The sequence below is a fragment of the Arthrobacter antibioticus genome (assembly GCF_030063205.1).
Taxonomy (GTDB): Bacteria; Actinomycetota; Actinomycetes; order Actinomycetales; family Micrococcaceae; genus Specibacter.
In genome coordinates this window covers 1-115,343 of the sequence record NZ_JASISQ010000006.1, presented here as the reverse complement: position 1 = coordinate 115,343, position 115,343 = coordinate 1, and the positions used below count along the sequence as shown (strand labels likewise).

General features: G+C 57.4%; 97 protein-coding genes, 7 tRNA genes, 2 pseudogenes and 2 riboswitches (1 of these 108 running past the window's edge). Of the genes and pseudogenes, 66 read left to right on the top strand and 40 right to left on the bottom strand.

The features are described 5' to 3' along the window. A protein-coding gene (locus QMG40_RS13300) for a bifunctional [glutamine synthetase] adenylyltransferase/[glutamine synthetase]-adenylyl-L-tyrosine phosphorylase (RefSeq protein ID WP_283531549.1) crosses the window boundary here: on the top strand, window positions 1-739 show its 3' end. The gene continues 2,366 nt to the left of window position 1, outside the view; only the last 739 of its 3,105 coding nucleotides appear in the window; its start codon lies off the left edge, out of view; the stop codon is at window positions 737-739. A 33-nt stretch (window positions 740-772) separates the two neighbouring features. Here QMG40_RS13300 and QMG40_RS13295 read toward each other — a convergent pair whose 3' ends face one another. Next, a complete protein-coding gene (locus QMG40_RS13295) occupies window positions 773-2,281 on the bottom strand; it encodes an arylsulfatase (RefSeq protein ID WP_283531548.1) in 1,509 nt (502 codons plus the stop codon). Window positions 2,282-2,587: 306 nt separating this feature from the next. Here QMG40_RS13295 and QMG40_RS13290 point away from each other — a divergent pair, with 306 nt between their 5' ends. The 4 genes from QMG40_RS13290 (at window position 2,588) to QMG40_RS13275 (ending at window position 6,112) form a co-directional block, all read left to right on the top strand. Further along, the gene (locus QMG40_RS13290; RefSeq protein ID WP_283531547.1) at window positions 2,588-4,036 is read left to right on the top strand and encodes an amino acid ABC transporter substrate-binding protein/permease; all 1,449 of its coding nucleotides are present in this window, start codon (window positions 2,588-2,590) and stop codon (window positions 4,034-4,036) included. Then, window positions 4,033-4,773 (top strand): amino acid ABC transporter ATP-binding protein, encoded by a 741-nt coding sequence (locus QMG40_RS13285; RefSeq protein WP_283531546.1) that lies wholly within the window; start codon window positions 4,033-4,035, stop codon window positions 4,771-4,773. The genes QMG40_RS13290 and QMG40_RS13285 overlap by 4 nt, the downstream gene beginning before the upstream one ends. 101 nt (window positions 4,774-4,874) lie before the next feature. Beyond that, entirely contained in the window at window positions 4,875-5,786 is a 912-nt protein-coding gene (locus QMG40_RS13280) for a glutaminase (protein WP_283531662.1), read from the top strand. Window positions 5,787-5,926: 140 nt separating this feature from the next. Then, on the top strand, window positions 5,927-6,112 hold the full coding sequence (locus QMG40_RS13275) for a CsbD family protein (RefSeq protein ID WP_283531545.1): 186 nt from the start codon (window positions 5,927-5,929) through the stop codon (window positions 6,110-6,112). 159 nt (window positions 6,113-6,271) lie between these two features. On the opposite strand, the gene glnA is transcribed toward QMG40_RS13275, so the two are convergent. After that, window positions 6,272-7,696: a type I glutamate--ammonia ligase gene (gene glnA, locus QMG40_RS13270; protein ID WP_283531544.1), complete on the bottom strand. Its 1,425-nt coding sequence runs from the start codon at window positions 7,694-7,696 to the stop codon at window positions 6,272-6,274. 179 nt (window positions 7,697-7,875) lie between these two features. On the opposite strand from glnA, the gene QMG40_RS13265 reads away from it, so the two are divergent. Continuing rightward, window positions 7,876-8,313, top strand: coding sequence for an RDD family protein (locus QMG40_RS13265; protein ID WP_283531543.1), 438 nt, complete (start codon window positions 7,876-7,878; stop codon window positions 8,311-8,313). 54 nt (window positions 8,314-8,367) lie between these two features. Here QMG40_RS13265 and QMG40_RS13260 read toward each other — a convergent pair whose 3' ends face one another. From QMG40_RS13260 to lipB, 4 genes are all read right to left on the bottom strand, one after another. Further along, complete coding sequence (locus QMG40_RS13260) at window positions 8,368-8,745, bottom strand: hypothetical protein (RefSeq protein ID WP_283531542.1); 378 nt, start codon at window positions 8,743-8,745, stop codon at window positions 8,368-8,370. 179 nt (window positions 8,746-8,924) lie between these two features. After that, window positions 8,925-9,695 carry a DUF4191 domain-containing protein gene (locus QMG40_RS13255; RefSeq protein ID WP_283531541.1) on the bottom strand — a complete coding sequence of 257 codons (771 nt, stop codon included), beginning with the start codon at window positions 9,693-9,695 and terminating at the stop codon, window positions 8,925-8,927. An 85-nt stretch (window positions 9,696-9,780) separates the two neighbouring features. Further along, window positions 9,781-10,797 carry a lipoyl synthase gene (gene lipA, locus QMG40_RS13250; RefSeq protein WP_283530948.1) on the bottom strand — a complete coding sequence of 339 codons (1,017 nt, stop codon included), beginning with the start codon at window positions 10,795-10,797 and terminating at the stop codon, window positions 9,781-9,783. After that, window positions 10,794-11,510 carry a lipoyl(octanoyl) transferase LipB gene (gene lipB / locus QMG40_RS13245; RefSeq protein ID WP_283531540.1) on the bottom strand — a complete coding sequence of 239 codons (717 nt, stop codon included), beginning with the start codon at window positions 11,508-11,510 and terminating at the stop codon, window positions 10,794-10,796. Before lipB ends, lipA begins: the two co-directional genes overlap by 4 nt. A gap of 112 nt (window positions 11,511-11,622) precedes the next feature. Between lipB and QMG40_RS13240 the strand changes: the two genes are divergently transcribed. Then, complete coding sequence (locus tag QMG40_RS13240) at window positions 11,623-13,401, top strand: serine/threonine protein kinase (protein ID WP_283531539.1); 1,779 nt, start codon at window positions 11,623-11,625, stop codon at window positions 13,399-13,401. A gap of 75 nt (window positions 13,402-13,476) precedes the next feature. On the opposite strand, the gene QMG40_RS13235 is transcribed toward QMG40_RS13240, so the two are convergent. From QMG40_RS13235 to QMG40_RS13215, 5 genes are all read right to left on the bottom strand, one after another. Continuing rightward, window positions 13,477-13,905: an OsmC family peroxiredoxin gene (locus QMG40_RS13235; RefSeq protein ID WP_283531538.1), complete on the bottom strand. Its 429-nt coding sequence runs from the start codon at window positions 13,903-13,905 to the stop codon at window positions 13,477-13,479. Between the two features lie 190 nt (window positions 13,906-14,095). Beyond that, entirely contained in the window at window positions 14,096-14,446 is a 351-nt protein-coding gene (locus QMG40_RS13230) for a hypothetical protein (RefSeq protein ID WP_283531537.1), read from the bottom strand. Window positions 14,447-14,620: 174 nt separating this feature from the next. Further along, window positions 14,621-16,372, bottom strand: coding sequence for a 2-oxoglutarate dehydrogenase, E2 component, dihydrolipoamide succinyltransferase (sucB, locus tag QMG40_RS13225; RefSeq protein ID WP_283531536.1), 1,752 nt, complete (start codon window positions 16,370-16,372; stop codon window positions 14,621-14,623). Window positions 16,373-16,512: 140 nt separating this feature from the next. Beyond that, complete coding sequence (gene lpdA / locus QMG40_RS13220; RefSeq protein ID WP_283531535.1) at window positions 16,513-17,895, bottom strand: dihydrolipoyl dehydrogenase; 1,383 nt, start codon at window positions 17,893-17,895, stop codon at window positions 16,513-16,515. Between the two features lie 250 nt (window positions 17,896-18,145). Then, window positions 18,146-19,669 (bottom strand): leucyl aminopeptidase, encoded by a 1,524-nt coding sequence (locus QMG40_RS13215; RefSeq protein ID WP_283531534.1) that lies wholly within the window; start codon window positions 19,667-19,669, stop codon window positions 18,146-18,148. Between the two features lie 309 nt (window positions 19,670-19,978). Between QMG40_RS13215 and QMG40_RS13210 the strand changes: the two genes are divergently transcribed. Next, window positions 19,979-20,944 carry a proteasome assembly chaperone family protein gene (locus QMG40_RS13210; RefSeq protein ID WP_283531533.1) on the top strand — a complete coding sequence of 322 codons (966 nt, stop codon included), beginning with the start codon at window positions 19,979-19,981 and terminating at the stop codon, window positions 20,942-20,944. Window positions 20,945-20,948: 4 nt separating this feature from the next. Next, window positions 20,949-22,307 carry an MFS transporter gene (locus QMG40_RS13205; protein WP_283531532.1) on the top strand — a complete coding sequence of 453 codons (1,359 nt, stop codon included), beginning with the start codon at window positions 20,949-20,951 and terminating at the stop codon, window positions 22,305-22,307. 190 nt (window positions 22,308-22,497) lie between these two features. Here QMG40_RS13205 and QMG40_RS13200 read toward each other — a convergent pair whose 3' ends face one another. Both QMG40_RS13200 and QMG40_RS13195 read right to left on the bottom strand, forming a co-directional pair. Further along, window positions 22,498-22,749 (bottom strand): hypothetical protein, encoded by a 252-nt coding sequence (locus tag QMG40_RS13200; protein WP_283531531.1) that lies wholly within the window; start codon window positions 22,747-22,749, stop codon window positions 22,498-22,500. A 39-nt stretch (window positions 22,750-22,788) separates the two neighbouring features. Continuing rightward, entirely contained in the window at window positions 22,789-23,097 is a 309-nt protein-coding gene (locus QMG40_RS13195; RefSeq protein WP_283531530.1) for a CPBP family intramembrane glutamic endopeptidase, read from the bottom strand. A gap of 951 nt (window positions 23,098-24,048) precedes the next feature. Here QMG40_RS13195 and QMG40_RS13190 point away from each other — a divergent pair. Then, the gene (locus QMG40_RS13190) at window positions 24,049-25,323 is read left to right on the top strand and encodes a DUF4192 domain-containing protein (RefSeq protein WP_283531529.1); all 1,275 of its coding nucleotides are present in this window, start codon (window positions 24,049-24,051) and stop codon (window positions 25,321-25,323) included. Between the two features lie 392 nt (window positions 25,324-25,715). Continuing rightward, window positions 25,716-26,987 (top strand): RNA polymerase sigma factor, encoded by a 1,272-nt coding sequence (locus QMG40_RS13185; protein ID WP_459253008.1) that lies wholly within the window; start codon window positions 25,716-25,718, stop codon window positions 26,985-26,987. Window positions 26,988-27,117: 130 nt separating this feature from the next. Here QMG40_RS13185 and QMG40_RS13180 read toward each other — a convergent pair whose 3' ends face one another. Next, window positions 27,118-27,342 (bottom strand): DUF7455 domain-containing protein, encoded by a 225-nt coding sequence (locus QMG40_RS13180; protein ID WP_283531528.1) that lies wholly within the window; start codon window positions 27,340-27,342, stop codon window positions 27,118-27,120. 209 nt (window positions 27,343-27,551) lie between these two features. Here QMG40_RS13180 and QMG40_RS13175 point away from each other — a divergent pair, with 209 nt between their 5' ends. Continuing rightward, window positions 27,552-29,663 carry a DNA gyrase/topoisomerase IV subunit B gene (locus QMG40_RS13175; protein WP_283531525.1) on the top strand — a complete coding sequence of 704 codons (2,112 nt, stop codon included), beginning with the start codon at window positions 27,552-27,554 and terminating at the stop codon, window positions 29,661-29,663. Between the two features lie 199 nt (window positions 29,664-29,862). Here the strand turns inward: QMG40_RS13175 and QMG40_RS13170 are convergent, their stop codons facing one another. Both QMG40_RS13170 and QMG40_RS13165 read right to left on the bottom strand, forming a co-directional pair. After that, window positions 29,863-30,813, bottom strand: a complete 951-nt coding sequence (locus QMG40_RS13170) for a M56 family metallopeptidase (protein ID WP_283531524.1) — start codon at window positions 30,811-30,813, stop codon at window positions 29,863-29,865. A gap of 60 nt (window positions 30,814-30,873) precedes the next feature. Then, window positions 30,874-31,251 carry a BlaI/MecI/CopY family transcriptional regulator gene (locus tag QMG40_RS13165; RefSeq protein ID WP_283531523.1) on the bottom strand — a complete coding sequence of 126 codons (378 nt, stop codon included), beginning with the start codon at window positions 31,249-31,251 and terminating at the stop codon, window positions 30,874-30,876. A gap of 172 nt (window positions 31,252-31,423) precedes the next feature. Here QMG40_RS13165 and QMG40_RS13160 point away from each other — a divergent pair, with 172 nt between their 5' ends. The 4 genes from QMG40_RS13160 to QMG40_RS13145 all read left to right on the top strand — a co-directional run bounded on the left by QMG40_RS13160 (window position 31,424) and on the right by QMG40_RS13145 (window position 38,690). Next, window positions 31,424-33,016, top strand: a complete 1,593-nt coding sequence (locus tag QMG40_RS13160) for a cytochrome ubiquinol oxidase subunit I (RefSeq protein ID WP_283531522.1) — start codon at window positions 31,424-31,426, stop codon at window positions 33,014-33,016. 117 nt (window positions 33,017-33,133) lie between these two features. Continuing rightward, window positions 33,134-34,234, top strand: a complete 1,101-nt coding sequence (gene cydB / locus QMG40_RS13155; protein WP_283531520.1) for a cytochrome d ubiquinol oxidase subunit II — start codon at window positions 33,134-33,136, stop codon at window positions 34,232-34,234. Window position 34,235: 1 nt separating this feature from the next. Then, the gene (gene cydC, locus QMG40_RS13150) at window positions 34,236-37,643 is read left to right on the top strand and encodes a thiol reductant ABC exporter subunit CydC (protein ID WP_283531519.1); all 3,408 of its coding nucleotides are present in this window, start codon (window positions 34,236-34,238) and stop codon (window positions 37,641-37,643) included. 9 nt (window positions 37,644-37,652) lie between these two features. Continuing rightward, window positions 37,653-38,690, top strand: a complete 1,038-nt coding sequence (locus QMG40_RS13145; protein ID WP_283531518.1) for a GNAT family N-acetyltransferase — start codon at window positions 37,653-37,655, stop codon at window positions 38,688-38,690. A 20-nt stretch (window positions 38,691-38,710) separates the two neighbouring features. On the opposite strand, the gene QMG40_RS13140 is transcribed toward QMG40_RS13145, so the two are convergent. After that, window positions 38,711-39,229 (bottom strand): DinB family protein, encoded by a 519-nt coding sequence (locus QMG40_RS13140; protein WP_283531517.1) that lies wholly within the window; start codon window positions 39,227-39,229, stop codon window positions 38,711-38,713. Window positions 39,230-39,299: 70 nt separating this feature from the next. Beyond that, on the bottom strand, window positions 39,300-41,957 hold the full coding sequence (locus QMG40_RS13135; protein WP_283531516.1) for a DNA gyrase/topoisomerase IV subunit A: 2,658 nt from the start codon (window positions 41,955-41,957) through the stop codon (window positions 39,300-39,302). Between the two features lie 84 nt (window positions 41,958-42,041). On the opposite strand from QMG40_RS13135, the gene QMG40_RS13130 reads away from it, so the two are divergent. The 3 genes from QMG40_RS13130 to QMG40_RS13120 are packed head-to-tail and all read left to right on the top strand — an operon-like array spanning window position 42,042 to window position 46,666. Then, on the top strand, window positions 42,042-44,717 hold the full coding sequence (locus tag QMG40_RS13130; RefSeq protein WP_283531515.1) for a bifunctional acetate--CoA ligase family protein/GNAT family N-acetyltransferase: 2,676 nt from the start codon (window positions 42,042-42,044) through the stop codon (window positions 44,715-44,717). Between the two features lie 28 nt (window positions 44,718-44,745). Beyond that, window positions 44,746-45,435 (top strand): DUF5998 family protein, encoded by a 690-nt coding sequence (locus tag QMG40_RS13125; RefSeq protein WP_283531514.1) that lies wholly within the window; start codon window positions 44,746-44,748, stop codon window positions 45,433-45,435. Window positions 45,436-45,487: 52 nt separating this feature from the next. Continuing rightward, complete coding sequence (locus tag QMG40_RS13120; protein ID WP_283531659.1) at window positions 45,488-46,666, top strand: alkaline phosphatase family protein; 1,179 nt, start codon at window positions 45,488-45,490, stop codon at window positions 46,664-46,666. A gap of 80 nt (window positions 46,667-46,746) precedes the next feature. Here QMG40_RS13120 and sepH read toward each other — a convergent pair whose 3' ends face one another. Beyond that, the gene (gene sepH / locus QMG40_RS13115; RefSeq protein WP_283531513.1) at window positions 46,747-48,150 is read right to left on the bottom strand and encodes a septation protein SepH; all 1,404 of its coding nucleotides are present in this window, start codon (window positions 48,148-48,150) and stop codon (window positions 46,747-46,749) included. 305 nt (window positions 48,151-48,455) lie between these two features. On the opposite strand from sepH, the gene QMG40_RS13110 reads away from it, so the two are divergent. After that, a complete protein-coding gene (locus QMG40_RS13110; RefSeq protein ID WP_283531512.1) occupies window positions 48,456-48,761 on the top strand; it encodes a DUF4193 family protein in 306 nt (101 codons plus the stop codon). 22 nt (window positions 48,762-48,783) lie between these two features. Here the strand turns inward: QMG40_RS13110 and QMG40_RS13105 are convergent, their stop codons facing one another. Continuing rightward, window positions 48,784-49,302, bottom strand: a complete 519-nt coding sequence (locus QMG40_RS13105; protein WP_283531511.1) for a DUF3093 domain-containing protein — start codon at window positions 49,300-49,302, stop codon at window positions 48,784-48,786. Window positions 49,303-49,425: 123 nt separating this feature from the next. Here QMG40_RS13105 and dut point away from each other — a divergent pair, with 123 nt between their 5' ends. The 4 genes from dut to QMG40_RS13085 all read left to right on the top strand — a co-directional run bounded on the left by dut (window position 49,426) and on the right by QMG40_RS13085 (window position 51,880). Then, the gene (gene dut, locus QMG40_RS13100; RefSeq protein ID WP_283531510.1) at window positions 49,426-49,968 is read left to right on the top strand and encodes a dUTP diphosphatase; all 543 of its coding nucleotides are present in this window, start codon (window positions 49,426-49,428) and stop codon (window positions 49,966-49,968) included. A 68-nt stretch (window positions 49,969-50,036) separates the two neighbouring features. Beyond that, complete coding sequence (locus tag QMG40_RS13095) at window positions 50,037-50,822, top strand: DUF3710 domain-containing protein (RefSeq protein ID WP_283531509.1); 786 nt, start codon at window positions 50,037-50,039, stop codon at window positions 50,820-50,822. An 11-nt stretch (window positions 50,823-50,833) separates the two neighbouring features. Then, entirely contained in the window at window positions 50,834-51,163 is a 330-nt protein-coding gene (locus tag QMG40_RS13090) for a single stranded DNA-binding domain-containing protein (RefSeq protein WP_283531508.1), read from the top strand. After that, the gene (locus tag QMG40_RS13085) at window positions 51,164-51,880 is read left to right on the top strand and encodes a DUF3159 domain-containing protein (RefSeq protein WP_459253007.1); all 717 of its coding nucleotides are present in this window, start codon (window positions 51,164-51,166) and stop codon (window positions 51,878-51,880) included. It abuts the gene before it with no gap. Between the two features lie 45 nt (window positions 51,881-51,925). Here the strand turns inward: QMG40_RS13085 and QMG40_RS13080 are convergent, their stop codons facing one another. Next, window positions 51,926-52,609, bottom strand: coding sequence for a potassium channel family protein (locus tag QMG40_RS13080; protein ID WP_283531507.1), 684 nt, complete (start codon window positions 52,607-52,609; stop codon window positions 51,926-51,928). Window position 52,610: 1 nt separating this feature from the next. Further along, window positions 52,611-53,282, bottom strand: a complete 672-nt coding sequence (locus QMG40_RS13075; protein ID WP_283531506.1) for a potassium channel family protein — start codon at window positions 53,280-53,282, stop codon at window positions 52,611-52,613. 332 nt (window positions 53,283-53,614) lie between these two features. Here QMG40_RS13075 and QMG40_RS13070 point away from each other — a divergent pair, with 332 nt between their 5' ends. The 8 genes from QMG40_RS13070 (at window position 53,615) to QMG40_RS13035 (ending at window position 67,352) form a co-directional block, all read left to right on the top strand. Continuing rightward, window positions 53,615-55,585, top strand: coding sequence for an APC family permease (locus QMG40_RS13070; RefSeq protein ID WP_283531505.1), 1,971 nt, complete (start codon window positions 53,615-53,617; stop codon window positions 55,583-55,585). Between the two features lie 5 nt (window positions 55,586-55,590). Then, complete coding sequence (locus QMG40_RS13065; RefSeq protein WP_283531503.1) at window positions 55,591-57,054, top strand: class I SAM-dependent RNA methyltransferase; 1,464 nt, start codon at window positions 55,591-55,593, stop codon at window positions 57,052-57,054. A gap of 8 nt (window positions 57,055-57,062) precedes the next feature. After that, the gene (locus tag QMG40_RS13060; protein WP_283531502.1) at window positions 57,063-59,600 is read left to right on the top strand and encodes an HAD-IC family P-type ATPase; all 2,538 of its coding nucleotides are present in this window, start codon (window positions 57,063-57,065) and stop codon (window positions 59,598-59,600) included. Between the two features lie 68 nt (window positions 59,601-59,668). Next, the gene (locus QMG40_RS13055) at window positions 59,669-62,512 is read left to right on the top strand and encodes an aconitate hydratase (RefSeq protein WP_283531501.1); all 2,844 of its coding nucleotides are present in this window, start codon (window positions 59,669-59,671) and stop codon (window positions 62,510-62,512) included. A 406-nt stretch (window positions 62,513-62,918) separates the two neighbouring features. Beyond that, window positions 62,919-64,910, top strand: a complete 1,992-nt coding sequence (dxs, locus tag QMG40_RS13050; protein WP_283531500.1) for a 1-deoxy-D-xylulose-5-phosphate synthase — start codon at window positions 62,919-62,921, stop codon at window positions 64,908-64,910. Window positions 64,911-64,957: 47 nt separating this feature from the next. Next, window positions 64,958-65,494: a DUF402 domain-containing protein gene (locus QMG40_RS13045; RefSeq protein ID WP_459253014.1), complete on the top strand. Its 537-nt coding sequence runs from the start codon at window positions 64,958-64,960 to the stop codon at window positions 65,492-65,494. Then, window positions 65,491-66,201, top strand: a complete 711-nt coding sequence (locus QMG40_RS13040) for a hypothetical protein (protein ID WP_349361622.1) — start codon at window positions 65,491-65,493, stop codon at window positions 66,199-66,201. Before QMG40_RS13045 ends, QMG40_RS13040 begins: the two co-directional genes overlap by 4 nt. Window positions 66,202-66,362: 161 nt before the next feature. Beyond that, window positions 66,363-67,352: an aldo/keto reductase gene (locus tag QMG40_RS13035; RefSeq protein ID WP_283531499.1), complete on the top strand. Its 990-nt coding sequence runs from the start codon at window positions 66,363-66,365 to the stop codon at window positions 67,350-67,352. A gap of 10 nt (window positions 67,353-67,362) precedes the next feature. On the opposite strand, the gene QMG40_RS13030 is transcribed toward QMG40_RS13035, so the two are convergent. The 10 genes from QMG40_RS13030 to QMG40_RS12985 form a co-directional block, all read right to left on the bottom strand. Then, on the bottom strand, window positions 67,363-67,815 hold the full coding sequence (locus QMG40_RS13030) for a Rieske (2Fe-2S) protein (protein WP_283531498.1): 453 nt from the start codon (window positions 67,813-67,815) through the stop codon (window positions 67,363-67,365). A gap of 84 nt (window positions 67,816-67,899) precedes the next feature. Further along, window positions 67,900-70,035 (bottom strand): 3-hydroxyacyl-CoA dehydrogenase NAD-binding domain-containing protein, encoded by a 2,136-nt coding sequence (locus QMG40_RS13025; RefSeq protein WP_283531497.1) that lies wholly within the window; start codon window positions 70,033-70,035, stop codon window positions 67,900-67,902. Beyond that, window positions 70,032-71,267 carry a thiolase family protein gene (locus QMG40_RS13020; RefSeq protein WP_283531496.1) on the bottom strand — a complete coding sequence of 412 codons (1,236 nt, stop codon included), beginning with the start codon at window positions 71,265-71,267 and terminating at the stop codon, window positions 70,032-70,034. The genes QMG40_RS13025 and QMG40_RS13020 overlap by 4 nt, the downstream gene beginning before the upstream one ends. Window positions 71,268-71,425: 158 nt before the next feature. Continuing rightward, entirely contained in the window at window positions 71,426-72,757 is a 1,332-nt protein-coding gene (locus QMG40_RS13015; protein WP_459253013.1) for an HRDC domain-containing protein, read from the bottom strand. A 238-nt stretch (window positions 72,758-72,995) separates the two neighbouring features. Next, entirely contained in the window at window positions 72,996-73,607 is a 612-nt protein-coding gene (locus QMG40_RS13010; RefSeq protein WP_459253006.1) for a DUF3000 domain-containing protein, read from the bottom strand. Between the two features lie 165 nt (window positions 73,608-73,772). Next, the gene (locus QMG40_RS13005; RefSeq protein WP_459253005.1) at window positions 73,773-74,843 is read right to left on the bottom strand and encodes a threonine aldolase family protein; all 1,071 of its coding nucleotides are present in this window, start codon (window positions 74,841-74,843) and stop codon (window positions 73,773-73,775) included. Between the two features lie 48 nt (window positions 74,844-74,891). Then, on the bottom strand, window positions 74,892-75,602 hold the full coding sequence (locus QMG40_RS13000) for an SDR family oxidoreductase (RefSeq protein ID WP_283531494.1): 711 nt from the start codon (window positions 75,600-75,602) through the stop codon (window positions 74,892-74,894). Between the two features lie 18 nt (window positions 75,603-75,620). Next, window positions 75,621-77,006, bottom strand: coding sequence for a DUF6421 family protein (locus QMG40_RS12995; protein WP_283531493.1), 1,386 nt, complete (start codon window positions 77,004-77,006; stop codon window positions 75,621-75,623). A 114-nt stretch (window positions 77,007-77,120) separates the two neighbouring features. Further along, entirely contained in the window at window positions 77,121-77,570 is a 450-nt protein-coding gene (gene msrB, locus QMG40_RS12990; protein ID WP_283531492.1) for a peptide-methionine (R)-S-oxide reductase MsrB, read from the bottom strand. A 14-nt stretch (window positions 77,571-77,584) separates the two neighbouring features. Beyond that, window positions 77,585-78,076, bottom strand: coding sequence for a hypothetical protein (locus QMG40_RS12985; RefSeq protein ID WP_283531491.1), 492 nt, complete (start codon window positions 78,074-78,076; stop codon window positions 77,585-77,587). 123 nt (window positions 78,077-78,199) lie between these two features. Between QMG40_RS12985 and QMG40_RS12980 the strand changes: the two genes are divergently transcribed. Next, window positions 78,200-79,420 (top strand): alpha/beta hydrolase family protein, encoded by a 1,221-nt coding sequence (locus tag QMG40_RS12980; RefSeq protein ID WP_283531490.1) that lies wholly within the window; start codon window positions 78,200-78,202, stop codon window positions 79,418-79,420. 816 nt (window positions 79,421-80,236) lie between these two features. Here QMG40_RS12980 and ybaK read toward each other — a convergent pair. From ybaK to QMG40_RS12965, 3 genes are all read right to left on the bottom strand, one after another. Further along, on the bottom strand, window positions 80,237-80,737 hold the full coding sequence (gene ybaK / locus QMG40_RS12975) for a Cys-tRNA(Pro) deacylase (protein WP_283531489.1): 501 nt from the start codon (window positions 80,735-80,737) through the stop codon (window positions 80,237-80,239). 89 nt (window positions 80,738-80,826) lie between these two features. Next, a complete protein-coding gene (locus QMG40_RS12970; RefSeq protein ID WP_283531488.1) occupies window positions 80,827-81,285 on the bottom strand; it encodes a SufE family protein in 459 nt (152 codons plus the stop codon). A 114-nt stretch (window positions 81,286-81,399) separates the two neighbouring features. After that, window positions 81,400-82,320, bottom strand: coding sequence for a sulfurtransferase (locus QMG40_RS12965; protein ID WP_283531487.1), 921 nt, complete (start codon window positions 82,318-82,320; stop codon window positions 81,400-81,402). Between the two features lie 262 nt (window positions 82,321-82,582). Here QMG40_RS12965 and zapE point away from each other — a divergent pair, with 262 nt between their 5' ends. Then, window positions 82,583-83,653: a cell division protein ZapE gene (zapE, locus tag QMG40_RS12960; RefSeq protein ID WP_283531486.1), complete on the top strand. Its 1,071-nt coding sequence runs from the start codon at window positions 82,583-82,585 to the stop codon at window positions 83,651-83,653. A gap of 143 nt (window positions 83,654-83,796) precedes the next feature. On the opposite strand, the gene QMG40_RS12955 is transcribed toward zapE, so the two are convergent. Next, window positions 83,797-83,982, bottom strand: coding sequence for an antitoxin (locus QMG40_RS12955; RefSeq protein WP_283531485.1), 186 nt, complete (start codon window positions 83,980-83,982; stop codon window positions 83,797-83,799). 162 nt (window positions 83,983-84,144) lie between these two features. Then, window positions 84,145-84,206: riboswitch (guanidine-III (ykkC-III) riboswitch) on the top strand. An 11-nt stretch (window positions 84,207-84,217) separates the two neighbouring features. Here QMG40_RS12955 and QMG40_RS12950 point away from each other — a divergent pair. Beyond that, window positions 84,218-84,532 carry a DMT family transporter gene (locus tag QMG40_RS12950; protein WP_283531484.1) on the top strand — a complete coding sequence of 105 codons (315 nt, stop codon included), beginning with the start codon at window positions 84,218-84,220 and terminating at the stop codon, window positions 84,530-84,532. Window positions 84,533-84,633: 101 nt separating this feature from the next. On the opposite strand, the gene QMG40_RS12945 is transcribed toward QMG40_RS12950, so the two are convergent. Beyond that, window positions 84,634-84,708, bottom strand: a tRNA-Val gene (locus QMG40_RS12945). 470 nt (window positions 84,709-85,178) lie between these two features. On the opposite strand from QMG40_RS12945, the gene QMG40_RS12940 reads away from it, so the two are divergent. The 19 genes from QMG40_RS12940 (at window position 85,179) to hisF (ending at window position 97,696) form a co-directional block, all read left to right on the top strand. Continuing rightward, window positions 85,179-85,251: transfer RNA gene (locus QMG40_RS12940), tRNA-Gly, on the top strand. Window positions 85,252-85,275: 24 nt separating this feature from the next. Further along, window positions 85,276-85,349 (top strand) — tRNA-Cys (locus QMG40_RS12935). Window positions 85,350-85,399: 50 nt separating this feature from the next. Continuing rightward, window positions 85,400-85,471: transfer RNA gene (locus tag QMG40_RS12930), tRNA-Val, on the top strand. A 49-nt stretch (window positions 85,472-85,520) separates the two neighbouring features. Next, window positions 85,521-85,593: transfer RNA gene (locus QMG40_RS12925), tRNA-Gly, on the top strand. Between the two features lie 100 nt (window positions 85,594-85,693). Then, window positions 85,694-85,768: transfer RNA gene (locus QMG40_RS12920), tRNA-Val, on the top strand. A 158-nt stretch (window positions 85,769-85,926) separates the two neighbouring features. After that, window positions 85,927-86,769, top strand: a complete 843-nt coding sequence (locus QMG40_RS12915) for a cytochrome (RefSeq protein ID WP_283531483.1) — start codon at window positions 85,927-85,929, stop codon at window positions 86,767-86,769. A 79-nt stretch (window positions 86,770-86,848) separates the two neighbouring features. Then, window positions 86,849-87,412 carry a peptide deformylase gene (gene def / locus QMG40_RS12910; RefSeq protein WP_283531482.1) on the top strand — a complete coding sequence of 188 codons (564 nt, stop codon included), beginning with the start codon at window positions 86,849-86,851 and terminating at the stop codon, window positions 87,410-87,412. Continuing rightward, on the top strand, window positions 87,409-88,329 hold the full coding sequence (locus QMG40_RS12905) for a methionyl-tRNA formyltransferase (protein ID WP_283531481.1): 921 nt from the start codon (window positions 87,409-87,411) through the stop codon (window positions 88,327-88,329). The genes def and QMG40_RS12905 overlap by 4 nt, the downstream gene beginning before the upstream one ends. Then, a complete protein-coding gene (locus QMG40_RS12900; RefSeq protein WP_283531480.1) occupies window positions 88,326-89,897 on the top strand; it encodes an RsmB/NOP family class I SAM-dependent RNA methyltransferase in 1,572 nt (523 codons plus the stop codon). Before QMG40_RS12905 ends, QMG40_RS12900 begins: the two co-directional genes overlap by 4 nt. A 71-nt stretch (window positions 89,898-89,968) precedes the next feature. Then, window positions 89,969-90,646 carry a ribulose-phosphate 3-epimerase gene (rpe, locus tag QMG40_RS12895; RefSeq protein ID WP_283531479.1) on the top strand — a complete coding sequence of 226 codons (678 nt, stop codon included), beginning with the start codon at window positions 89,969-89,971 and terminating at the stop codon, window positions 90,644-90,646. Window positions 90,647-90,797: 151 nt separating this feature from the next. Continuing rightward, a riboswitch (FMN riboswitch) is annotated at window positions 90,798-90,942 on the top strand. Between the two features lie 125 nt (window positions 90,943-91,067). Continuing rightward, complete coding sequence (gene pnuC / locus QMG40_RS12890) at window positions 91,068-91,808, top strand: nicotinamide riboside transporter PnuC (protein ID WP_283531478.1); 741 nt, start codon at window positions 91,068-91,070, stop codon at window positions 91,806-91,808. Then, the gene (ribD, locus tag QMG40_RS12885; protein ID WP_283531477.1) at window positions 91,805-93,037 is read left to right on the top strand and encodes a bifunctional diaminohydroxyphosphoribosylaminopyrimidine deaminase/5-amino-6-(5-phosphoribosylamino)uracil reductase RibD; all 1,233 of its coding nucleotides are present in this window, start codon (window positions 91,805-91,807) and stop codon (window positions 93,035-93,037) included. The genes pnuC and ribD overlap by 4 nt, the downstream gene beginning before the upstream one ends. Before the next feature lies 1 nt (window position 93,038). Next, window positions 93,039-93,671: a riboflavin synthase gene (locus QMG40_RS12880; protein WP_283531476.1), complete on the top strand. Its 633-nt coding sequence runs from the start codon at window positions 93,039-93,041 to the stop codon at window positions 93,669-93,671. Then, window positions 93,668-94,345, top strand: a complete 678-nt coding sequence (ribB, locus tag QMG40_RS12875; protein ID WP_283531475.1) for a 3,4-dihydroxy-2-butanone-4-phosphate synthase — start codon at window positions 93,668-93,670, stop codon at window positions 94,343-94,345. Before QMG40_RS12880 ends, ribB begins: the two co-directional genes overlap by 4 nt. Then, window positions 94,342-95,091 carry a GTP cyclohydrolase II gene (locus tag QMG40_RS12870; RefSeq protein ID WP_283531474.1) on the top strand — a complete coding sequence of 250 codons (750 nt, stop codon included), beginning with the start codon at window positions 94,342-94,344 and terminating at the stop codon, window positions 95,089-95,091. Before ribB ends, QMG40_RS12870 begins: the two co-directional genes overlap by 4 nt. Further along, window positions 95,088-95,576 (top strand): 6,7-dimethyl-8-ribityllumazine synthase, encoded by a 489-nt coding sequence (ribH, locus tag QMG40_RS12865; RefSeq protein WP_283531473.1) that lies wholly within the window; start codon window positions 95,088-95,090, stop codon window positions 95,574-95,576. The genes QMG40_RS12870 and ribH overlap by 4 nt, the downstream gene beginning before the upstream one ends. A 105-nt stretch (window positions 95,577-95,681) precedes the next feature. Beyond that, entirely contained in the window at window positions 95,682-95,945 is a 264-nt protein-coding gene (locus tag QMG40_RS12860; protein WP_283531472.1) for a phosphoribosyl-ATP diphosphatase, read from the top strand. Window positions 95,946-96,035: 90 nt separating this feature from the next. Beyond that, window positions 96,036-96,881 carry an ATP phosphoribosyltransferase gene (gene hisG, locus QMG40_RS12855; RefSeq protein WP_283531471.1) on the top strand — a complete coding sequence of 282 codons (846 nt, stop codon included), beginning with the start codon at window positions 96,036-96,038 and terminating at the stop codon, window positions 96,879-96,881. Between the two features lie 44 nt (window positions 96,882-96,925). After that, a complete protein-coding gene (gene hisF, locus QMG40_RS12850; protein WP_283531470.1) occupies window positions 96,926-97,696 on the top strand; it encodes an imidazole glycerol phosphate synthase subunit HisF in 771 nt (256 codons plus the stop codon). Between the two features lie 21 nt (window positions 97,697-97,717). Here hisF and QMG40_RS12845 read toward each other — a convergent pair whose 3' ends face one another. Further along, complete coding sequence (locus QMG40_RS12845; RefSeq protein WP_283531652.1) at window positions 97,718-98,362, bottom strand: TIGR03085 family metal-binding protein; 645 nt, start codon at window positions 98,360-98,362, stop codon at window positions 97,718-97,720. Window positions 98,363-98,574: 212 nt separating this feature from the next. Here QMG40_RS12845 and hisI point away from each other — a divergent pair, with 212 nt between their 5' ends. The 11 genes and pseudogenes from hisI (at window position 98,575) to pyk (ending at window position 113,939) form a co-directional block, all read left to right on the top strand. Continuing rightward, on the top strand, window positions 98,575-98,991 hold the full coding sequence (gene hisI / locus QMG40_RS12840; protein WP_283531469.1) for a phosphoribosyl-AMP cyclohydrolase: 417 nt from the start codon (window positions 98,575-98,577) through the stop codon (window positions 98,989-98,991). Between the two features lie 55 nt (window positions 98,992-99,046). After that, on the top strand, window positions 99,047-100,597 hold the full coding sequence (locus QMG40_RS12835; RefSeq protein ID WP_283531468.1) for an anthranilate synthase component I: 1,551 nt from the start codon (window positions 99,047-99,049) through the stop codon (window positions 100,595-100,597). Further along, window positions 100,597-101,208, top strand: a complete 612-nt coding sequence (locus QMG40_RS12830) for a Trp biosynthesis-associated membrane protein (protein WP_283531467.1) — start codon at window positions 100,597-100,599, stop codon at window positions 101,206-101,208. The genes QMG40_RS12835 and QMG40_RS12830 overlap by 1 nt, the downstream gene beginning before the upstream one ends. A 97-nt stretch (window positions 101,209-101,305) precedes the next feature. Then, window positions 101,306-101,581: an HGxxPAAW family protein gene (locus tag QMG40_RS12825; protein ID WP_283531466.1), complete on the top strand. Its 276-nt coding sequence runs from the start codon at window positions 101,306-101,308 to the stop codon at window positions 101,579-101,581. Between the two features lie 2 nt (window positions 101,582-101,583). Further along, window positions 101,584-102,399, top strand: a complete 816-nt coding sequence (gene trpC / locus QMG40_RS12820) for an indole-3-glycerol phosphate synthase TrpC (protein WP_283531465.1) — start codon at window positions 101,584-101,586, stop codon at window positions 102,397-102,399. 136 nt (window positions 102,400-102,535) lie between these two features. Then, window positions 102,536-103,852, top strand: a pseudogene (trpB, locus tag QMG40_RS12815) (tryptophan synthase subunit beta); the annotation flags it as partial. A gap of 169 nt (window positions 103,853-104,021) precedes the next feature. Continuing rightward, window positions 104,022-104,873, top strand: a complete 852-nt coding sequence (trpA, locus tag QMG40_RS12810) for a tryptophan synthase subunit alpha (protein ID WP_283531462.1) — start codon at window positions 104,022-104,024, stop codon at window positions 104,871-104,873. Beyond that, a complete protein-coding gene (gene lgt / locus QMG40_RS12805; RefSeq protein ID WP_283531460.1) occupies window positions 104,870-105,868 on the top strand; it encodes a prolipoprotein diacylglyceryl transferase in 999 nt (332 codons plus the stop codon). The genes trpA and lgt overlap by 4 nt, the downstream gene beginning before the upstream one ends. Window positions 105,869-106,342: 474 nt before the next feature. Then, entirely contained in the window at window positions 106,343-110,908 is a 4,566-nt protein-coding gene (gltB, locus tag QMG40_RS12800; protein ID WP_283531651.1) for a glutamate synthase large subunit, read from the top strand. Then, a complete protein-coding gene (locus QMG40_RS12795; RefSeq protein ID WP_283531456.1) occupies window positions 110,901-112,385 on the top strand; it encodes a glutamate synthase subunit beta in 1,485 nt (494 codons plus the stop codon). The genes gltB and QMG40_RS12795 overlap by 8 nt, the downstream gene beginning before the upstream one ends. 69 nt (window positions 112,386-112,454) lie before the next feature. Further along, a complete protein-coding gene (gene pyk / locus QMG40_RS12790) occupies window positions 112,455-113,939 on the top strand; it encodes a pyruvate kinase (protein ID WP_283531454.1) in 1,485 nt (494 codons plus the stop codon). A 195-nt stretch (window positions 113,940-114,134) separates the two neighbouring features. Here pyk and QMG40_RS12785 read toward each other — a convergent pair whose 3' ends face one another. Then, a complete protein-coding gene (locus QMG40_RS12785; RefSeq protein ID WP_283531453.1) occupies window positions 114,135-114,737 on the bottom strand; it encodes an ANTAR domain-containing response regulator in 603 nt (200 codons plus the stop codon). A 186-nt stretch (window positions 114,738-114,923) separates the two neighbouring features. Between QMG40_RS12785 and QMG40_RS12780 the strand changes: the two genes are divergently transcribed. Beyond that, window positions 114,924-115,004: transfer RNA gene (locus tag QMG40_RS12780), tRNA-Leu, on the top strand. 108 nt (window positions 115,005-115,112) lie between these two features. Here QMG40_RS12780 and QMG40_RS12775 read toward each other — a convergent pair. Then, window positions 115,113-115,343, bottom strand: a pseudogene (locus QMG40_RS12775) (IS256 family transposase); the annotation flags it as partial.

The following is a 115,343-nucleotide window of genomic DNA, read 5'->3' as shown; positions in this document are numbered from 1 at the left end:
GGCGATTGGGCAGAAGCTGACAGCCCTGTTGACTGCCCCCGTGCGCCCGGCCATCAAGGCTGAGCGGGTACTGCGTATTGATGCCGATCTACGGCCCGAAGGACGTAATGGTCCACTTGTCCGTTCTTTGGAGGCATACCGGGGGTATTACGCGCGCTGGTCATCGGCATGGGAAGCCCAAGCCTTGCTGCGCGCGTTACCCATGGCAGGCTGTGACGATTTGGCGCAGGAGTTTGTGTCGATGGTGGACCCCATCCGCTACCGACGCACGCTTTCAGAAACCGATACGCGAGAGATCAAGCGCTTGAAGGCTCGGATGGAATCTGAACGGTTGCCTCGCGGGGCCGATCCGGCCAGGCACGTAAAGTTGGGGCGGGGCGGGCTCAGCGACGTTGAGTGGCTGGTTCAGCTGTGGCAGCTCCAGCATGCCCATGCTCATCCTGAGCTGCGTACAACTCAAACCTTGCCAGCGCTGCATGCCGCGAAGGATCTTGGGTTTGTGGATGAGGGCGAAGCGGAGCTTTTGGAAGCGGCGTGGCGGTTGGCGGGAAAGATCCGCAATGCCAACGTCATGTGGACAGGCAACTCCTCGGACATGCTGCCATCTGCCAGGGGAGACTTGGAAGCCGTGGCCAGATGGTGCGGTTATGAACCGGGTAATGCCGCTACTTTTGAGGACGACTACCTAAGTCTCACCCGCCGTACCAGGGCAGTCTTTGAACGCCTGTATTACGGCTGAGTGGGGTCCTGCCCTGAATAATGTGGACTAGTTTCAGCGCACCTTTTCTGCCAGTGCCCGGGCGTGGGAGAGCATGGTGACAACGGCCGCCCCTGTCACCAACGCTCCGTCCTGCACGAATCTTTCCTCACGCCCTGTGAGAACCTCTATCAACCTGCCCTTCCACAAGACCAGCAAATCGGCATGTTCGGGCAGGGGAGCGAGGTTGTGCATTTCCTCGGGATCATTACTGAGATCAAAGAGCTCCTCCGAGCCCCATTCTGAAGCCCACAGGTACTTCACCTTCCCGTCGGTGACCCATTGCAGGGACTGGCCAAAGTAGACATGTTCGCCATGCAGCCATTGCCGCCACGGCTCCTCTTCCGGTATGGGGCAAGAGCCGCCGGGATCGGTACTATTGCGTACAAATCTGGCTAGTGAGCGCCCGTCACACGATGCGGGGATCGGCACGTCGGCGAGTTCCAGCAACGTGGGCATGATGTCGCGCAGCTCAACTACCTCCTCAACAACGCCGCCACGTTTCGCAACAGGATCATTGGGGGCAGGAACCACAATGAGGGGCACCCGTGCGGAACCTTCATAGCCAACAGATTTGCGGTAAAAATCATGGTCTCCTAGCATCTCACCGTGATCTGACGTAAAAGCGATAACCGTGTCATCAGCAAGCCCAAACTCTCCTAATGCTTCAAAAACGCGCATCAGTTGCAGGTCAATGTGGGTCATTAGTCCGTAATATCCGGCCCTGGCCCTGTGGGTCACCGCCTCTGGTAGCGTGCCAAATGACAATTGGTGGTTACCGTTGGTGCGCAGGGACTCATAGTGGTGCTCCCAATCACCAACACGGCGCTTAAAGGCCGGCAAATCAAGGTACATGTCCAAGGCCCATGCGGGAGGATCGTAAGGCGGGTGGGGGCGGTGGAATGAAAGGTAAAGGAAGAACGGGACTGTGGGATCTCGCCGGTAGAGCCACTCAACGGCCTGTGTGCACGTCCATGACGTAGGGTGCAAACGTTCTGCTTTGTCCCACGGCCGGGCTACGGTGGAATTGCATCCGGCACCATGGTCAAAGTATTCCTCATCTGGGCTCACACCGGGTTGGCGGCGCAACCATGGGACGTAGTCGTCGAAGAACTTAAAGTCGCGTTTGTGTTCCTTGCGGGCAAAGTGCAGGAATCCGTCGTGCAAGATGACATCCTCGAAGCCCACACGGCTGCGTTCCGGGTACACATGCAGTTTCCCAATGGCCTGAGTTTGATACCCGGCTTTCTTAAACTCTCCTTGCATGGTGATGGGGTGGAGATCAGTAAAATTCACACCTTCCTGGTATCCCACCCTGCCGTGGCGTTCCTGAGATTGGCCCGTGAACAATGCCACGCGAGCTGGTACACACGTGGGTGTGGCGGAATAGGCATGCCGGAACCGGGCGCCTCGAGAAGCAAGTTCATCAAGGTGTGGAGTTTGGACATAGGGGTGAGCCTCCGCCCCCAAACAGTCCCCACGCCACTCGTCGACGCAAATCAGGATCACATTGGGCTTGTTCATGTTCTTCTTTCACGGGACGCTCACACGGGGAAAGTAATCGAAACCACATTCAGCATAGGTGAAAGGCCACCCCAAGGCTCGTTAGGTGCTGCCACACGGACCCGCCAAAGAGGGCCAGGTTATGTCCAAGAGTGCTGTAGTCTCGCGTGAACCCGCCAAAGGCTGTAACGTCTTTTGGGTACTTCATTCGGCCCAGGAGGGGCGAAACACTGTTGTGAGGGAAAATTTATGCTTAGGCTTCCACCCATACGGCGGCGCAGAGGTGGCATTTTTGCCACTCTGGCCGCCTTTTTTACTGTAGCAATCATGCTTTTCGGGATCGGCGGGGCCTCAGCGTTGAGCGCATCGGCCGCTCCTGCCACCCCGGCAAATGTTATTTCCGCACCCACAAAAGCGCTCCAAGGCGATGTTAAAGGCAAGACCTTTTCAATTGCTACTGACACCACTTTTGCCCCGTTTGAGTTCCGGGACGGGAGCGGTGAGCTGGTCGGTATCGACATGGACCTGCTGCGGGCCATTGCCGTAGACCAAGGCTTCGAAGTGGATATTAAATCACTGGGCTTTGACGCTGCATTGCAAGCGCTGCAGTCCAACCAGGTGGCGGGCGTTATTGCCGGCATGTCCATTACGGATGAGCGGAAGCAGATCTTTGACTTCTCCGCACCTTACTTTGACTCCGGCGTGCAAATGGCGGTCGCCACTAACAACGGCGAGATCACTTCCTATGCGGATCTGAAAGGCAAGACTGTCACAGCTAAGCGTGGCAGTGAAGGCGAGTCCTTTGCTAACTCGATTAAGGCTGAGTACAACTTTACGGTGAAGGCTTTGGCTGATTCGGCCACTATGTACGACGACGTTAAAGCAGGCAACTCTGTGGCCGTCTTCGATGACTACCCGGTGCTTGCCTACGGTGTCAGCCAGAACAATGGCCTGAAAATTGTTACGGAGAAAGAACAGGGCAGCTCCTACGGATTTGCCGTTAACAAGGGCCAAAACCCGGAACTGCTAGCCGCCTTTGACGCTGGTCTGAGCAACTTGAAGGCCAATGGCGAGTACGACAAGATCCTCGACAAGTACCTGGCTAAGTCCGAAGTTGCCGAACAGGTCAGCTTTTTCCAACTCGTCAAGGATAGTTTTCCAGCCCTGATGAAGGGGCTATGGCTGACAATGGTCGCCACGGTGCTTTCATTGGCCATTGCACTGGTATTGGGCATCCTCTTTGGATTCTTCAAGGTGGCCGAGAGCAGGATTCTGCGCGGCATTGCCACGACGTACGTTTCTATCTTCCGTGGAACTCCGCTGCTAGTCCAAGCGTTCTTCTTCTACTTTGGTTTGCCGCAGATGACCGGGCAGCCAATCGATGTTCTCAGTGCCGGCGTTTTGACACTGAGTCTTAACGCTGGTGCCTATATGACAGAGATTGTCCGTGGCGGCATTCAATCCGTTGACCCTGGACAATTGGAAGCCAGCCGCAGCCTGGGCTTAGGGTACGTCACCTCCATGCGCCGTGTAGTGGTGCCGCAGGCTGTGAAGATTATGACGCCGTCGTTCATCAACCAGTTCGTCATCACGCTCAAGGACACCTCGTTGCTGGCCGTCATTGGCTTCGCGGAGCTGACGTATCAGGGCCAACAGATTTACGCGTCCAACTTCCGCACGGGTGAGACACTGCTGATTGTGGCGGCTCTGTACTTTATTGTGATCTCGATCTTGACCCAGCTTTCCAACGCTTTGGACAGGAAGTTCAACAAATGAGCGAAAAAAACGCGAAAATCAGTGTCCGTCAACTGAAGAAGTCGTTTGGCTCCAATGAAGTCCTCAAAGGCTTGGACGTTGATATTGCCGAAGGCGAGGTGGTATGCGTAATTGGGCCATCAGGTTCGGGTAAATCAACGTTCCTGCGCTGCCTGAATAAGCTTGAGGACATTACTGCCGGTACTGTCACGATCAGCGGTGTTGACCTGACCGATGCAGACGTTGATTTGAACACCGTCCGGGCAAACATTGGCATGGTCTTTCAGCACTTCAACCTGTTCCCGCACATGTCAGTGATCCAAAACATCATGCTGGCGCCGGTGGAACTCAAGAAATTGGACAAGGCCGGGGCAAGGGCTCAGGCGATGAAGCTGCTTGAACGGGTTGGGCTTGTCGAGAAAGCCGATGCTCGGCCGGCATCGCTTTCCGGCGGGCAGAAACAGCGTGTGGCCATTGCACGTGCCCTGGCTATGAACCCCGACATCATGCTCTTCGATGAGGCTACCAGCGCTTTGGACCCGGAAATGGTCGGGGAGGTGCTGGCGGTTATTCGCGATCTGGCCGCCGAGGGCATGACAATGGTGGTAGTCACGCATGAGATGGGCTTTGCTCGCGAAGTGGCTGACAGGGTTGTCTTCATGGACGAGGGGCTTATCTGCGAGGAAGGCACTCCGGAAGAAATGTTCTCAAACGCCCAGCAGCCGCGATTGCAGGATTTTCTGGCCAAGGTTCTCTAGCGGGAGCGCAAAGGTGGCCGGCCAGTGGGCTGGCCACCTTTTGCGTGTAGATTTATTGGTTGGGCGCACCACGCCGGCACAACAGTTTAGGAGCGTATGTGATGGACATGCAGGGCATCCTCGATGGCATCGTTGATCATGTTGCACCCCTGTGCGAACGAGGAGAAGTAGCGGCCTACATTCCCAGTTTAAGTAAAGTACCGCGGGATAAATTTGGCATCTGTGTGGCCATGTCCGATGGGACAGTGTATGGGGCAGGGGACTGGCAGGAGCCGTTTTCCATTCAAAGTATTTCCAAAGTTTTTTCATTGGCTCTAGTGATGTCCTATGACTACGATTCGATCTGGCGGCGAGTTTTCCGGGAGCCCTCAGGGACACCCTTTAACTCCATGGTTCAGCTAGAAGCCGATCGGGGTATACCGCGGAACCCTTTTATCAATGCTGGTGCTCTGGTTGTCACAGACAGGCTATTGACTCTCACAGGTGATGCTGCCGGTTCGGTACGCGGGCTTGTGCGCAGGGAATCAGGATCTGCTGACGTTGATGTGGATGCGGTGGTGGCGGCCTCAGAATCGGGACACGGTCACCGGAACGCTTCAATGGCGCATTTGCTGGCCAGCTACGGCAACCTTGAGAACCCGGTTGAGGACGTTCTGGCTAACTACTTCGACCAGTGCGCCCTTGAAATGAGCTGTGAGGACCTAGCCAAGGCATCACTGTTCCTAGCCCGTCATGGCGTCTCTTCGGGCGGTACACCGTTCCTGAGCCCCAATCAAAGCAAGCGTGTCAACGCTGTGATGCTCACTTGTGGCACCTATGACGCTGCGGGGGAGTTTGCTTACCGTGTGGGTGTGCCATGCAAAAGCGGTGTGGGCGGCGGTATCGTAGCCATTGTTCCTGGCCGCTGCTCGGTCACCGTATGGGGCCCTGCGCTGGGCCCCAACGGTAATTCAATGGCAGGCATTGCGGCGTTGGATGAGTTCACCGCCCGTACCGACTGGTCCATTTTTTAGGTTTTTTTACTATGCATTTTCACTGTTTTCTGCGGTGAGAGAGGTGATCTCACTGCTCCACTGCACTCACAGGTAATTCACAGCTTGAATAAGTAGCGTGGAAATCGTCACCAGTTGGATTGATCTTTAAGGAGGGCCCCATGGGACTCGGAGATAAAATTAGCAACAAGGCAGAGGAAATGACCGGCAAGGTCAAGGAAACTACCGGAGATGCAACCAATAACGAGAAGCTTCAGGCAGAAGGCGTTGCAGATCAGGCTTCGGCGAAAACCAAGCAGGCCGGTGAGCACGTCAAGGATGCTGCTAAGGACGTTTTCGATAAGTAAGCACTAGATATTGCTTACGTCTTGACGTTTGATAGGCAAAGTCAGGGGCCGGAACATTACGTTCGGGCCCCTGACTTTTTTTATTTCCCAAGAACGCGCCGCAACGGTTAGGGCGGGCCCAGAACTGCTGCCTACCCTAACCGCTGCGGCGTGTTCTGGTTAGCAGCTGTAGTAGAGCTCAAACTCGTACGGGTTTGGGCGCAGTTGCAGCGGCTTGATCTCGTATTCGCGCTTGTAGTCGATCCACGTGTCAATCAAATCCTGCGTGAATACGCCACCGGCCTGCAAGAAGTCGTTGTCGTTTTCCAAGGCGATAAGCGCCTCTTCCAGAGACTCAGGTGCCTTGGGAATGTCCTTGGCTTCTTCCGGGGGGAGCTCGTACAGGTCCTTGTCAATGGGCGCCGGCGGTTCGATCCGGTTCTTGATGCCGTCAAGACCAGCCATCAGCTGGGCGGAGAAGGCCAGATACGGGTTCGATGAGGCGTCAGGTGCACGGAACTCCAAGCGCTTGGCTTTCGGGTTCGAGCCGGTGATCGGGATGCGGATACCCGCCGAGCGGTTACCCTGCGAGTACACCATGTTCACCGGGGCCTCAAAGCCCTTCACCAAACGGCGGTAGGAGTTCACTGTGGGGTTGGTGAAGGCCAGCACAGCATCGGCGTGCTTGAGCAGCCCGCCAATGTACCAGCGCGCCATGTCGGACAGGCCGGCGTAGCCCTTCTCGTCGTAGAACAATGGATCGCCATTGCTCCACAGTGACTGGTGGCAGTGCATGCCGGATCCGTTGTCACCAAAGACGGGTTTAGGCATGAACGTTACGGACTTGCCCCAGGCCCAGGCCGTGTTCTTAATGATGTATTTGAACTTCTGCAGATCGTCGGCAGAGTGTACCAGCGTGTTGAACTTGTAATTGATTTCGGCCTGACCGGCCGCACCAACTTCGTGGTGGGAGCGCTCAACTTCAAGGCCGGCAGCATCCATTTCAAGGCACATGGCGTCACGCAGATCAGCCTGGTGGTCAATGGGGGCCACCGGGAAGTAGCCGCCCTTTTCTGGCGTCTTGTAGCCTAAGTTGCCGCCTTCTTCTACCCTGCCCGTGTTCCAGTAGGCCTCTTCGGAGTCGATCTTGTAGAAGGATCCTTTTGCGGAGGACTCGTACTGGACATTGTCAAAGACAAAGAATTCGGCCTCGGCACCAAAGAAGGCTGTGTCTGCAATGCCTGTTGAGGCCAGGTAGGCCTCTGCCTTCTCGGCAACACCACGAGGATCGCGGTGGTAAGGATCTCCGGTACGCGGGTTGACGATGGAGAAATTCAACGCCAGCGTCTTCTCCAAACGGAACGTGTCAATAAAAGCGGTCTTGGGGTCCGGGATCAGCTGCATGTCTGACTCTGCGATGCCCTGGAAGCCGCGGATGGAGGAACCATCGAACAGCTGACCGTTGACGAAAAAATCAAGGTCAACAGTTTTGGCAGGCACGTTGAAGTGCTGCTGGACACCGGGCAGATCTGTGAATCGGATATCGACGAACTTAACATCTTCGTCTTTGATGAACTGGAGGACTTCTTCCGCGTTCTTGAACATTTACGCTCCTTGGCGCTGGGGGATGTGGCCGGCTGGGTGCGGCTACGTTGCCTGTACGACTGAGATAAGCCTAGAACCAGAGCATTACCCCATCGTGTCAGAAATGTTTCCGGCACGTTACAAGCGCCCCGGGAAGTCCCGGTGCCCCTGCTTCGGGCCCACACCGGTAAGCTGTTGGTGTGGTAGATCGTAAAGACTTAGGTTCCTGGCTCAGCGGGCCGGACACTTCCAATATATCCAAATTCCCGGGCGCGCGTTTAGGGCTACCCGAAAGTGGGCCTAAATCGATGGCCCGTGCAGGCCGGCGCATCCTTGCCCTCTGTATTGATTGGGGTTTGTGCTATCTGATTGCGATAGCTTTTTTTGACGCCAACCCGAACGCTATCTTGGCTGTCTTCGCCGTTGAACAGATGGTTCTTGTTGGCACACTTGGCTACAGCGTGGGCCACAGGATCATGGGCATCCAGGTTACAAGGCTCGACGGCGGTCCTGCAGGCTTGCTGGCGGGCGTTGTTCGCGCTGTGCTGGTGTGTCTGGTGATCCCTGCCGTGATTATGGATGCGGACCACCGCGGCCTGCATGACAGGGCTATGAAAACGATTTTAGTGCGTCGCTAGAGTCCTGAAGTATCGATTCAGGTACAGGAACTGGTTACACCAGAAAACGTGGGCTTACTTCCCGGGCGCGTCGGATGGATCAAGTGTCCCAACAGCCATGGCCCAGTCCACGCCATCAGGAGCCATAATACGGACTTGAGTGAGACCATGTGCGTTGAAATCCTGGTTCGTCATGCTGCTGAGATGTCCCGCCACACATTCAATGTTGAAACTGGACATGTGGCCTTGCCCTGAATCCGAGTCAATCGAAACATCCACGGTGCCCCGGCCCTGGCAATTGATATTGAACTGCAATCCCGCACCGTTGGCTTCGAAGGAGCCGCCGGAATTTGTGGTGGCCTCAGGTGAGCCAAGAACGCGCTCACTGGCAAATGTAGCCAGAGTTTTCCCTGGCAGCTTTGGAAGAGAAATTTCTGAAGGCGAAGAAGCCACCAATGATTGGCCTCCCCGAACGGTTTCAGTGCAAGGCTAGCACCGTCCGCGGCGGTTCTGAGGGTCGCCTAGCACGTGCCGGGCCTAGAGTTCCAGAGAACATATGGCCGGGAAAAATATTTGAGGCCCAACAGGATTACCTGCCGGGCCACAAATAATGCTCACAATCAACGCTGCTGTTAGCGTCCGCGGGATGCTTTGCGATCGGGGCGAGCCTTGTACGGATCGATCCCCTTGGGAATAGGTAGCTTGTTGCCCATGGAGGTGATCCGTTTGTTAACCGCACTGACCTCAACTTTGGTGAGCTCGCCCTTGAGCTTGCCCATCTTCTTAGTGACCTTGGCGATCGGGACTTGGCCTTCACCCTTGCCAGTTTCAATGATGGTGATGGTGACGTTGGGCAAAATACGGTTGAGCCGTCGTCGCTCAGCATCAACAAGCCCTTTGACCCTATTAGTGGGGCCCTCCGTGACAAGGACAATGCCAGGTTTGCCGATGGCGCGGAAAACTACGTCCTGCGTGCGCGGGTTAACCGAGGCAGGCTGTTCCTCAAAAATCCAGCCCTTCTTCAAGGAGCTCAGGGCAGCACCGGCGGCACCTGCCTTACCTTCAATTTGGGCGTAAGCAGCACGCTCGGCGCGGCGTGACATGAGCAGCAAAGCACCTAATAGTCCCAGCGGGATTCCGACCAGCAATCCCGTAATCCAATTGCCGGGGGACACCAAGAGAACCACAGCCATTGAGAGAACGATGAGGCCAAAGAACGCGCCAAGCATGATCCATGTCACCATAGGATCGTGGCGGCGGGTCATCTTGAAGATGTCCACCATTTGCTTGATGCGGCCCGGTTTTTTGTTCTTCTTGGGCTTATCTGCCTTCGGAGCACGGGAAAAAAGGGAACGCTTGGGTGTGTCAGCGTTGCTGTCTGCGGAGTCAGTGGTTTTGGCCATAGTAATTCAATTCTAACGTGTATTTGACGGGGAAGTACTCACACTTCAAGTGCTGTTGGGAACAGGCCTTGCCAGCGGAGCGCTCCTAGTGGGCGGCGATCAGGGAGGCGGCTTCTTGGCGGGTGTGTCCGGAGTCTTCGATGCCATCAGCGATGTGGGCTAAATGCTCGGGGATATCACGGCCCTTTTTACGCATCGCAGTGGCCCAGAGCCGTCCGGCACGGTAGGAAGAACGCACCAATGGCCCACTCATCACACCAAGGAAACCGATTTCTTCTGCTTCCTGATTTAGATCCATGAACTCCTGTGGCTTGACCCAACGATCCACCGGCAAATGCCGCTCGGAGGGGCGTAGATACTGGGTGATAGTGATCAAGTCAGTGCCGGCATCGTGCAGATCCTGAAGCGCCTGGCTAATCTCCGCCCGTGTTTCACCCATGCCCAGAATCAGGTTGGATTTAGTGACCATGCCCTGATCCCGGCCCTGAGTAATAACATCCAAGGAACGCTCATACCGGAACGCCGGACGGATACGCTTAAATATCCGTGGCACCGTTTCCACATTGTGAGCAAACACCTCAGGGGCAGAGTCACAGATCGCGCTAATGTGCTCAGGCTTGCCGGAGAAATCAGGAATCAATAATTCAACCCCGGTGTTCGGGTTCATTTCATGGATCTTACGAACCGTTTCGGCATAAAGCCACACACCCTCATCGGCCAGGTCATCACGAGCCACCCCTGTAACAGTGGCGTAGCGCAGGTTCATTTTCACCACTGAACGAGCCACCTTCGTGGGTTCAAACATATCAATCGGGGAAGGCTTACCCGTATCAATCTGGCAGAAATCACACCGCCTTGTGCACTCGGAGCCACCAATCAAGAACGTGGCCTCACGGTCTTCCCAGCACTCAAAAATATTTGGGCAGCCAGCCTCTTCACACACCGTGTGCAGACCCTCGCTCTTGACAAGGTTCTTCATCGCGATGAACTCCGGGCCCATCTCAACCTTGGCCTTCATCCACTCAGGCTTACGCTCAACCGGAACAGCAGCGTTGCGCTGCTCAATACGCAATAACTTGCGTCCTTCAGGTGCCAACGTCACGAAAATGCTCCTTCTGACCGGCCCGCTTCCACGGAACCGGCGGGTGGTGCCTGTTCAGGCTGAATATCAGTGATAAGTGGTGCCAAAATCCGGGCCGTGGCTTCTTTGACCAGCGGGGCTAGATCTTGCGGAGAAATATCTTTTCCCGTCTCAACCGCCAGCGTGGTGGTGCCTGCATCAGCGATACCGCAGGCGATGATCTGGCTGTAAGGGGCCAAACTATTGTTAGCGTTGATAGCAATTCCATGCATTGTCACACCATCATGGACCCGGATACCAATGGCGGCGATCTTTCGGTCCCCGCCCTTGTCATCGGCAGTGAGCCAGATGCCTGCCCGGCCGTCTACGCGCAGGCCGGTGATGCCATAGTGTCCGAGGACTTCAATAATGATCTCTTCCAGAGCATGGACGTAAGCTCGGATGCTGTGTGGGTCGCTCAGCCGAACAATGGGATACATGACCAATTGGCCGGGACCGTGCCAGGTGAGTTTGCCACCCCTGTCAACGTTGATCACAGGTGTTCCGTCAAAGGGGCGCTCATTGTCTTCTGTACGTTTTCCTGCTGTGTACACGGCGGCGTGTTCCAGCAGTAGTGCTGTGTTGGGTGCTTGGCCGGCAACAACTTTTTCGTGGATCTGGCGTTGCTGTTCCCAAGCGCCAGCGTAGTCGATAAAGTTTGGGGCAAGTCCGACTTCGGAGAACTGAACACTCATAGGAGTCAGTTTAGGTGAAGTTGGATCGTCGCCTAAATCAGAAACCGCTCAAGAAGATGCTGCTTGTGGATAACTTCAAGCGAGAAATCTCAAACGGGTCTACTAATGATGTATGGACAATTCTAGTTCTCAGCTGTTGCCGGTGGCGCCGCCATCAATTCATGGCCATGACCCTGTGCGTTGTTTGGGAAGCGGGGCTCAGGGGCAGGTTTGGCTCTTGTCACCTTACGATGGTTCAGCAACCGTGGCGGGAAAGTTTTTCCGTGTTCCGTCGGTGACCCTTGATGACGACATGAACGGCACCACAGTTCGTCATAATGAAAGCCAGGTCACACATGAGTGGCGTGTGTTGACGCAATTTCAGCACGAGCACCTCATTCCCGTGCGTGGACTTGTAAGGGATTCAGCTGGATCGTTGGTGCTGCTGATGGAGTACGCCGAGGGCGGCTCTCTGGCACAGATAGTCGGCGCCAGAGGTCCGCTGACTGTTGGGGAAGCAGTCACAGTGCTAACACCCATTGGCCAAGTGTTGGCATTTTTGCACGACAGGGGAGCCGTTCATGGCGATGTGTCTCCGGGGAACGTTTTGCTCAGTGCCGTGGGTAAACCGTTTCTTTCAGATTTTGGTTTTGGCACGTTGGTTGGGCAAGGTGCGGGCAGTGTGGGCGGAACGCAGGGCTTTTATCACCCAGGAGAAACCGAACGCAATGAGAGTACTGATGTTTTTGCTTTGGCCGCTGTGGGCTGGTTCATTTTGACCGGACGGCCCCCGCCGCCAACCAGGGACAGGATGCCACTGTCCACTTTTGTCCAGAATGTCCCGAACGAGCTAGTGGCAGCTTTAGAAGCCGGCCTCAATGAAGAGTCCGGTCTGCGCCCAACCGCCGCCGCCTTTGCCCAGGCTGTCTTTCGCAGTGCCAGGCCGGAAGCGGTAGCGCTGGGCCATGCCGTCCATCCGAGTGTGCTGCCGAAACTACTGACACGCAGGGATCTGAAAGTCCGTAGAGGTAAAGGGACCAAACTAAGCCCACCACACCTGGACAATATGTTGTTGCACCTGCCCGGGCAGAGAAGGGTTCGCGCTCGGTGGTGGCACCGGCATGTGCTTCCTCGAACGGGAGCGGCACAGGCCTTAAGGAGTCGTCCTCGAGTGGCTTTCCCAGGGCATCGGGCACAGCGTCTAGGGGTTTTGTGGGGTAGTGATGTCAGCGCAGATAACTTGGACAAATCAGGTCCATCAGGAAGACAACGTGTCCTGGTGGCTGTTATAGCAATAGCGCTCGTGGTGTCCTTGGCAAGTATTTTTTACTTCAGCGGCGGGCTGGCGGGATTTTTCGCGCAAGGGCTTGGCGGCGGAACTGGTGTCCCCTCAAGCGCCGCGGTGGCAATGGTAGATGAGGATATGGACCACGAAGCTTCGGTGACTTGGATGGCTGCTTTACCGCAGGAAATTCAGCAGGGGATCACTTCACAAGATCCTTTGAGAGCCCTATCTGCACTGGCATGGGTTCGTTCCTACGCGTTGTCCAGCGCCGATCAAGCATTGGTGGCGAAGATTAATGCACCAGGAACACCCTCGCTTGCAGCAGACAGCAAAATTGTAGCCAAGCTCAATGAGACGGGTCATACCCTGAGTGGTTTTGAAACCAGCATCTCCGAAGCAAACGTAGATTTCGGGGCTTCGCTGGGCAGCGCAGGCGGGGCAGCGTTTGCTAAAGAACAAGCGATCGTGCACGCACAAGTCGCTACCAGCGCCTTTGGTGAATTAGACGAAGGTGGGATGCTCGTCCATCAGCAAACAACAGAGCACAGCCAAGAGCTCGATATTGTTTTGGTGCGGATTGGTTCGCGGTGGAGAATTCAGAATATTCTCGAAAGCAGCTCACAGTAGCGGGATTGGGCCGGACGTAAAAACACCAGGTGGGCCCGCTTTGGCAGCCCCACCTGGTGTTTGGAACGGGAGGGACTAAGCCTCCAGTGTTGCCTCGAGCGTGATCTTGACGCCACCCAACGCTGCTGAGACCGGGCAACCGGACTTGGCTGCATTGGCAATCTTCTCGAACTCTTCCTGGCTAATGCCGGGGATCTTTGCAGCCAGAGTCAGATGGCTACCGGTAATGCCAGTGCCTGCTTGGAAAGAGACTGCCGCGCTGGTGTTCACATACTCGGCGGCATGACCGGCGGTGCTGAGTTCATTTGAAAACGCCATGGCAAAGCATGACGAATGGGCTGCAGCGATCAGTTCTTCCGGGCTGGTTTTGCCTTCGGAAGCCTCTGTGCGGGCCTTCCATGTGATATCAAAGGTGCCCAGTTCCGAGCTGTCCAAAGTGACCTGTCCGGCGCCGGTGGGAAGGTCGCCGACCCAGCCTGCGTGGGCGTTACGAGTTGTAGCCATGTTCACTCCTATGAATCGTAATGAAGGATAAATCCTGATGCACGGTAAAACTCACAAGTGCAACCTCAACCAGCCTATGCCTTAAAGAAGAAAAGACACTTTCATCTCCGGGAAAGAGGAAATAATTCACATCCCGGAAATGAAAGCGCCCTTAGTGCTGCTAGATCCTGCTAGCGCGGGTTGAAATAGTCTAAACCCAGAAAACAGCCACAGCGATGTTGATCAAGGCCATACCGCCAACTGCATGGGCAAGACCCTTGGGTACCTCTTGGTTTTTCTTGGCCTTCCGGCGCCCAATGAATGCGGCAATAACAACCACGAGTGCGATGATCAACTTCACACCGATCTTAAAATTGTTAATCCCGCCATCGCCCATTTCTGCAAGACCAACCAACAGTAGCCCCGTGATGAGCTGAGTCAGCGCACCAATCCACTGCCACTGCGTCACTGTGGGTGTTTTAAACGCGGCGAGCCAGCCGCCCACGATCGCGGCTGCGCCAAGGATATGTAGAAAAACAAGCACTAAACGTAAAAGGTCCATGGCACTAGCTTAAACAACTTGGTGACACAGTGTCTATTGAGGCTGGCCTTATACCAACTTTACGCTGGTGCACTCCCAGAGAGCTCCTCCTGACACAGCAACGGCGGCTGGAGACTGGCTCTGCCAAGTCTCCAGCCGCCGTCGAGCATTCACTGTAAAAGTGAGGCGCGGAGATTACATCCCCAAATCGGCCTCAAATGCGCCGGTTTCCAACCGAGCCTTCAACGTCTGCAGGAATCGGCCCGCATCGGCGCCGTCCACCAAACGGTGGTCGTACGTCAGACACAGGTACATCATGTGGCGGATAGCGATGGTGTCATCTCCATCCGCGTCCGCAACAACCATTGCCCGCTTCACGATCGCGCCTGTGCCCAAGATTGCAACGTTGGGCTGATTGATGATCGGAGTGTCAAACAGTGCGCCAACACTTCCGATATTCGTGATGGAGAATGTTCCGCCGGACAGCTCGTCCGGGCCGATCTTGCCGCTGCGGGTACGTGCAGCAACGTCAGCAATTTTTCCAGCCAGGCCGGCCAAATTCAGGTCTCCCGCATTGGAGATGACAGGAACTAGCAGTCCCTTGTCGGTGTCAACAGCAATCGCCAGGTGCTCGGCGTTGTGGTAAGTGATTTCCTGAGTTTGCTCGTTGTACTCACCGTTAACCTTGGGGTGAGACTTTAGCGCCTCGGTCACTGCCTTGGCTATGAACGGCAGGAACGTTAGCTTGGTGCCGTTGGTGGCCTGGAAGTCACCCTTGGCCTGGTTCCGCAGTTTGACGATGCGTGTCATATCAATTTCATGCACCTGCGTGAGCTGAGTGGAAGCCTCCAGCGATTCGCGCATGCGCCGAGCAATAACCTGGCGAATACGAGGTGCCTTGACAGTAGTGCCACGCAGTGACGACGGCACAACCGCGGGAGCAGCCTTGGCCGTAGAAGTTGCAGCAGGGCCGGCCGTGTCTGGCGCAGCGGCAGCCTTGGCGGCCTCTGCAGCGGCAACAACGTCCTGTTTGCGGATGCGTCCCCCTACTCCTGAGCCGGTGACGGTTGAGATGTCTACACCCTGCTGGTTTGCGAGCTTGCGAACCAGCGGAGTTACGTAGCTGGATTCAGTACCTGCCGCGGGAGCTGATGCCTGTTCAGCAGGTTCAGCTGGTTTGGCCGCCGGAGCGGGTTCAGTTGCCGCTTTCGGGGCAGGTTCCGGGGCAGGGGAGGCTGCGGGCACAGATGGCTCTGGTGCGGCTTCAGGTGTTGGTGCAGCTGCCGGAGCCGCCGCGGGGGCGGCTGTAGGTGCAGGAGCAGCTGCAGGCGCGCCTGCATCAGCGGAACCAATCAAGGCAAGTACCCCGCCAACTTCAGCGGTCTCATCTTCAGGCACGCGGATTTCAAGCAAAACACCAGCCACGGGGGAGGGGATCTCGGTGTCAACCTTGTCGGTGGAGACCTCCAGAAGAGGCTCATCAACTTCAATGGTGTCGCCAACAGCTTTCAACCAGCGAGTGACCGTACCCTCTGTCACTGACTCACCCAAAGCCGGCAGAATCAATTCGTGCGCATCGCCGGCCGGTGCCGCAGCGGGAGCCGAAGTTTCCTCAGCGGCAGGCGCTTCAGCCGGTGCCTCTGAGGCTGTCTCTGCGGGAGTTTCGGCTGTGGACTCGGCAGCTGCGGGAGCATCGGCTGAGGAGGACTCGCCGGAACCAATGCGGGCAAGAGCTGCACCCACTTCGGCTGTTTCGTCCTCTGGTACGAGGATTTCTTCTAGAATGCCGGCGAAGGGTGACGGGATCTCGGTGTCAACCTTGTCGGTGGAAACTTCCAGTAAAGGCTCGTCAACTTCAACGCGGTCCCCGACCTGCTTGAGCCAACGCGTGACGGTACCTTCGGTGACGCTTTCACCCAAGGCGGGCAAGTTCACGGATTCAGACATTTCGTCCCCGTTCTCCTTCTTATGCGGTGCATTTAATTGATGGTGCATACTGGTGCATCGCTGCGAAATTCTTGAATTATGTATTAATTACAGTTTAGTGCACCCAGCGCTGGCGCAGGGTGCACTAAACTTTTTTGTTACTAACCGTGGAGCGGGCGTCCGGCCAATGCCATTGCTGCTTCTCCGAGGGCTTCGTTCTGTGTGGGGTGGGCGTGGATGAGCCCCGCAATATCCTCGGGGTAGGCTTCCCAGTTCACGATCAATTGGGCCTCGCCAATCTGCTCACCAATGTGGCTGCCAACCATGTGGACGCCCACAACGGGACCGTCCTTTTCACGCACATACTTGATGATTCCGCCGGTACCTAGGATGGCGCTCTTGCCGTTGCCGGCCAGGTTGTATTCGGTGGTTTCAACGTTTGCATCGCCAAATTTCTCCTTGGCCTGCTTCTCGTTCAAGCCCACAGAAGCGATCTCCGGATCACAGTAAGTGACCTTGGGGATGTTGATGTCTTCAACAATCACGGGGTTCATACCCGCGATTTCTTCAGCAACAAAGATGCCCTGCTGGAAGCCGCGGTGTGCCAACTGAATGCCAGGCACGATGTCACCCACTGCGTAAATGTTCCCGACACCGGTGTGCAAGCGTTCGTTGGTGATCACGAAGCCGCGATCAATTGTGACTCCCGCTTCTTCAAAGCCCATGCCGGATGTGGACGGGCCACGACCAACAGCAACGAGCATAATGTCAGCTTCGAACGTTTTCCCATCCACCAGAGTCGCTTTCAGGCCGTCGTTGTTCTGTTCGACTCCCTGGAAGAAAGTACCGGTATTGAACTTGATCCCGCGTTTGCGGAATGTGCGTTCCAGTACTTTGATGATCGAAGCGTCTTCATTAGGAACCAATGACGCCATTCCTTCGATGATGGTGACATCCACACCAAAGGATTTCCACACTGAAGCGAATTCCACACCAATAACCCCGCCGCCAAGCACGATGGCGCTCTTAGGCAACTTCTCCATGGTGAGGGCCTCATCAGAAGTGATGACCTTGCCCCCGATTTCAAGCCCCGGAAGGCTGCGGGAGTAGGAACCCGTGGCTAGAACAATGTTCTTGCCGGTGTAGTTCACACCGTTAACGGTCACGGTATTGGCGGCCGTGAGCTTGCCCTCACCCTCGATAACGGTGATGCCCTTGCCCTTAATGAGACCCTGCAAGCCCTTGTATTTGCCGGCAATGATGCCGTCTTTGTACTTATTGACACCGACCAGGTCAATGTCGTTGAGCTGGCTGTTAACACCGATGGATGCACCCTCGCGGGCGAGGTCGGCTACCTCTGCTGCATGCAATAGGGCCTTTGTGGGGATACAGCCGTTGTGCAGGCAGGTGCCGCCCAACTTGCTTTTCTCCACAAGCCCAACGGTCATACCCAATTGGACTGCCCGCAGCGCAGCTGCGTAACCGCCGCTGCCACCGCCGAGAACCAAAATATCGAATTCTTGCCCAGCTGCCTGTTCGGCCACGTAGACGCTCCCTCGCGTTCGGGTGACGCGCTCATTGTAGGCGCGTCATCTCATCATTTATTGAGAGAAGCGGAGCATTCCTGACGGAATGCGCCACTCCTGTCGGTCAAAGACAAATACTTTCAGCATTTACCTTACGTTAGTTGTTCCATGCAACACCCTTAGCGCTGTCACAGTAAAGCGGAATGTGGTCATACTCACTGTGGTGCTGATCATGGATTACTAAACAAGCTCAAGACTTATTGAAGTCCTAGGCGCTTCGAGCTACAACGTCTTCAACATAAGCAACCAGGGTGCGCACAGCCATACCCGTGCCTTGCTTAGGGGTGTAACCATACGGTGAGCCCTCGTTGAAGGCCGGACCGGCAATATCAAGGTGAGCCCACGGGATGGGTTCCCCATCCTTGCCCTTGCCAACGAATTCCTGCAGGAACACGGCGGCGGTCATCATGCCTCCCATGCGTTCGCCAATGTTTGCCATGTCGGCAACGGGTGACTCCAGTGTGGGGCGTAGCTCCTCCGGCAACGGCATCGGCCAGATGAGTTCTCCGGCCCTGTCGGCCGCAGCCTTCAGCGCTGCACTAACACCTTCATCGCCCATAACTCCGGCTGTACGGTGGCCAAGTGCAACCACTTGAGCACCGGTGAGCGTGGCAACATCGATAATCACGTCGGGGAATTCCGCAGATGCGGCAACGAGTCCATCGGCCATGACCAAGCGGCCTTCGGCATCTGTGTTCAACACCTCTACCGTCTTGCCACCAAACATTGTCAGCACGTCAGAAGGTCGAATGGCGGTGCCGGATGGCATGTTCTCGGCAATGCAGAGCCAGCCAGTGACGTTGACGGGCAGACCCAGGTCGGCAACAGCTAACACCGTGTTAAGAACGGCTGCGGCGCCTGCCATATCGCATTTCATGGTGACCATACCCGCGCCAGGCTTGATGGAAATTCCACCGCTGTCGAACGTGATGCCCTTGCCTACCAGCGCAAGGTCTGCAACTGCCCGGTCAGACTTGTATTCGAGCTTGACCATGCGTGGTGGACGCGAAGAGCCTTGTCCCACGCCCATGATGCCGCCGTAACCATCCTTGAGGAGACGCTTTTCATCTAAAATTGTTACCTTGACGGGCAAGCCCTTTGCCAAGTCCCTGGCAGCATCTGCAAATGTGGACGGGTACAACTTGCTGGGTGGCTCGTTGACCAGTGTCCGAGTTGCATTGACTGCCTTGGAGACCACGGAAGCGCGCTCAAGAGCTGCTGCCAGTTCCGGGTCCTTGGCAAGTGTGGAGTGAATCGTGACCTTGGTCACCGGCTCCTGCTTATCCTTGGTGCTTGAATGCAGGCTTGCGTATTGGTAGGCACCCAGTGCGGCACCCTCGGCAAGAGCGGCAACTTGGCTGACCGCCGTCGTCGGTACAGCAAAAAGTACATGTTTGATTCCGGCTAGCTGGCGAACTGTTGCACCTGCCATGCGGCGCAGTGCTTCATCGGTGACGGTGGAGTTCTTGACGGCGCCAATGCCGGCAAGCACGAGGATCTTTGCGCCAGTTTCATCTAAACCGGGTAGGCGCACAATCTGATCTACAGCCCCTGTGACACCCAACGCGGGCATGGATGCTTTGAGCGAGGTAATCGCTGCTGCGGAAAGGGGGGAGTCCAAAATTACGGGTCCGTCGGCGCCTTTGCTTACGGCTACAACAAGCGCGTCTGCGGAGACCTTTGCCAAGTCGCTGCTGACCACGCGGAAGCTGATGTTTTCTTTAACACTCACTGAAATACTGTCCTCACTTTGGGGTGTTGATGAACGGGTATCGTATGCTTCGATCGTAGCGCCAACCCGTCACGATTGCCCGCCAAGCCAGGATGGACCCGTGCGAGCAAGGCCGGAACTGGGCCACCCGCGAACTCATTCGCGCAGAACTACGCCCAAGTCATGCTGGCGGTGGAAGAAAAATAGTCGTCCGTCTGAGACTCTTTGAGGCTTCGCGCGCACTAAACAGTGCCTTGGCATGCTCAAGTGGAATGATCGGGACGTTTGTGGTGTTGTGATGGTCAGAGACACAAGCAGCTGAGGAAGATTATGAATATCAACGAGTACACACCGTTTCAAGACCCGGAGTCCCTGTATGTCCTCAATGAAGAGCTAATCGCCAACGATGACCTCAAGGGTGCAAACCTCCTGATGTCCTTCACTGGCTTCTCAGATGCCGGCCAGGTTGTTTCCCAAATCGCCAGCGAGCTTAAGGACCAGTTGAGCGGGGAAGCTCTGGCAATTTTCGATATTGACCAGCTCATTGATTACCGCTCACGTCGGCCAAGAATAACGTTTACCCAGGACCGTCTAAGTGACTACAAGGCACCGTCGCTGGCGCTTTACCGCATGGTGGATGCTTTAGGCACGCCATTCCTATATCTGTGCGGGAACGAACCTGACCTGCAGTGGGAACGGTTCAGCTTGGCTGTCCTGTCCCTTGTGGAGCGTTTTGACGTGAATCTTGTGGCCTGGGCGCATTCGGTGCCCATGCCTGTCCCGCACAGCAGGCCCATCGGGGCAACTGTGCACGGGAACCGTCCCGACTTGATCGAAGGGATCTCGGCGTGGAAAGCCACCCTGGAGATTCCGTCGGCGATCGGTCACGTGTTGGAATTTAAACTTGATGCCGTGGGGCGCAATGTTGTGGGGTACGCAGTTCACGTCCCGCACTACCTTTCCGACGCCGAGTACCCGCCCGCCGCAGTTGCGGGCCTGGAATATCTTGGGGCTGCGGCGTCGCTGATGCTGCCCAGCGAACGCCTGCGCGAGGCTGGGCGTGCAGTGGAACGGCAAATTACTGAACAGGTTGAAGGTTCCGCCGAGGTTGCCACAGTGGTAAAGAATCTTGAAACGCAGTACGACGAACATGCAGATGGAAATGCGCCCAGGTCGCTGCTTGCCGGTGACAATGACGAACTACCCGACGCTGATGAACTTGGTGCGGCCGTTGAGGCGTATCTAGCTAGCCGTGATTCCGGGTCTCTCGGGGGACCTGAAGGTGGCCTAAACTAAACGCGTGGATAGTAAACGTGCATGGTTGGTGTGGGGTGTTGGAGTTTTTGCCTACCTGATTGCCATCACCCATAGAACCTCATTTGGTGTTGCCGGACTTGTAGCCACGGAAAGATTTGGTGCCACGGCGTCGGCTCTATCTGCTTTCACAGTCATTCAACTTGTGGTGTATGCGGGGCTGCAGATTCCCGTCGGTGTGCTTGTGGACAGATTTGGTCCGCGGGTCATGATAGCGACGGGCGCAGGGTTGATGGTGCTCGGACAGCTGCAATTGGCCGGCGCAACATCCGTGCCGGCTGGAGTAGTGGGCAGGGTCTTTGTTGGGGCCGGTGACGCCATGACCTTTATTGCCGTCATTCGTCTGATCCCACTGTGGTTCCCTACGCGTAGGGTTCCCGTGCTGACCCAACTAACAGGCCAATTGGGCCAGTTTGGTCAGCTCATCAGCATTGCCCCTTTTGCGTTTGTGCTTCATCAGGCTGGGTGGAGTCAGGCGTTTGTGGGCTTGGCAGCTCTGGGAGTATTGGCTTGCGTTCTCGCTGCCACGCTATTGCGCAACACCCCTGCAGGTTTTACACCCCCCGTTTCTAGACCCGGTATGAAGGAAACAGCAGCTGACCTCGCTACAGCATGGCGGCAGCCCGGGACGCGGCTTGGGATGTGGAGCCACTTCGCAACCCAGTTCTCGGGTACGGTTTTTGTGTTGACGTGGGGTTATCCGTTCCTTGTTTCGGGTCAAGGCTTGGATACGGCAACGGCCAGCGTGTTGCTGAGCTTGTTCGTTGTGGTGGGGATAATCTGCGGGCCGTTCTTGGGCAGCTGGGTAGGCAGGCACCCGCTGCGTCGCTCAACCATGGTCCTTGCGGTGTCGTTGGCCATCGTTGCCGCATGGGCTGCAGTGCTATTGCAACCAGGACCTGCGCCGCTGTGGCTGCTTGTGGTGTTGGTGCTTGTTCTTGCTGTGGGCGGACCGGCGTCAATGATTGCCTTCGATTTTGCCCGAACGTTCAACCCTTCACACCGGATTGGGACGGCCACCGGCATTGTGAACGTGGGCGGCTTCTTTGCCGCACTGGTGACCATGTACATGATTGGGCTGATTCTGGACGTCCTTAACGGCGTTGGGTTCTCCCCTGACGGGCTGTACTCTCTGGATGCTTTCCGTGTGGCGTTCTCGTTCCAGTTCCTTGTTCTGGGCATCGGCATAGCCGCCGTCACTGCTACACGGCGCAAGGTGCGCAGCACCATGGCCGCACGTGGTGAGCGTGTGCCACCGCTGCGCGATGTTTTTGCCGACAACCGTCGCAGGCGCCATCAGTTCCGGCAGGAGCAGAGAGATGAACGTGCGGCTCGCAAAGACTGAGTCGTCCCGCGAGACCCCTCGATGAGTAGGCCCGCAAGAGCACTGCCTCTAGTCGCTAGCTTCTAGCTTCTAGGGGGATGGCTTTTATCTTTGAACTGCAACTCGGAGCGGAACTGTTGTTCGCCGTCGCACGTTGCGCCGTGATCTCACCGGAGGCGGCATACCTGCTCTAAATGAAATTCACTGTCTTCTACAGAGCCAGTCCCAACTTCTGCTGAACCAGTCCCAAACGGCCCCGGGTGATCAAAGCAAACGCCGCGGCGCCCAATACGATGCCCAGCCCCCACCAATTACTCACTTCAACGAAGGAGCCGGGGAGTGCGCTCACCAAAACTCCCAGTGAGCCATTGACGGAGGCCTGCGCCACGATTGCGGCAAAAATGCTTTGGCTGCCGTTTCGAATCCAGCCCATAACCACCGAGAGCGCTACAACAACGAGCATATGAAGAAAAACCTGGAAAATACCGTTTCCAGGTTCATCTTAGATTTGAGTCAAAAACAGTGGGGCATGCCATGCGGCCCAGAGCACGCCAATCAGCAGTGCCGCCACCTGTGGAGAGTACTTCTCCTGGAGTTTGGGCTGGGCGAATCCGCGCCAGCCCGTTTTCTCCAAACCACCGCCCAGCAAAATAATGCCAAGAAGCTGAAGCGGATAGATCAATAGGACACCGCTGAAATCATTGACTGTGAATGAACTCAGTGTGCCCGGCAGGAGCATTACTCCGGCCAGTAACAGGGCGGGGATACCTAAAAGAGCAACTCCCCACCAACGCAATCCAACAAAGCGCAAACGCGATGAAGAAGAAACTCTTCATGGGGTGCGGAGCGATTAAACCGGACGTACTATGGGTTTAAAGGGCGGTATTTGCTGCAGGAGGCCTCATGAGCTGAACGCTATCCCAGCTGCAGACCATGGTCTGAACTGTGACGTCACTGGGGTTTCGGCTGGATGCAGTCATGCATCTTTCTAAGCTCTCGGGCAGTGGAGCCCAACGGTATTCCCGTGTCCCAGCATTCTCACGTTTACTCTTGGTGCCTTGGTTCTCACGGACGCCCGTTCCCTTTCCAATCTTCACGGGAGCAGAGTGTGTGGGATGATCCAACGTCGGCTAGAGGCAACGACGCGCAGGTGCTCCGGATCGCTTCCACAGCCCGGACCCCACCGGCTATGCCAGATGAAACAGAATATTGCGTTTGCCTGGGGTGCCGCTAATTGTTCCATCCAACTGCGTAGCCAAATACGGAGTATTTTTTTAAGGACGTGCTGCGGGCTGCGCCTGCGAAGCCGGTTGCATCGGCACGGGCGCTAGCGCAAGCATTCTCCGTTGGTCTCAGAAGGCGAGACGATCGACCCAGTCACTTGTCTGGGTACTGGATTGCGACCCCAGCAAATAGTCCAAGACTGCAATGTGCCAATTTTTCTCACATATTTAGTCTGAAGAACAAGTTAGATAGGTAATCGTGGAAAATTTGTCGGACCAAACACGAATGTTCCTTTTCGCGACACGGCTCATTGCCCTGCTGCCCGTACGAACTTGTCCAGCCGAATCTCCTAGCGTTGCGTTTTTTAGAACGGATGGTTCCAATAGGAAGTTGAGAACGTTGGCAGGAGCCTAAAAACTCACCTGCCGAAGGTACGTGTTTTTCCGTGTGTCAGGGAGTAGAGCAAAGTTTTCCACAGATCTGACGTTTTGACTTTGTCACTCTATTTTTCGGTCCTTCTTGGCAGCAGCCTTGAGGAATGGGACAACAAATAGACAAGATCAGAGTCAGTGCTGGTGAGGATCTCCTAGCATTTATTCCCCATATGGTGGGGTATTGGCCGGAGCGCAGTGTGGTGTGCATCGGTATGAGCGGTAAACGGCTTCGCGCTACTCTGCGTCTGGATCTGCCGTCCGAACACGGTGCTAATATTGCGCACTTCGCCGCCGTGGCCGCGGCCCAGCTTGCTAGCGATACGGAAGCTGACGGATGTCTCTTGGCGATTTTTGGTGAGGAGGATTGGTCCGGGCCACAGGAATCGCCGCAGGGTGGGCTGTACGCGGAGCTCTGCTTTGCCTTTGCCGAATGTGGACTGCCAGTGCGCGATGCGTGGTTTGTTGGATTGAACCATTGGCGTAGTTTTGCATGCCAAGACCCCCAGTGTTGTCCGTGGCCTGGTAAAGACAATTCCTCCATCAGGGAGAGTTTTGTCAACGCGGAGTTCATTTTCCGAGGCAGCATGGTCAGAAATTGTCCAAAGGAACAAATCCAAGAGCTGACAGCGTTCGGGGACCCGGTTTTTGCGGATGCCGTGATGGCTGCAGGGGCAGATCTAAGGGAACCGTTGGTTAGATTTGGTCTGGCGAGACAGCAGCTGTCAGCGACTCTTGAGGCGTGGGAACTGAGTCTGACATGCTGGCCAATTCCGCCTGAACCGGATATGGTCGCCTACCTGCTGGGTAGTCTGGCAGAGGCTACAGTCCGGGACGCGGTGATGGTGGCTCTTGCCTCGACTGGGCAGAACTCGCTGGCCGGTGCCACAGCGCTTGATCTTGTGCAGAACCGGACCGGGGTGGTTAGAAGGCCTGCCAGCTGGCGTGCTGGAAAGCAGTACACCAACTGTGCAATCTCCCTGGAGGGAATGAGTGAGAAGTCGATTCTGCAGGCAGGGCATGACTTTGGCCATATTTTGGTGGGCGAGGTGGTTGTTGATAGCTTCGGTGCACAGAGGCCCGGGCCCAACTGGGCGAGATTGGACATCGCTGAACACCTGCTTCAGTTCCTGGCCCGTTGCACAGAGTCTCCCGACAAAGCACCGGTTCTTTGCATCTTGGGCTGGATTCAGTGGTGCAAGGGCCGCGGAACATGGGCGGGAAACTACTTTCAGGCCTGTCAAGAACACCAACCAGGGTACCGATTGGCCAGCCTGTTAGATGAATTGCTGGCGGTTGGGTACATCGCCGAATGTGCCAAGAATCAAGGAACCGCCTGGCATGGCTGCGCGGGAAATGATGACAGTGGCGGAGAGTCCTAATCGACTGTGCCTGCGTATCGGGCTGGCCTGGCATTGGAGCGGGGATTCCGGGCGGTAGAGTCTAGCGCTCGTGGTGCACCCCGTAATGCGAGCTGTGATCTTTATTCCAACAAGTCCGCCGCCACGAGGCCGATAAAGCGAAGACCAGCGAGTAAATCGTGAGACACTAGAAGTCGAGACCCGGTTGGGTCCGTGTTGATGCAGTAGTAATGATTGGGCAAAAGGACTGGAAGATAATTTCTTTCAGGGGTGCGGGAACAACGCAGCCAAACAAGGCGTTATACCTTGTGACCCTCCAAGCAGAGCTGTTGCGCCAAGCAACATGGACTTGACAGGGTCATAGTGGTGTTGCCCGAAGGTAACTCCACAGACCGCCGTAAGAAAGGTTTTCTGTGTCTGCTACTGCCAAGAGCAAAGTCTCCACAACGAAGGAGATCGAGGACTCCGCATCTTCAGCCACCGTGCCGCTGACACCAGCACAGAAGCGCGCTGCCACCATCGCTGCCAAGAAGGCTGCCGCAGCTGAGGGAGCTCCCGCTGATGCAGCGAAAGCTGCCCCCAAAAAAGCCGCCGCTCCTGCCCGTCGTGGCAAGGGAAAAATCAAGGACGAAGAAGAGCCTGCAACCGAGACTGTGGTTGAAGACGACGATGAGGACGCAGCTCCGACCCGGCCCCTCCCCACAGGCACGGGCTTTGTCTACTCCGACTCAGACGACGATGATGCACCCGTCCAGCAGGTCATGTCGGCAGGTGCAACTGCTGACCCTGTTAAGGATTACCTGAAGCAAATCGGTAAAGTGGCTTTGCTCAATGCCGAGCAGGAAGTTGACTTGGCCCTGCGCATCGAAGCGGGTCTGTTCGCGACTCAGAAGCTTTCCACCGGTGGAGACGCCATGGACGAGCAGCTCAAGCGCGATCTGGGGCGCATTGTGCATGATGGCAAACGCGCCAAGAATCACCTCCTTGAAGCGAACTTGCGTTTGGTTGTTTCATTGGCCAAGCGCTACACCGGCCGTGGGATGCTCTTTCTTGACCTGATTCAAGAAGGTAACCTCGGCTTGATCCGCGCCGTGGAAAAGTTTGATTACACCAAGGGCTTCAAGTTCTCAACCTACGCCACCTGGTGGATCCGTCAGGCCATCACTCGTGCCATGGCTGACCAGGCACGCACTATCCGTATCCCGGTGCACATGGTTGAAGTTATTAACAAGCTTGCCCGCGTTCAGCGTCAGATGCTTCAGGACCTTGGTCGCGAGCCTACGCCGGAAGAATTGGCCAAGGAATTGGACATGACACCGGAGAAGGTTGTTGAAGTCCAGAAGTATGGTCGCGAGCCTATTTCACTTCACACCCCGTTGGGTGAAGACGGTGACTCTGAGTTCGGTGACTTGATTGAAGACTCCGAAGCCGTTGTGCCTGCCGATGCAGTGTCCTTCACTTTGCTCCAGGAACAGCTCCACTCTGTTCTGGATACGCTTTCAGAACGCGAAGCCGGTGTAGTGGCGATGCGATTCGGGTTGACTGACGGTCAGCCCAAGACTCTGGATGAAATCGGCAAGGTTTATGGTGTGACGCGTGAGCGCATTCGCCAAATCGAATCTAAGACAATGTCCAAACTGCGCCACCCCTCACGTTCACAGGTACTTCGCGACTACTTGGACTAAGCGGCACTTACTACCGGGTGTTTCGCTAAGGCGATTAACCCGGAAGCGGACATGAAAAGGGCCCGGATAACCGGGCCCTTTTCATGTCATAATATTTTGCCGACCTAGGCTAGGTGGGCTAACCGTGGATTTAATCGACGGCGACGGCCGCTTTTTCATGAAGCCGGCTGGTTTCATCGTGCCAGTCAGATGACAATGGCTTCAAGGTTGCTTCTACTGCGCGGGCGTGGTGACCACAGAAGAGCAATGCTCCACCGGAGGATTCCAAAACTACGCGCACATAGGCCTGAGCGCCGCAACGGTCGCAGCGATCAAGGGTGGTCAGCTGGGGGCTGGTAACGGTCGTGGTGGTCATGATGGCCTCCTTCATAAGTTCTTGTACTTCATAGAACCACCAATTGCCGCACTTTCTTCCATGGCGCGGGGGACTTTCGCTAACCGCGTATCCGTGTTGGAAGTTGTGATCCAGACGATGTTACTGCGGCGTTGGCCAGCTTTTGCTGGGACAACCGTTAACCTTGGTAGTGATCGGCCAACTAAAAACCTCGAAGGAGTATGTCCACCGTGGCACGCCAGAGTTCCAATTACAGTGCACGTCACCTCTCTGTGCTGGAAGGATTGGAAGCTGTTCGAAAACGCCCTGGAATGTACATTGGCTCCACAGACTCCCGTGGATTGATGCACTGCCTGTGGGAGATCATCGACAACTCGGTTGATGAAGCCCTCGCCGGCTACGGACAGAATATTTCGGTTATCTTACACAAAGATAATTCCGTTGAGGTTCACGACGACGGCCGCGGCATACCCGTAGATGTAGAACCGAAAACAGGACTCAGTGGCGTCGAAGTGGTCCTGACTAAGCTGCATGCTGGTGGCAAGTTCGGTGGTAGTTCCTATGCTGCCTCCGGCGGCCTCCACGGCGTGGGGGCCAGTGTTGTCAATGCTCTATCCTCTCGCATGGACGCCCAGGTGGACCGTGGTGGCAAAACCTACCAAATGAGTTTTCGTCGCGGGGAGCCGGGGCACTTTAAAGACGTGGGCAAGTCGCTAAGCCCTGACGTACCGTTTGAGCCCTTCACCGAGAAGTCCAACTTGGACATAGTGGGCACCACGAAACGCGGTGTGACAGGTACCCGCATCCGGTATTGGGCTGACAAACAAATTTTCACGGCAGACGCCAAGTTCGCCTACGAGGAACTTGTAGCGAGAGCCCGACAAACCTCGTTCCTCGTCCCGGGACTGAAAATCAGGGTTGTTGACGAAAGGCGCGTGCCTGGGACCCCCGGCGAATTTGCAACCCACGAGGAAGTCTTCCACCACGATGGTGGTCTCGCGGAGTTTGTAGATTTTTTGTCCGTTGGCGGACCGATCACTGACGTTTGGCGCCTGCAGGGTCATGGCACGTTCACGGAAACGGTTCCTGTTCTCAATGCTGAAGGGCATCTTGAGAGTACGGCTGTTGAGAGGGATTGTGAGGTGGACATTGCGCTTCGGTGGGGTGTCGGTTACGACACCACCATGCGCAGCTTTGTGAACATCATCGCTACTCCCAAGGGAGGCCGCCACCAAGAAGGATTCGAACTTGCCCTCCTGAAGATTTTTCGGAAAGTTATTGAAGCCAACGCACGCAAACTCAAAGCAGGCAACGATAAAATTGAGAAGGACGATGTCATGGCCGGTCTCACAGCCGTCCTGACCGTCCGCCTGGCAGAGCCGCAGTTTGAGGGTCAAACCAAGGAGATTCTAGGCACCCCAGCTGTCAAGAACATAGTGGCGAAGGTTGTTGAGAAAGAGCTAAAAGCAAAGCTTGAATCTAGTGCTCGGGGGGAGAAGATTCAGGCGGCAACGCTTCTAGAAAAAGTTGTCTCCGAAATGAAATCACGCATCTCAGCACGTGTACACAAGGAGACACAGCGTCGTAAGAATGCCCTAGAAACGTCCTCGCTGCCCACCAAGTTGGCGGATTGTCGCAGCAACGATGTAGCCAGAAGTGAGTTGTTCATCGTTGAAGGTGACAGCGCGTTGGGCACAGCGAAACTGGCCCGGTCCTCTGACTTCCAGGCACTGCTGCCCATTCGCGGAAAAATACTCAACGTCCAAAAAGCATCGGTGGGGGATATGTTGGCCAACGCCGAATGTGCAGCTCTGATTCAAGTGGTGGGGGCAGGGTCCGGCCGTAGCTTTGACATTGACTCTGCACGGTATGGCAAGGTTATTTTGATGACGGACGCCGATGTGGATGGCGCGCATATCCGGACGTTGCTACTGACTCTTTTCTTCCGCTATATGCGGCCAATGATCGATGCTGGACATGTTTACGCCGCTGTTCCTCCTCTGCATCGGGTGGAAGTAATTAATGCTGGGTCCAAGGCCAACGAGATGATTTACACCTACTCGGAGAACGAACTACATACGCTCCTAGCCAAGTTGGCTAAAACTGGAAAGCGCTACAAGGAGCCGATCCAACGCTATAAGGGTTTGGGTGAAATGGACGCGGATCAGCTGGCAGAGACAACTATGGATCCACGGCACAGAATGCTGCGCCGGGTAACGAGCGCAGACGCTGACCGCGCCGAGCATACCTTTGAGCTATTGATGGGCTCAGATGTTGCCCCGCGTAAGGAGTTCATCGTGGCAGGAAGCGAGTATCTCGATCATGGTCGGATCGACGCCTAAGACGGCAGGCCTAGCTTTTACTTCAGCGCGACGCGCGGGAACTACCCTTCCTATAAGGGTGGGGTCCGCGCGTCGTGGATATATATTGTCTGAAACGCTGTGATGGTTGGCCCACGCGTGAGCGAGCGTTCGCCAAAGGTCAACGTTAAGTGAGCGAGCGTCGAGGAAAAGTCAACGTTAAGTGAGCGAGCGTTGGGGGTTAGGCGAGGAGGCCTGGCACTAGCAGCAGGGCCGTGGGGATAGCCAACAAAAGCAGGGCCCCGGCAATAACAAGTCCCTGGGGACCTGGGGCCAGGGCCGGGGACGGGGACAGCAGCCTGCCAAGCCGCGCCGAAGTTGTTGCGGGAGTGTCTATTTGTGGGGTATCGCTGGCCACGAGGGTGTCAGCAGGAAGCTGGGCCGAGCCGCTGGCAACCAGGGCTATGGCTGTGACGAGGGTGGACTTGCTCACCGAACGCAGCGCAACGTCGTCGGCCATAATCTCTATCAGCGATGAAACGGCCTGTTGAGCCAGTTTTGAGGTCGGCAACCAGGGCAGGGCCGAACGCCACGCGGCAAACGCCCACAGGAGTAGGTGATGGCGCTGGGTCAGATGAGTTTGTTCATGCAGCAGGACCGCATGGAGTTCCTCCGGTGAGAGCAACTCCAAAAGTCCTTCGGAAAGGACAGTGACCGACCGTGATCCCCCTGGCAGGCAATAAGCGACCGGGGCCTGATGGCTGATGACAAGCGTGTGGGGACGATCTTCCGAGGGCGAGCTGAGCAGATGCAGCAAGTCCCTGTGCCGACGGCGCTGACGTTGGATGCGAAAATAGGAAAGCCACAGCGTAAAGACAAGATGTGCAGAGAGGAGCGCGGCGGCGCTCAGCGCAAAAGCGTGGAGCAGACCCAGAGTGTCCAGGGATTGTTGGCCAATGACAATTTCGGTGAGTCCGTGAAGCCCGCTCGCCAGATCGGGGCCAAGGGGCACAAGGCCATAGCAAAGCATTGCCCCAATCATGGAAAGACCGCCGGCCAACGCGATTGCCTGCCACAACATCATGGCAGCAAAAGGTGCCCGCGCAGGCCATGCTGCACCGGCAAGCATGACGGGCACAGGCCACGCCAAAGCCACGGCCAAGGCGGCGAGCAACCATGAGGTCCAAAACATGTACTACAACTTACCGTGTGAAGGTACTTGCTGGCTTGGAGAAGACGGTGGTAGGTGCTGCTAGTGTCCCAGCAGCTTGCGCAGTGTTTCTGCTTCGCCGGAACTGACAGTTCCAATAAACCTGGCCAGCACTGCTTCGCGGTCAGGGGCTGAACCCAAAACCTCCAGCATCAGTTCTGCCGTGTGGTCTTCCCTGCTGGTCACAGAACGGTAGCGGTGCGGACGTGAAGAACGCTCACGCTCAACGAGTCCCTTTTTTTCCAGTCGTGAGAGCACTGTTAGAACAGTTGTAACGGCCAGTGGGCGGGACTCCGTTGCACCGTCTTCGCCCGAGGGGCGTTGGGAGAGCAGGTCACGCAATACATTTGCCGTGATGGCTTCCTGATGTTCCCAGAGCAGGTCCATGACCGCTCTCTCGAGATCTCCAAGCGTTGCCATGTTGATCCTTAGTTTCACTGCCAAATGGCAGAAATTTCGCGCATGAAAGATGCGCACATGTCTAAATGTACAGGTTTTGACAGTAATGTTCTACGCGGGGTAGAAATGGTACTTCTACGTTACGTAGAAACGAAGGCCAGGCTGGCATATTTTCGCTAACGAAGGGAATCACGTGGAGGCTCTGGACATAGCCAGATGGCAGTTCGGAATAGTGACCGTTTATCACTTCTTGATGGTGCCACTGACGATCGGGCTAGGTACTTTGGTGGCGATCCTGCAGACCCGCTGGCACAAAACCGGCAATGAAGCATACCTTCGGATGACAAAATTTTGGGGAAAACTATTCCTGATCAACTTCATCATGGGCGTAGCCACAGGAATTGTCCAAGAGTTCCAGTTCGGCATGGCGTGGAGCGAGTACAGCAGGTTTGTCGGCGACGTTTTTGGTGCCCCACTGGCCATGGAGTCACTGCTGGCCTTCTTTGTTGAGTCAACTTTCCTGGGACTGTGGATTTTCGGCTGGAAAAAACTGCCAGCCAAAATACACCTCACCTGCTTGTGGATTGCCGTAGCTGGTTCCATCGTTTCGGCATATTTCATTTTGGTAGCGAACTCATGGATGCAGCACCCTGTTGGCGTTGAAATGATCAACGGACGCCCCCAAATGGTTGACGCCTGGGCCGTATTCACCAACAACACTGCCCTCGTAGCTTTCTTCCACACCATCACAGGTGCCTTGGCAGTTGCCGGCGGTTTCCTCCTGGGAATCGCCTGGTACCACCTGTGGCGCCGCCGCAAAGACGGCATCGACACAGTGGATGCTAAAGGCCAAGTGGTGGTTGGCGAATCTCTCACCATCCCTGGCCGTGATAGAAAAGATCACGCTGTCTGGATCACATCCCTGCGCATCGGCGCCGTTGTTGCCATGCTTGCCTTTGCTGGAACCGCCATTTCAGGAGATCTACAGGGCAAATTGATGTTTGAGCAGCAGCCCATGAAGATGGCCGCCGCAGAGGCTGCCTGCCATGACGGAACAGGCTTCTCCATTCTCTCCATTGGTGATGTGGGTAGCCGGGATTGCTCCGATGTGGTGGCCGTTATGGAAGTTCCCGGACTCCTGTCCTTCCTGGCCCACAACGACTTCACCACTGAAATCAAGGGCGTGAACACCTTGGTTCCTGAATACCAGGCCAAGTACGGTAAATATTTGCCGGACGATCCCATGTACGGGGACCGTGCCGGCCAAGAAATCAACTACGTCCCTATCATGCCCGTCACCTATTGGGGCTTCCGCATGATGATCGGCTTTGGCGGACTTGCCGCGATGGCGGCCGGAATAGCACTGCTTGTCACCCGTAAGGGAACAGTGCCACAGTCCAAGGGGCTTATGCGCCTTGCCTTGATCGGAATTCTGGCTCCTTTTGGCGCCAACGCAGCAGGCTGGATCTTCACCGAGATGGGCCGTCAACCGTTCGTTGTGGCGCCCAATCCGGCCATGTCAGGAGTGGATCAGGTCTTTATGTTTACGGCCGCGGCGGTGTCTCCGGGCGTATCTGCGGGGGAGATGGTCTTCTCTCTTGCGGCCCTAACGAGCGTGTATGCGGTCCTGCTGGTGGTGGAAGTTGCGCTCCTGACCAAGTACATCCGGGGCGGAGTGGTCTCGGCCATGCCCGAACTTGACCAAAGCCAACACGGTGATAGGCACGACGGCGGTACGGACCCAGATGGAGAAGCTGGCGAAGATGTCCTTGCGTTCGCGTACTAGTCACAGGACTGTTCACCTTATTCAGTTTGGTCATCCGGCTGTTTCTGCAAACTCGCCAGCCAAGACCCACCCCTTGTCTCCCGTCCAGTACGGGCTCTTGGAACTAAAGGATCAATGATGGATTTTCTGCCTACTTTATGGTTCATACTGATTGCTGTTCTGTGGATCGGTTACCTTTTCCTTGAAGGATTCGACCTGGGCGTTGGCATGCTCATGAAAACCTTCGCACGCGATGAGAAAGAACGCCGCCTGCTGCTGAACACCGTGGGGCCCGTGTGGGATGGCAACGAAGTGTGGCTGATCACGGCAGGGGGCGCCACTTTTGCCGCGTTCCCGTTCTGGTACGCCTCACTGTTCTCAGCCCTGTACATCCCCCTGGTGTTTGTGCTTCTTGGGCTGATCTTCCGCGCCGTGGCGTTTGAATATCGCGGTAAAGTTCACTCCGATTCCTGGCGGGCCGCATGGGACGCGGCTATTGCGCTGGGCTCCTTCGTTGCTGCTTTCGGGATTGGTGCCATGCTCGCGTTGACCACCACCGGCTTGCCGCTGAACGCCAATGGCGACCGTGTGGGCGGACCCTTCGCCTGGTTCACCTGGTACGCGGTTGTGGGTGGGCTGGCGGTGGTTGGCTTTGCCTTGATCCATGCATCCGCCTTCCTCGCGCTCAAGACAGATGGCGAGATTCGTCACCGTGCCCGGAGGGTTGTGAGCCGCTGGCTACCACTGGGACTGGCACCACTGGCTATCTGGGTTATTGCGGTGGCCTGGCAAAACGGCAAGTGGTTTAGCTGGCCATTGATTGCGGTAGCCGTAGTGGCCGCTGTGGGCGCGTGGGCGGCCAACCGTGTGGGCCGCGAGGGATACAGCTTCCTGGCCATGGGCGTGTTCCTGCTGGCAGGCAGTGCTGCAATCTTCAGCGCTGTATATCCTGTGGTCCTGCCATCTACTCTGGACCCGATCTGGAACCTAACAGTAGAGAACGCGTCCTCCTCCAGCTATACATTGTCTTTGATGTCCATTGTGGCCGCCGTAGGGCTGCCGATGGTGCTGGCTTACCAGGCTTGGACGTACTGGATCTTCCGCAAACGCATCAGTGTGGCACACCTGCCTGCACCAATCGACTTTGCCCCCGCAATAGGGGGTTCAGCCGCTGGTACTGACGTGGTTGACAACGCCAACAAGACGGTTGCAACTGCTACGAAGGCTGGGCGAGATTAGCGTGAGTGTCCGTCCGGCGCTGCCCAAAGGCAAAGCAACTCAGGTGGCCCTAGCCGGGTTGGCCGGCCTTGCCGCCGTTAAGGCTGTTGCCTTGGTCCTGCTGATGGGTGCGCTGGCCCATGCTTTGGGGCAGTGGGCTGGCGGGGCAGCGATGGACGCGGTGAAATTGTTGGTGCAAGGAACTGTTGGTGCCTCTCTGATGGGTGCTGCTGTGTGGGGGCAGTCAATCATGGCTCGCCGTGCCGCTCTAGGTACCAAGGAGGAACTTCGTGGGCGGCTCATTGCGCATCGCTTGGGACACAGTTCCGGGACCCGAGGCGCGGTTGGGGCCGAGTCGATGTTGGCCAGTCGTGGGTTGGATGGTCTGGATAACTACTTCAGCACGTATCTGCCAGCGCTGGTGACATGCGCTGTGCTCCCGGTCATGGTGGGTCTGCAAATCCTCATCTCGGACTGGGTCAGTGCCCTCATTGTGGTCTTGACCGTGCCGCTGGTGCCCGTATTTATGATCCTGATAGGTTTTCACACCCAAGAGCGGGTTGCGCTGGCTGCTCGCGGACTGGATAAACTCTCCAACCATCTTTTGGAGCTCGCCCGCGGCTTGCCCGTCCTTGTGGGATTGCGGCGGGCACAAGCCCAACGCAAAGCCCTTTTTGACGTGTGTGAGGCATACCGTAAATCAACTATGGCAACCCTCCGGACGGCTTTTCTTTCCTCGATGGCGCTGGAACTGATTAGTACCATCTCCGTAGCGCTGGTGGCGGTATTTATCGGTGTACGGCTGGTTTACGGTGACTTAGCCTTGGAAGCTGGACTGCTTGCTTTGATGCTTGCCCCCGAATGTTTCAGACCGTTGCGCGACGTCGGTGCTGCCCACCACGGCAGTGAAGACGGTGTGGAGGCATTGGCCCGAGTCAATGAGATTCTTGCCAGCGCACCCGTGGAGGCCGTAACTTCGGCACACGCCCACGATGAGAGCGGGGGAACCGAAACCACTGCCCCTGTCCTGCTCGCTGACCGGCTGAGCCTCACGTATCCCGGACGCAGTGTGCCCGCGGTAAAGAGTTTCAGTGCCAGGCTCGACGCCGGTGCCGCCCTTGTGCTCGACACACCCAGTGGCAGCGGAAAGTCCACTATTCTTGCGGCTATTGCCGGCACGCTCCCGCTGGCGGCTGAAAGCGACAACGCCGCAAAGTTTCCCAAAGTTACTGGAAATCTCCAGCACTGCGCCCCCGACGCTTTGGTGTACGTTTCCCAGCACCCCGCCTTCACCGAGGAGAGCGTGCTTGCAGAAGTGGCCCTGTACTCTGCCGGTCCGCAGGGCCTTGAGACGAACACGGCCGTACTCATGAGCGCATTGGCCCAGGTCAATGCCGCACACTTGGCCCACCGAAGCGTGGTTGATTGCAGCCCCGGGGAGCTGCGCCGAGTCGCTGTTGCCCGTGCCTTGGGGCGCATAGCAACAGATCCTTCAGTGGAACTGGCACTCTTTGATGAACCCACCGCCCATCTTGATCCGGACTCTGCACATGCTGTACGCCAGGCGCTGAGCGGTCTCCACGGAACTGTGGCGCTCGTTGTAGCCAGCCACGATCCCGTGCTGGCCAAAACGATCGGTGCCAGGGCATCTTCAGCAGTACCGCCAGCCACAGAGTTACGCGGGGAAGAAACGGGGCCAGAGGCAGAGTTGGTGCCAGCTTCGGCAGGAGCGCAATCGGCAGCAGTTCTCAGTCCAGCGGCCAAGCTGTCCTGGCGCCATCTGAAGGCATTGCCACTCTTCTCACCACGATTTGCGGCCGGTGTTATTGTTTCTGCACTGGCCACGCTCAGCGCTGCGGCGCTGAGCGGAATTTCCGGCTGGCTCATTGTCTGGGCTGCCGATCAACCACCAATGCTGTATCTCATGACATTGATTGTGGGGGTGCGTACATTTGGGATCGCACGTTCGGTGCTGCGTTATTGCGAACGTCTTCTCACCCACGACGCCGTGTTCCGGTGGGCGAGTCAACTTCGCCTGAAACTGTGGGACTCCTTAGGTTCCTCCGTCCTGCACTGGGGAAAATTGACACGTTCAGGTGGAGCACTTGGAACACTTGTTGCTGATGTGGACGAATTACGGGATGCTGTGCCCCGTGCTGTGGTGCCGATCCCCGCCGCGATACTCTCCTACGCTGCCGTGCTGACAACTATTGTGATCCTTGTCCCCGAAGCTGCTGGAACGGTGATTGTTTTGGGTGTGCTTGCGCTGGTGGTATTACCGGTGGTGGTCCTTACCGCCCAACGCCGTGCCTCCGGTGCAGCTGCTGTGCACCGCGCCTGGCTCGCGGGACGGGTAACAACACTGTTTGCGGCAGCAGATCAGCTCGGTGCCAACGGTGTGGGCAGCCTGCAGGCTGCCCGTTTCAGCGCACAGGATGCCACAGTAGCCAAGCCCCTGCGGCGGTTGGCATGGTCTGACGGGTTAGGCCAAGGCGCGGTGTCGGTTTTGACGGCGCTAGCAGCAATTTCTGTAACGTACACAGCCATTGGTGCCGGCGTTGACCCGCGTGCCGCCGCTGTTGCGGCGTTGCTGATGCTGGCACTGTCTGAACCCTTAGGGCAATTTGTGGAGGCAGTCTCGGCACTGCCTGCGCTGACAGCCCTGATGCAGCGGACACTGCCGCTGCTGGATGCACCCACCACCGTGTTTCACGCACGGGGCCCAATTTCAACATCGGATCAGGCTGCAACAGAGGCAGTTGAAGTGATTGCACTTGATAGCGTCACCGCCAGGTATCCGGGCATGGCTGAGCCGGTTTTCAGCAACGTCAGCGGTGGTACGCGGCGTGGACAGTGGTGGAGCGTCAGCGGCCCCTCAGGGGCTGGGAAGTCAACCCTTTTGGCAGTGCTGCTGGGATTCTTGCCACCGGAACGTGGCTCCTACCTACTAAATAGCCAGCCGCCAACGGATCAGACGTTGAGCCGGATCTCGTGGTGCCCGCAGGACTCCTACCTGTTCAATTCCACGGTGCGCGCGAACCTTGCCATTGCTCAACCCGCACAAAACCCGCCCACGGAAACTGAGTTGGAGTTGGCGCTTACAACCGTGGGTCTTGGACCGTGGCTGGCCGAGTTGCCTTTGGGCCTGGACACGCGGGTGGGGCCAGGCGGACATCACCTCTCCGGCGGGCAGCGAACCCGCATGTCGGTGGCTCGAACGCTGGTGGCCGGAGCCGACGTGGTACTTCTTGATGAGCCCACCGCCCACTTGGGCGTCGATGAGGCAGCCGGGCTTATTCACGATCTGCGGGGAGCACTTGCGCACGCAGCCGTGGTGCTTGTCACGCACGACGCCGAACTTGCCGCGGCAGGGGATACTTGCCTCCGCTTGGGGGAGGCAAAAGTGGAAGCTGGTGCCACCGGGCTTTAGGGTGGAGAGATGATTCACAAGCGCACTATAGAGTCCCCATCTCCTAACGCTCCGGCAGCTGCTGGCTCCTTGGCCATCGCCGACTCACTGCCCACGGCTGAGGGGTTGGTGTTCCGGCCCTTGTGCGTTGATGATGTTGACGCGTGGCTGGAATTGATAAAACGCATTGCGGCGTTTGAAAAAGCACCGTCGTATACGCAGCATTCTGTATTATTGGCAAGCTTTTCAGACACCGTGAACCCGGTGCGGGACAATTCCATAGTAGGTATCGATGGACACGGGGAACTACGCGCATTCGGGCGGGTGCTGAAGAACCGGGCCGGTGAAAAAGCGTACGTGTTGGGTGGAGTTGATCCTCTCTGGCAACGCCGTGGTGTGGGTACGGCTGTTTTGGCGTGGCAAGAGAGCGTTGTGGCTGCACGTTTCCTAGCCGACGGTCAGTTCCCTGTTAAAGCGCGGAACTACGTTGAAGAGGACAACCCGGCGCTGCAGGCCCTCTTGGCCGGGACGGGGTACTCTTTGGTGCGCTACTACTCGGAGATGTTACGTTCGCTGGAGCAACTCCCTGCTGTGCCGACCCCTGTGGGAATATCCATTGTCCCGTTGACACCGCAGCTCAGTGAGGCTGTCAGAGTTGCCCACAACGACGCCTTCGTTGACCATTGGGGATCCGAGCCGCGCAGCCCGGAGCAGTGGGAGATCTTCATGAGCCATGAACATTTGCGAACGGAGTTATCGGCTGTGGCAATCGATAGCTTGAACGGAGCGGTGGCTGGGTATCAGCTGGCCTCTGTTGATCCTGGGAAGCAGGCCCAAAACGGCCGCCGGGAAGGCTACACAGAACTGCTGGGTGTGCCCCGCAGGTGGCGGGGCCGTGGCATCGCCCCGGCGCTGCTCTCCGACGCCATGGCACGTTTTGCGGCAGCCGGACTAGATCACGCCAGCCTGGATGTGGACACCGAAAATCCCACTGGAGCCTCGCGGCTGTACAAAGACATGGGTTACTCTCCGCAGCGCCAAAGCATGGCCTGGGAGAAACTGCTCTAAGGGCCCGGAAGCAACCGGCGCTATGCGTCAACGTCGTGCAGGTGATGGACCACATCATGCATGAAATAGCCCGTGAGCGTCTTCACGGTGAAGGAAGATCCGTTGCTGCGTAGTCCTCGGCGCTCCCATTGCTCTAGACTCACAGCGCCGAAAGCGGCTGCCGCATCAAGACCGTTTTGTACCAATTCTTGGGCCACTTCCGCAGGATCCAGCTGTGAGTAGCCACCCTCCAGGGCAGCCTGATCCTGGTCCCAGTCAGCAAATGTGGGGTTGTCCTGGCTGAGCATCAGCTCCAAACGGGCCGCAAATACACCAAAGACGTCCCGAATATGTGCACCGTATTCAAGCACCGACCACGTGTCCGGGTTTGGGCGTTCGCCAACATCAGGGCGCCGCAAAGCATTTTGCCATCGCGGCAGTACCGCCGGCAACATGGTGGCCGCCGAACCGGGCGTGGCCTTGGCTGCGTTGAAACCGCACTCCGGGCACGTTTGCGCAAGAACCCAGGTCCAGTCTTTGTTATCGGCGGTGATAGGCATGGGGTTAGTCTATGCCGGTGCGGCTCCAACCAGGCAAGCGGTTGACAGGGTCGAAGAAGGCGGGGAATATCTACTCCAGCTCCAGCTCAAATGCTTCTTGTGTGGTGTCCGGGATGGGTGTTGACTCAGCGCCCGGTGCCACAGGTTTTTTGGCAGTCACAGCCGCGAACCTCTGCCCCTCGGTCGAGATTGGAGATAATGGACTCTGAGCATCCGCACCCTCACCGGAATCATCCCGGGAATCATCGCGGGAGAGACTTGGACCCACAAAGTCAATGGCGGCGCTGAGGGGCACCCCTGAACCATCACGGTTGCCATGCTCAACTGGCAGTGCCCGGGCCACCCCGGAGGAAGTTGAGGCCTTGGGCGGGCCATGACCGGCCCAGGACACGAATAATTTATCTTCACCCTTGAGGAAGCGGTGTGCCCGCACCCCTCCGGTGGCCCTACCCTTGTGCGGGTATTGCGAAAGTGCTGTGACCTTTGCAGAGCCCGACGGCGTTCCCGGCAGGGCTTCTTGTCCGCCTGAAACCGTCACGACAACAGCATCGGGGTCGGCCGGGGAGACAACGCTAAAGGAGAGCACCACATCTCCTGCCCCCAGTTTGATACCTGCCATACCGCCGGCCGTGCGGCCTTGCGGACGGACCATAGCGGCACTGTACCGAAGCAATTGGGCATCCTGGGTGATGAACACAAGATCGTCGTCGTCCGTGGCAACGCCCGCACCCACCACAAAATCCTTGGGCTTAAGGGAGATAAACTCCCAATCATCCCGGTTCAAGGGGTACTCGGGGATAACCCGCTTAACTACTCCGGCGGCTGTTCCCACAGCAAACACACTGCTCAGCGGCACAAACCCAACAAGAGTTTCGCCCTTGGTCAGCGTAATGAAGTCCTTGGCACCCACACCACCGGCCAGGTTCGGCAGGGCAGCAGTGGGCGGCAGGACGGGCATGTCCACCACTTGCAGGCGCAGCATCCGGCCCAGCGAGGTCAGCGCACCGACCTCGGCCCGGGCAGTGGTTTTCAGGACGGACGTGAAGACGTCATGTTTGCTGCGGCTGCCGGATTCCACGAGCGGCTCGGCGCTGGTGGTGCGGGCAATCTGACCGGTGGCGCTCAGCAGCACCCAGCAGGGGTCATCGGCGATTTCCAGGGCCAGCGGGACAAGCTTGCCGGCCTTGCCGCCAGGACCGCCCGCCAGGGCCTTCGCCACCGATGGCGCCATGGCCTCGGACTCCAACAAGACGGTGCGGCGCGGGGTGGCGTACTTGGCTGCCACCTCGCCCATCTCGTCGGAGACGAGCTGGTGGAGCATTTCCTGCGAGCCGAGAATAGCTTCCAAGGCTGCAATCGCGCGGCGCAGCTCATCGCGTTCGGCTTCCAACTCCACCATGGAGAAACGGGTCAGTCGGCGCAGCTGCAGGTCAAGAATGTAGTTGGTCTGGATCTCGGAGAGGTCGTAGATGGCCATGAGCCGTTCCCGGGCGGCAGCCACCTCATCCGAGGTGCGGATGATCTGGATGACCTCGTCGATGTCCACGATGGCGATGAGCATGCCCTCAACCAGGTGCAGGCGATCCTGCTTCTTGCCCAGGCGGAACGCGGTGCGGCGCCGGACCACATCAATGCGGTGGTCCACAAAGACCTGCAGCAGTGGCAGCAGACCCAGCGTTTGAGGCTGCCCGTCCACGAGGCACACGTTGTTGATGCCGAACGACTCCTCCAGCGGTGTGTATCGGTAGAGCTGTTCCATGACGGCGGCCGGGTTGAAGCCGTTCTTGATTTCAATGACAAGGCGCAGACCGTGCTTGCGGTCGGAGAGGTCGATGAAGTCGGCAACACCGACCACCTTGTTGGCATTGCGGGCGTCCTTGAGCTTCTCCTTCACCTTCTCCGGCCCCACCAGGTACGGCAGCTCGGTTACCACCAGGCCCACCTTGCGCGGGGAGAGCTGTTCAACAGCCATCTTGGCCCGCGTCTTGAAGGAGCCGCGCCCGCCGGCATAGGCGTCGCGAATGCCCTGCAGGCCCACGATCCGCCCCCCGGAGGGCAGGTCCGGGCCCGGCACATACGCCATGATGTCCTCCAGTGTGGCGTCCGGGTTGGCAATCAGGTGCTGGGCGGCGGCAATGACTTCGCCCAGGTTGTGCGGGGCCATGTTGGTGGCCATACCGACGGCGATACCGCTGGCCCCGTTGACCAGCAGGTTCGGGTACGCGGCCGGCAACACAGAGGGCTGCATCATCTGGTTGTCATAGTTGGGCACAAAGTCCACAACATTTTCATCCAAGCTGCTGGTCAACTCCAGCGCCGCGGCGGCCAGCCGGGCCTCGGTATAACGGGGGGCGGCGGGTCCGTCGTCGAGCGAGCCAAAGTTGCCGTGCCCGTCAATGAGAGGCAGGCGCAGCGTCCAGTCCTGGGCCATGCGCACCATTGTGTCGTAAATGGCCGTATCGCCGTGCGGGTGCAGCTTGCCCATGACCTCGCCCACCACGCGGGCGCTTTTGACATGGCCGCGCTCCGGGCGCAGCCCCATCTCCGCCATCATGTACAGGATGCGCCGCTGCACTGGTTTGAGACCGTCCCTGGCATCAGGGAGTGCACGCGAATAAATCACCGAATAGGCGTATTCCAGGAATGAGCCTTCCATCTCGCTGGAAACATCAATATCAACGATGTTTTCGGTGAAATCATCGGCTGCGGGAGGTTGGCGCTTGGCCATGGTGGCTGTGGTTCCTTTTCTGCAAGGGGGTGTTGCGGGCTGGCATGCACGCCAAAAGGCGCATCATGTCGGTACAGTGATTCTATGGTGAAGCCAGAGCTCGCGCCCGAATATCCGGCCTATTGGGAAGCCGATGTTGTTCTCCGTGACGGTGGGACAGGGCATTTACGCCCAATGACCGCCGCAGATGCTGAGGCTGTACAAGTTTTTCATATGGCCCAATCACAAAATTCCATCTATTTACGCTTCTTTACTTATAAATCCAAGCTCACGGCCAAGGAACTGCGTCGTTTCACCGAGCTTGACTACCGTAACCGTGTGGCGTTTGTCATAACCCACGGGGAGGAGATCATCGGGATTGGCCGTTATGACAGGCTGGATGACCCCACTGAGGCCGAGGTGGCCTTCAATGTATCCGATGCACACCAGGGCCGTGGTGTGGGGTCCATCCTCCTAGAACACCTCGCCGTAGCGGCCAGAGAGAACGGTATTGGGAGGTTCTCGGCAGAGGTTCTGCCGGAGAACCGGAAAATGATCCAAGTATTTTCCGATGCGGGCTATGAGGTCCATAGGCGTTTCGATGATGGTGTCATCTCATTGCACTTTGATATTGATCCCACGGAGAAGTCCAGGGCCGTCATGGAATCTCGGGAGCACCGTGCTGAGGCCCGCAGCGTTGCAGGACTTGTGGCCCCTGCCTCGATTGCCGTGATAGGTGCCAGCAGGGAGTGGGGCAGCGTTGGCCAGCAACTCTTGGAACACGTGATTGAAGGGAAGTTCACCGGCTCCGTGTATGCCGTGAACCGGGAGGCGCTGGAAGTCTCAGGCATGATGCCCTACGACAGCATTGGCCAAGTGCCGGCGCCGGTTGATCTGGCCATCATTGCCGTGCCGTACGACCGCGTGCCAGCAGTGGTGGAGCAGTGTGGGAAGGCTGGGGTGAAGGGGCTGGTCATTGCCACAGCAGGATTTGCCGACGACGGCGAACGTGGCCTGGTGCGGCAGCGCGCTTTAGTCCGTCAAGCCAGGGCCAATGGCATGCGGTTGGTGGGGCCGGCGTCGTTGGGATTGGCCAATACCGACCCGGAGGTTTCACTCAATGCCTCCATGGCCCCGGCGTTGCCAAAACAGGGTGGGTTGGGTATTTTCAGCCAGTCAGCAGCTTTGGGAGTTTCCCTTTTCGCTGCCATGAGCCGTCGCGAAATCGGCATGTCAACAGTGCTCTCAGCCGGAAACCGCGCAGACGTTTCAGGCAATGACATGATGCAGTTTTGGGAGGATGACCCCAACACCACTGCCTGTGGCCTGTACTTGGAATCGATTGGAAACCCGCGTAAATTTTCCCGTATTTCTCGCCGCCTTGCCCGTAGCAAACCTGTGATCGTGGCCAAGTCAGATTCCATGGGCTTGCGGCTTCCGCCAGGGCATACCGTGCGCACAACTGCGGCCCCGCCGGGGGCCTTGGATGCGATGCTGCGCCAATCCGGAGTCCTCCGTGTGAATACCATTGAAGAGCTTTCCGACGTAGCCCAAATTGTTGTGGGGCAACCACTGCCCAAGGGTCCGGGCCTGGCTATCATCGGCAACTCTGATGCCATGGGTTCCGTGGTGGCGGACGCCGCAGAACAGCATGGATTGAGAGTGGCGGCCATGTCCTCGAACCTGTTCCTAGACACAGGACAGTCCAAGGCGCTGCCGCTGCTCAAGCGCACTGTTCTGGCGGCACTGGGTGAAGTGGGGGTGGACTCTGCCATTGTGACGTTGCTGCCGGTGGTTGGGCTCACAGTTGAGAACATTGCCAAGACTTTGCAGGCGTGTTCCAAGGAGACCGGCAAGCCCGTCCTGGCAGTCTTTACCGGGATTGTTGAATTGAGCGTTCACGTGAATCGACAAATGTCCCACGACCTGCCGGCATTTTCAAGTGCGGGGGCTGCGATCGCGGCGTTGGCGGCAGTGACACGTTACGCGCACTGGCTCACACTTGAGTCCCCTGTCTTTGAGGCACCGACAGGGGTCAACCCGAAAGCGGTGGAAAAATTACTTGACACGTGGCTAGAAGATGTAGAGGGTGACTCTCTTGTCACCCTCACTCCGGCCCGGGCCCGGGAGGTGCTGGGACATTACGGCATCGAGGTTTTGGAGTCAGTGGCATTTGGCAGTGATGACGAAGCCGTGGCTGCGGGGCAACGTCTGGGTTGGCCGGTAGCCATTAAAACCATTGACCCAAGTTTGCGTCACCGCCTGGATCTAGGTGGTGTCCGTATCAATATAGAAAATGCGGACTCCCTGCGACGCAATATTATCCAAATGCGAAAGTTCCTCAAACCGTATGGTGACAAAGAACTAGAAGTGCAGTCCATGGCCGAGGTGGGCCCCTCGTGCACCTTGCGCGCCATTGAAGATCCGCTCCTGGGACCGGTTGTCTCCTTCGGCCTCTCCGGTGATGCGGTGAACCTACTGGATGACTGGGCGCACCGGGTGCCACCGTTGTCCTTGGGTGACACCGCTGAATTGGTGCGCTCCCCGAGGGCCGCAGTGAAGCTCTTTGGCTATGAAGGCCTGCCGGCCGGCAACGTCAGTGCGCTTGAGGATTTGGTGGCCAGAGTCGCCATGCTCAAGGATGAACACCCTGAAGTGGCTTTCATTGAATTCAAACCAATTCTTGTGGGCCCCACAACCGTGACTGTGCTTGCCGTGGATCTGCGCATCGGTAACCCCGCTCAACGAACCGACAGCGCGCGGCGCGCCATGATCTCTTGATTGGCAACACTGCCGCCAAAGTGCGAAAATGGTGTCCATGAACAGCTTCGGAGCCGGTGCCTCGGCCAACACCAAGGGCCGTGATTTGGAATCTGCACTCCAGCGGTCAGGTTTTTATCCCCGTCTTGTTGCCGATGTGGTTAACGATGCCTTGGATGGCCAAGAGAGCCTGTCCCATCTTGTGCACCTCGAAACACACTTTGACCGCACTGAGGTCCAGCGGCACATCACTGTGCTTGTGCTGACCTCAGAGATGCTGGTGATCACCCATGTTGACGATCATCAGCTAGATGAGACGGGCGAGCAGATGGTGGCGCAGGTGTCCACAGAATCTGTTCCCGTCAGCCAGATCAAGTCGGTAGTGCTCAGCTATATGTTCTCCCAACCTCAGGATTACAAGCCTTCCGATCCGGCCCGTGAACTCACCTTGTCCATCGCCTGGTCTGGTGGGCAGCGCGTGGAGATGGGTCCGGCGTCGTGCGGGGACCCCAGCTGCGATGCCGACCACGGCTACTCCGGAACGATCGCCCAAGAAGACATTGCCTTGCGTATTAGCGCAGAGGCGGAAGGGTTGCAGGCAGTTGTTGATGCCAAGGCCTTCGCTCGTGCCCTGCGTGCGGCCAACACGGGAACAATTCCCGCCACTCACACCGAGTTGGGTGCCACGAAGTTTCCGGCCTTCGGTGCACGGTTGGGACGCTCCCATTACCGCCGATAACCTCACAGCCTCAAGCGAAGGGCTACGGGAGCCAGCCGCACTGGCACCTGCGTTGCCTGCGGGGCCGGCATACGGCAAGTCAAGCATTGGTGATGTATTTGGCAGTGCAGCCGCGGCGCTCGGGGCAACGGGTTTTTCCAACGTCCTGAACTTGCCGGCTGCACCACGGATTTGTATTGTCCTTGTTGATGGACTGGGCAAGGCGCTACTCAAGCAGCGGTCCGCTCACGCGCCGTTCTTACGTTCAGTGATGGCCAACGATTCGCAAGGGGACCATCCGCGCACACTTCACGCAGCCTTCCCCAGCACCACGGCAACCTCCCTCACCTCGTTGGGGACAGGTGCGGTACCCGGGCAACACGGCATGGTGGGTTATGACGTGCTAGATCCACGGCAGGACAAGGTGGTGAATCTGCTGGGGAATTGGAACGGCGGTGTCGACCCGCTGAAGTGGCAAACCTGTCCCACAGTGTTTGAACGGCTCGCGGACACGGTACCAACAACAACTGTGAGCCTGCCACAATTTGCCAACTCGGCGATGACCCGTGCTGCCCTTCGAGGCAGCGAGTTTAGGCCAGCGGTCTCTGTTCATGCGCGCGTGGAACAAGCAGTTGCCGCTTTGGGGGCCTCTCCCACATCGCTTGTCTACCTGTACTGGAGCGAACTGGACAAGGCCGGGCATAGCCATGGATCAGACTCCGCACAGTGGGAACGGCAGTTAGAGGAGCTCGACGCCGGCATGAAGCGGCTGGCTGCAACAGCACCATCGAACACCTTGATCCTGCTGACAGCAGACCACGGGATGGTGGATATTCCGCGTTCTGCCCGCATAGATTTCTCCGTTTTTCCGGAACTGATTGCAGGGGTCAGGCACACCGGTGGTGAACCGCGGATGGTCCACCTGTATTTGGAGCCCGATGCCAGTGCGAGCACTCGCGCGGACCTGATGTCTGCGTGGTTTGAGAGATTTGGTAAGAAGGCCTGGGTTCTGAGTCGTGAACAGGCTATTGCTGCTGGCTACTTTGGTGAAGTCAGCGAATCAGTGCGTCCCCGCATCGGTGACGTACTGATTCTGGCAAGGGAGTCGGTGGCATTCTACGACCTGCGCCGCGTGCGCGCACAAGCCATGGATGTGGTTGGCCAACACGGCTCCATCACTAAAGCTGAACGAGAAGTCCCACTATTGCGGATCCCCGTGACGGCGAAGAGCCCCAAAGCTAAACGGCGCTAAATCAAGCACTGGCTGCAACGCCGCTTCGCGACACTAAGTCCCACTTTATCTGGGTGAACCCCTGGAGACTGCGGCGAGTATTAGTCTCCTTTGGTGCCGAAGACTATTTCATCCCAGCTGGGCACGCTTGAGCGTTTGGGCTTGGCCGCTGCTTTCCGCTCCAGGCGCTCTGCTACTTCACTGTCGCTTGGACCGTCGTCATCGTGTGGATTGCTGCTGTCCGTATTGGGGTTGTTGGATCCGCTGGAGTCGCTGTCCGGCTCTGGAGCTGGTTCTGTCACCGGCCTGGCCGTGCTGGGTGCGGCAGGAGTAGCAGTGAGTGGCTCCCCAGAGAGAACCACTTCCCGAGTTTCACTGGAGACTTCAGAAACACTGCCCACGGTATCCAAGTGGTGCTCGTCGTGATCGGCCAGACGGGGAGCCAATTTCAAAAAAGGGATGCCACGAAGCCGGTCCCTGGCTCCTGCTGACTTCTGCGGACCAGCGGGTTCCGCATCGCTGTGTTCTTCGTTAGCAGCGTTCTCTTCGGTCTCAGTTTCCTCAGACCCGGCGCCATATAGAGACTCATCACGGGGGTGGGCACCTGGTACGTGCGTGCCGAGCATTGCTGCTAGTTCGTCGTCACCATCTTCGTCCAGGCCCAAACGTACGCCACGGCGTGAACGGAGCATGTCAAGGATGCCGCGGCCCGGGAACTGGTCTTCTTCAGGTGCCTCGTGCGCGCTTGCCTGCTCACCATCACCGGAACGCTGCTCATCAGCGGCAGCTTCGTTCGGAATTTCACCCGCGGTGTCCGCTTCAACATCAAAAGGTTTGTCTATAACCGCGCTGAGCCGGCGTTCCGGAACGGGACTGTCAAGAGGCTCAAGTTCACTGAGTTGTTGTGCCCAACGGTTAGCGTTGTGCAGGTCTTTACGGCTTGCATGGAAACGCCATAAGGCCGGGGGAGCTTCACCAATACTGTTCGCAGCCCAATGAGTGCCGGGTTCAAAAGTGGCGCTGATGGTCCAGGCGCCTGCGTGTTCACGCCACGCGTCCCAACGCAGTGACTTAGTATCAATACCAAAAGCGGTCAAGCGGTGCCTGACCATCTCCTCCAGCGTTGCGGCACTGTTCCCGAAGGCTGACTTGTAGCCTTCGGTGTGGGGGCTCTCTGTTCCAACTTGCACTTTGCGAGCCTGGCTGGCGATGTATTCGCGCTCAGCAAGAACCGGGCCCTCGTACCTGCGAACCTGTTCCAGGCTCAGGCCTGATTGCTCAACAACTTCGGCAGCGTTGGAGCCGGCCCGAATCATGGATTGAATTTCCCGTGGTGACATCCGGGTTCCCGATGGTTGTGCAGTCCTGGTTGAACGATGCGGGGTTTTGCCTACAGCAGTACGCAGTGCCTCATCAAGGGGAAGCAGGTAGTTATTTCCATCGGGACCACTGAGAAGCAAGTGTCCGCCGTCGTCGTGGACACCCACCAGCCGCAGATCAGCCATGCCGTCCTCCCAAAAGGTCTTCTAGTTCACTTCGAAACTTTGCCACCGATACCCACGTTTTCCTACTACCGACGTAGGCGTGGCGTGAGATGGGTTGGAAAAAGTTGCTATTCTCACTCTGCTCCGGCAGGGGAAGCACGGAACGGAGGTGTGGGCAGTAGCGAAGCGGGCACCATTGTGTTCCCCTAGCTTAAGCCTGTTGCGAACTTGACGCTCGCTATTCCGCAGCACAGTGGTTTGCGCTTTATGGTGTTGGCAGTATTACAACTCGCCCGTGTAAGGCAGCGATTTTAAGGATGTCACTAATGAGTTCCGGCTATCACCGCACCCGACCCGCACCCACGTCTTCGGGGGTTGCACTTGCCAGCAATGTTGTTGGCAAACAGGTGCCAGGAGTGTTCAAGGACGCGCTCATTGACTTGGCGGACACTGAGCGTGCCGAGGGCTATGAACTGCCGGGCGGGCAATTGCCCCTTGATGAGTTGGCCGTGGAAATTCTCAGCGAACAGGTTGATGAATTTACCTGCGGTTCATGCTTCCTTGTCCGCCACCGTTCCCAGCTGGTGCGGGAAACAAACTCGCTGGGTTACTGCAGCGATTGCGAGAACTAGCCGCAAGGAATCATAGTGACGGTCAGAGATCCGGGTTTGCATCCTCAATCGTGGAAGCGTTCTTGTGCACCGCCCCGCCCAGGGCTGCGCTCAAATGCTCAGGATTGCGTGAGGACGTGAGCCAGTACGGGGTCCTGTCCGTTGAGTCGGTGATTTCAATCTTCACAACAGGTCCGATCCAGCCGCGAATACACAGGTAGGCAAGCCCATTGAGCTTGATGCCGCGCTGTTCGGTTGCCTGCTCGCCGTGGTAGTAGCTCACTGCGCCAATGTACTGGCGTTCAATCTGTGCCCGGCCCACTTGTAACGTTTCATCAGTCACCCGAATGGTGGGAGTGGAAGCAATCAGCAGTGCCGACTGGGCTATGAGCAGAACAAAAAAGGCGATGTAGCCGGCGGTGGGACTGATGGGAATAAAAATCAGGATCCCAGCTCCTGAGAGACCAAGCACAATCACCCATCCCCAAAAATTGGGCCAGAGCTTCTCGGTGTAGTTGGCCGTCGAGGGGGACGTTGCGCCCTGGGGCGATGGTGTTGACATGGGAACAGCTTTTCATCTTTTGTCCAGCATTTCACCTTGGGGCCTGCTGGTGAGTATGAAAGCTATGAAAGCTATGAAAGCTATGAAAGCACTGAACCAAGGTTCGCGATAGAGTGTGCTGTTGTGAGCCAACAGACTTTTCCCGCAGATCCGCTGAATCAACTTCCCGAGCATGGGCAAGTAACCCTGAGCGTGCAGCTGTGCATGCTCGACGCCGGGATTGAACCGCCCAGCTACGCCCACCCCGGCGATGCTGGAGCAGACCTGCGTACACGTATTGACCTTGTGTTGGCCCCGGGGGAGCGCGCACTTGTACCCACGGGGGTGAGCATCGCCTTGCCGTTTGGGTTCGTGGCGCTGATCCATCCGCGCTCCGGTCTGGCGACCAAGGCTGGCCTGACCATTGTCAATAGCCCCGGCACAGTTGACGCCGGATACCGCGGTGAGCTTTCCGTGACGCTACTGAACACCGACTCCCGCCATTCCATCTCTTTGTCCCGAGGCGATAGAATTGCGCAAATGGTGATTCAGCGCGTTGAATGCGCTGAGTTCGTTGTGGTGGATCAGTTACCTGACTCGGTGCGCGGAACGGGTGGCTTTGGTTCCACCGGCGGTTTTTCTTCGCCTACACCTGCGGGCGCCACACCAGGGCACGGCAAAGATTAAGTACTGCACGGGCTAAACATGGCCTCCAACACCTACCGTTTCATCATCTATAAGGAGTTTTTAATCCCATGGCTTTTGGGTTCGGTAAGAAAAAGAAGAACGGCTCAGATGAGCCAGTTGCAAGTACAAGCGGCAGTGTTGATATTGACGACGCCGGCGCAGTGTCGCAAGGCTCAGCCTTGTTGAGCCTGCCACCAGATCCCGCAGATACCGTCTACGACCGCGCGCTCCATGGTCCTTTGGATGATTCTGAGATAGAAAACACCGATGGCTACGTTGACTTGGGTGCGCTTTTGATCACTCCACGCGAAGGATTGTCCTTGCGCCTGGAGGTTGAGGAAAGCACCTCACGCGTCATAGCTGTAACGCTTGACCTCAATGGCTCAAGCTTGCAGTTGCAGGCGTTTGCAGCGTCCCGCTCGGAACAGCTGTGGCGTGACATCCGTGAGCAGATCGGCCTGTCCGTGGGCTCTCAAGGCGGCGAGATCGAGATTGTTGACGGCACGTTCGGCAAGGAAGTTCTTGCCAAGGTTCCAGCCCAGGGTGCCGATGGCAGCAAGGGCTTCCGGGTTGCTAGGTTCATTGGCATTGACGGCCCGCGGTGGTTCTTGCGCGGTGTGTTGGGCGGTAACGCCGCTGTTGACGCGGAAGCTGCGGCTGAACTAGAGGATTTGTTCCGCGGTGTGGTGGTGCTTCGCGGCGAAACGCCGTTACCACCACGAGACTTGCTGCTGCTGCGCCTGCCCAAGGATGCGGTTACTGGCCCTGAAGGTGGAGTAGCTGCCGATCAAGGGGCGCCAGCCCAAGGTGGGGAACCGTTTAGTCGAGGCCCTGAAATTACCGCGATAGGTTAACCTTGGGAGCCATGCAGCAAGGCGATTGGCATGAGCCCGTGGCCATCAGCGAGTTGTCCCCGCGGGGCCGGGCAGTGTGCGCCGGGGCCATTGATGCCGTCACGATTTTACCGGCATCGGTGGCCCCGTCTTACACGGCTATTCTCACGGATAGGGAGTGGCAACGCGGCCCGCACAATGATGGCAACCATCGTTTGCGACTGGTCTGGATTGGACGACGGCGGGTGCCCGGCATCGTTGCCGGCACCCGCTTGCGCGTAGAAGGCATGGTCTCGCTCCGTGATGGACTACCTACCATGTACAACCCTCGTTACGAGATCATTGGAACCCAGGAGAGCTAATTGAGCCCCGAAGAAAACGTGCCTGCGGAAAAACCCAACGGAAATTTTTCTCAGATAGCCCACGAAATGGCTGCCAAGAATCCTCTTGTTCGCAAAGAAAATGGTCACATTGACCTGTTGGCCGCCGCCGGGGGAGTACGCGGCATTGCCGAGAGCATTCTCCCCGGGCTGGTCTTCTTAGTTGCGTTCACACTCACCCGAAACCTGAGCATCGCCCTGGTGGGTTCCGTTGTCATGGCTGCGGTTTTTTTGATTCTTCGGCTCATCCAGCGCACACCGTTGACCCAGGCGCTGGCCGGGATTGCCGGGGTCGCGCTGTCAGCGTTTCTGGCGATGCAAACAGGGAAAGCTGAGAACTTTTATCTCATCGGGTTCCTGACCAATGCCGCCTATATTTTGGCCATGGTTGTCTCGATCGCTGTGCGTTGGCCCGTCTTGGGATTACTGTTTGGATATGCCCGGAACGAAGGTGTGCGCTGGCGGGTCCAGCCTGAGCGGATGCGTGCTTACCGGGTTGCCACATGGATTCTGGTGGGTGTCATGGCTGCCCGGTTGCTGGTGCAGTTGCCGCTGTACCTGAGCGAGCAGGTTGATGCATTGGGCGCTATGCGCCTGATTATGGGTGTGCCGCTTTATGCTTTCGGGCTGTGGATTGCCTGGCTCGTTAGCCGTCCCGTACAGGACGTCCAGAGGGCTGAAGACCCCCAAAACTTGTAGTTGGGATACTCCGGCCAGCCGAGAGCGCACGCCTGGGAAGTTCCCCTAGACGGGGTTATCCGAAAGGGGTTTGTTGGGGCAGAGCAGACTGCGCAAATTATGCTCCGCGGCAATTGTTGTGATGAAGAAGAGCTCGTCACCGGCCTCAATGACGTCATCAGGACTGGGTGTGATAGGTGCCTCGTCACGCAAAATAGCAACGAGTGTTGCGTCTTGTGGCCAGCCGATAACGCCCACTGTTTGGCCAATGACATGCGCTTCTGAAGGCACCGTGAATCCCACCAAAGATGCCGCCCCAGCTTGTAGAGTCAGCAGGCGGATCAGATCACCGATCTCAACGGCCTCTTCAACCAGGGCCGTCATGAGTCGTGGTGTGTTGACAGCAACGTCCACGCCCCAGGAGTCATCAAACATCCAGTCATTCTTGGGATTGTTCACCCGGCCAACTGTGCGCCCTACACCAAACTCTGACTTCGCTAGCAGTGAGACCACCAGATTGACCTTGTCATCACCCGTGGCTGAGACAACCACATCGGCCTCTTCTAGTTTTGCTTCACGTAATGTACTGATCTCACAAGCATCACCCACCAGCCATCGGGCACCGCGCAGACCGCTCTTTCCGATAACTTCCGGATTGGGGTCGATCAGAAGCGTTTCGTGCCCGTTGGAGAGCAACTCCTTGGCAATTGAACAACCCACACTGCCTGCTCCGACAATGACTACCAGCATGCTAAATCTCCTTTACAGGTGCGGCAGCGAGAACTCGCGTCACTTCGCTTGACTGCGCACTGACAATCATGGCGTGCACAATATCGCCTTGTTGGTAGCTTGTATCTGCTCCCGGCAGCATGCCTTCACCAAAACGGGTCAAGTAAGCCACCCGCACGCGGGCAGCACGTTCAATATCCAAAATGTGATGCCCAATCCACCCCTGATGCAAAGTGAGCTCGCTTAAGAGCAGACGCCCCGACGGTTCCCGGAAGTCTCCCTTGATAGCTGTTTCGGGGAGGATGCGTCGCAGTACCTGATCGGCACTCCAACGCACTGCGGCCACTGTGGGGATACCTAAACGCTGGTAGATTTCTGCTCGGCCGGGATCGTAAATTCGTGCAACGACGTGCTCAACATGGAAAGTTTCGCGTGCCACCCTGGTGGCAAGAATATTGGAGTTGTCCCCACTGGAGACAGCAGCGAAAGCATACGCATGTTCAATGTCGGCCTGCTTCAACGTATCTTGATCGAAACCCACTCCGGTGATCTTCCGCCCACCAAAACCAGTACGCAGTCGCCTGAAGGCTCGCTCGTCCTGGTCAATAATTGCCACCGAGTGTCCGGAGTCCTCTAAGGTGTGAGCCAATGTTGCGCCAACACGGCCGCAGCCCATGATCACAAAATGTGCCACTGATGCTCCTCATCCTCCCGGCCCGGCGGCAAGAGCACCGGTGCCGCAACTGGTGCCGCATGCTTTGGCATGCGGTGCGGGTACTAATTTCACGTTGTCAAGGTGCCAAAGGTCAAGTCGTGACCGATTGCGGGCCCTGAAAGTGCTTGCCTCCAGTGTGCCACGCAGAAGAGGCGTCCCAGCAATGGCACGTGCGCTGCATTCCGGGCCAGCACACGCCAGCACACGCTGCCGAACACAGTCCATGCCGCAGTTCAGAAAGCAGCACTCGAGAACGCACCTCAGAACCGTGCACCACACGTGTAGGACCCGGTGGTGCTAGCGTTACCCGCGTGCTGAATTTCTTCAACGCGTTTAAGCGCGTCCTAGTGGGGCGTCCGTTCCGTACCGACAAACTTGCCCATACGCTGCTGCCTAAACGTATCGCTTTGCCTGTCTTCGCCTCAGATGCCTTGTCGTCAGTGGCCTATGCTCCTGATGAGATCCTGCTGACGCTGGCCCTGGCAGGTGTTGCAGCTGTGTCGCTTTCGCCTTGGGTGGGTCTGGCCGTCATGGTTGTACTGCTCACAGTGGTGGCCTCCTACCGCCAGAACGTGCATGCGTACCCCTCAGGCGGTGGCGACTATGAGATTGCCACGGTGAACCTGGGCAAGAGTGCTGGGTTGACAGTGGCTTCAGCCCTGATGGTTGACTACGTTCTGACCGTGGCAGTGTCCATGTCTTCGGCAGCCAATTACCTGGCCACAGCCATTCCCGGTTGGCATGGCGCCCAAGCTGTGATCGCCGTCGTCGGTGTCATTATCTTGGCTCTTGTGAACCTGCGCGGCATCAAGGAAGCTGGCACGGTGTTTGCTGTGCCCACCTACATTTTCATGTTCGCGATCTTCGCTATGACAGCCGCCGGGATATTTCAGGCAGCTTCCGGGAACTTGGGACGGGCTCCGTCGGCAGACTTTGAGATTGTTCCCGAGGCGGCCTTTAATCAGGGTCTGGTGGGCTTGGCAGGGGCTTTCCTACTCCTGCGCGCGTTCTCCTCTGGAGCGGCCGCGCTGACAGGTGTTGAGGCCATCAGCAACGGAGTGCCGAACTTCCGCAAACCCAAGAGCAAGAATGCCGCCACAACCCTGCTGCTACTGGGCGCCATCGCCGCCGGCATGATGGCAAGCATCCTTTTCCTTGCCAACGCCACGGGTGTACACATTGTGGCTGACCCGCACACCGAATTCCTTGTCAACGGTGTTGCGCCACCTGCCGATTACGTACAAAATCCGTCGATTAGTCAGATAGCCTCAACAATATTTGGTGCGGGTTCGATCCCGTTTTTCATCATTGTGGCCGCCACCGGAACCATCTTGGTGTTTGCCTCAAACACAGCCTTCAATGGCTTCCCAGTGCTGGCCTCCATCTTGGCTAAAGATGGCTATTTGCCACGCCAGCTGCGCACCCGCGGAGACCGGCTGGCTTTCAGTAACGGGGTCCTGCTGCTAGCGGCAGGAGCCTTGGTGCTGATCATTGCCTTCGACGCCGATGTCACCCGCCTGATCCAGCTCTACATTGTGGGAGTATTTATCTCCTTCACGGCAAGCCAGCTGGGGATGGTGCGGCACTGGAGCCGGGAACTGCTCAAGGTAAAGGACAAGCCCTTACGGTTCCGCATGATGCGTTCTCGGGTCATCAACACGGTGGGCTTCTGCATGACCCTGACGGTGCTACTGATTGTGCTGGTCACCAAATTTGAGCAGGGAGCCTGGATTGCGTTGCTCGCCATGGCAGTGCTTTTCGTCATCATGTGGGGAATCCGTTCCCACTATGACAACGTTGCAAAAGAACTGGCCGTGGAGACCGATTCGGCTGTCAAGGCTCTGCCTGCCCGCATCCACGCCGTGATCTTGGTCTCCCACGTGCGCAAGCCAGTTATGCGCGCCATCGCCTTTGCGCGGGCGTCCCGGCCCTCAACGCTGGAAGCAATCACAGTTGATCTGGACTCAGCAGAGACGCAGCAAACCCTTGCGGATTGGGAGAGGCTGAGCATCCCGGTACCGTTGACTGTGTTAGCGAGTCCGTACAGGGAAACGTTGACACCGCTGATCAACCACATCAAGGCTATGCGTAGGGACTCCCCACGTGACTTGATTGTGGTGTACATCCCGGAATACGTGGTGGGCAAATGGTGGGAGCAGCTGGTGCACAACCAGACGGCCCTGCGCATTAAGACGCGGCTGCATTTTGAACCCGGAGTAGTGGTTGCCAGTGTACCTTGGCAGCTAAAGTCCTCCACTGACGCGAAGAAATACCAGGAATAGAGCATATGAACGAGCCAATCAGCATCTCCCGTCCCGGCGCCACCCCCCGCCTCGTTGTGAGCGTGGGGCCTGTTGCACACGGCGGGCACTGCGTTGCCCGACATGACGGCCGCGTCATTTTTGTTCGCCATGCCATCCCTGGGGAAACAGTGGAAATTTCTCTCACGGAGCACGAGGACGACGCCAAGTTCTGGCGTGCCGATGTCACTGGCGTCGTGGAAGCATCCCCAGAGCGTGTGGAGCATTTCTGGGACGAAGCTGATTCGCTGAAGACGGCAACCCGCCACACAGCACCAGTGGGCGGCGCCGAATTTGGGCACATAACTCGCGCTGGCCAACTTAAAATGAAGACCGCGGTTGTCCGCGAGCAGCTTGAACGCTTAGGCGGGGTGCCCGCGCAGAGACTTGATGCCCTCTTTGGTGCCGGAGTTGAAGACGTTGATCAGAAGGGCACACAGTCAGAGCGGGCCGGACTTGATTGGCGCACCCGTGTTGGCTTTGCCGTGACGCCATCAGGAAAGCTGGGCATGCACGCCCACCGCTCGCACACCATCGTGCCCATCCAGGAAATGCCCCTCGCAGTGCCGGCTGTGAATGCGCTGCGCCTGTGGGAGATCGACTTCACGGGTATTGAGCGTGTGGAAGTTGCGGCTCCTGCAAACAACTCGGGTGTTTTGGTTCTCTTGGCACCCGTTTTTGGTCTGAGCGATAAAGCCTCCGGTGCCGCAGTTAAACGCGTGGCCCGTGTTCTGGCAGCGCTGGAAACACCGCCGTCGGTGGCGCGCTGGAATCCTGAAAACAGTGCCATAGAGGTGATCAACGGCCGCGGTTGGGTCAAAGAGACTACTGATGACCATGAATTCCGGGTTACCGGTGATGGCTTCTGGCAGATCCACCGCAACGCCCCAAAAGTTTTGACCGACGCAGTTCTGGGCGCACTTTTGCAAGGCGGTCATCTGAACGATGGCGCTGACGTGGCGGATCTCTACGCAGGGGCCGGGCTGTTCACTGCACCGCTGGCTGATGCTGTAGGCCCCGAAGGCAGTGTCCTGTCGGTGGAAGGTTCCATGGGAACCAGCCGTGACGCGCGCAAGAACCTGCATGCAAGCGAGCAGGTTGAAATCCTGCAAGGGCGGGTGGAAAAAATTCTTGGCACCGCCTCTCGCTCCTCTCAAACCGCAGCCGGACAGCGGCGCCGCTTTAACGCCGTCGTGCTTGATCCGCCCCGAGCGGGAGCAGGAAAAGCTGTAGTGCGGGCGCTGGTGGCCACATCGCCGTCGGCCATTGCTTACGTATCCTGCGACCCGGCAGCGTTCGCCAGAGACGTGAAGTACTTCGCCAACGCCGGCTGGCAGATTGAAAAATTGCGTGCCTTTGACCTGTACCCGCACACGCACCATGTGGAAACGGTAGCCATCCTCGTTCCGGGCACGCCAACACCCGCTGCGGAAGCATCCAGCACGGACTAGGAATGCCCTTGAATCAGAGTGCAGCACAGGTCCGCCCACCCAGACGTGATTTGACCCGCAACAAACCCAAAGGCACAGTGCTGGCCGAGCGGCGCGATGACCATCGCCGCTCGGCCATGGAATCCGCACGGGCCAAGCTGGCACCGGTGGATGAGGTGGCCCTGGAACGCTCGGGCCTAAGTGCAGCGCAGGTGCACGAGCGTCGCACAGCAGAACTGACCAATGCCTTGGCGCATGAAAGCAGTCGCAGCATTTGGGCCATTGTCCGGGCAAACGTATTCACGCTCTTCAACACTGTGCTGGGTACTTGTCTGGTGCTTGTGCTTGTGGTTGGTGACCCCCGGGATGCGTTGTTTGGTTTCATTGTGATCGCCAACTCCGCCATTGGTGTGATTCAGGAGTACCGGGCAAAACGAACTCTTGACAGGCTTGCGGTGCTCAATACGCCCAAAGCCCGGGTGCTCCGTGATGGACACGAGTGCGAAATTGCCGTTGCCGACGTTGTACAAGATGATGTCTTGCTGCTGCGCACCGGAGACCAAGTCCCGGCTGATGCCATGGTGTTGGCCTCCGATGCGTTGGAAGTTGATGAGTCCTTGCTGACGGGGGAGTCTGAGCCCGTGGTAAAAGTGCCGTCGGATCTGGCCTTGTCCGGGGCGGCCGTGGTGGCTGGCTATGGCACCGCGAGGGTGCACCGGGTGGGTGCTGAATCTTATGCTTCGGCGCTCACGGCGGAAGCCCGGCGTTTCTCTCTGGTGAATTCAGAGATCCGCAACTCAATTAACCGCATCATTTTGTACATTGCATGGGCGTTGATACCGATCATTGTTTTGGTGATCAATGGCCAGATGAGCGCTCATGGCGGCTGGGCGGCAGCCATCGCTTCGGGGCAGTGGCGCGTTGCAGTGGTTAGCGCCGTGGCCAGCATCGTCGCCATGATCCCCGAAGGCTTGGTGCTGCTCACGAGCATCTCGTTTGGGATGGCGGCTGTCACCTTGGCCCGAGCTCAGGTGCTGGTACAGGAATTACCCGCAGTGGAGGGACTTGCCCGCGTTGACATGTTTTGTCTGGATAAGACCGGGACGCTTACCGAAGGCCGGATGGAACTGGCTGAGACAACAGTGTTTGATCCCGTTGCCGGCTGGGAGCAGGTCCTGGCCTGGCAAGGAGCCCACCCCAATGCCAACAGTACGGCCACAGCCCTGGCGGCTCACTACACCCAGAGACCCGCAGAGGAACCAACAGCGCAAGTTCACTTCAGCAGTGCCCGCAAATTCAGTGCTGCCACGTTTGGCCCAGGCGCGCTCACCGGTGAATGGGTTCTGGGTGCCCCCGAAGTAGTTCTGGCGGCAGGAACCCACCCTGAGGCGTTGGAAGCCGCACATGAGGCGTCAGGGGGCGGCCTGCGAGCTGTGGTACTGGCACACAGGGCAACACAAAGTGATGGCGACTTTTCCCTTGCGGGCCTCAGCCCGGTGGCGCTTCTCGTGTTTCGGGAAAAGGTGCGCCCCGATGCGGGCGAGACGTTGGAGTTCTTCCGCGAGCAGGGTGTGGCACTGAAAATTATTTCTGGTGACAACCCGCGCACTGTGGCTGCGGTGGCTAGGGATGTGGGCTTCGATTTCAGCGGTGATGGATATGACGCACGCACTCTGCCTGACGATCCTGAGGCCATGGCCGAGGTTCTTGAGCGAGAAAGTGTGTTGGGCCGGGTTTCTCCAGAGCAAAAGAAAGCCATTGTCCTTGCCTTGCAAAGTCGTGGCCACGTTGTTGCCATGACAGGCGACGGCGTCAATGATGCTCTTGCCCTCAAGCATGCCGACATTGGCATCGCCATGGGCAGCGGAGCGGCGGCCACCAAGGCTGTCTCGCGACTTGTCCTACTTGATGGCCAGTTCTCGCACCTACCCTCGGTGGTAGCCGAGGGGCGCCGTGTTATTGCCAATGTTGAGCGCGTGGCAAATTTATTCCTCACTAAAACCACCTATGCGATTCTCATTTCCATCGCCATTGGGATCATCATGTGGCGCTACCCGTTCCTGCCTCGACAGCTCTCCATTGTGAGCTCCATGACAATCGGCATCCCCGCGTTTTTCTTGGCTTTGTTACCCAATGCCCGCCGCTATCAACCTGGATTCTTACGTAGAACTTTAATGTTCGCGATCCCCTCCGGTACCATCATTGCGGCCTGCATCATGGCGGTTTATTCCTATGCCATGGCCTTCCCGACAAACCCGTTGGGTGAAGAATTCGCGGTTCGTGAAGCACAAACCGCTGCGACTATGACAGTGCTGCTGGTGGCACTGTGGGTGCTTGGAGCTTTGGCTCGGCCCTTCGATAAATGGCGTGCGCTGCTGGTTGCCGCCATGGTCGCAGGTCTGTCATTAGTGATGGCGGTACCGTTCGCCCGCAAGTTCTTTGCGCTCGATATCCCAAGCGGAGGCCTGTTAGCGGTTACTATAGGCGTAACTGTCGCAGGGTGCTTGGCGATCGAGCTGCTTTACCGTTTTCTCAAAAAACGGGGCGCAGTATCCGAACGCGAGTAAGGCGTGCCTAACTGGAATCCGTGTCCCTGCGTGACCAAGATAAAAGCAGTGGCGAGAGGAGTCCATCGATGACTAATGTGGACAGTTTTGGTTCCAAGGGCGTACTTAATGTAGCCGGAACCGATTACGAGATTTTCCGACTGAACTCGGTAGAAGGCGCCAAGAGCCTTCCGTTCAGCCTCAAGGTATTGCTGGAGAACCTTCTGCGCACCGAAGATGGTGCAAATATTACAGCCGACCACGTGCGAGCGTTGGCACAATGGGATCCGACGTCGGAGCCCAACACTGAAATTCAGTTCACCCCGGCCCGTGTCATCATGCAGGACTTCACTGGAGTTCCCTGCATCGTTGACTTGGCCACCATGCGTGAGGCCGTCAAGGAACTCGGTGGGGATCCCACCCGCGTTAACCCCTTGGCTCCCGCCGAGATGGTCATTGACCACTCAGTGCAGATTGACGTCTTTGGCAACTCAGGGGCCATTGAGCGCAACATGGACATCGAATACCAGCGCAACCATGAGCGTTACCAGTTCCTGCGGTGGGGCCAGAGCGCTTTTGAGGACTTCAAAGTTGTCCCCCCGGGCATGGGAATTGTGCACCAGGTCAACATTGAGTACCTGGCACGCACCGTTATGACCCGTGAGGTCTCCGTGAACGGGGAAGCGCCGGTGCTGCGCGCCTACCCCGACACCCTTGTCGGCACCGACTCGCATACCACTATGGTCAATGGCCTGGGTGTGCTTGGCTGGGGCGTTGGCGGTATCGAGGCAGAAGCAGCCATGCTTGGCCAGCCCGTCTCCATGTTGATCCCACGCGTTGTGGGCTTCAAGCTGACAGGTACCATCCCGGCAGGGGCCACAGCAACAGACGTTGTTCTGACCATCACCGAGCAGTTGCGCAAGCACGGCGTTGTTGGCAAGTTCGTTGAGTTCTACGGCGAAGGTGTTGCCGGTGTGCCCCTGGCTAACCGCGCAACCATCGGTAACATGAGCCCGGAGTTCGGCTCCACGGCGGCCATGTTCCCGATCGATGACGTCACTATTGATTACTTGCGCTTGACAGGTCGCAGTGACGAGCAGGTTGCACTGGTTGAGGCTTATGCCAAGGAGCAGGGCCTCTGGCACGATCCGTCAGTTGAGATTCAGTTCTCCGAGTACCTCGAGCTGGACCTCTCCACAGTGGTTCCCTCGATCTCCGGTCCTAAGCGTCCGCAGGACCGCATTGAACTGACCAACGCCAAGTCACAGTTCCGCTCTGACCTGAAGAACTACGTTGCCGGTGATGTTGATGCGGCAGGTAACACGATTGACGAGTCGCTAGAAGAGACCTTCCCGGCCTCGGACGCCCCGTCCTTCACACACCCGGGTGGGCATCAGGAAGACACTGATCGCACGCTGGTATCCGCTGCTGCGGGCGCCAAGGGCCGTCACTCAAACCCAATTCACGTCAAAAATGAATCAGGGGTCAATTTTGAGCTTGACCACGGTGCAGTGTCGATCGCCTCGATCACTTCTTGCACCAACACCTCCAACCCTTCGGTGATGCTCGCTGCGGCCGTTTTGGCCCGCAACGCTGTCAACAAAGGCCTGATGTCCAAGCCGTGGGTAAAGACTTCTGTAGCTCCAGGCTCGAAAGTTGTCACGGACTACTACGAAAAGTCCGGTCTGGTACCGTACCTTGAGAAGCTCGGTTTCTTCACCGTTGGATACGGTTGCGCCACCTGTATCGGCAACTCCGGTCCGTTGGACTCCGAAATCTCAGCGGCCATCGCCGAGAACGACCTTTCCGTTGCCGCTGTTCTTTCCGGAAACCGTAACTTTGAAGGCCGTATTAACCCGGACGTGAAGATGAACTACTTGGCGTCACCGCCATTGGTCATCGCCTACGCCCTGGCTGGCACCATGGACTTCGACTTCGAAGTAGACGCTCTGGGCCAAGACGATGCAGGCAATGACGTGTTCCTGAAGGACATCTGGCCCAACCCGGTTGAGGTCCAGGAAGTCATGGATGCCTCGATTGACCGCGAGATGTTCACGAACTCCTATGCAACCATCTTCGATGGCGACGATCGCTGGAAGGCACTGGAAACCCCTGAGGGCAACACCTTCGAATGGGATCCCAAATCCACCTACGTTCGCAAGCCCCCATACTTTGATGGTATGAAGGCTGCGGCTGATCCTGTGGAGAACATCGCCGGTGCGCGCGTACTGCTCAAACTCGGCGATTCCGTCACCACCGACCACATCAGCCCCGCTGGATCCTTTAAGTCGGACACCCCGGCCGGACAGTACCTACTGGCCAACGGTGTGGAGCGTAAAGACTTCAACTCCTACGGTTCACGCCGTGGAAACCACGAGGTCATGATTCGCGGCACCTTCGCGAACATCCGTATCCGCAACCAGCTCCTGGACAACGTTGAAGGTGGATTCACCCGCGACTTCTCCCAGGAGGGCGGACCGCAGGCATTCGTCTACGACGCTTCCGTAAACTACGAGGCTGCCGGCACACCGCTCGTGGTCTTGGCAGGCAAAGAATATGGTTCAGGCTCCTCACGTGACTGGGCTGCCAAGGGCACCGCACTGCTGGGTGTTAAAGCTGTTGTTGCCGAGAGCTATGAGCGCATCCACCGCTCCAACCTCATCGGAATGGGCGTTCTTCCGCTGCAGTACCCAGCGGGTCAAAATGCGGAGACCTTGGGCTTAAAAGGCACCGAGACGTTCTCTGTTGACGGAGTCACCGAGCTGAACAACGGCACCACGCCCAAGACCCTCAAGGTCACGGCAGTTGCGCAAGACGGCACCACCGTGAGCTTCGATGCCGTTTTGCGCATCGATACCCCCGGTGAAGCAGACTACTACCGCAACGGTGGCATCCTGCAGTACGTGCTGCGCCAGATCTCAGCAGCCTCGTAATCCCCAAGCCCTCCCCAGTCCAAGCCGCTGGCGCGTCTTGAACTCGGGGCCCGCGGGCTTGTGGGCCCAGCTGTTCTAAGAGCGGCGTTGGGGGCCGTCAAGGTCCTCCCCAGTCCAAGCCGCTGGCGCGTCTTGAACTCGGGGCCCGCGGGCTTGTGGGCCGTCAAGCCCTCTCTTCGGGGCAGGGATTGGTGATAAAGCCGTAAGGCGAGCACTCGAAAAACCGGGTGCTCGCCTTACAGCTTTAATGTGCCTTCTGGCCCGGTTTGCGCTGTTTCGGACCACGTTCGGGACCTAAGAGCCGAAATAGCGTCAATAAAGTCCGGCAAAAATGCTCGGTCTGCGCGCGTCTGCACACGGGACGCGATATCCTTAGACGTTGAACGTGGACCCAAGGAGGTACCAGTTGGGACTTTTAGAAACCATTAAGCATCCGCGTGACCTGAGTAAGCTCAGTGAAACCCAGATGGAAACCCTTGCCCAGGAAGTCCGAGACTTCCTGATCGAGAACGTGTCCCAAACAGGGGGACATCTAGGACCAAATCTGGGTGTTGTGGAGCTCACATTGGCGATCCATAGAGTTTTCGACTCGCCCCGTGACAGCATCGTTTTTGACACCGGCCACCAGTCCTATGTGCATAAACTTGTCACCGGCCGCCAAGATTTTTCCACTCTGCGTCAGCAAGGTGGCCTCTCCGGCTACCCAGATCGAGCTGAATCTGAGCATGACATTGTTGAAAGCTCGCACGCATCTTCCTCCCTTTCGTGGGCCGACGGCATAGCCCGGGCCCGTCAGCTTAACGGTGAAAACGACCGCTATGTAGTGGCTGTTATTGGTGACGGCGCTCTAACCGGTGGTATGACCTGGGAAGCAATCAACAACATAGCTGCCGATAAGAATCGCAAGCTGATTATTGTTGTCAACGACAACGGTCGCTCCTACGCACCCACTGTGGGCGGAGTAGCCGACTATTTGGCTTCGCTGCGTCCAGCGATCGATCATGTGCGGACCCACAAAAAATATGAAGCCTCCATGTCGTGGGGAAAAAAACGACTGCAGGACGGCAATGCCGCAGGCCGGTTAGTGTACAAGAGCTTGCATGCAGCCAAAGAAGGTGTCAAAGACTGGTGGGCCCCGCAGGGTCTTTTCGATGATCTTGGAATGAAATATGTTGGCCCTGTTGACGGTCACGATGAGAAGGCCATGGAAGCTGCTCTGACGGCTGCGAAGAACTATGGCGGTCCTGTGATTGTCCATGCTTTCACTGAAAAAGGACGGGGCTACGCGCCCGCCCGCGCGGACATCAATGACCAGTTTCATGCCGTGGGAGTTATTAATCCCGAGACCGGCGCATCTGTTGAAGCGCCCAGCGGTGAGTCCTGGACAGCAGTGTTTGGGGATGAGATCGCCAAAATTGCTCAGGAGAGATCTGACATCGTGGCAGTCACCGGTGCCATGCTTCTTCCCGTGGGGCTAGCCAAATTTGCTGAACAGTTTCCGGACCGTGTCATTGACGTAGGCATAGCCGAACAACATGCGCTGACGATGGCCGCAGGTATGGCCTTCGGTGGTCTGCATCCTGTAATCGCCATTTACGCGACCTTCCTCAACCGGGCCTTCGATCAGCTCTTGATGGATGTGGCCCTGCATAAAGCAGGGGTCACTATCGTTTTGGACCGGGCAGGTGTGACTGGTCCTGACGGTGCAAGCCACCACGGTATGTGGGATCTTTCAATGCTTCAAATTGTTCCCGGCCTGCACCTTGCAGCCCCACGCGATGCTGAGCGGCTACGCGAGGAACTGCGTGAAGCAGTCGTAATCTCTGATGCCCCAACGGTTGTGCGCTATTCCAAAGGCAAAGTGGGCCCGGAGGTTGTAGCTCTCGAACGGCTCCGCGACGGTGTAGACGTCCTGAAACGAACGCACCATGACATGCCAAGTGCAGGTACGGACCCGCAAATGGACGTGCTTATTGTCAGCGTGGGTGCCATGAGTGAGCTCTGCCTTGAAGTGGCTCAACGCATCGGCGATCAAGGCATCACCTCCACTGTTGTTGACCCTCGGTGGGTGTTGCCGGTACCGCATTCAATCGTGGCCTTGGCATCCCAGCACCGGATTGTCATTGTGGTTGAAGATGGCGTGCGTGTAGGTGGGGTTGGCTCACGTATCCGCCAAGAACTTCGTGCCGCTGGCATTGATACGGCGCTGAATGAGGTTGGACTGCCGGTGGAATTCCTGGACCATGGCTCTCGCGCCCAGGTACTGGAGCGGGTTGGTTTGACAGCTCAGCGTGTGGCTCAGGATGTAGTTGATCAGGTCCTGGGAACGAAGGTTCCCTTTGCCCGTTCGCTGCCAGGGCAGCCGGCTCCGCGCACGGGGCAGATGCCTGTTCTGTGATGTTTGTGAGTGAAACTCTCCCTGGGCTCGTGGCCCAATCACGAGATATGCCGGTCCCGGGAGACATTATTGTTGCCAGGAACCGGAAATACGACGGTTCCGCCCACTGGGTCGTGCCAGGGCGTCATTTGGGCTCCGACGAGCACGGGCACTGGGTTTTTCAAGGAACTGGTGAGTTCATTTCCAGGCCAGGAGCGGCGCTTTATACCGAGTCGGATGCCATTTTACTGATACCGCACACTGGTGACTGGGTTGCCACCTTTTTTGATGATTCCCACCCTGCCGGAGTGGAACTCTACATAGATTTGGCAGTGGAAATGGGGTGGCATCGCATCCGGGACGGTGTTGTAGAATTCCACATGATCGATATGGATCTTGACGTCATCCGAACCAGGGACCGCGGACTTTATATTGACGATCAAGATGAATTTGCCGATCATCGCGTGACCCTGGCGTATCCAGAGGAGCTGTGTCTACGCGTAGAGACAGCTTGTTCTGCGTTACGCACGGCTGTAGCGGCTGGAAACGCACCATTCGACGGCCGCGCTGCGGCCTGGTTCGCCGTAGGAAGGACATCGCCATGAATGGCACAGAACAAAGCATGACAGAACAAAGCATGACAGAGCCAAGCATGACAGAGCAGGGCAATCAAACCGTATTGGCCGGGCTAGATCCGAACATTGTGCGCATGTACAAGAAGGACGACGCCGGTGTACTTGTTTTCCGTGAAGCCTGGGTTGATGCCGGAGGAAACGATGACGGCGAGATTGCTAACGATGCAGCTGAAGTATCCGAAGTGTTTTTTGTGGTTAACCACGGCACTGTGGGGCACATCAGTACGTCCAAGGATGTTCTCGTGAAGTCGGTGGAGGAAGCCGAGGCTATGCTCGCCGCATTTGCTGCACAATGTGAAGAGGACGGCTACGCACTGCTTAGCCGTGAGGAACAAACGCTCGTGGTAGCCCAGTTCGCTTTGAAGAGCGATCGTGTCTCTGATCGCGATAAACATTTGGCTAAGCGAGTTAAGGACACCTTGACTCCGCACTTGGCCTGGCGTGGCAGTGGTGTGCTGGAAAAAATGGAATTTACTGCTGCAGGGCACGGGCTCGGTAAGCTAAATATCTACATAGCGGCCCCCGATGCTGCCCGAGCGGTTGCCAACATCAAAGTGTGCATCCGTGAGGAAAAGCTTGACTTCACGAAGTTAACGGTGGCAACAGGCCCTATTGATGATCCCAGCGCTCTACGGGCCAAACACAGCGCCACGGGTGGGACAGCATTCAGCCTCTAGCCCCCGATCAACGCTCGCTCACTTCACGTCCCCTTTCTTCCGGCGCTCGCTCACTTCACGTCCCCTTTCTTCCGGCGCTCGCTCACTAAACGGTGAGCGAGCGTCATCGAGCTAAGGGCGGGCTGGTGGGGCAGAGCTGTGGCATTGGCTATTGTTGAAGTATGACGCAGAACCACATTGAATACCGCCAGTTGGGCCGTTCCGGATTAACAGTCTCCACCGTAGGCCTAGGCTGTAATAACTTGGGCCGGGCGGGGTCGGTGACGGAAACGCAGGAGGGCAGTGACGCCGTCGTCCATGCAGCGTTGGAGGAAGGGATCACATTATTTGATGTTGCTGATATTTACGGATCGCATCCCGGACAAAGCGAGAGCATCCTAGCCAAATCTTTGGGTAGTGAGCGGGAAAATATTGTGCTCGCCACCAAGTTTGGTCTGCCTGCCGGTAATGCCAACGGTGTGGATTGGGACCGTCGCGGCTCCAGAAAATATATTAAACAGGCGCTCGAGGCATCTTTGCGACGGTTGAATACCGACTACATTGACCTCTACTATTACCATTCCCCGGATACGTACACGCCCATCGATGAGACTCTGGCGGCCTTGGATGATCTGGTGCAGGCAGGCAAAGTCCTGTACCTGGGGCATTCAAATATGGCCGGATGGCAGATTGCAGAGGCAGAATTCACGGCCAGGATATCCGGTGGGAACCGTTTCACGGCCAGCCAAAACCACTACAACCTGATGGACCGCCGAGCCGAGCTGGAGGTTCTCCCCGCAGCTGACGCGTTCGGTCTGGGCGTGATCCCCTATTTTCCGTTGGCAAACGGGATGCTCACAGGTAAATACAGTTCGGGTCAAGCACCCCAGGGGAGTCGGCTCACCTACACCCGCCAACATATGCTCTCCGGCGCGGACCTCCAACAGCTGAAGGATTTTGGCACCTTTGCAGCTGAACGCGGATTGACTGAAGTACAAGTGGCTTTCAGCTGGCTAGCGGCACAGCCGGCGGTTTCCAGCGTGATTGCAGGCGCCACGAAAGCAGAGCAGGTGCGTGAGAACGCTAAGGCGGCGTCCTGGAAACCCAGTGCCGAAGATCTCGTGGAGTTGGATAAGATCTTTCCGAAAACCTCGAAAGTAGCACTCTTCTGAAGCCACGCTGCTAAAGAGAAACTGTGATCCACTCACCGTCTATGGCTGCTGCATAGCGCGGCAGTGGCTCTTTGGCTGGACCAGACTGTACCGTTCCGTCGCTGCCGTTGAACACTGTGCCGTGGCACGGACATTTGAAGTTTTCTCCATCAGGGGACACCTTGCAGCCTGCATGGGTACAGATGTCGGTGTACGCCAAGACGGTGGTTTCATCGGAACGAAATAGCATGACCTCAACGTCGTTGGCCGTGCCTGCTGCTGTGCCACCCACAGGGAGCTCGGAGAGCTTGCCAACTTGATATGGGGTTCCAGTGCTGGGTATTTCAGCTGGGCCTTTCCCCTTGTCGCGCAGATTGTTGGCGGACGGAGCACACCCTGCCAGAGCAAGTGCGCATGCTGTACCAGAGGCTGCCGTGCCCGCGAGAAGTGCTGCGCGGCGGGATAGTGAAGGATCTATGCTCATGAGAATATTATCTCAGCAGTGGCAGTAGGAAAGCGAAACGTGCACTGCAGCCTGGTGTTCCAAGGCTGCAGTGCACCAGTGCGCTTAGTGGAAGAGCTGACCGTTGACTCGCTGGGAGGCACCTACTCGGTCCAGATAGGGCGTGATGCCGCCTAGATGCATGGGCCAGCCTGCTCCGAGAATCATGCAGAGGTCAATGTCTTGGGCTCCGGCCACAACTTCTTCCTTGAGCATGAGGCCAATCTCTTGCGCCAGTGCGTCCTGAGTTCGGCGCAGCAGTTCCTCACCCGTGATGGGGGAGTTGCCAAAGCTCAGCAGAGCCATGGTGTCAGCAGGAATAGAGAGGCTGCCATCGGCCGCTTTCTCCCACAGCCCTTTTTTGCCAGCCTCGATGAGCTTCTGCTGGTTGGCTGAGAGGTGGTAACGGTCACCGAAAGCCGCGTGCAGGGACTGTGTGACATGCTGTGCCACGGGGATTCCCACCATTGCCAGGAGGGTGAACGGGGACATCGGCAGGCCCATGGGACGCAGTGCATTATCTGCCGTGTGCGCATCGGTACCCTCATCGAAGGCCTTGGACACCTCGGCCATGAGCCGAAGCAGAACGCGGTTCACCACAAAGGCGGGTGCATCCTTGACCAGCACAGCAGACTTACGCAGCGCCTTGGCCGTGGCAAATGCGGTGGCCAGTACGGCGTCGTCCGTCTTGGGTGCGCGGACAATCTCCAGCAATGGCATCACTGCCACGGGATTGAAAAAGTGGAAACCAACAAGCCGCTGCGGGTGTTTGAGGTCCTCAGCCATGGCTGTCACTGACAACGAGGACGTGTTGGTGGCAAGAATACATTCGGGAGAGACGATCGCCTCCACCTCAGCAAACACCTGTTTCTTAACGTTGAGTTCCTCAAACACCGCTTCGATAACAAAATCGGCGTCGGCGAACACTTCCTTGGACACTGAACCCGTCACCAGTGCCTTGGTACGGTTAGCTGCGTCGGGACTGATCCGGCCCTTGGCGAGGAGTTTGTCCACCTCACTATGTACGTACCCCACACCCTTGTCCACGCGCGCCTGATCAATATCAGACATGACTACCGGAACCTTTAGCTGACGGGCGAACAGCAGCGCGAACTGACCGGCCATCAGTCCTGCACCAACAACACCCACCTTCGTGATGGCACGGGCCAGCTTGGGATCCGGAGCACCTGCCGGACGTTTGGCCCGCTTTTGCACCAAGTCAAGGAAAGCGTAGACGGTGTCCTTGAACTGCGGGGTCCCCATAAGCTCCGCCAGCGCTTCATCCTCGGCAGCAAAAGACTGCTCCTTGGTGAAATGCTTACCCTTTTCCAGTAACTCAATGACCTTCGCCGGTGCCGGGGCAGCATTGGAGGTCTTGGCTTCCACAAAAGCTTTTGCATGTTCGACGGCGGCATCCCACGCTGCGCTGTTTTCCTCGCTCAGCGGTTCGCTCACCGCGTTGGGCCGGCTGACGTCTTCGGCCCCGGCTAGTACGCGGGCGGCCCAGTTGAGTGACTGTTCTAAGAAATCCGCGGGCTCAAACAAGGCATCTGCGATGCCGAGTTTGAAAGCAGCAGGACCGCTGAGGGTGCGGTTGTTACTCAAAGCGTTTTCAAGCATGACCTTCACGGCGTTGGCTGGTCCGATGAGCCGGGGGAGTAGGTAGACCCCGCCCCAGCCAGGTACCAAGCCAAGGAAAGCTTCCGGCAGTGCCAAGGCGCCAGCTCCGGTGGAGACTGTGCGGTAGTTGGCGTTGAGCCCGATTTCAAGCCCACCGCCCAGAGCTAGACCGTTGATGAACACAAAGCTGGGCACACCCAAGTCGTTCAACGTGGAGTACACGTCATGACCCAGCTGGGCCATCCATCGACCGGCTTCTTTATCTTTGAGTTCCTTGACAGCTGAGAGGTCGGCCCCTGCTGCGAGGAAGAATGGTTTGCCGGTTACACCAACTCCAGCAATTTCGCCTTTGGCCGCACGCTCACGCTGGACCTCCAATGTCACACCAAATTCAATAAGAGTGTTCGGCCCAAGTGTGCTGGGGCGGCGGTGATCGAGGCCGTTATCTAGGGTGATGAGGGCGAACGTTCCTACGCTTGGCGCACCGTCCACGCACGGCAAGGCAATGTCTTGAACGTAGGAGTGGGTTACTACCTCGTCTGGGAACAGCACTGCAAGCTTGTTGAAGTCTCGGGCGCTCATGCTGCGCTCCCCTCGGTGTTTGTGGCTGTTGCTGTGGTGAAGTGCGGGTTTTCCCAAATAACTGTGGCTCCCATGCCTAGCCCAACGCACATGGTGGTGAGCCCGTATTGCACAGAATGATCTTCCTGGAATTGCCGGGCCAGCTGATTCATCAGCCGGACTCCGGATGAGGCCAAGGGGTGCCCCACCGCTATGGCGCCGCCATAGCGGTTCACTCGTGGGTCATCGTCTGCGATCCCGTAGTGCTCAAGGAAGGACAGGACTTGAACGGCAAAAGCTTCGTTTATCTCAAAGAGGCCAATGTCCTCGATCGTCAATCCTGCAAGTTTCAGCGCTTTTTCCGTGGCGGGGACGGGACCGATTCCCATGACTTCAGGTGCTACACCAGCGAAAGCGTACGTGACAAGACGCATTTTAACGCTCAAACCCAGCTCTGCAGCTGCTTCTGAGGACGCCAAGATTGCGGCGGTTGCGCCGTCGTTCAGGCCTGCTGCGTTACCGGCGCTGACGCGGCCGTGGGCGCGGAAGGGCGTCCGCAGCTCTGCGAGATTCTCAAGAGTTGTGCCGGGGCGAGGAGGCTCATCAACTGTGTTGATGTTCCAGCCAGCTCCCGGTTTGAGGGTCGCGACGGGCACCAAATCTGGCTGGATCTGGCCCCGCTCATACGCGGCGGCCAGCTTGTTTTGGCTGGCGACGGCGTAGGCATCCGTGCGGTCTTTGGTGATGGACGGGAATCTGTCGTGGAGGTTCTCGGCTGTGTTGCCCATGTTCAGGGCTGCCGGGTCAACGATGCGTTCGGACATGAAGCGCGGGTTCGGGTCAGAGTCCTTGCCCATGGGGTGGTGGCCCATGTGCTCTACTCCTCCGGCGATCACTACCTCGTACGCGCCAAACCCGATGGCGGAGGCTGTTGTGGTGACAGCAGTCATGGCGCCAGCGCACATCCGATCGATGGCGAACCCTGGCACTGACTGGGGAAGTCCGGCCAGCAGCGCTGCAGTCCGGCCAATCGTCAGGCCCTGATCGCCCGTCTGTGTGGTGGCGGCGATGGCAACTTCGTCAATGCGTTCAGCCGGCAATCCAGGATTGCGGCGCATGAGGTCGCGGATACATTTGACCACCAGGTCATCGGCGCGGGTATTGGCGTAGATGCCTTTTTCCCCGGCCCGTCCAAACGGTGTGCGTACTCCGTCAACAAAGACGACGTCTCTAATTTGCCGATTTTGGCTCATATTTTGCTCCTCGGGTACAAACAACTGGTGCCATTCAACCCAAGCTATCAGGGAACGACTGTGTTATGCCTCATGTTACTAGTGGGTAACTTAGAGGTCAATAATGTCAGTCGTAGAGGCGTCATTATCTCCAACCTCAACCCCACCGGGGAGCAAGCTCAGGACTGCTCGGAGCTTGGCGTGCCCTCGTGTGCGCCAGTCTCACGCTGGTTCGTCGGTACCATCTGGCTCTTTGGTTCCTTCTGGCCCTTGGGTGTCTTCGGTTCCTTGGGCGGCAGAGGCTCAGGGTTCGCTAATGCGGCAGTGAGGATCTCCACTGATAAATCGATCTGCCACTGACGTGCTCCAAGCTCCGTTAACTGGGCAGAAACGCTGGCAACAGTAATCTGCGTTGGCGGGCGCCAGCACACGCGGCGCAGAAAGTCCGGGGTAAGGATGTTCTCAACGGGAATGTTAACAGCATTTGCAAGATCAGCCAGGCGTGGGCGCGCCGTGGCGTAACGGGCAGCTGCCGCAACATCACGCTCGGCCCACATGCGAGGCGGCGGCGGGGCATTACCGGAAACCTGCAACGGGGGCTGATCGGTGCTGTTTTTGGCCGTTTGGATGGCATGTAGCCATTTGGGGGCGTCCCGCTTGGCCGCGCGGCCATGAAAGCCTGAAAGTGCCAGCAACGCCGGAACAGTGGTGGGCATGCCCTTGGCTGCAGCGATGATAGCTGTGTCTGGAATGAGCCGGGTCGGGGCAATGTCGCGGTGTTCGGCCAACTTTTCACGTGTGTACCAAAGTTCGCGGACGGCCCCCAACTGAACCCGGTTGCGGATAGTGTGTGAGCCGGATGTGCGCCGCCAGGGATCTACGCGCGGTGCGGGAACGCCAGCGTCGATCAGGTGCTGGAATTCTTGAGCGGCATAATCAAGTTTGCCGTCATTTTCAAGCAAGGCAACGAGCTCATCTTCAAGATCCACCAGCACCTCTACATCCAATGCGGCGTACCGCAACCACGGCTCAGGCAGGGGCCGTTTGGACCAGTCAGCGGCGGAGTGTTCTTTGGCCAAATGGTAGCCGAGCAGGGATTCAACCACTGCCCCGAGCCCCACACGCGGCAACCCGGCGAGACGGGCTGCAAGTTCGGTGTCGAAGAGTTTATCCGGCCACATACCGACGCCGGCAAGACAGGGCAGATCCTGGCTGGCAGCATGCAGAATCCACTCAACACCGCGCAGTGCCTCGTCAATGATCTTCAGGTCATCAAAGGCCTCGGGATCGATGAGCCACGTACCGGCACCCTCGCGGCGGATCTGCACCAACATGGCACGTTGGCCGTAGCGGAATCCGGAAGCCCTCTCCGTATCAACGGCAGCCGGGCCAGTTCCTGCTGCCAAAGCCGCCGCGCACCTTTTTAGCGCCGGGTCAGTTTCTACCACGGAGGGGATGCCATCGCTGGGCATATCCAGTTCCACTAATTCGGGAAGATTGCCAAGTTCCATCCTTTGGCCGTCAATAACAACCGACGTCAGCGGGGCCTGGGCAGTTTCCGTAGCTGTGCCACGGGCATCAGGACCCTGATCACGGTTGCGGCCATTATTGGTGGGCGAGCTACAGCCTTGCTGAGCTGAAGAAAGTGCTGTCGTTTCTGCTTCGGCGCGGCTCTGTGTGCTTGATTCTGGATTGGTCATGATGACCTTAGTCTAGCGAATGGTCAAGACTACCCTCGGTTGCGGGCCATTAAATGTTTTTTAGCGGCCGTTGACGTGGCTGGTGACGGGTCCGCTCGCTGGAGCGCCGGGGCAATAAAGTTACACCCTCGGGCACAGGTGGCAAACCTGCAAAGGTGCAGACAATGTTTGCCCATGCTTGCAGATGCGGAGTGATTGCGGTGCCTGTGGGAGTCCACGATGCTCTGAGCTCAATGTCAACCGAATCAGGGCGTGCGGCTAGCGTGCCGTAGCTTTCAGAAAGAATGCGGGTTGCCGTGCCGCCGGCGCTGGAATATTGGGCGTCCTGCTCCTCCAGCGCCTCGGTCAGCCAGGCCCACGCGACGTTTCCTAGAAGTGAGTCGTTTCCTATGTCAGCTTCCAACTGCGCACGGATATAGCTGACGATCCTGAAGGTGCCATCCCACAGGGCTTTGCCTTGCGGGTCGTGGAGCAGAATGAAGCGGCCGGTGGCGAGCTGTTCCCCATCAACAATAACCTCCGCGCCCACGGCTACTCCAAAGGGGGCGAGCCGGGCAGGAGCCGGAACTTCCGCCAGAGTCAGCTCGCTGCGGCTGAGAACTTCGCGTAGCGATGCCAAGGCAATCTGAAAGTCAGCTGGAAGCTGCGGAAAGAGGCTCACAATGGCAGATTATGACGGCACCGGCCCGAACCCGTGCAGGCGCGCCGCGAGGGGAGCTTGCTAGCTCTTTAAGCAGCACGTCGGGCACCGGCACTACGTTGCGTACCGCAGCGCAGCGTGGGGCAGGCTAGTGCTAACGCGCACCAGCCAGCCCCGGTGCGAGGGTCAGCTCCCCAGCTCGGCGCGCAGTGCGGACACGAAGGCGTCAACGTCAGCCTCGGAAGTGTCGAAAGAACACATCCAGCGCACTTCGCGCGCAGACTCGTCCCAGTCGTAGAAGCGGAACTTTTCCCGCAGACGCTCAGCAACGCCAGCAGGCAGGATGGCAAATACGCCATTGGACTGTGTTGCTTGGGTGCATTGCACTTCTGGAAGGTCCTCAACGGCGGCACGCAGTCGAGCGGCCATCGCGTTGGCGTGTCCGGCCGACGCCAACCATAGGTCATCGCTGAGCAGAGCTAGCAGTTGAGCTGAAATGAAGCGCATCTTGGAGGAGAGCTGCATGTTCATTTTGCGCAGGTAAATCAGGCCGTCGGTGGCTGCCGGATTGAGCGCCACAACGATTTCGCCGTACATCATCCCGTTCTTAGTGCCACCAAAAGAGAGCACGTCTACGCCGGCGTCGGAGGTGAATTCACGCACTGGTACACCGAGGAAGGCAGCCGCATTGGCCAATCGTGCACCATCCATGTGCACCTTCATACCCAAGGAATGGGCGTGATCGCAGATGGCCCGCACTTCATCAGGGCTGTAACAGGTACCCAACTCAGTGGTTTGAGTGATGGAAACGGCAAGCGGTTGGGCCCGGTGTTCGTCGCCGAACCCCCAGGCTTCCTTATCGATTAGCTTGGGAGTCAACTTTCCGTCAAGGGTCGGTACGGCCAAGAGTTTCATCCCGCCCACACGCTCTGGCGCACCGTTTTCATCCATATTGATGTGAGCTGTAGAGGCGCACACAACAGCACCCCACCGCGGCAACAGGGACTGCAATGCCACTACGTTGGCACCGGTGCCGTTGAAAACGGGGAAGACATCAACGTCCTTGCCAAAGAGTGCCCCCATCTCGCGGCGCAACCGCGCGGTATAAACATCTTCCCCATAGGCCACCTGGTGTCCGCCATTGGCTGCTGCCAACGCCTCTAACACCTCTGGATGGACGCCGGAGTAGTTATCCGAGGCGAAACCAATCACTGATGTGTCGTGAAGTTGGATAGATTCGGTGCTGCCAATGCTCACAATGTACCTTCGATTGTCGATGCGTTGATTAGGGGCAAAATAATGCGCCTACAAAATGATGCGTGCGCCGTTGAGTTCTGCGGCGGATGTAGCAAAAAGCCCTGTTACATTCTCTGCCAGCACAGAGACGTGCGTGAAACCAGGGAATTTACGCTCAGGGGAGCGCGCCCGCATACCGTCGTCAACAAGGGCCTTCACCACAAGTACGACGGCGGCAGGGCCAGTTTCCGTTATTTCCGCACCGGCCGCCAGGCTGAAGCCCTGTGCCAACGCCCCAACCCACGTTTCTGCTGCTGACTTCACTGCTGCGTAGTTGGCGTTACCGAGAGTAGGTGCTGTGACTGATGTTGAGGAGACTATGGCTAAGCGACCTACCGGTGAAGCGGCAATATCGTTATAGAAGGCCCGGCTTGTGTTTCGCAGTGTACTGAGCACCGAGGTCTGAAGGAAATCCCAGTCCACGTCGCTTTGTTCTGCTATGCCCTTGCCACCACGCCAGCCACCCACAAGATGGACGAGCCCGTCAATTAATCCAAAAGTGCTATGGACCTGGGCTGCTAGTGCGGTGACCGACTCTGGGTTCGTGAGATCGCACACCAAGGGGATGGCGCCACCGGCTGCTTCGGCGGCGGATGTGATGCGTTCAGCGTTGGAACCAACGGTGATTACACGGTTCCCTGCCGCCAGCAGCGCAGCCGCAACAGCGATACCCGCCTGGCTGCTGCCGCCTGCGATCACTACAAGTGGAGAAGTTCTCATGCCACTTACACTACCCACTCAGGCTTCTCCGGCGCCTGTGATGCCTGAAGTTGACTCAATAACACCACGCATTTTCTTGCCCAATGCTTCGTAGAACATGGAGAGCGGGAATTCATCATCCATGACCTGATCCGTGATTTCACGCAAGGGCGAGGTCAACGGCAGCGCGTCCGGACCCTTGGCCCACGTGGATGCGGAGTTGGGCGTTAGCGTGGCGGAAACAAGCTCGTAAGCTGCCAACCAGTGCGCCAGCTTGGGCCTGTCGATTGAGCGCCAGTACAGTTCCTCAATCTCGTGTCCCAGTGCTATCACAACAGCAGGAACATCGGCCCAGTCGATCGTGAGCTTGGTGTCCGTCCAGTGCAGTACGTGATGCTGATGCAGCCAGGCAAAGAGTAGCTGGCCGCCCACACCGTCATAGTTGCGCACCCGTGTACCTGTAATCGCGAAACGGAAAATTCTGTCAAAGATTACTGTGTACTGGACAAGTTTGGCGTGCTTTCGCGCTTCCGGTGAAGCTTTCTCATCGTGCTCAACAGCCACTGACTCACGGTAGGCGGTCAAATCACAACGAAGTTCCTCTAGTGAGTACAGGAAAAACGGCATGCGTTGTTTGATCATGAACGGGTCAAAGGGCAGATCCCCACGCATGTGGGTCCTGTCATGGATCAGATCCCACATAACGAAGGTTTCCTGCGTCAGTGCCTGATCATCCAAAAGTTCGACGGCGTCGGCTGGCAGTTCCAGTCGGGTTACCGCGGCGGCCTCCCGGACCACGCGCCGGAAACGTGCAGCTTCGCGGTCCTGGAAGATGGCACCCCAGGTGAAGGTTGGTGTTTCGCGCACTGAGACGCTTTCGGGGAACAGGACAGCGGAGTTGCTGTCATAGCCGGGAGTGAAATCAATGAAGCGCAGAGGGACAAACAGCTTGTTGGAGTAGCTGCCGGCTTCAAGCTCGTCTATGAACTCGGGCCAGATTACCTCCACAAGAACTGCTTCAACGTGGCGTGAAGTGGACCCGTTTTGCGTGTACATGGGGAATATCACAAGGTGGCGCAGCCCATTGATCCTGTGCTCCTGGGGGTTGAATGCCAGCAGTGAATCAAGAAAGTCTGGAATGCCCAAACCACTATCAACCCACGTGGTGAAGTCTTTCACCAAGAGCTCCAGGTACAGCGCATCGTGTCGGAAGTGGGGGGCAAGCTCCTGGATGGAGTTTTTAATGGTTTCAATCAAGGAGCGGGCAGCATCATGATCGGAGAGTTCCGGAACTGAGCCGTCCTTGATCTGCACTGCAGACAGGTCTGTAGCCGCTTGTTTAAGAGCTAGCCATGCTGAGTGGTTTGCCAAATTGCCGTCATCAAAGGCGCTGACATTCTCGGGGCTTTCAAGAGTGATATTCATAGGTGCCGTCCTTGCTACGCGATGCGTGTGGAGCATTTTTTAAAGCGTAGCAATGGAACAGCAGAACTAATGTTGAATAGTCCCGAGCATAAGAGAGTCTCATGCTCGGGGCCTTTACGGCGCTTCGGGCGAAAGCTCTTGTGAACCTTCGCGTAGTTTTAGCGAAACGGAGTTGATACAGAAGCGCTCATCGGTGGGCGTGTCATATCCCTCTCCTTCAAAGAGGTGGCCCAAGTGCGATTCACAGGCGCTGCAGCGAACTTCCACTCGCTGCATGCCCATCGAATTATCGTGAATGTAGCGCACAGTTCCGTCGGCCAGTGGCGCAAAGAACGATGGCCAACCACAGTGGGAGGAGAACTTTTCCTTAGATGTGAAAAGTTCGGCGCCACAGGCGCGGCATTCATACACGCCTTCTTGGGTGGAGTCCCAGTATTCGCCCGTGTAGGGCCGTTCTGTTCCGGCTTGGCGCAGGACCTGATACTCGGCTGGACTAAGTTCATTGCGCCATTGAGCATCAGTTTTTACGACTGTGGGCGTGGCGGGGCTTTCGGAAGTTCTCATACTTGACTCAACGCTTAAGAGTCGCCAATAAATCCCGAACCGGAGTACAGATGCAAAACGGGAAGTCCCAATTTGCGCTGAGCCTGGTTGGCCCAGTCCTGCCGGAAGGTGTCGGCAACCGCATGTGGCCGGGTGACAACCACTGCTTGGCGTGCACCGAGTTCGGTGACTTTGGCAACCAAGGAGGCAACGGCGTCGCCCTCGTCAACACTGCCTGTTGCCTTGGCTCCGGCGGCGTGCAGAGCATGCATGGACATTGAAAGAATATCCTTGGCCTCGGTCATGACGGTTTCTGCATCTGGCTTCTCGCGGAACTCGCGCAGAGCGCCCGGAAGGTCAAGCATTGTCAGCTGGTCGATGACATCGACAAACAAATTACGCCGTGTGTCAGCAGGGACTATCAGCACCAGTTCAACGTCGTCCTCGGCGCTGTAAAGATCGGTGATGTTCGCTACGTCCACGGCAGTTAGTGGTTCTTCGGTCAGGATGATGATCGTCTCGGTCATTGCACCAGTTTAGGCTTCCGCACAGGATAAACAATGCAGGGCGCCCGCCGTGTGCCAAGAAAGTTGGGCTTGCTCACGGTGCGCCGCTCGACGCAGCCCCGCGGCCGTGGGCAGAATGGAGGCATGGCTACCTCAGAACAGCAGTCAAGTGCATGGCTTAAATGGGGTGCCTTGGGCGCCGCTGCAGCAGGGATCGGAGCGGTAACGGTTGTCACCGCTACATCTGGACTTGCCGCTTACTTTGCCCGGCGCATCATTACTCCCGAAAAACAACGAGTTGACGATGTCGCCATCTTGGCTGTGATTACTGACGGACCCACACTGCAGGTCGTGTTGGAAGCCCAGCCCGACACCATTGTTGAAGGCAACTATGGGCTTTTCTTTGACGAGGGCCGCGCCCACGCAATTATTGGCCCCATTATTTCTTATGTGCCACGCGAAGGCAGTGTCACCCGCGAAGTCATTGCTGTCCTTGGCGGGGAACTGCGCAGTGCCACGTCGGGCTGGTGGTCAGGAAGCCTGCACGCCCACCCGGAGGAGATGGGGTTGGAGTGCGAGGACGTTACCTTGGACCTTCCCGGCGGACCGGGACCGGCCTGGCTCCTTCCCGCACTTGATCCCGGTCCCACATGGGCCGTCATGGTGCACGGACGTGGCGCCACCCGCAACGAGGGACTGCGTGCGGTCCCCACTGCGCACCGACTTGGCATGAACGCTTTGCTGATGTCTTACAGGAACGACGGCGACGCCCCCAAAGCTCCGGATGGCAGATATGGCCTGGGCATCACGGAATGGGCGGATGTTGAGGTGGCCATTGATTTTGCCATCTCTCGGGGTGCCAAGGACGTTGTGTTGTTCGGCTACTCAATGGGAGGGGCCATTAGTTTACAAACTGCAGATGTGGCCCGAAACCGGAAACACATACTAGCTTTGGTTTTGGATGCCCCTGTTATCAACTGGGTCAACGTGCTGGCGCATCAGGCTGCACTAAATAGAATCCCCAACTACATTGGCAACTATGCCGAACTCATGTTGACGCATCCGCTGGGCAGGCGCCTGACAGGGCTGGCGGCACCGGTGGACTTCAAGAGCATGGACTGGGTCAGTCGAGCCGTTGAGCTCAGAACACCGTCGTTGATCCTGCACAGTATTGACGATGACTTTGTGCCCTACGAGCCCACAGCGGAATTGGCGCGGCGGAATCCGGAGATGGTCACCTTTGAGCCATTCAGCAAGGCGTTGCACACCAAAGAATGGAATGTTGACCCTGCACGCTGGGAGAACGTTGTTGAAAGTTGGCTGCGTCCGCGTTTGGGCAAGCACGCCCTGCCTCGAGAGTTGTAACCCGTTCCTGACATGCCTGAAACTCCGGCACCGCGGACGGATGCGCCCAGGACTCCTACCGGCCAACAGCTTTCGTGGGTGCGCACGGAACATCCCCATGCCGATCGAGACGTGCCGTTCCTGCTCACCCAAGAGCTGTTCGTACTCAAGAGCTTTACAAATTTACACAGCGGTATTGGTCAGTGCCCCTGACTGCAACAAATCGGCGTACTGCAATAATCGCAACAGGCTTGGATTCCACTCGAATTATAGAATACGATTTCTCTTTACGCATAGAAGCCGAGTGGTTATACATGATGCGGTTTTGCTCCGGTTTGCCATTGCACATCTGCAAAATGATTTATAGTGCAAATGGTGGCGAGATTGTTGTCCGCGGGCCCAATGTGAAAGACAACTGGACCGGGGGAATCGCATGCGACATCCATGTCCAATGCTGCGGCTGAGGTGGAACTTCAGGTTGGTTCCCGTTGCCGCCCCGATGCAGGCATATCTGCCGGTACCACCGAACCCATGACGAGGGCGCCGCTCGCCGCTGCAACGAATGTTGATGGACAGTATCCTCAAGAAACATATCAATTTCCGCCTAAGTGTGTGACAGGTGTTTGGACGCGGCCCGGCGTTGGTTGAGAAATGGGGAATATTATCAATCGGATTCGATTGGTCAATGCCAAATATCTTGGGACTGTTTCATTGAAAAGTTTCTTTCTACTGTGGGCAACCGTGCCTGTCCATACGATCGTAAAAAAACTTGCGGCCGTCCTGTCTGCTTTGATATCGCCGACCACGAATCGCACACGCGGGCTGGGGGCTGTTGGCTCAGGCGGGGTGGCCGATCTTCGCTGTTATAGCTTGTGTCAGCGTGATGAGGCACGTGGGTGAGAGTTCGACGTCGAAACCTCTGCGCCCGCCGGAAACATAAATGGTTGCGTACTGCAGTGCTGATTCATCCACTATGGCGGGGCTATGGTGGCGCTGGCCCAAGGGTGAGATACCGCCTAGGACATAGCCGCTTCGACGTTGGGCCGTGGCTGGATCGGCCATAGCGGCCTTCTTGTGACCCAGCGCTTGGGCGAGGGCTTTCAGGTCCAAGCTGCCATTTACGGGTACAACCGCCACCACAAGTCTGTCACCAACCTCCGCCATGAGTGTCTTAAAAACGCGCTCTGGTGCAACACCCATTAAGGTCGCGGCTTCGAGTCCGAAATTTGTATTCTCCGGATCATGGGTGTAACTGTGTGCAGTAAAAGGCACACCGGCGGCCGTTAAGGCGACAGTCGCGAGGGTGCCAGCGCTGGTTGAGGAGGTTTTCTTGGCCATAGGCCAATTATGCCAGCCGTGTACTCAGCATCCCGGACAAGGCGGTTGTGGGCGCAGATTTCCTGTGTTTGGTTCTCGGTGGTACGCGCCTAGAGGGCGGGTCGCACACCGTTGCGAATCTTGCGCTTGACTCGTCCCAACATGGCGGACATGCCGCGCATACGCAGCGGGGAGATGGCTCGGGTCAGACCAAGCTGTTCGGGCATGTCATCTGGAACAGCCAGGATCTGCTCGGCCGTCAACCCATCAAGGCCTTCGCACAGGACCGATGCAAAGCCACGAGTGGTGGGAGCTTCCGGGGGAGCTTGGAAGTACAAACGGATGACGTCGCCGTTGTCCGTTTTCTCCGATTCAACGGTAAGAAACAGTGGCGACTGGCATTCCACCACCTGTTCCAACAACTCGGGATGGTCGCGCAGGCGTTCCGGCAAAGCCGGAAGGGTTCGGGAGAATTCCAAAAGCAGCGTGAGGCGATCGCGTTCTTCCAATTCTTGGAAGTCTGTGACGATCTCGGCCAACGCTGGGGGAAGTGCTTGTGAAGTAGTCATCTACTAAAGCGTACGTTTCTTTTCTTGTGAGTGTGAAAAATCAATGACGATTCTCTGCCTTGGTACACCACGGTGTTGACCCGGTCACGAGCCAACACCATGGAACGCCACTGATTAGATCGCAGTTGGCAGTTCACCGCGCTCTTTACCGACGGCAATGGGAACGCGGACAGCATTGCCCCACTCGGTCCATGAACCGTCGTAGTTGCGCACGGTCTCAAAACCTAATAGGTACTTCAAAGCAAACCAAGTATGGCTGGAACGCTCGCCAATCCGGCAGTAGGCAACCACGTCATCCCCTGGCACAAGTCCTGCCTCACCTAGATAAAGGGCTTCGAGCTCCTCGCGGCTTCGGTAGGTGCCATCCTCTGCGGCCGCACGTGACCACGGGATGGACGCTGCTGTAGGGATATGGCCACCGCGCAGTGTTCCTTCCTGGGGGTAGGCAGGCATGTGAGTGCGTTCCCCGGTGTATTCCTCGGTTGACCGAACATCTATCAAAGGCTTGCCCAGGTGCGCCAGAACGTCATCCTTGTAGGCGCGAATGGGAGCGTCGTTGCGCTCTACAACTGGGTAGCCTGCGGACGGGGTGACTGCCGTGGCGTCGGTAGTCAGTTCACGGCCCTCGGCAATCCACTTATCGCGACCGCCGTCGAGCAGGCGAACGTCTTCGTGGCCAAACAAGCTGAAAACCCAGAGAGCGTAAGCCGCCCACCAGTTGGAGTTATCGCCGTAGACAACAACTGTTGTGTCGCGGGAGATTCCCTTAGCAGCGGCGAGCACAGCGAAAGCCTTGCCATCGATGTAGTCGCGGGTAACGTCGTCGTTCAGGTCAGTGTGCCAGTCAATCTTGACGGCGCCGGGGATGTGCCCGGTCTCGTACAGGAGTACATCCTCGTCGGATTCAACCACAACAAGGCTGCCGTCCTGCGTGGCGGCACTGGCCATGGCATTGGCAAGCCACTCGGTAGATACTAGGCGTTCCGGGTGGGCATAGCTTGCGAACTTCTCGTTTGATTCAACTGCAACAGGCATGGTGCCCCTTCTTATAAACTGCTCACGCCGGCGCCGTCCCAGAAAATTCCGGAACCGTTCCGTGGCCATGAGGTACTAAATAGTGTGCCACTGCGAACATGCGTGCAGCAGCTATTGATCTTTCTAACCGTAACCAGTTAGCGCGCTGTTTACTTCCCCTGCGTTAACGAAACGCAATATGTGGTGGGTATTCTTGTAGGCATGAGCCGTGGCCCGTGCACAGCATGTCGGCTGAAATTTTTTTTGATGATCGGAATCGTCCTTGGTACAAGTTGAACAACTTTCCACCCGCCGTCCAGCAGTTTCGGTGGAGGAACTGCTGAAGGGGTTCGTCCCGTCACCGAGATTTGGTGAGGTTTCCTTTGACACTTACCGCCCGGATCCAGCGCAACCTTCGCAAACACAAGCCGTGACTTTGTTGAAGGAGTTCGCCGCGGGTGCCGCAGTGAAGCCAGCCACGGGCCTTCGTAAACTCTTTGGCGTCAAGCCCAAGGCCGCTGGCGCCAACGGGGCGGGAAAGCGCGCAGGTATTTACCTTGACGGAGGCTTTGGGGTCGGTAAGACGCACCTTTTGTCTTCGCTTTGGCATGAGGTTCAAGGTCCAAAGGCTATTGGCACCTTTGTGGAGTACACCAACCTTGTCGGAGCCCTTTCTTTCCGCAAAACAGTAGAGGCACTGAGTGAATACAAGCTTGTCTGTATTGACGAGTTTGAGCTTGATGATCCGGGGGACACCGTGTTGATGTCGCGGCTGATGCGTGAATTGGCCGACGCCGGTGTGAAGTTGGCGGCAACTTCCAACACCCTGCCGGGTTCTCTAGGCGACGGACGTTTTGCTGCCGTTGATTTCCAGCGCGAGATTCAGGTGCTGGCGGATCAGTTCGAAATATTGCATATTGATGGCGAGGACTTCCGCCACCGGGGACTGCCTACCCCACCGGAGCCCGTCCCGAATAGCGACCTGGACGCACACATGCGCCGTGACTTTGACGGTCAAAGTGTGGCTCTTGATGACTTTGGCACACTCATTGACCATCTAGCGGGGGTGCACCCGTCAAGGTATAGGCAAATGCTTGAAGGGATCGACGCCGTGGTGTGGCGCAACGTCCACACCATCACCGAGCAGTCGGTGGCCTTGCGTTTTGTGGTGCTCGCGGACCGGCTCTATGACAAGGATGTGCCAATCCTGGCCAGCGGGGCACGCTTGGATCAGCTGTTCACCCCCGAAATGATGACAGGCGGGTACCAGAAGAAGTACTTCCGCGCCGTTTCACGTTTGACGGCCTTGGCCCGGGAAGCACAGGAAGCCAGCGCCCCGCAGTCTGTTTCCTAGCATGACTGCCATCTCTGAGGTTGCCTGCTCCGTGCAGAGTAACTGTTCGCAAGCAACTGTCTCTTAAAATAAAAAGCGCCGGTCTCGTCTCTCGACGGAACCGGCGCCTTCCTTGACGCCACGTAAAGGGCGAAGAGCCTAGGTTATTTATCTGATCCGTCTACGTAGTCGGATGCAGCCCTCTGAGCCGTGTCCACGTGATCTTTGAACTTGTCGCCGGTCTTACTGTCGACAAAGTCGCCAGTTTTCTCAACGCCGTCCTTAGTAGCATCCTCGTGGCCACTGATCAGACCATCAGCTTTGCCCTTCATATCGTCAAAAATAGACAATCGGCACCTCCTTCGCTCTAAGGGGCCATTGGCGCCCCAAGTCGTTCCATTTTAGTGTGCTACAACACTTTGTCAAAGCTTTATCCGCTGAGTGAGCTGTGATGCTAGCCAATGGCCGCGTGTTCAGATAGTGGTGCTCGCGCGGGAGTGTGTGTCAAAATAGGGTCGCCAGATGGCACCCGGACGAGGTGCGCCGTACCCGGCCAGCGACAAGACGGCGTCAAGGAGATGTTCCATGGCGTGGCTGATTTTAATCTTCTCTGGAGTATTGGAAGCGGTTTGGGCAACCGCCCTTGGGAAGAGCGAAGGCTTTTCCAAACTTGGCCCCAGCATTATTTTTATACTCTCGCTGGTCGCCAGCATGGCTGGTTTGGCATGGGCCATGCGGACTCTGCCGGTGGGCACCTCATATGCCGTGTGGGTAGGTGTTGGTGCAACCTTGACAGTGGCATATGCCATGTTCACTGGAGCTGAGGCGGTCTCAGTTATCAAGGTCCTGCTTCTGTTGGGGCTGGTGGGATGCATCGTGGGTTTGAAACTCGCGCACTAGTGTTCTTGCCCGTGTGGCACGTTGCGTATTTTGATTCCAGTTTTGTGGCACGAAAAAGCCCCTCAGACCAGCGTTTGTGCTGGTCAGAGGGGCTTTTCTTTTGGTGGGCGATACTGGGTTCGAACCAGTGACCTCTCCGGTGTGAACGGAACGCGCTACCACTGCGCCAATCGCCCAAAGTCAACAGCCTGGTCCAACAGGTCCAACATGTTCGAGCAAGTGGTTCCTTCGTTGTTCCTCGTGCGTTCAAAACAATAGCCCAATCTTTCTCGTGCTCATAATCTTGCTCACTGCCCTTCGTGGCAACACGTAACTAAGCCAGATTCAGTGCCAGCGAGTCTCAGCCTGGGGAGTTCTGTTGTTAATAGTGTGAGTAGCATCTCACTGGGTTTTCTGGATCCTGGAACGTAAATAGAGCGCAAAGTGGGGCGGAAAGGGCAAAGTTGTGCCATTGAATGACAGGCTTGTAATTCGAGTATCTTGCAAAAAACGCCGTTAATTCAAGGATCTGGATACTTGGATAGTTGAATTGTGTTTGCCAGGGGGTTCCCGATTTGGTGTTTGGGAAAGGGCTCAGGTAATGTTTTCACCGCAGCAACACGGACTACCGAAGCGGAAACGCAAACGGTGCGAAAATGTTGGTTTTGCGGTTGTAGCTCAGCTGGTAGAGCACCACCTTGCCAAGGTGGATGTCGCGAGTTCGAATCTCGTCAACCGCTCGCATGACACCGTTCAGTTTTCACGGTGGGGTGGCCGAGAGGCGAGGCAACGGCCTGCAAAGCCGTGTACACGGGTTCGAATCCCGTTCCCACCTCCATTTTGGCTGAACCAAAAGTATTTTGCTGTATAGTTCAGCGGGATGCATTTGGGCGATTGGCGCAGCGGTAGCGCGCTTCCCTGACACGGAAGAGGTCACTGGTTCGATCCCAGTATCGCCCACGAATGAACATGTTCATTCACCCAGTGAAAATTGGGATGAAAGATAAGTGCGGTCGTAGCTCAGCTGGTAGAGCACCACCTTGCCAAGGTGGATGTCGCGAGTTCGAATCTCGTCGACCGCTCGGAATAAACACAAAACTGCCGGAACCCTAGGGTTCCGGCAGTTTTGTGTAATCTGGGTTGTTATCTGCGGACCCAGCGTGTGGGGCAGCGAACAAACTTGGGCGATTGGCGCAGCGGTAGCGCGCTTCCCTGACACGGAAGAGGTCACTGGTTCGATCCCAGTATCGCCCACCACAATTTAGAATTCCGCGGGCCTCCTCGATTTTCGCGGGTGGCACACCACCGGCGAAAATCGAGAACACCCTCCGAGCGTTGAGTTTCCCGGTGAGGTTTATCCACAGCATTGGCACGGGGTGCGGGACAGTGTGGGGTGCTCATGGAATAGTAGAAGCATGAGCTCACCAGCATTGGCACACAGCACAGAATTGGGGCGTATGTACGCCCGTTCCCTGCAGGACCCACCCAAGGTCCCCTCCATCACCACGGTTATTGGTCAGCAGTCCACCTCCCTTGACGGGTGGATCGGTTACATGGCTGCCACAGCGGTAGCGAAGCACCCGGATTTAGGCACAGCCGTAGGCAATCCCGGACAATTACGCACTGTGGTCCGTGACAGTTCAAATGCAGCTGAACAATTCCGCGATGCCGCCGCGGCCCGCGGAGATCGGGTGCACAACTATTGCGAGCAAGTGGCGTTGCGGGCCCTTGACCGCCCGCATCAGGTGGCTGAGGCGCTTGCAGCTCTGGGTGAAAATGGCGAAGAAAACTTTGCACTACGTTTTGATGCGTGGTGGGAGGACTACGAAGTTAAACCGTTGGCTCCTGAAATTACTGTGTGGAATGAAACCGTAGGCTACGCCGGCACTCTTGATCTGGTGGCCACAATTGGCGGGAAATTGTGCATCATTGACTACAAAACAAAAGGCACTGACCGCAATGGCCAGGTCAAGAGTCTCGATGCAAAGGTTGTTATGCAGCTGGTGGCAGGGATGAAAGCGGAGGAATCCATCATCGACGAGGCTGCCGGCACTTGGGAAGCATGGAAGTACTCTGCGGATCCCATCCTGTTGGGTGTTGCCATTGGCGAGACGGAGGTTCGCACACTCCGCGCCAACCCTGAGGTTCTGAAGGCACATTGGTTTAAGTTCGCCTCATTGCGACGCGTGTGGCAAACCTCATTGGATGCTGCGGCCGCCGGTGAGCCTTTGCTCGATATTGCGCCACCTGGGTGCTAACAGCCAACTAGACTGGAGAGACTAGCCGCTTTCCGGACCAGACTCGGTTCGTATCAATTCCAAAGTGAGGTGCCCTCCCATGGCCATCCTGAGCATTCGCATCATTGGCGATCCTGTCCTAAGGACAAGCACCGAAGAAGTGAGCACCTTCGGCCCTGAGCTGGAGAAACTCATAGAGGATATGCGCCAGACAATGATCGATGTTCGCGGGGCAGGCCTAGCGGCACCACAGATCGGTGTGAACAAGCGGATCTTCACCTACTCCGTGGACGGAGAAGAGGGCTATGTGATCAACCCCGTTCTTGTTGCCAGTGATGACATGGCACCGGCGGAACCCGAAGGCTGTTTGTCGGTGCCCGGTTTAGGCTTCACGGTTACCCGACACCGCTGGGTAAGAGTGACCGGCGTTGATATGTATGGCCAACCGATCGACCTGGAAGCCACAGGTACCTTGGCTAAGTGCTTCCAGCATGAATGCGATCACCTTGACGGCAAACTTTATGTTGACAGGTTGGAAGGTGAGGACCGTAAAGAAGCCCTCCGCGCTATCCGTATGGCCAACTACCATGAGGTGACTGCGCAAACCATTGCCAGCCGTGCACGCACAGTGGGCTCATCGTTTGGTGCAGGCGCCGCCGAATGAGAGTACTTTTTGCAGGGACACCAGCCGTAGCGTTGCCCTCCCTTGAAGCGTTGCGCAGTGCTGGGCATGAGATCGTTGCCGTGTTGACCCGCCCGGATGCCCCGCTTGGCCGCAAACGGGTCATGACGCCGTCGGCCGTTGCCTCCCGAGCAGCAGAGCTGGGACTGCCCGTCATCAAGGCGGACAAGATCGACGCCGAGGCTGCCGCCGCCATCGCAGCGACCGCACCCGAGGTGGCGGCGATTGTTGCCTACGGTGCACTGATTCCGGAACATGCGCTTGTTATCCCAGTGCACGGCTGGATCAATCTCCACTTCTCCCTGCTCCCTGCCTGGCGCGGGGCGGCGCCCGTACAGCACTCTGTTATCAACGGCGATGAGGTGACCGGTGCCTCTACTTTCCTGCTAGAAAAGGGTCTAGACACCGGGCCCATTTATGGCGCTATGACTGAAGCCATCAAACCCACAGATACCAGCGCCGCGCTGTTGGAGCGGCTCTCCCATAGCGGTGCCATGCTGCTGGCGCAGACCATGGACGGGATTGCGGCCGGAGTACTTTGTGGTGTGGAACAACAGGGCGAAATTTCGTTGGCGCCTAAACTGACGCTTGAAGATGGCCATGTGGTGTGGGGCGATCCTGCTTTAGCCATCAGCCGTCGAATCCGTGGTGTCACTACCGAGCCTGGTGCATGGACCATGATGTCCGGCCAGCGCTTCAAGGTGGGCCCGGTGCTGCTGTGTCCGGAGGTCACAGACTTGACTCCGGCACAGTTACGGATTGAAGCCAAGTGTGTGCTTGTCGGCACCGGATCGCATGCTGTGGAGCTTGTGGATGTACAGCCTGCGGGGAAAAAACTTATGAAAGCAACCGACTGGGCCCGAGGCCTGGCCAACAAGGAAGATGTGGTGTTTGAATGACCAGCGAGCAAGGCGGACGTTCGAGCCACCGCAACAACAGTTCGGGGCAGGGCAGCCAATCAGGCTCCGGCGGTGTCAAACGTAGAGATGACGCTGGGCGAGAACGCAACCGCAGTACCACCCGCAACCGAACAGAAACGGCACCCGGTCAGCGCACACGCGTTGCCGATTCTGCCCGACTGGTGGCTTTTGAAGTGTTGCGCGCTGTCTCTGCGGACGATGCCTATGCGAACCTGGTACTGCCAACGCGTATCCGCCGCCACGGTCTTGATCGCCGGGATGCCGGTTTCGCCACCGAACTAACTTACGGCGCATTGCGAGCGCAGGGCACGTATGACGCCATCCTTGCGACGTGTGTTGACCGTCCGCTGAGCGAATTGGACCCGGCGATTTTGGATGCTCTGCGCATTGGCACCCACCAGCTGATGGCCATGCGGGTACCCACACACGCGGCTCTGGATGAGACAGTGGGCTTGGCGCGCGCCGTCATTGGCGCAGGCCCATCCGGTTTGGTTAATGCTGTCCTGCGCAAGGTTGCGGCCAAGGAGTTGCCCGAATGGTTGACCGAGCTCACCAAGGGCCTCAGCGATGATGTGAAGATCGCCTCGATTGAACATTCCCACCCCGAATGGATTGTCCGGGCCATGCGACAAGCGCTCGTGGCACACGGTCGCGACGTTTCTGAGATCACCGCCTTGCTGGAGGCTGATAATGCGGCCCCCGTTGTGAACCTCGTTGCGCTGCCAGGTCTGGGAGACCTGTCCGAGGCCTTTGACGCAGGTTTCACACCAGGGGAACTCGTAGTAGATTCCGCGCTGTCATCCGGCGGGGATCTCAGCCGTCTGGACAGCGTTCGGGATGGTTCTGTCCGCGTCCAAGACGCCGGCTCGCAGCTGGTGGCCCGGGCGCTGGCAGCTGTTCAGATCACTTCCGAGCTGGGCGGTGGCGAGGAACGGTGGCTTGACATGTGCGCCGGACCGGGCGGAAAAGCAGCTTTGTTAGCAGCCCTGGCTGGTCAGAAAGATGCCTGGATCCTTGCCAATGAACCGTCTGTGCACCGGGCCAAACTGGTCTCCCAAGCACTCGAAGCAGTGCCGCAGGATAGCTGGACTATGCGCACTGGTGATGGACGCGACATTGGGAAGGAACACCCGGAGGCATTCGATCGAATCCTCGTTGATGCGCCCTGCACAGGCCTGGGTGCGCTGCGTCGCCGACCCGAATCGCGCTGGCGTCGCAAGCTCTCCGATGTCACCGAGCTTGGTCCGCTCCAGCGCGAGCTGCTAAATTCCGCACTGGCGGCCGTCAAGCCTGGGGGAGTTGTCGCCTACGTGACCTGTTCCCCCCACGTGGCTGAGACTATCGCCGTCGTTGAGGATGCTATGCGCAAACGCGATGATCTTGAACTTCTCGACGCCGGTGCCGCCCTTGACGCTGTCAGCTTGGGAGGCAACCTGGGCGCAGGGAATTCAAGCTCACCACTGCCGTCGCATCAAAAGATGGCCCAACTATGGCCACACATCCACCAAAGCGATGCCATGTTCCTGGCATTAATCCGTAAAAACTAATCCGCCGGAAACAGCCTGATTGATGTCAGTGCTGCCAGCACCAGTGCCTACCCAGAAGATGAGGTTCTTTCGTGAGCAGCCGTTCGCTGAAATGTTGCATCAACCCCAGCATCCTGTCCGCCGACTTCGTTAACCTCCAAGCTGAATTGGCCAGGATCTCCAATGCGGACGCGGTTCATGTGGACGTCATGGACAATCATTTTGTCCCGAATCTAACCATCGGGCTGCCCGTGGTTGAGCGGATCCAGCAGATCAGCACTGTTCCTCTTGATGCGCATCTGATGATTTCCGAGGTTGACCGGTGGGCGCCGCTGTATGCGGATGCTGGTCTAGATTCAGTGACTTTTCACGTGGAAGCCTCAGCTGCACCCATTAAGCTGGCTCGCGAACTGCGGGCCAGGGGAGCTAAAGCTGGCATGGCGCTGCGCCCGGCAACTCCAGTTGAACCGTACCTGGACATGCTGAGCGAGCTGGACATGCTGCTGATCATGACAGTTGAGCCAGGATTTGGTGGGCAAGCCTTTTTGGAGCTGACATTGCCAAAGATCCGCCGCGCCCGGGCAGCTGTGGAAGGCAGCTCCATCAACGTAGCCATCCAAGTTGATGGGGGCATCACTGAAGAGACGATCACCCGTGCTGCTGAAGCTGGAGCGAACATTTTCGTGGCAGGTTCGGCAGTCTACGGGCAGCCCTCACCCGCTGAAGCCATCGACTCTCTGCGGGCCAAGGGACAACTCGCTTTTGGCTAGCTCTTGGAGCTAGCGCGGAGCCCATAGTTTTTTGCGAACAGACGGGCACCGTCAACACTTATCACCAAGGCCTTGCACCTGTGGCAAGGAGGCACAGAAAAGTGCCATAATGGTTATAGATGTCCACACTTGTGGGTATTTAAAGAAAAATTACGTGCTCCGGGGTCGGTGTAATTCCGAACCGGCGGTTATAGTCCGCGACCCGTGCGCCGCAAGCTGGCAACAGTAAGCAGTGCACGGTTGATCTGGTGAAATTCCGGAACCGACAGTTAAAGTCTGGATGGGAGAAGCACGAACAGTTTTGGCCGTCAGGTCAGGGGTTTGTTGGTAGCTTTTTCAAAGCTGCCACAGTCCCTTACCCTGTATGCCAAACTGCGCGTTACCCCCGGAGCCATCGCGGTCTCGAAAGGGCAAGGTAACGATGGACTTTCTGCGATGGCTCTTTGACGCCAAACTTGAATTCGCCGGCGGCGGTTTCCTGCTGTGGCGTGAAGTCATAGGCAATCTTTTTGGGCTCGCCAGCGCCCTCGGCGGTATGCGCCGTAAAATCTGGGCATGGCCAGTGGGCATTGTCGGCAACGTCCTACTCTTCACTGTCTTCATGGGGTCAGTCTTTGGCTCCCCAGACCACGTGAATCTTTTGGGCCAGGCAGGCCGGCAAATCATGTTCATCGCCGTCTCCGTTTATGGCTGGCGCCGCTGGCAACAAAGCAAGGACATGAAGAATGACGCCGGAGCTCACGTTGGCGAAGCCGTCGAGCCCCGCTGGGCCGGAACGCGCGTGCGATGGATACTCGTTGGCACCATGATCGCAGGAACCGCAATCCTGACCCCCATCTTCAAAGCCATGGGCTCCTATGAGCCTGTTTGGGCGGACGCATGGATCTTTATGGGTTCGCTACTGGCCACTTACGGGATGGCCAAGGGCTGGGTAGAGTTTTGGCTCATCTGGGTGGTTGTGGACCTCGTGGGTGTGCCACTGCTTTTCAGTGCCGGCTACTACGCCTCAGCTTTCATGTACATCTTCTACGGTGCATTCACCCTGACCGGATTCTTCGTATGGTGGAGAGTGCGGCATAACAGTGATGCACAAGCTCGCAAAGTATCAGTTGACACAACCTTCCCAGACATCACTGTGGGCACCAGAGAGGCCAAACCATGAACTTCAGTAATTTGAACCGCGGTTCCTTCAGCCAGGATCCCCACATCACAGAGCCGGAGCACTTCACCGGTGCCGAAATTCTCGGCATGGAAACGGCTCTCTCGGCTGCACGGCAGGGCGTACGTGGCGCGAATCCGCTAGTGGGAGCGGTGATTATTGACGCTGATGGGACCTTCTTAGCGATTGGCCACCACCGTGGCGCGGGCACTGCGCACGCCGAAACAGATGTGATTAACCGGCTTCTGGGCACTGGCGTGAAACGGGACTTGTCAGCAGCTACGCTCATCGTTACGCTCGAACCCTGCAATCATGTTGGCCTCACCGGACCATGCTCCCAAGCAATCCTGGACGCCGGTATTGGCAATGTGGTTTTTGCTCTCCGAGACCCCCACCAGCCCGCATCCGGCGGCGCCGATGTGCTCCATAAGGAAGGCATCAACGTCCGAATGGGCCTGATGGCTGCGGAAGCCGAAGATCTCAACCGGCAATGGTTCGTGGCTGTGCGTCAAAACCGCCCCTTTATTACTGCCAGGTTGGCGCAGACGGTCGATGGGCGAATCGCTGCCATTGATGGCACCAGCCAGTGGATCACTTCACAGGAATCACGCCAAGATTCGCACGAGCTGCGGGCCAGGGTAGATGCCATCGTTGTGGGCACCGAAACGGTGATCGCAGATAACCCGCGGCTAACCGCCCGAGCAGCCGACGACACTGATGCGGCCAAACAGCCGCTGCGTGTTGTCATGGGAATGCGCGAGGTGCCGGAAGATGCCGCTGTCCGGGGCCGAGCAACAGCATCAGCTGATTCCGCATCGCGGGTCAGCACTCACCAGAAAACTAGTGCCGAGCTGAAAGCCGGAGACAATCTCAAAACCGGCCCCGACTTCTTGGGCCACGAAGGTTTCCTGGCCCTGCACACCCACGATCCTGCCGCCGTGGTCCGTGAACTACAGGAGCGCGGGGTTGGTCACCTCATGATCGAAGGCGGTGCCAAAATTAACGCGGCCTTCTTAGCTCGCGGACTCGTGGACGAGCTCATCGTGTACCTCGCTCCGACCCTGTTGGGCTCGGGCATACCCGCACTATCTGATCTGGGCATCGGCACCCTCGGGGAGGCCCAGCGCTGGGAATGGGATGCCACCACCACCGGTCCCGTCCAAGTGCTTGGCCCCGACTTGAAATTGACGCTGATGCCAGCCAAAGCGGCTGCCAGCGATGAAGGAATGTGAGATGTTTACAGGAATTATTGAAGGCCGCGGCATAGTTCTCACGCTGGAGCAACGACCAGAATCAGACAGTGCAGTGCTTGTTATTGAAGCAGGAGAGGCATTGGCCGGCTTGGATCTTGGCGGCTCGATTGCCATCAACGGGGTATGTCTAACAGCCGTGCAGCTTGGCCCTGGCACGGTTGAAGTTGATGTGATGGGGGAGACCCTGCTGCGCACCACAACGGGGCGGTTGCGAAGCGGCGAACGGGTGAATCTTGAGCGCTGCGTGATTGCCGGTGGGCGTCTGGATGGGCATGTTGTCCAGGGCCATGTTGATGGAGTAGGCGCGCTGCTAGAGCGGGAGAGTCTTGGCAAGTGGGATAGATTGCGCTTTTCGGTGCCGCGGGAGCTCTCCCAGTACATCGCAGAAAAAGGCTCCATTGCCATCGACGGTGTTTCGCTCACTGTGACCGCCGTCAGCCCCGCCAGCGTGTTCGAGCAATGGTTTGAGGTGGGCCTTATCCCGGTGACATTGGCTAACACCGGATTAGGAGAGAAAACGGTGGGCGGCACGGTTAATCTGGAAGTGGATGTGCTGGCTAAGTATGCCCAGCGCCTGCTTGAATTCAGCATGTTCAAGGGAGCAACATCATGAGTGAGGCAACAAATCCGGTAACTCTCTTGGACCCGGTGGCGTTGGCAATCGCGGCCATCGCGCGTGGCGAAGCTGTGCTGGTGGTTGATGACGAAGACCGTGAAAACGAAGGCGACATTATTTTTGCCGCTCAGCACAGCACACCCGCACTGATGGGCTGGACCATTCGGCACAGCTCTGGTGTCATCTGCGTGCCGATGGACACTGCCCACGCTGACCGTTTGGCCCTGCCGCCCATGGTGCGCAACAACCAGGACGCCAAGGGCACCGCATACACCGTCAGTTGTGACGCGGCCGCGGGGGTCTCCACGGGGATTAGCGCCACTGACAGGTCGCTGACCGCCACCGTGTTGGCCAATCCAACTGCCATGCACGACGCCGTCACCCGGCCCGGGCACATGTTCCCCCTTCGCGCCGTTGCTGGGGGAGTGCGCCAGCGGCCAGGACATACTGAAGCTGCTGTTGAGTTGTGCCGGCTGGCAGACTGCGAAACGGTAGCCATCATTGCCGAGGTTGTTGATGACGGTGGAGAGATGGTCAGACTCACCGGACTGCGTGAATTTGCCAACCAGAATAACCTTATTTTGATCTCGATCGCCGATCTGGTGGTGTTCCTAGCGCTTGCTGGTGCTGCCGAACCCGGTGCGGATGCCGTGCAAGGAAGCCTGACGTGAGTAACGAGCAAGCGCCCGCGGCTCAGTCACTGGTGAGCGGTGGGCCGGTAGTGGCACTGCCCACCCGGTTTGGGACCTTCGCCGCGCAAGCATGGGTGGATGGGGAAACCGGTGCCGAACACCTGAGTCTTAGCGCACCGGGTGACTTAGCCATCGTGCCATTCGCCAGCATGCCATTCGACAGCGCACACTTGGCCAGCGCACCCTTGGCCAGCTCGCAAGGTGAGGTTTTGACGCAGAACTTAGGTGAGCGCGTCGTACCTCTTGTGCGGTTGCATTCGGAATGTCTCACAGGTGATGTTTTTGGTTCCTACCGTTGCGATTGTGGTGAACAACTGGACTACGCAATGGAGCTGATTCACCGGCGCGGCGGCACACTTGTGTACCTGCGTGGTCATGAGGGGCGGGGGATTGGGTTGGCGAACAAAATGCGCGCCTACAGTCTCCAGGAAGCAGGCGCGGACACGGTGGAAGCCAATGAACAGCTGGGACTGCCCGTCGATGGTCGTGATTACGGCGCCGCGGCAGGGATCTTGCATGCATTGGGGCTGGTACGTATTGACTTACTGAGCAATAACCCGCTCAAACACGAGGATCTAACTCGACGCGGCATTGAGGTGGTGCACGTGGTACCCACGCAAGTCCCTGCCCGTGCCGAGAACCTGCGCTACCTGCAAACCAAACGGGATCGCATGCATCATGCGCTCTCCATCAGCAACCCCACGACGGAAGGACTCGCCACATGAGCGGCCACGGAGCACCCAGCATTGCCTTTAACTCTGAGGAAAAAGCACACACAGGATCCCTGCGTTTGGCCATTGTAGCGGCCAGCTGGCACACCGAAATTATGTCTGGGTTGGTGGCCGGTGCCTTGCGTGGAGCATCGGATGCGGGCATAGCGAACCCCACGCTTGTGCGAGTGCCGGGAAGTTTTGAGCTTCCCGTAGCTGTTGCCCGGCTGGCAGCTAAGTTTGACGCCGTGGTGGCGTTGGGTGTTGTTATCCGCGGCGGCACACCGCATTTTGAGTACGTCTGCCAGGCGGCGACCATGGGCCTGAGCGAGGTGAGCGTTCGCACGGGCGTCCCTGTTGGCTTCGGCGTCCTCACCTGCGACACCGAAGAGCAGGGTCTTGCCCGCGCCGGATTACCCGGTTCGGTTGAGGATAAAGGACATGAGGCAGTAACAGCCGCCTTGGCCACAGCAGTGACACTGGCTCAACTCGGTGTCTAGCTCCCGTTGTGCGCTGAAGGTTAGCCGCAGAGTTTTTGCTCACATGCTGGACACACTCCGTCTGAGAAACTGCGAAGAGAGTTTGAACCAAGTAGGGTGTAAGCCGTGAAGACCTTCGAATCCCTTTTTGATGAGCTCAGTGCGAAAGCCGCAGCCCGGCCCGCTGGCTCCCGTACCGTAGCTGAACTTGAGTCTGGCATTCACGGTATCGGCAAGAAAGTGGTTGAGGAAGCTGCTGAGGTGTGGATGGCCGCCGAATATGAGTCGGATGAAGCCTGCGCCGAAGAGATTTCCCAGCTGTTCTACCACCTGCAGGTCATGATGATCGCCAAGGGTTTGAGTCTTCAGGACGTTTACAAGCATCTCTAGCCACCTGCCGTGGCTGCTCGCTCGTCCCTGAAATGGCATTGAGTCCAATGCTGAAAACCTGTTTTTGATCTGATCTGAAGGATATTTCCTATGCTGCGTGTTGCCGTCCCCAACAAGGGTGCCCTGTCTGAAGCCGCTTCAGCGATGTTGGCGGAGGCTGGTTACCGTCAGCGCCGTGACTCGCGTGAGCTGGTCATGGTTGACCCTGAGAACAACGTTGAATTCTTTTTCCTGCGTCCCCGTGACATTGCTGTTTACGTGGGCGCCGGCACCTTGGATGTGGGCATCACAGGCCGAGACCTTTTGATGGATGCCCAGGTTGATGCCGATGAACTCCTACCCCTTGGTTTTGCCATCTCAACCTTCCGCTTCGCCGGTCCGGTGGGCCACTTCAGCAGTGCCGCCGAGCTTGAGGGCAAGCGCCTGGCAACCAGTTACGATGTGTTGCTGCGCGAATATTTGGCTGAATTGGGCATTAACGCCCAAGTGGTGCGGCTCGACGGCGCCGTTGAATCCTCTGTCCGTTTAGGCGTTGCTGACGCTATTGCCGACGTCGTGGAAACCGGAAGCACGCTCAAAGCTGCTGGCATGGAAATTTTCGGTGAGCCTATTCTGAACTCGGAAGCACTGCTCATTGGTCGCCGCGGGGTCACCCCACCTCCCGGCGTCGAAGTATTGATTCGGCGTCTGCACAGCGTTTTGGTTGCACGCCAATACGTACTCCTTGACTACGATGTGCCCAAGACACTCATGGATGAGGCCACCGCCCTGACCCCGGGACTGGAATCACCCACAGTTTCCCCTCTGCGTGACACCGACTGGGTAGCTGTGCGCTCCATGGTTGCTGCCAAGGACACCAACCGCATCATGGATGAGCTCTATGAGCTCGGTGCCCGTGCAATCCTGGTCAGCAGCATCCACGCCTGCCGCATCTAATCCATGGCTGCCTTTCAAAACTAAAGACAAAGAAGGTATAGGCCATGAGTGTTGCCATCAGAGTAATTCCCTGCCTGGACGTTGACGCCGGCAGGGTGGTCAAAGGTGTGAAGTTCCAGAATCTGCGCGACGCCGGAGATCCCGTTGAGTTGGCTCAGCGTTACGACCGCGCCGGGGCAGATGAGCTGACGTTCCTGGACGTCACTGCTTCTTCCGGAAACCGGGAGACAACCTTTGAAGTTGTTTCCCGGGCTGCCGAGCAGATTTTCATTCCACTGACAGTAGGTGGGGGAGTGCGCGAGGTATCTGATGTAGATAAGCTCTTGCGTTACGGTGCTGATAAGGCCTCCATTAATACTGCGGCCATAGCGCGCCCGGCGGTGATCGATGAGATCACCCGCCGGTTCGGTTCACAAGTTCTGGTGCTCAGCGTTGACGCACGCCGCACCCAGGGCGGAATCACGCCCTCCGGCTTTGAAGTGACCACCCATGGTGGCCGCAATGGCACCGGCATGGATGCCATTGAATGGGCCAGGGAGGCTGCGGATCGGGGCGTGGGCGAGATCTTGTTGAACTCCATCGATGCCGACGGCACCAAGGAAGGCTTCGACTTGGAACTCATTCGTCTTGTGCGTGCGGCTGTGCGTATCCCCATTATCGCTTCAGGTGGGGCGGGGAAGCCCGAACATTTCCCACCGGCAGTCGCGGCGGGAGCTAACGCGGTGCTGGCCGCATCTGTTTTCCACTTTGGGCCAGACAGCGCCATTGCGGACGTAAAGAAGGCCATCCGCGAAGCCGGCTATGAGGTCCGCTAACCCCCCGACACTCTCGAGGGGTTAGAGTCCCACTTCGGCGGTTTGCAGCAGAGCGACGGCGTCGGGCTGGCCCTCAAAAGAAACCAAGGCATGGCCTGTGCGGCCATTGGCGTGCATCAGCAGTTCGCCAGGGGCTCCAATGATGGCCACCGAGACGGGCGCGCGCTTGGCCACGTGGCGTGGGCCGTTGGGGTTGACGAGTACTATCCCCAAATCCACGCTGCGGTACATGATCGCTGCTCGTTTAATGAGATCGGCCCAGAGCGCTTCGGAGTAGCCTGCGTCCAGTGCCCTCGGAGCCCACCGGTCCGTAGCGCGCCTGACATCCTCGGTGTGCACGAAGAACTCGGTCAGGTTCGCATTTTTATCTACTGCCTTAAGCGCAAAGGGTGACATTTTGGGCGGTCCAGCGCGAAACTTCTCCACGAGGGCTGCGAAAGTTCCGGGGCTGCTTGATTCCTCGGCAAGCTTAGCGATGGCCTTGTCTGTGGCCTTTTTCCAAGGCTTGAGAACCATCCCCAGGCCTACGCCGGGATTATGTTCACGCAGGTAGAGGTGCGCAGCCAGTTCCTGGGTTCGCCATCCATCACAAAGCGTGTCAGCTCCCGGACCGGCTGCCAGCAGGGTCTCGGCGAGAAATTCACGGGAAGGTTCTACAAATTGCATCACTTGTGAAATTAGCATGTATTCCTGGCGGGCGTCACCAGGAACCGCCGCATGTCGACGCCTTATTGCATTAGATTGCATTAGATTGCCTTAGCTGCCCTCAGATTCCCTGCTTCAGGGAGCAGCAGACGTTGGTTCGGGTTACATGATGTCCCTGCCACTACAGGTCCAGTGGCCCCCTAGATTTTTTTCTGGCACTAGAATTGGCTGTGATGCAGCAAAGCCCAGTACCCCAGTTCGCGCCAGTGCCTTCCCCAGGTGAGCCGTCTCTTGAGTTGCCGGCGGATATCGCCGCGAGACTTACTCATGATGGGGCCGGATTGGTCGCCGCCATCATCCAGCAGTTCGACTCCCAAGAAGTGCTGATGCTCGGATGGATGGACAATGAGGCCCTTCGCCGCACGCTCAGCTCAGGCAGGGTCACCTTTTACTCCCGCTCACGCCAAGAGTATTGGCGTAAGGGCGACACTTCAGGACATTTTCAGTATGTGAAGTCTGTGGCCCTGGACTGTGATGGGGACGCATTGTTAATAAATGTGGACCAGGTCGGTGCAGCCTGCCACACAGGGACGCACACATGTTTCGATGCCCGACAGCTCAGCGCAGTTGTGGGCAGCCGCGGAGAATAGGCCAGCACACGGTGTACTTTTTCTTCTCGCCTGACTCAAGAAAGCTATACATTATATGCAAGATTTAGGTGTCATCAGCCCCACTCTGGGGGAGTTTCGGGAACTTGCCCGGACTCGCAGGGTTGTTCCTGTCCATCTGAAGGTCCTCGCCGACGCGCAAACGCCGATTGGCCTATACCGGTCACTTGCCGCTGAGGCACCCGGTACGTTCTTGATGGAATCGGCCGCCGTGGGTGGTGTGTGGTCGCGCTACTCGTTCATTGGTGTGCGTTCAAGCGCCACTTTGACTACGGAGGACGGCGTGGCGTTCTGGCAAGGGGAGCCACCGGTGGGCGTTCCCCTGACAGGCAACCCTGTGGACGCCATGGAAGCAACTCTGAAACTACTTGCTACCGAGCGATTTGTTGGGCTCCCGCCCTTCACTTCAGGCCTGGTGGGGTTTGTTGGGTGGGAAGCTGTCCGACACTGGGAAAAGCTGCCCAATCCGGCAGTTGATGACCTGCACCTGCCCGAGGTTGCCTTGAACCTTGTGGCCGACATGGCGGTCCATGACAATAACGAGGGCACGGTGCTATTGATTGCCAATGCCATCAACGCCAATGGCACTGATGACAACGTTGACGGCGCGTGGCATGACGCCGTGTCCCGTGTTCACGCCATGGTGGATCAGCTACGCAAACCGCTAGTTCAGCCCATTTCCGTGGTGGACGTCCCAGCAGCCAGTTTTGCTCAGAGTGTGCAGGAACAATGGGACCGCAACGACTATTTGAAGGCCCTTGACCTAGCCAAGGCAGCCATTGTTGAAGGTGAAGTTTTCCAGGTAGTTGTTTCGCGTCGTTTTGAGATGGCCTGCGAAGCGACAGCACTGGATGTTTATAGGGTTTTACGCAACACCAATCCCAGCCCCTACATGTATCTCTATAGTTTTGAGGACGCGAAGGGACAGCCGTACTCCATTGTGGGGTCCTCTCCCGAAGCACTTGTTAGCGTTCTGGGCAGTGAAGTGATCACCCACCCCATTGCAGGCTCAAGACCGCGCGGGAAAACCACTGAGGATGACAAGTGGCTTGCCAAAGATTTATTGGCCGATGAAAAGGAACGCTCGGAGCACTTGATGCTCGTTGACCTTTCCCGCAATGACCTCTCCAAGGTGTGTGTGCCAGGAACCGTTGATGTCACCCAATTCATGGAAGTGGAACGGTTTAGCCACATCATGCACCTGGTCTCCACAGTGGTGGGAACTTTGAGCCCGGAGAAGAACGCCTACGACGTGTTGGCGGCAACGTTCCCCGCTGGCACGCTCTCGGGAGCACCCAAACCCCGTGCACTGCGGCTTTTGGATGAACTCGAACCTGTGCGGCGTGGCATTTACGGTGGCGTTGTTGGCTACCTTGACTTCGCCGGTGACATGGACATGGCCATCGCCATACGTTCGGCCCTTCTGCGCGATGGTAAAGCCTATGTTCAGGCAGGTGGAGGCATCGTGGCTGATTCTGTTAATGAAACTGAGGCTGAAGAAACAGTGAATAAGGCAGCAGCACCACTACGAGCCGTCTACGCCGCAGCCTCATTGCGCGCCTTGGATGAGAACCCAGGAGATCACTGATGAGCACAGAACTTCCGCACACTTCGGCACGAACCGTGCCTTTTTGGCAGCGCAAGTCCACCTTGATTCTGCTGGCAGTTTTAGCCGCACTGGCCGTTTTTGGCACCACAACTCAGACGTGGATCCATGTGGCAATTGGTCAAGGCGAGGTAGCCCAAACGGACTTGGACATCCCGGGCAGCAAAGCGGCCGTGGCCGTATCGGCGCTGGCACTGGTGGCTCTGGCCGGCTCGCTAGCAACCAGCATTGCCGGGAAAATAGCTCGCTACATCACCACAGCGATCATGGCCCTCAGCGCTGTGGGGATTGCCGCCGTCGTACTGGGAGTTCTCACTAACCCGGTGGCCGCAGCCATGGCTGAAGTTGGCGCGGCAACAGGCATTGAAGGCCAGGGCGCCAACGCCACAACGACGATTTTTCCTGTTCTAGCGATGGTGGCCGCGGTGATCCTGGGGATAGCTGCGCTGCTGGTTCTTTGGTACGGACGTTCTTGGAGTGTGCGCACCAAATACGACGCCGCCAAGGAGACACAGGCGAACACGGATGATGAGCCGATTGACGAAATTGACAGATGGGACCAGCTCAGCCGTGGCGAGGATCCCACAGTATAAGCGCGGCGCACATCGTTGCAGTGCCCAGCTTTCGGTTTCCATAGGCAAGTAATGGCAGAATGTATTTCAGTATCCGCGTTAAATAGGGAGATTTACCATGAGCAACAAGTCGACTGCATCAGTAGCCGTACAAGAACCGATGGACCATAGCGTTGAACTGGGTCATGGCAACAGCCCGGCTGCATGGACAAGCGTTGCCGTCATGCTGGTTGGTGTGCTGGTCGGTTGCATCGCTTTCCTGATCGGGGAAAGCGCCATGTTGCTGTTCTGGATCGGGGTAGGAATCATCGCCGTCGGCGTCATCCTGGGCCCGGTTCTAAAAGCTGCAGGCTACGGTGTTGGTGGCAGCAAGCTGAAGAGCAACGGCCACTAGTAGTGAGTGTTTTGCTGGACATTATTGATGGTGTTCGCCAGGATATGGCCGCTCGTGCAGAAAAGGTGAGTCTCGCCGATCTGCAGGAGCGCATCAAAGATGTTCCCCCGGCGCTGGATGCCTGGGCTGCGTTGGGCGGCGATAGCGCTGTTCGGGCTGATCTGTTGGTCATAGCCGAGGTCAAGCGCCGCAGCCCCTCCAAAGGGGACTTGGCGGGGATCGCCGATCCTGCTGCTTTGGCGGGGCTGTATCGCGACGGTGGGGCCTCCGTGATCAGCGTGCTTACGGAAGCGCGCAGGTTTGGCGGCTCGTTGGCCGACCTTGACGCCGTGCGTGCGGCCGTGGACATCCCAGTTCTGCGCAAGGACTTCACCTGCGATGAGTACATGATCTACGAGGCCCGTGCCCACGGAGCTGATCTGGTACTGCTCATTGTTGCAGCGCTCAGCGATGAAGAGTTGGGCAGCTATTTAGCCCTAACTCACGAACTCGGCATGAACGCAATAGTCGAAACGCACACTGCCGAAGAGATCGCACGAGCGGTTGCGGTTGGCGCGAAGATCATTGGCATCAACGTTCGGAACTTAAAAACTCTGGAGGTGGATCGTGGGGTGTTTGCCTCACTGGCAGGTGGCATCCCCGCAGGACCGATCGTTGTTGCGGAGTCAGGCGTTCGCGATGTTAGCGACGTTGAGCATTACTGTGCACACGGGGCACACGCCATTTTGGTGGGTGAAGCTCTCGTGAAAGATGCAACTCCACGCGAGCGGATAGCAGAATTTAAGTCCGCCGGGGCGCTGGCAATCAGCACCCGTTAGCGAATGGCTTGCCCCGGTAAAGGTGCTTTGCGTGCCGAAACCGGGCAACGGGTTACCGTCGCCATAACCGCTCAAAGAAGCTACCGCCATAAGAAAATTTAGTGCACAATTATCCAGGAACAGGACGGTGAAACTGATGGCTCAAGTGCCAGCAGCTTCGTCACAGGATCCCGCTGACATGGTGGATCCAGCAACAGCATTCCTGCAGGGCGGCGTCCCTGCAGAATCAACCCCTGAGCATTCGCTTCGGCATGCGCCGGGGCCTTACTTTGGCAGCTACGGCGGTCGCTGGATGCCAGAATCGCTGATTGCCGCTCTGGACGAGCTTGAAGACACTTTTGAGAAAGCCAAAGTCGACCCTGAGTTCCTCGCTGAAGTTGCAGAACTAAACAAGAACTATTCGGGACGTCCCTCACTGCTTACTGAGGCTAAACGCTTCAGCGAACACGCCGGTGGGGCACGGATTTTTCTCAAGCGCGAAGACTTGAACCACACTGGTTCCCACAAAATCAACAATGTCATAGGCCAAGCGCTGCTAGCTAAGCGCATGGGTAAGACGCGCATTATTGCCGAAACCGGTGCCGGCCAGCACGGGGTTGCAAGCGCAACTGCAGCAGCTTTGTTGGGCATGGAATGCGTTGTTTACATGGGTGCAGAAGATTGCCGACGCCAAGCTCTCAACGTGGCTCGCATGCAACTTCTGGGAGCCACTGTTGTACCCGTGACAAACGGTTCACAGACACTCAAGGACGCCATCAATGACGCCCTTCGTGACTGGGTTGCCAACGTGGAGAACACACACTACCTATTGGGTACGGTCTCAGGTGCTCACCCATTCCCGGCCATGGTGCGCTTCTTCCACGAAGTAATTGGTGAAGAAGCACGTGGGCAGATCATTGAGCAGGTCGGGCGACTGCCTGACGCCGTATGTGCCTGCATTGGTGGCGGCTCCAATGCCATCGGTTTGTTCCATGGATTCCTGGATGACTCCTCGGTGAAGATGTTTGGTTTCGAGGCAGCCGGTGATGGCATTGATACGGCTCGCCACGCAGCGACCATCAGCTTGGGGCGCCCCGGTGTGCTGCACGGCGCGCTGACCTACCTGATGCAAGACGATGACGGACAGACAATTGATTCACACTCCATCTCTGCAGGTCTTGACTACCCGGGAGTGGGTCCGGAGCATTCCTACCTGCACGACATTGGTCGTGTCAGCTATGAACCCATCACCGATACCCAGGCCATGGACGCCTTCAATCTACTGAGCCGCACCGAAGGTATCATCCCGGCTATCGAGTCCGCGCACGCATTGGCTGGTGCATTGAGTGTTGGTAAACGCCTTGTTGCGCACGCAGAAAAGCCTGAAGACGTGGTGATCATCGTGAACCTTTCTGGCCGCGGTGACAAGGATGTGCAGACCGCTGCTGAGTGGTTTGGCATGATCGATGAAGATGGGAATGTCAAAGGCACCATGCTTTCCACCCGTGCTGCCAAGGGTGCAGCCCATGGAGCTGGTGCCGTCTCCAGCGATAGCCACAACAGCGACGGCGAGCAAAACCCAGCACAAGCTTCCCAGCCCAACTTAGATGCCAGCTTGGATATCAACTCAGAGGATGCCAGCTATGAGTGAGTTAAACAGCAACACCACCGGCGCCCCAGCAGCTGTCAGCAAGTCTGCTGCCGCCATCGATAAGGCCAAAGCTGCTGGGCGCAAGGCGTTAATCGCCTACTTGCCCGCAGGTTTTCCCGATAAGCAAGGATCGATTGATGCTGCAATTGCTGTGGCCCGCAACGGTGCCGACATCATTGAAATTGGCATCCCGTATTCAGATCCCGTCATGGATGGTGCCGTCATTCAGGCAGCAACCACACAGGCTCTGAATAACGGGTTTCGCGTGGAAGACGTTTTTGACATCGTTGCTGCCATCACGGCTGAAACTGATGCAGCCGTGATGGTCATGACTTACTGGAATCCAGTGATGCGCATGGGAGTTGATGAATTTTCGCGTCGCCTGTCCGAGGCCGGTGGTGCCGGGCTAATCACCCCAGACCTGATTCCGGACGAGGCCGCCCAGTGGTTTGCTGCCTCCGATAAATACGGACTTGACCGCGTCTTTCTCGTGGCGCCTTCGTCCACTCCAGAGCGCGTAGCTATGAGCGTTCAGGCGACCCGTGGTTTTGTCTATGCCGTCTCCATCATGGGCGTGACAGGAGCACGCAGCTCTGTCTCCAGCGCCGCTGAGGCAGTGGTAGCTGCTGCGCACGACGCCGGTGCCGAGCGGGTTTGTGTGGGCTTGGGCGTATCGGCGTCCAAGCATGTTCGTGAAATAGCAGCCTATGCGGACGGGGTCATTGTTGGCACCGCCTTGGTGGCTGCGTTGCGTGATGGCGGCGTCGGCGCCGTGGGCGCTTTGACTAAGGAGCTCAGCTCCGGCTTTGATGCCCCTGCCACTACGGAAACGGCCAGCCTGTGATTTTAACTCTTCTACCCCACGCACTTGCCAACTCCATCCCAGCTCCTGTGTGGTCCGGGTTTGACCTGGGCCCGCTCCGTGTCCATGCTTATGCGCTGTGCATCCTACTGGGCATTATTGCGGCGATTTGGCTGACGGATAGGCGCTGGAAGCGCCGGGGCGGCCCCGAAGGCTCCATTTGGGACATTGCCATCTGGGCGATTCCCTTTGGCATTATTGGGGGCCGGCTGTATCATGTGTTTTCCTCCCCTGAAGCCTATTTCGGGCCAGGGTTTGATGGCACCGGCGATTTGTCACTGATCCCACAGATTTGGCTTGGCGGGCTCGGTATCTGGGGTGCTGTGGTGCTTGGCGTTGTTGGTGCCTGGATTGGCTGCCGACGAGCGAACGTGAAGATCTCCGCCTTCATTGATGCTGCCGCCCCCGGCATACTTCTGGCCCAGGCGCTTGGCCGCTGGGGTAATTACTTTAACCAGGAGCTCTTTGGCGGGCCCACCACCCTGCCGTGGGGACTGAGCGTTTCAGCCGAATTTGTTCCTGCCGGGTTCAGCCCTGACACGCTATTCCACCCCACATTCTTGTATGAGTGCCTCTGGAACCTGGCCGGAGTCGTTGTGCTGTTGCTTCTGGACAGGAAGTTCCAACTGCGCAGCGGTCGCCTCTTCTTGCTTTACGCGATGATTTACACGGCAGGGCGGGTGTGGATTGAGATGTTGCGCATTGATACCGCTGAACAAATCACTTTCTTTGGCGTCACTGCGCGACTGAACGTTTGGACAAGCATCGTCGTCTTTGCGGTGGCCTTGGCGCTATTCATCGTGATCACATATGTGCGGCGCGGCAAACCCAACGACTCCGTTTATTTGACGGGGCATGAACCGTCTGTTGTTCCGGCCGGCACTGGTGTTGCACAGGAAAGTGAGACACCTGCCGGAACACAAGTGCGAGCCACCATGGCCGGTGAGCAGGAGAGCGAGTCCGAAAAGGATCTCTAAGCACTCGGTGCAGGACTGAATGCACCGAACGAACTGAACGAACTGAAGGTATTGAAAAAGGCGGCTCCGGATTCCCCGGGGCCGCCTTTTTAGTACCTTTGGGTATTCAAAAGGCTGAGAATATTACTTTACCTGCATAATATTCCATTATCTAAGATTCTCATATTACAGCGACCCATGCGGCTATATAGTAAAAATCGCTGCACCAGAAGCAGTGAACCAAGAAATCCGCTTCTCTTGTGCATATGCACTAGATTGCTGCCATTAGCACGTTGCTGACGGTAAATCAGCACCAGCACTGCATAAGTCAGGATTAGCAGCACTGTTGAGTAAGATCCACTTTCTCAACGCACGGGCCAGCGTCGCCCCCACCGGCTCTCATATTTGGGGAAGGACTTACCCGCCGTGACACACCATCTCGTACGTGCCTCCAACAGCACCCAGGCAATCTCGCCGTTCATCCGTTTTGCTGCCATGCCGCAAAAGGTAGGCCTCTACCAGCCTGAAAACGAGAAGGATGCCTGCGGCTTGGCTGTCGTTGCCACCCTTAGGGGCACTCCTGGCCACGATATTGTGCAAAAGGCGTTAGTGGCACTTCGCAACCTCGAGCACCGTGGAGCGGTGGGTGCCGATGAAGGCACGGGGGACGGCGCCGGAATTCTCACGCAGATCCCTGCCGAGTTCTTCCAGAGCGTCACAGAGTTCCGGCTGCCTGAACCAGGCCACTACGCAGTGGGGACAGCTTTTTTGCCCACCGAGAACCTAGACCGAGTTGCCGCTATTGCTGGCCTTGAAAGACTGGCAGAAACTGAGGGGTTGAAGGTCCTGGGCTGGCGGGAGGTTCCCGTTGCTGCCGAGCTCGTTGGTGCCAGTGCAAGGGCCTGCATGCCACATTTCAGCCAACTCTTTGTGGCTTTGGAGGGCGAGCCGAAACAGCCTTTGGATATTCTCGCAGCCAATGAACTGGACGGCAAAGTCTTCCGTGTACGGAAACGAGCTCAGCAAAAATTTGGAGTTTATTTTCCGTCATTGTCATCCAAGACCATTGTGTACAAGGGGATGGTGACAACGGCGCAGCTGGAACCGTTCTACCCTGACCTTTCTCATCCACTTTTTGCCACCAAGCTGGCAGTGGTCCATTCACGTTTCTCCACCAACACTTTCCCTTCCTGGCCCCTTGCCCAACCGTTTCGAAGCATTGCTCACAATGGGGAAATCAACACCGTCAAAGGCAACCGAAACTGGATGCGCGCCCGCCAATCAACCATGGCGCACAAACTTCTGGGGGAAACCCCAGAAGAGCTGTTCCCCATTTGTACACCGGGGGCTTCCGACTCGGCTTCCTTTGATGAGGTCGCTGAATTGTTGTGGCTTTCTGGACGTCCCATCACCGAAGCAGTCATGATGATGATCCCCGAGGCGTGGGAGAATCACGCCACGATGGATCCGGCCAAGAAAGCGTTTTACGAGTACCACTCACTCATGATGGAACCGTGGGATGGCCCTGCGGCGGTATCTTTCACCGACGGAACAGTGGTCGGTGCAACCCTTGACCGCAACGGTTTGCGCCCCGCGCGCTACTGGATCACCGATGACGGCCTTGTGGTCCTGGCCTCAGAAGTTGGGGTGCTTGAGCTTGACCCTGGCAGCATCGTAGCGAAAGGCAGGGTGGCCCCGGGCACCATGTTTCTTGTGGACACTGCCAAGGGTGAGCTGATCAGTGATGCCGACATTAAAGCCCAGGCATCCGCAGCTAACCCTTACGAGGCGTGGGTCAAGGAAAACACCATCGCCTTGAAAGGCCTCCCCGAACGCGAACACGTCATCTACACAACAGCCTCCGTGCTCCACCGTCAGCGGACCTTCGGTTACACCACCGAGGAGCTGCGAATGCTGCTCGGACCCATGGGAGGAACAGGTACTGAACCCCTCGGCGCCATGGGCACTGATACGCCGGTTGCCGTGCTGTCCTCACGCCCGCGCCTGCTCTTTGATTACTTTGTCCAGCAATTCGCCCAAGTGACAAATCCTCCCTTGGATGCCATTCGGGAGGAACTTGTCACCTCGCTAAAGACCACCATCGGTCCGCAGGGAAACCTACTCTCACGCACTAAGGTACGGGCGCCGCAGCTGGCCTTAACCTTTCCCGTCATAGACAACGACGATCTGGCCAAGATCGCCAATATGGAAACTCCTGTAGCCGATGATGGGTCAGGTGGGGAGCGGATTTCCATGAAAGTGCGCGGACTCTACAAGGTTGATGGCGGTGAGGCCGCCCTGCGCACTCGGCTGGCCGAGGTCTGCGAACAGGTTTCCGGAGCCATCAACCGTGGTGTGCAATACGTTGTGCTTTCCGATAGGGATTCCACCGCGGCATGGGCTCCCATCCCGTCGCTGCTGCTCGTGAGCGCTGTGCATCATCATCTGTTGCGCAGCGCCAACCGCACCAAGGTTTCCCTGGTCGTTGAGGCCGGTGATGTGCGGGAGGTTCACCATGTAGCTGTTCTTGTCGGTTATGGAGCTGCCGCGATCAATCCGTACCTGGCCATGGAATCAGTGGAGGAGTTGATCCGCAATGGAGACGTGACAGGTGTGAGTGCCGAAGAGGGAGTCCGCCACCTGATCAAGGGACTGGGCAAGGGCGTTTTGAAAATTATGTCCAAGATGGGTATTTCAACAGTTTCCTCATACTGTGGTGCCCAGACTTTTGAGGCGCTGGGCTTGTCGCAAGAACTCATTAATGCGTATTTCACCGGCACCATTACTCAGCTGGGTGGGGTTGGCCTTGAGGTGATCGCTGCTGAGGTGAGCGCGCGGCACCTTCTTGCTTACCCCGTGGATGGGGTGGATGTCCCTCACCGGCCCCTGTTGTCGGGAGGCGAATATCAGTGGCGCCGCGACGGCGAGCCGCACCTTTTCAACCCTGACACTGTCTTCCGGCTACAGCACGCTACTCGCGAACGCCGCTACGACATTTTCAAGAAGTACACCGAGGGCGTGGATGAACAGGCTAACAGGCTCATGACTTTCCGTGGGCTGCTCACGTTCAAGGATGGAGAACGTCTGCCTGTTCCGCTGGAAGAGGTGGAATCGGTCAGCGAGATTGTTAAGCGTTTCTCAACCGGGGCCATGAGCTACGGCTCCATTTCTGCGGAGGCTCACCAGACACTGGCCATAGCCATGAACCGGTTGGGCGCCAAGTCCAACACTGGTGAGGGTGGCGAGGATGTTCAGAGACTTCTTGACCCTGAGCGGTCCAGCGCCATCAAGCAGGTTGCCTCGGGCCGTTTCGGGGTGACGAGTCTTTACCTCAGTCATGCCCAGGACATTCAAATTAAGATGGCACAGGGAGCGAAACCTGGCGAAGGTGGCCAGCTGATGGCGAAAAAGGTGTACCCGTGGATCGCCCAGACTCGTCATTCAACTCCGGGTGTGGGGCTGATTTCACCCCCACCACACCACGATATTTACTCGATTGAGGACCTGGCCCAGCTCATTTACGACTGCAAACGAGCCAATCCCACCGCGCGTGTGCACGTCAAACTCGTGTCCGAAATGGGGATCGGCACGGTGGCGGCTGGCGTGGCCAAGGCGAAGGCCGACGTGGTTCTTGTCTCCGGTCATGACGGAGGTACCGGGGCCAGCCCGCTGAACTCTCTCAAACATGCTGGCATGCCCTGGGAACTCGGCCTTGCCGAAACCCAGCAGACCTTGCGCCTCAATGGGCTGCGCGAACGGGTGGTGGTGCAGGTTGACGGGCAGCTAAAGACAGGACGTGACGTGGTCATTGCCGCGCTGCTTGGCGCCGAGGAATTTGGTTTTGCCACCGCGCCACTAGTCGTTTCCGGTTGTGTCATGATGCGGGTATGCCATCTGGACACCTGCCCGGTGGGCGTGGCTACACAAAACCCGGAATTGCGCCAGCGCTTCAGCGGCAAACCAGAATTCGTGGTGAATTTTTTCGAGTTCTTAGCCGAAGAGGTACGCGAGATTCTGGCGGGACTTGGGTTCCGCAGTCTACAAGAGGCGGTGGGACAGTCGGGCACGCTGGATCTTAAGGCGGCGCTACACCATTGGAAAGCGGAGGGGCTTGACCTGCGCCCCATCCTCTCCGACGCCGGGGTGCCGCTCACAGCTCCGAGGCGGCATCTGAGCAATCAGAATCACGAGCTGGAGAATCACTTCGACCAGCAGTTGATCACGATGGCCGCCGAATCATTGCGTGAGCGGGCTCCGGTTAAAATCAGTGTGCCAGTTCGGAACACGGACAGGTCTGTTGGTACCATGCTTGGCTACCACGTGACCAAAACGTTCGGTGTGGATGTGCTGGGCCCGGACACGATCGATGTCACGTTGACTGGCCAAGCCGGCCAATCGCTGGGCGCATTCCTGCCCGCCGGCATCACCTTGCGGCTGTTTGGGGATGCCAATGATTACGTGGGCAAGGGTCTCTCCGGAGGTCGTATATCTGTCCGTCCTGATAGGGCCAACACCTTCAGCGCGGCAGATAACGTGATCGCCGGAAATGTGATTGGATATGGCGCCACCAGTGGTGAAATGTTTCTGCGCGGATTGGTGGGGGAGCGCTTCCTGGTGCGAAACTCAGGTGCCACCGCGGTTGTTGAAGGCATTGGGGACCATGGTTGTGAGTATATGACGGGTGGAAAAGCACTCATCATAGGACCCATGGGACGTAATTTTGGCGCTGGCATGTCAGGGGGTACGGCGTACGTTTTGGATCTGGAACCCAAGCGTGTGAACAAGGGCGCGTTGGCAAGTGGAGAGCTTTCGTTATTGATGCTCGACGGCGTTGATGCGGACATTGTGCAGTCACTTTTACGACGGCACCAAGAAGAAACCGGTTCGGACGTGGCAGAGGCATTGTTGGCCGATGTTCCGGGCACGCTAGCTCGCATCACGAAGGTGTTGGCACGTGATTACGCGGCAGTTTTACAGACCCAATTGGCATCAGCCGAATTGGGCGAAGACCCCAACGGCGCAACGGCCTGGGCAAAAATATTGGAGGTCACAGGTGGCTGATCCACAAGGTTTCTTGAACAATCGCGAACGCATCACCCAGACGCGCCGCCCGGTCCCTGTGCGAATCATGGACTGGAAAGAAGTCTACGAGGCACAAGAAAAAGGGGTACTAAAGTCCCAAGCGGGGCGTTGCATGGATTGCGGTGTGCCCTTCTGCCACCAGGGGTGCCCGTTGGGCAACCTCATCCCTGAATGGAATGACCTCACTTGGAGAGACAAGGGGCAGGAAGCTATTGAGCGTCTGCATTCAACAAACAACTTCCCTGAGTTCACCGGGCGGCTGTGTCCGGCCCCATGCGAAGCGGCATGTGTGCTGGGCATTAACCAGCCGGCCGTGACGATTAAACAGGTTGAAGTGTCAATCATTGATGAGGCCTTCAACCAGGATTGGGTACACCCGTTGCCGCCGGCCAGGCTCACAGGCAAGACCGTCGCCGTCGTTGGTTCCGGCCCTGCGGGGTTAGCGGCAGCCCAGCAGCTCACCCGGACTGGGCACACTGTTGCCGTCTACGAGCGAGACGAGAAGATCGGCGGGTTGCTGCGCTACGGCATCCCCGACTTCAAACTGGAGAAAGAAAGCGTTGACCGCCGGGTTGAGCAGATGGCGGCTGAAGGTACCCGCTTTCGCACAGGAGTTGAGGTGGGAAAGGACATGGGGTGGGAGGACCTGCGCAGGAGGTATGACGCCGTCGTGGTGTGCACTGGGTCAACTGTGCCGCGTGATCTACCCATTCCGGGCCGTGCCCTGAAGGGGGTGCATTTCGCCATGGAGTACCTTGTGCAAGCCAACAGGAGCGTTTCCGGCGAGAATTCCGTTGGCACAGGGGAATCCTTGGGTGGCGAGGCAGTGCAGATCCACACACGTGGCAAGCATGTTGTGATCCTGGGCGGCGGCGATACCGGTGCAGATTGTCTGGGGACCGCGCACCGTCAGCAGGCAGCCAGTGTGACAACGTTGGCCATTGGGGCGCAGCCTGGGGCAGCTCGCAGCGTGGCGCAACCGTGGCCCACTTTTCCGAACCTCTTTGAGGTCGCCAGTGCACATGAAGAAGGTGGTGTCCGCAGCTACTTGGCGTCCACGGTGGAGTTTGTTGGTGAAAACGGTGTGCTGACTGGATTAAAGATCGCAGAAACCGAATATCTGCACGGGCGTCGGGTGCCTAAGGTGGGCACCGAACGCGTTATTGCCGCCGATTTAGTGTTTCTTGCATTGGGCTTCACGGGCCCAGAATCAGCGCAGTTGACGCATCAGTTGCCCGTGACTTTGGACTCACGAGCAAATATTAACCGTGACAGTCACTACATGACGGAACGTGAAGGGGTCTTTGCAGCAGGGGACGCCGGGCGCGGCCAGTCGCTGATTGTTTGGGCCATTGCTGAAGGGCGCGCCTGCGCTGCGGCAGTAGATAGGTTCTTGATGGGGGAGACCTTCCTGCCTGCTCCCGTCTCACCTAGTGATTCGGCTATCCGCCTCTAGTGCCAAAAGCGTTAGGCTATATGACGGGACTAAAGATTTCTGCTGATAACCACACACAAGGTAGGTACATTGAGACGCGCAAAAATTGTTGCGACTTTCGGGCCGGCAATCGCCAGCTATGAAAACACACTTGCGGTACTGGAGGCGGGCGTTAACGTAGCCCGCATGAACATGAGCCACGGCGATTACACCGTGCATCAGAACACGTATGAGAACGTGCGCAAGGCCGCAGAGGCCTTGGGCAAGCCGGTTGCCATCATGGCTGACCTGCAGGGCCCGAAGATCCGTTTGGGTCGCTTCGCCAACGGCGAGGGATACGACCTGGCCGTGGGTGATGTTTTCACGATCACCACAGAAGATGTCCCCGGTACCAAGGACATTTGCTCCACCACTTTGAAGTCGCTTACTGAGGACGTCAAAGTTGGCGACATCATGCTGATCGACGACGGCAAGGTCTCCGTGCGGGCCACAGCCGTTGACGCCATCAAGGTAGTCACCGAAGTGACTGTGCCGGGCAAGGTTTCCAACAACAAGGGCATCAACTTACCCGGTGTTGCTGTGAACGTTCCTGCCTTGAGTGAAAAAGATGAAGACGATCTGCGCTGGGCCCTTGAATGTGGCGTTGACTTGGTTGCTTTGTCGTTTGTCCGTGATGCAGCTGATATCCAGCGTGTCCACGAGATCATGGATGAAGAAGGCCGTCGCGTTCCGGTGATCGCCAAGATCGAGAAGCCACAGGCAGTTGCCAACCTGGAAGCCATTGTTGACGCGTTTGACGCCATCATGGTTGCTCGTGGTGACTTGGGTGTGGAGCTTCCCTTGGAAGATGTCCCACTGGTACAGAAGAAGTGTGTTGAAATGGCACGCCGCTGGGCCAAGCCCGTCATCGTAGCAACCCAGGTACTTGAATCCATGATCGAAAGCCCGCGGCCCACCCGTGCGGAGGCTTCCGACTGTGCAAATGCTGTGCTCGACGGCGCGGACGCAGTCATGCTCTCCGGAGAGACAAGCGTTGGCAAGTTCCCGATCGAGACCGTCAAGGTCATGGCGCGCATTATTGAAGCAGCCGAAGAAGACGCAGGCATGAAGCTGATTCCGAGCCTGGGTTCGCAGCCGCGGACCCGCGGCGGTGTCATCACGGCAGCGGCCGTGCAGATCGCCAACCAGCTCGATGCCAAGTACATTGCAGCGTTCACGCAGTCAGGTGACTCGGCCTACCGTTTGTCCAGGCTCCGCCCGGCCAAGCAGGTCTTTGCGTTCACTCCGGATGAGCGTGTACGCAATCAGCTCGCGCTTGCATGGGGCATCGAGCCCGTGCTGGTTCCGATGGTAGCCCACACTGATGCCATGACCGAGCAGGTTGACGCTGTTCTCTTGCAGAAGGGTCTCGTGGAAGAAGGCGACATGGTTGTTATTGCAGCCGGTTCCCCTCCCGGACAGGCTGGTTCCACGAACCTTGTCAAGGCACACGTTGTTGGCGACCAGGCCGACACTGCCAAGACCGGCAGTGCCCGTGGGACTAAGGAAAAGATTGGTCCCTGGCCCACTGACTAACATCCACTAGTTTGTTCTAGCTGGAGAAGAACGACGACGGCGCCCACCACCTGGTGAGCGCCGTCGTCGTTGGTTAAGCAGTGAGCCGTGCCTACAAACTTCGCGAGTTGCCACAAGTGGTGCCCAAAGCACGCTTTTGGACACCCCAAGTGGCAACTCGCGGGTGCTTTTGAGCAACAACTGTGTTGTTGCGGCTTAGTTAACCTGGTTAATAATCGTTTCGGCCACTTCACGCATACTCAGCCGGCGGTCCATGGAGGTCTTCTGGATCCAACGGAATGCTTCGGGCTCGGTGAGGCCCATTTTGGTGGTCAGTAGACTCTTGGCGCGCTCCACAAGCTTGCGTGTGGCGAACTGCTCCTGCAGGTCAGTGACTTCCTCCTCCAGCGCCTTGATCTCCTCGTGGCGGGAGAGCGCAATCTCCAAGGCAGGGACAAGATCTGCGGGTGTGAAGGGTTTAACAACATAGGCCATGGCGCCGGCGTCGCGGGCACGCTCAACGAGTTCCTTCTGGCTGAACGCCGTCAGGAGGACCACGGGAGCGATGCGGGCCTTGACGATGATCTCAGCCGCCGTTATGCCGTCCATGACAGGCATTTTGACGTCCATGAGGACCAGATCAGGCTTGAGCTCTTTCGCAAGCTCTACGGCTTTCTGGCCGTTGTCAGCCTCGCCAACAACGTCGTACCCTTCTCCGCGAAGAATCTCCATGATGTCCAAACGGATCAAGGTTTCATCCTCGGCAACAATGACGCGGCGTGCGGGGGACGTGGGGTTCGAATCCGTTGATTCAGACACAAATAACTCCTTGGAAGCGATTAACTGAGACTTCGGACACAAAATCCGATTTTTTAGCGCTTAGGAGGCGCTGGTTCTACAAAACAGCCTATCTGCATGTAGAGTAGTTTCGCGCACTCGTTCGGAAGTGATTCCGGAAAGAGAGCGTGATCTTTGTAACGGCTTTCATTTGAGAGTCTTGCATAGGCCCGAGTGGCGGAATGGTAGACGCGCTGCACTCAAAATGCAGTATCGAAAGATGTGTGGGTTCGAGTCCCACCTCGGGTACATTTCAACGAAAACCTCCTGGTGACAGGGGGTTTTCGTGTTTAAGTGTTGACACTAACCACCCGCTTCAAGGGTTAGCGGCCAAAATGTGTGTACGGCCCGGGCGTGTCAGTGGTTTCTTCCGCCCCATCCTTGTTGGATTCCGTTGCCGTCTTCTGGGCTGAAGGTTGTGTCGTAGAGGGCAGGGCCGATGGGCTCGTGAACCATTTGTTGTTTCTTCTTTTTTGGTTGCCAGTGGTGGGCCTTCACTAGGTCCCAGGGATCTTTAGGGGCCTCGGTGTGGTGGTAGAGGTACCAGTCCACGGCTCGTTTGGCATGATCATCGCTAAGGCCTCGATG

Excerpts from the sequence above, each read along its gene's own strand:
- QMG40_RS13065 (WP_283531503.1), top strand. The coding sequence starts at position 55,591 with ATGAACGAGCCAATCAGCATCTCCCGTCCCGGCGCCACCCCCCGCCTC.
- QMG40_RS12970 (WP_283531488.1), bottom strand. The coding sequence starts at position 81,285 with ATGACTACTTCACAAGCACTTCCCCCAGCGTTGGCCGAGATCGTCACA.
- QMG40_RS12965 (WP_283531487.1), bottom strand. The coding sequence starts at position 82,320 with ATGCCTGTTGCAGTTGAATCAAACGAGAAGTTCGCAAGCTATGCCCAC.
- QMG40_RS13165 (WP_283531523.1), bottom strand. The coding sequence starts at position 31,251 with ATGGCAACGCTTGGAGATCTCGAGAGAGCGGTCATGGACCTGCTCTGG.
- QMG40_RS13180 (WP_283531528.1), bottom strand. The coding sequence starts at position 27,342 with ATGACCACCACGACCGTTACCAGCCCCCAGCTGACCACCCTTGATCGC.
- QMG40_RS13095 (WP_283531509.1), top strand. The coding sequence starts at position 50,037 with ATGGCTTTTGGGTTCGGTAAGAAAAAGAAGAACGGCTCAGATGAGCCA.
- QMG40_RS12905 (WP_283531481.1), top strand. The coding sequence starts at position 87,409 with ATGAGAGTACTTTTTGCAGGGACACCAGCCGTAGCGTTGCCCTCCCTT.
- QMG40_RS12880 (WP_283531476.1), top strand. The coding sequence starts at position 93,039 with ATGTTTACAGGAATTATTGAAGGCCGCGGCATAGTTCTCACGCTGGAG.
- lipB (WP_283531540.1), bottom strand. The coding sequence starts at position 11,510 with ATGAGTGTTCAGTTCTCCGAAGTCGGACTTGCCCCAAACTTTATCGAC.
- gltB (WP_283531651.1), top strand. The coding sequence starts at position 106,343 with ATGCCGCAAAAGGTAGGCCTCTACCAGCCTGAAAACGAGAAGGATGCC.
- QMG40_RS13240 (WP_283531539.1), top strand. The coding sequence starts at position 11,623 with ATGGACAATTCTAGTTCTCAGCTGTTGCCGGTGGCGCCGCCATCAATT.
- QMG40_RS13190 (WP_283531529.1), top strand. The coding sequence starts at position 24,049 with ATGGGACAACAAATAGACAAGATCAGAGTCAGTGCTGGTGAGGATCTC.
- QMG40_RS13280 (WP_283531662.1), top strand. The coding sequence starts at position 4,875 with ATGGACATGCAGGGCATCCTCGATGGCATCGTTGATCATGTTGCACCC.
- QMG40_RS12985 (WP_283531491.1), bottom strand. The coding sequence starts at position 78,076 with ATGACCGAGACGATCATCATCCTGACCGAAGAACCACTAACTGCCGTG.
- QMG40_RS12995 (WP_283531493.1), bottom strand. The coding sequence starts at position 77,006 with ATGAATATCACTCTTGAAAGCCCCGAGAATGTCAGCGCCTTTGATGAC.
- QMG40_RS13105 (WP_283531511.1), bottom strand. The coding sequence starts at position 49,302 with ATGTCAACACCATCGCCCCAGGGCGCAACGTCCCCCTCGACGGCCAAC.
- QMG40_RS13025 (WP_283531497.1), bottom strand. The coding sequence starts at position 70,035 with ATGAGCGCCCGAGACTTCAACAAGCTTGCAGTGCTGTTCCCAGACGAG.
- ribH (WP_283531473.1), top strand. The coding sequence starts at position 95,088 with ATGAGCGGCCACGGAGCACCCAGCATTGCCTTTAACTCTGAGGAAAAA.
- QMG40_RS13020 (WP_283531496.1), bottom strand. The coding sequence starts at position 71,267 with ATGAGCCAAAATCGGCAAATTAGAGACGTCGTCTTTGTTGACGGAGTA.
- QMG40_RS13090 (WP_283531508.1), top strand. The coding sequence starts at position 50,834 with ATGCAGCAAGGCGATTGGCATGAGCCCGTGGCCATCAGCGAGTTGTCC.
- QMG40_RS13255 (WP_283531541.1), bottom strand. The coding sequence starts at position 9,695 with ATGGCCAAAACCACTGACTCCGCAGACAGCAACGCTGACACACCCAAG.
- ybaK (WP_283531489.1), bottom strand. The coding sequence starts at position 80,737 with ATGGCCAAGAAAACCTCCTCAACCAGCGCTGGCACCCTCGCGACTGTC.
- QMG40_RS13000 (WP_283531494.1), bottom strand. The coding sequence starts at position 75,602 with ATGAGAACTTCTCCACTTGTAGTGATCGCAGGCGGCAGCAGCCAGGCG.
- QMG40_RS13200 (WP_283531531.1), bottom strand. The coding sequence starts at position 22,749 with ATGCTCGTTGTTGTAGCGCTCTCGGTGGTTATGGGCTGGATTCGAAAC.
- hisG (WP_283531471.1), top strand. The coding sequence starts at position 96,036 with ATGCTGCGTGTTGCCGTCCCCAACAAGGGTGCCCTGTCTGAAGCCGCT.
- glnA (WP_283531544.1), bottom strand. The coding sequence starts at position 7,696 with ATGTTCAAGAACGCGGAAGAAGTCCTCCAGTTCATCAAAGACGAAGAT.
- QMG40_RS13035 (WP_283531499.1), top strand. The coding sequence starts at position 66,363 with ATGACGCAGAACCACATTGAATACCGCCAGTTGGGCCGTTCCGGATTA.
- QMG40_RS12980 (WP_283531490.1), top strand. The coding sequence starts at position 78,200 with ATGGCTACCTCAGAACAGCAGTCAAGTGCATGGCTTAAATGGGGTGCC.
- QMG40_RS13135 (WP_283531516.1), bottom strand. The coding sequence starts at position 41,957 with ATGGCCAAGCGCCAACCTCCCGCAGCCGATGATTTCACCGAAAACATC.
- QMG40_RS13045 (WP_459253014.1), top strand. The coding sequence starts at position 64,958 with ATGCCGGTCCCGGGAGACATTATTGTTGCCAGGAACCGGAAATACGAC.
- QMG40_RS13055 (WP_283531501.1), top strand. The coding sequence starts at position 59,669 with ATGACTAATGTGGACAGTTTTGGTTCCAAGGGCGTACTTAATGTAGCC.
- QMG40_RS13080 (WP_283531507.1), bottom strand. The coding sequence starts at position 52,609 with ATGCTGGTAGTCATTGTCGGAGCAGGCAGTGTGGGTTGTTCAATTGCC.
- cydB (WP_283531520.1), top strand. The coding sequence starts at position 33,134 with ATGGATTTTCTGCCTACTTTATGGTTCATACTGATTGCTGTTCTGTGG.
- QMG40_RS12825 (WP_283531466.1), top strand. The coding sequence starts at position 101,306 with ATGAGCAACAAGTCGACTGCATCAGTAGCCGTACAAGAACCGATGGAC.
- QMG40_RS13295 (WP_283531548.1), bottom strand. The coding sequence starts at position 2,281 with ATGAACAAGCCCAATGTGATCCTGATTTGCGTCGACGAGTGGCGTGGG.
- QMG40_RS13040 (WP_349361622.1), top strand. The coding sequence starts at position 65,491 with ATGAATGGCACAGAACAAAGCATGACAGAACAAAGCATGACAGAGCCA.
- ribD (WP_283531477.1), top strand. The coding sequence starts at position 91,805 with ATGAACTTCAGTAATTTGAACCGCGGTTCCTTCAGCCAGGATCCCCAC.
- QMG40_RS13125 (WP_283531514.1), top strand. The coding sequence starts at position 44,746 with ATGGTGTCCATGAACAGCTTCGGAGCCGGTGCCTCGGCCAACACCAAG.
- QMG40_RS12830 (WP_283531467.1), top strand. The coding sequence starts at position 100,597 with ATGAGCACAGAACTTCCGCACACTTCGGCACGAACCGTGCCTTTTTGG.
- hisI (WP_283531469.1), top strand. The coding sequence starts at position 98,575 with ATGCAGCAAAGCCCAGTACCCCAGTTCGCGCCAGTGCCTTCCCCAGGT.
- QMG40_RS13145 (WP_283531518.1), top strand. The coding sequence starts at position 37,653 with ATGATTCACAAGCGCACTATAGAGTCCCCATCTCCTAACGCTCCGGCA.
- QMG40_RS12845 (WP_283531652.1), bottom strand. The coding sequence starts at position 98,362 with ATGCAATTTGTAGAACCTTCCCGTGAATTTCTCGCCGAGACCCTGCTG.
- msrB (WP_283531492.1), bottom strand. The coding sequence starts at position 77,570 with ATGAGAACTTCCGAAAGCCCCGCCACGCCCACAGTCGTAAAAACTGAT.
- QMG40_RS13170 (WP_283531524.1), bottom strand. The coding sequence starts at position 30,813 with ATGTTTTGGACCTCATGGTTGCTCGCCGCCTTGGCCGTGGCTTTGGCG.
- QMG40_RS12915 (WP_283531483.1), top strand. The coding sequence starts at position 85,927 with ATGAGCTCACCAGCATTGGCACACAGCACAGAATTGGGGCGTATGTAC.
- QMG40_RS13285 (WP_283531546.1), top strand. The coding sequence starts at position 4,033 with ATGAGCGAAAAAAACGCGAAAATCAGTGTCCGTCAACTGAAGAAGTCG.
- hisF (WP_283531470.1), top strand. The coding sequence starts at position 96,926 with ATGAGTGTTGCCATCAGAGTAATTCCCTGCCTGGACGTTGACGCCGGC.
- QMG40_RS13110 (WP_283531512.1), top strand. The coding sequence starts at position 48,456 with ATGAGTTCCGGCTATCACCGCACCCGACCCGCACCCACGTCTTCGGGG.
- trpA (WP_283531462.1), top strand. The coding sequence starts at position 104,022 with ATGAGTGAGTTAAACAGCAACACCACCGGCGCCCCAGCAGCTGTCAGC.
- QMG40_RS12950 (WP_283531484.1), top strand. The coding sequence starts at position 84,218 with ATGGCGTGGCTGATTTTAATCTTCTCTGGAGTATTGGAAGCGGTTTGG.
- QMG40_RS12835 (WP_283531468.1), top strand. The coding sequence starts at position 99,047 with ATGCAAGATTTAGGTGTCATCAGCCCCACTCTGGGGGAGTTTCGGGAA.
- sepH (WP_283531513.1), bottom strand. The coding sequence starts at position 48,150 with ATGGCTGATCTGCGGCTGGTGGGTGTCCACGACGACGGCGGACACTTG.
- QMG40_RS13130 (WP_283531515.1), top strand. The coding sequence starts at position 42,042 with ATGGTGAAGCCAGAGCTCGCGCCCGAATATCCGGCCTATTGGGAAGCC.
- ribB (WP_283531475.1), top strand. The coding sequence starts at position 93,668 with ATGAGTGAGGCAACAAATCCGGTAACTCTCTTGGACCCGGTGGCGTTG.
- QMG40_RS13140 (WP_283531517.1), bottom strand. The coding sequence starts at position 39,229 with ATGCCTATCACCGCCGATAACAAAGACTGGACCTGGGTTCTTGCGCAA.
- pnuC (WP_283531478.1), top strand. The coding sequence starts at position 91,068 with ATGGACTTTCTGCGATGGCTCTTTGACGCCAAACTTGAATTCGCCGGC.
- QMG40_RS13275 (WP_283531545.1), top strand. The coding sequence starts at position 5,927 with ATGGGACTCGGAGATAAAATTAGCAACAAGGCAGAGGAAATGACCGGC.
- sucB (WP_283531536.1), bottom strand. The coding sequence starts at position 16,372 with ATGTCTGAATCCGTGAACTTGCCCGCCTTGGGTGAAAGCGTCACCGAA.
- QMG40_RS12900 (WP_283531480.1), top strand. The coding sequence starts at position 88,326 with ATGACCAGCGAGCAAGGCGGACGTTCGAGCCACCGCAACAACAGTTCG.
- QMG40_RS13230 (WP_283531537.1), bottom strand. The coding sequence starts at position 14,446 with ATGGACCTTTTACGTTTAGTGCTTGTTTTTCTACATATCCTTGGCGCA.
- QMG40_RS13290 (WP_283531547.1), top strand. The coding sequence starts at position 2,588 with ATGCTTTTCGGGATCGGCGGGGCCTCAGCGTTGAGCGCATCGGCCGCT.
- QMG40_RS13015 (WP_459253013.1), bottom strand. The coding sequence starts at position 72,757 with ATGGAACTTGGCAATCTTCCCGAATTAGTGGAACTGGATATGCCCAGC.
- QMG40_RS13235 (WP_283531538.1), bottom strand. The coding sequence starts at position 13,905 with ATGGCTACAACTCGTAACGCCCACGCAGGCTGGGTCGGCGACCTTCCC.
- def (WP_283531482.1), top strand. The coding sequence starts at position 86,849 with ATGGCCATCCTGAGCATTCGCATCATTGGCGATCCTGTCCTAAGGACA.
- QMG40_RS13210 (WP_283531533.1), top strand. The coding sequence starts at position 19,979 with ATGAATATCAACGAGTACACACCGTTTCAAGACCCGGAGTCCCTGTAT.
- QMG40_RS13030 (WP_283531498.1), bottom strand. The coding sequence starts at position 67,815 with ATGAGCATAGATCCTTCACTATCCCGCCGCGCAGCACTTCTCGCGGGC.